This is a genomic window from Thermophilibacter mediterraneus (assembly GCF_900119385.1).
In the GTDB taxonomy this organism is placed as follows: Bacteria; Actinomycetota; Coriobacteriia; order Coriobacteriales; family Atopobiaceae; genus Thermophilibacter; species Thermophilibacter mediterraneus.
Genome location: NZ_FPKO01000008.1, coordinates 461,374 through 574,388, shown reverse-complemented (window position 1 = coordinate 574,388; position 113,015 = coordinate 461,374). Strand labels below are relative to the sequence as shown.

The following is a 113,015-nucleotide window of genomic DNA, read 5'->3' as shown; positions in this document are numbered from 1 at the left end:
CAGCAGCGCGTGGCGCTGGCGCGGATCCTCGCCGGCGACCCGGAGCTGATCCTGCTCGACGAGCCCTTCTCCGCGCTCGACGGCCACCTGCGCTGGGAGTTCGAGATGATGCTCTCGGACACCCTGCGCGCGTTCCCCGGCGGCTCGGTGTACGTGAGCCACAACCGAGACGAGGTCTACCGCCTGTGCGACACGGTCTGCGTGGTCGCGGACGGCCGCTCCGAGGAGAAGCTCACGATCCCCGAGCTCTTCTCCACGCCGAGCACCCTTGCGGCGGCGCTCATCTCGGGCTGCAAGAACGTCTCCCGCGCGCGGGTGGCGGGGGAGGGGGGCGCCCGCGGCGCGACGCTCGCCTGCGACGACTGGGGCGTGGAGCTCCGGACGACGCTCCCGGTGCCGCCCGGCGTGACGCACGCGGGCCTGCGCGCCCACTACCTGCGCGTCCACGCCGACCCCGCCCGGGCGGCCGGCGAGCCCAACGTCATCCCCTGCGCGGTCGACCGCGTGATAGACTCGACCTTCTCCACGATCGTGATGCTGCGGACGCCCGGCGGCGCCCTCCTGCGCTACGAGTGCGAGAAGGACGCGTGGGCGCCGCTCGCCGGCGCGCGCGAGCTCGCGGTGGTGGCGGACCCGTCGATCGTGATGCCGCTCTCGGGAGGTGACGCAGCGTGAAAAAGGGACAGTCACTTTTGCACGATCGGACGCGCGACGCGCAGGGCCGCCCCATAGCCTACCTGCGCCTCTCGGTGACGGACCGCTGCAACTGCCGCTGCGCGTACTGCATGCCGGCGGCCGGCGTGCCCATGCTCGCGCACGACGACATCTGCTCCTTCGAGGAGCTCGCCCGCATCACGGCGGCGTGCTGCGAGCTCGGCGTCCGCAAGGTGCGACTCACCGGCGGGGAGCCGCTCGTGCGGCGCGGGCTGCCGGACCTGGTGCGCATGCTGCGCGAGGTCCCGGGCGTCGAGGAGCTCGCGCTCACGACCAACGCGACGCTGCTCGCCCCGGTGGCGGCCGAGCTCGCGGCGGCGGGGCTCGACCGCGTGAACGTGAGCCTCGACAGCCTGCGCCCGGAGCGCTACGCGCGCCTCACGCGCGGGGGCCGGCTCCCCGACGCGCTCGCCGGCATCGAGGCGGCGCTCGCCGCGGGGCTCGGACCGCTCAAGCTCAACTGCGTCCTCATGGGGGGCGTCAACGACGACGAGGTGGCCGACGTCGCCGGCATCGCGCGCGAGCGACCCGTCGACGTCCGCTTCATCGAGCTCATGCCCATCGGCGAGGCCGCGCGCTGGTCCCGCTCGCGCTTCGTGCCGGCCGAGGCGGTGCTCGCGGCGCTGCCGGAGCTCGAGCCCGTGGCGGGGTCGGGTCGCGACGGCGTGGCGGAGCTCTTCTCGGCCCCGGGCTGGGCGGGTCGCGTCGGGCTCATCCGGCCGATGAGCCACCGGTTCTGCGCGGGCTGCACGCGCATCCGCGTGACGGCGGACGGTCGGCTCAAGCCGTGCCTGCACTCGGCCGACGAGGTGAGCCTGCGCGGGCTCGAGGGAGGGGCGCTGCGCGAGGCGATTCTCGCGGCGATCGCGCTCAAGCCGGCGCATCATGGGATGGACGGGGCCCACGCGAGCGAGTCGGCGCGGGCCATGAACGAGATAGGGGGATAGCGTGGCCGAGAAGAACGTCGGGTCCGCGGCGCCCGCGGCCGCCGACAGCATAAGGGGCGACGACCTCACGCACGTGAACGACCAGGGTCGCGCCCGCATGGTGGACGTGGGCGGCAAGCCGCGCACGCGCCGCCGCGCGGTGGCCGCAGGCTTCGTGCGCATGGCGCCCTCGACCGTGGAGCTCGTGCGCACGGGCGGGTCCAGGAAGGGCGACGTGCTCGGCGTGGCGCAGGTGGCGGGCATCATGGCCGCCAAGCGCTGCTGGGAGCTCGTGCCGATGTGCCACCAGGTCCCGCTCTCGGGCGTCGACGTGCGCTTCTCGGTGGAGCCGGGGGGCGTCGCGATCGAGGCGGAGTGCCGCTGCACCGCCGAGACGGGCGTCGAGATGGAGGCCCTCACGGCGGTCTCCGTCGCGGCGCTCACCGTCTACGACATGCTCAAGGCGCACCAGCGCGACATGGTGGTCGAGGAGGTGCGCCTGCTCGAGAAGGACGGCGGGGCGAGCGGGAGGTTCACCGTGCAAAGGGGACAGGCACTTTTGCACGCTGAACCGGAGGAAGCGTGCAAAAGTGCCTGTCCCCTTTGCACGGTGGAGGCGGTCTGCGTCTCCGAGCGAAAGGGCACCCGCAAGCACCCGGTCGACGAGATCGAGCTCGTGGTCGGCAGGGGCGTCGCGGGCGACGCGCACGCCGGGAACTGGCACCGCCAGGTGAGCCTGCTGCCGGCCGAGGCGGTGGACACCCTGCGCGACGTGCTTCCCGACCTCGCGCCCGGCGACTTCGCGGAGAACGTCCTCACGCGCGGGCTCGACCTCAAGGCGCTGCCGGTGGGCACGACGCTCAGGGCGGGGTCGGCCGAGCTCGTGGTGACGCAGATCGGGAAGGAGTGCCACGCCGCCTGCGAGATCCGCAGGCTCACGGGCAAGTGCGCGATGCCCACCGAGGGCATCTTCTGCGTGGTGACGCGGCCCGGCACGCTGCGTGCCGGCGACAGGCTGGAGGTGGTCTCTCGATGAGGCTCGTGAGGACCGAGGACGCGGTGGGGCACGTGCTCTGCCACGACATGACGCAGATTCTGACCGGCGACGACCCGGGCGCGCCGCGCTTCAAGGGGCCGCGCTTCAGGAAGGGCCACGTGGTGACGCCCGACGACGTCCCCGTCCTTCTCTCCATGGGCAAGCGCAGCCTCTACGTGTTCGAGCTCGAGCCCGGCATGGTCCACGAGGACGACGCCGCGGCCCGCATGGCGGCGCTCGTGGCGGGGCCGGGCACGCGGACGTCCGGGGCGCCCTCGGAGGGCAAGATCAACGTGCTCGCCGACCGCGACGGCGTGCTGCTCGTCGACTCGGCGCGCCTCGCCGCCGTCAACTCGGTCGACGAGGTCATGGTCGCCACGCGGCGGGGCGGCTTTCCCGTGCGCGAGGGCGACCTCCTGGCGGGGACCCGCGTGATCCCGCTCGTCATTGCCGAGGAGCGCCTCGCCGCGGCAGAGGCGGCGGCCGGGGGCGCGCCGCTGCTGTCCGTCGAGCCGTACCGCCTGCGCACCGCCGCCGTCATAGCGACGGGCTCCGAGGTCGCCTCCGGTCTCATCGAGGACCGCTTCACGCCCGTCATGGTCGAGAAGCTCGCCGCGTACGGCATCGAGACCGTGATGCGCGCGACCCCCGGGGACGAGCGCGCCGACGTCGCGGCCGCGATCGGCGAGGCCCGCGCGGCCGGCGTCGACCTCGTGCTCTGCACGGGCGGCATGTCCGTGGACCCCGACGACAACACCCCCGGCGCCATCCGAGCCGCCGGGGCGCGCGTGGTCGCCTACGGGGCGCCGGTCCTGCCGGGGGCGATGCTGCTCGTGGGCTACCTCGGCGGACCCGAGGGCCGCGAGGTCCCGGTGCTCGGCGTGCCGGGGTGCGCGATGTACAGCAGGGCGACGGTGCTCGACCTCGTGCTGCCGCGCATCGCCGCGGGCGTGGAGATCCGGCGCGCGGACCTCGTGGCGCTCGGCGAGGGCGGGCTGTGCCTGGGCTGCGCGGAGTGCGCGTTCCCGCACTGCCCGTTCGGGAGGTAGCTATGGGCGAGAGGGTTCCGAGGGGCGGGGCGCACCGGGCGCTCGTGGTCACCGTGAGCGACCGCGCCTCGGCGGGCATCTACGAGGACGAGACGGGGCCGGCCGTCGCGGCGCTGCTCGCCGCGAGCGGCTACGAGGTGGCGGGGACCCGCGTGGTCCCCGACGAGCGGCCCGACATCGAGGCCGCGCTGACCCGGGCCGCCGACGAGGACATCGCGCTCGTGCTCACCTGCGGCGGGACGGGCCTCTCGCCGCGCGACGTCACGCCCGAGGCGACCGAGGCCGTCTGCGAGCGCCGCGTGCCGGGCCTGCCCGAGGCCATGCGCGCCGCGAGCGCGAGGATCACCGACCGCGCGTGGCTCTCGCGCGCGACGGCCGGGATCGTGGGGCGCACGCTCGTCGTGAACCTCCCCGGCAGTCCGCGCGCCGCGACGGAGAACCTCGAGGCCGTCCTGGGACCGCTCGGGCACGGCCTCGACATCCTGCGGGGCGGCCCGGCGACCTGCGCGCGCCCGTGAGGGGCCCCGCTGCGCCCCCTACCGGGTGACCACGAGCCGAGCCGAGAAGAACCCGGGGAGCTGCAGCGCGTCGATGTGCTCGAACTGGGCGCCCGTGCTCGAGAACGTGTGCGACACGATGCGCGCCGCGTACGTCCCCGCGCCCACGCCCAGGAGCGTCGCGTCGGCCTCCCCGACGGGCTCCATCGTGATGGTGCGGCGGCTCGTGAGGACCTGGAGCCCGAGCGTCCCCTCGATGTGGGCGTACGTCCCCGAGACGGCGATTTCGGGCGTGAGCCCGGGAACCTCGAGCTGATGTGGGAATATTTATTCGCATAAATCTGGCAGGGAGGGCGTCCTGGAGCAGGGCCGGGCCCGTCGGCGGGAGCGCCCGCCACGCCTGCCGGGAGGGGAGGGCCCATGATCCGCGCCGCGTTCTTCGACATCGACGGGACGCTCGTGAGCTTTGACACCCACGAGGTCCCTGCGTCGGCGGCGCGCGCGCTCGAGGGGCTGCGCGAGCGGGGCGTCCTGCTCTTCCTGGCGACGGGCCGCTCGATGGCGGACCTCCCGCGACCCATCCGCGAGCTCGACGCGAGGCTGCCGTTTGACGGCGTGCTCGCGTTCAACGGGCAGTACTGCTACGACGCCTCGGGGGAGGTCTTTCGCGACGAGCCCATCGACCCCGACGACGTGCGCCGCATCACCGACCTCGCCGCTGCCGGCACCATCGACGTCGCGGTCATGCAGCTCTCTCGCATGTTCGTGAGCCGCCACACCCCGCGCGTGGTCGCGGCGGAGGCCGCCGTGGACAACGTGACGCCGGTGGGGGACCTCGCCCTCGCGCTCGAGGAGCCCACCTACCAGTTCTGCGTCTACGTGGGGCCCGGGGAGGAGCGCCTCTTCATGGACGCGTGCGAGCACGTGGAGCCCACGCGCTGGAGTCCCAACTTCTGCGACGTCATCCCCGCGGGCGGCGGCAAGCCGGCCGGCGTCGCCGCGGCGCTCGAGCGCTGGGGGCTCTTGCCCGAGGAGTGCGTCGCGTTTGGAGACGGCGGCAACGACGTGCCGATGTTTCGCTGCGTGGGGACGAGCGTGGCCATGGGCGGAGCCGACGACGAGGTGCGCGCGGCGGCCACGATGGTGGCGCCGGGCGTGGACGACGACGGCGTCCTGGAGGCGTGCCGGAGGCTGGGGCTGCTCGGGGCCTGACGCCGCGCGTCAGGTGGTCGCGCGGCGCCGGACGAGCGCGTAGGCGCCCCCGCCCGCCCCCACGAGCGCGAGGGTGACGACGAGCGTGGCGACCGCCGCGGCCCAGTTGCCCTGCGAGGCGAACCCGGCGGCGAGCGTCGACGTCACCACCGAGGGGATCCTGCCCACCGTGGCGATGGCGCCGACGCGCCACCAGCGGCACGGCGTGAGCCCCGCCACGTAGGTGAGGACGTCCTTGGGCGTTCCCGGGATGAGGAAGACCAGGAACATGACGAGCTCGAAGCGCGCCGAGTCCCTGAGCCACGAGACCCCCTCGACCTGCTCCGCCGAGAAGAACAGGCGCACGACGCGCATCCCGAGCGCCCTCACGAGCGCCGTCACCACGAGCGTCCCCACGAGCCCGCCGAGAAGGCAGATGACGGTCCCCTCCCAGGCGCCGAAGAGGTAGCCGGCGGCGAGCTCGACGGGCTCGCCGGGGAGCACCGCCACCACGATCTGCGCCACGACGAGCGCCCCCATGGCGACGGGCGCGAGGGCGCCCTGGGCGTCGACCCAGGCGCGGACCGCCTCGCCGTTCGAGAAGAAGCCCCAGAGCCCGGGGCCGAGCGTGACGCCTGCCGCAAGGGCGGCGAGGGCGACGGCGGTGGCGGCGAGGGCGGCGCGCACGCGGCGCCGACCGCTCCCGTCGGGGCGCGTCTCGGTCGTCCTGGCATCGTCTGGGCTGGTCATCGCCGTCTCCCTCCGTCAGCTTGCTCACGGTGACCAGACTAGGGGGAGAAGGTCAAGAAAGCCTAAACGATCGGTGGTAAATCCGTCACATTCCGGCGGGGCCCTGGGCCGGGGCCCGGGTCGCGGCGTCGTGCCGCGCCGGCGCCCCCGCTCGCGGCGCTCACGCGCCCCGCGGCTCCCGTGGGGCGGACACGCGCACCCGGACGAGCGCCCCGCCGCCCTCGCCCCGGGAGAGCTCGAGCGAGCCGCCGTGCTTCTCGGCGAGGAGCCGGGCGACGTAGAGCCCGAGCCCGAGGTGCCCACCGGCGCCCTTGGACTCGCCCCAGAAGGGCTCCGCCGCGCGATCCAGGGCGGCCTCGCCGAACCCCGGGCCGTCGTCGGTGACGACGAGCTCGAGCTCGTCGTCTTCCCACGAGAGCGAGACGCCCACCTCGCAGCGGGCGTAGCGAGTCGCGTTGGCCACGAGGTTGTCCGCGATGCGCGAGAGCGCGCGGCCGTCCGCCATGACGAGCGGGGGCAGGCCGTCGCCCGCGCCACGAGTACCCCACGCCCCACACGGTCGCGAGCGGCTCCGTCGCGCAGCCCGCCTCGGCAAGCGCGCGCCGGATGCGCCGCACGTGCTCGGTCACCACCGAGGAGTCGCCGGGCTCGCCCCAGACGCGCTCGTAGATCATGTCGCGGTCGAAGACCTGCCCCGGCCTGCGGGAGAGGAGGGCCACGATGTCGAAGTCCTTGCGCGCGAGGGTCGCGACGCGCTCCCCGTCGTCGGTCGCGACCCGGACCTCGCGGCGCGCGAAGTCCACCGTGACGCCGCCCGAGAAGCGGACCGTGGCGCGGTCGAGGCGCCTGCGCTCGCGCGCGAGCTGGGCGCGCACGCGGGCGCCCAGGACCTCGAGCGAGAAGGGCTTGGTCACGTAGTCGTCCCCTCCCGCGGCGAAGCCGGCGATGGCGTCCGCGTCCTCGACGCGCGCCGTGAGGAAGATGATGGGGCAGGCGACGAGCTCGCGCACTTCCCGGCAGACGGAGAAGCCGTCGGCGTCGGGCAGGTTCACGTCCAGCAGTATGACGTCGGGCGCGCGTCGCGCGGCACGGAGCGCCTCGGAGGCGTTCGCGGCGACGAGCGTGCGGTACCCCTCGAGGCGAAAGTACGAGTCGAGCATGTCCGCGATGTCGCGCTCGTCGTCAACTATGAGGATGAGGGGCGCCTCCCGGTGCCCGTCGCGCGTCACGTCCATGATTCCTCCCGTCGAACGTAGAGCCCCTCAATGTTAGCCGGACATGGTCAAGCAATTCTCAACTCTCGCCGGGGATGCCGCTCGGGAGACGTTGCCGCGGTTCGTCCGCGCCCGCTCGCGCCGCCGGGGGCGGTAGCGTGGTATTATTGAGCCACATTTTGCCCGTGAGAAGAGAGGGGAGCTCGCCATGGCGGTCTGCGTTCCCATTCGCGACATGAAGGACACGGCGGCGTTTGCCAGGCTCGTCAAGGAGTCTCCCGAGCCTGTCACCGTCACCAAGAACGGTTACAGCGAGTTTGTGGTCATGCGGGCCGAGGACTACGACCTCATGTGCGAGGAGGTGGCCAAAGCGCGCCTCGTCCGCGTTCTTGCGGATGCGGACGGATCGTACGAGCGAGGAGACTACGTTGACGGGATCGCGTTCGTCTCCAGTATGAAGGAGAAGTATGGCCTGTGACTTCGTTCTTCTCCCGCGCGCTCAGGCGGACTTCGAGGAAATCGTGCGCTATCTCTCGGTTGAGCTTGAGAGCAAGAAGGCTGCACGTCGTTTTGTCGAGGAGTTTGAGTCTAAGGTTGCGCTCGTTTGCGAACACCCGGAAATGTATCCGCTGAGTCGCATGCCCGAAGTTGCCTCGCGTGGCTATCGTTCGATGCCCGTCATGCGCTACGTTGTCCTGTACGCGTACCGTGACACCCGAATCGTGATAGCGCACATCTTCCACTCGCTCCAGGATTACGCGCGCTACGTCTGATTTCCCGAGGAGGGCGTGAATCTCTCGGTGTCGGATGCTGCCCGCCCGCGCACATAGGCGCCGCGCCTCCCTCCGGCTGAACAGGAACCCTTCTCTTGAAATAGAACACCTGTTCTTCTATGATTGCCCACGAGATCGGAAGAAGAGAGGGGGCCGCCGCCTCTTTTGAGGCGGCGCGGGCGCTTTGGGGGGGACGAATGATCATCAACACGGGCGCGCACCGACACCGTCCAGTACTACGCCCCCTGGCTGCTGCGCCGCTTCGAGGAGGGCTACGTCCTGGCGAGAAACCCGCTCTTCCCCAACAAGGTGACGCGCTATGAGCTGGATTCGGCGGTCGTGGACTGTGTGGTCTTCTGCTCCAAGGACTATCGGCCCATCCTGCCGCGCCTTCATGAGATCACGGACCGCTTCAATACCTACTTCTACTACACGATAACCGCCTACGGCAAGGATATCGAGCCCGGCGTTCCGAGCGTCGAGCAGAGCATGGAGACGCTCGTCGAGCTGGCCGACCAGGTGGGCTCGCGTCGCGTTGCGTGGCGCTACGATTCGGTGCTGCTCACGCCCACCTACACCCTCGAGCGTCACCGCGAGACCTTCTCGCGCATGTGCGACGTGCTGGCACCGCACGTGGACCGCTGCATCTTCTCCTTCGTGGAGATGTATCGGAAGCTGCGCCTCAACATGCCCGAGCTCATGCCGCTCTCCGTTGAGGACATGGATGACCTTGCGCGGACGCTCGGCTCCGTTGCGGCCGAGCATGGTCTATGGCTCCAGACCTGCGGCACCAACGGGGACTTCTCGCGATACGGCATCCACCAGAGCGGCTGCATGACGCTCGACGTCCTGGGGCGCGCCAACGGCGTGGAGTTTCGTCAGCTCAGGCACCGGGGCATGCGCGCCGGGTGCTGCTGCTTCGAAGCGCGCGACATCGGCGCCTACGATACCTGCCCAAACGGATGCCGGTACTGCTACGCCAACAGGGACCATCGGAGGGCGGCCGAGAACTATCGCCGGCATGATCCGGAGAGTCCCCTTCTCATAGGCAGCGTTCGGCCGGAGGACGCGGTGACCCGGGGCGCCCAGAGGAGCCTGATCGCCAACGCCGGCCAGCGGACGCTTTGGTAATCGGGGCTTGCCCCTTCTTTGAGCTGACGCACGACTTCATAGAGCCGGCGATCGGTTGCGGATAGGCTCGGTCGTGCGTAGCGGCGCGCTCAGACGAGCAGCCCGATAACAACAACGAACGCCGCCACGGCGGCCACGAAGAGGGCGACGAGGCCCCACGAGCGCGGATTGCCCCAGTTCATCGCCCATCCCACGCCAAAGCGCCGGGGCACCACGACGGAGGGGTCCTCGCGGTTGACGTAGAAGAGACCGAGGTGCCACCGCGCGTCGTCGTCGAAGTCCAGCTCGCCGGCAGCCCCCATGCGGCGCAGGAGGCGCGAGCCCGCCTGGCCGTAGACGAGCGCAATGCCGAGCTGCGGCACGATGGCGCCCACGCAGACCACAAGCAGCGCGACGAGCGACTGCCCCGGCGTCACAACTCCGGCGAACGTCAACGGCATGAGGGCGATTGCCGCCACGATCACAAGGCCCGTCACCAGCATCGCCACGCTCTGCGCACGGGCGAACATGCCGTAGGCGAGCGCCGAGGCCGTGGGGCTCTCCGGCGCGACCGGTCGGCGGCTGCGCAGCATCTGCCAGTGCGCCGCGGCAAAGGAGAGGGCGAGAAACGCCTGCACCGCCACGGGCATTGCGATGACCTGCCAGCCCTTGGCCAGGTAGTTGTCCACCACGCCGGCGGCGTCATAGTGCACGGGCACGGGGTCTGGCATGGCGGGGTAGAGCGCCACGGTCACGACGAGCGTGACGAGAATGACAGGCAGGTAGAGGAGGTTCCAGGTGAGGGGGAGCGGCTTGGGCGCGTTCTTCTCGGCTGAGCCCGCCACGGCGGCAGTGCGCTGGGCGTGCGCCCTCCAGCCCTCGGCGCGCTTGATCGCGCGCACGCGCGTGCGAAAGACGAGCATGAGGATAAACCCGACGAGCACGGGCGCGCATGTCAGGGCGGAGAGGGCGAGCGGGTTGGCGGCGAGCGAGAGCGCGTAGGTGCCCGCGGCGCACGCGACCGAGATGACGAGAAGGGTCACGAGGTAGACGCGGCGCATCCGGGCGATGCGCGGGTCCGACTGCGCGGACTCGGGGACCGTGACGGCAAAGGCCTCGCGGCGGCGCGTGAGCCAGGGCACCGCGGCGAGCAGGCCCCCTGCGAGCAGGGTGAGGAGCGCCATGGCAACGCCCGTTGCCTGGGACACCAGCTCAGCTGACATGGTCCGCCTCCCCGGGCAGGCCCGCGGCGACTCGCTCGGAGGCGGCGAGGAACGCCTCGCGCGTGCCGCCGCTTGCCTTGAACTCGACGGCGAGCTTCTCGAGCGCGGCCCCGAGCTCCGCGGCACCCATGCCGGCGGCGGGGTCGGAGGGCGCGTCGGCAACGTAGGCCCCGCGCCGGCCGAGCAGGATGACGTAGCCCTCGTCGCGCAGGGTCGCGTACGCCTTGTTGACGGTGTGCAGGTTGATGCCGAGGTCCTCCGCGAGCGAGCGCGTCGCGGGCAGGGCGTCGCCGGGGCGCAGCTCGCCTGCGGCTATGCCCGCGATGACGGAGTCGCGCAGCTGCAGGTAGAGCGGCGTCTCCGAGAGCTTGTCGACCGTGATGACCGTGGCTGCCCGCCCTTCGCGCGTGGAGGAACTGTGTTCTATCTGAACTATAGCAGACGCGCCCGGAAAGGGGTATAGTACCCGCCATCTGTTATAGAGCAGCTATAACAGAACCGTGCAAAGGGGACAGTCACTTTTGCACATCCGAAGGAGGAGAAATGGAATACGTGCTCGAGGTTCGTCACTTCCGGAAGTCCTACCGGGACAAGGTTGCGGTGCGCGACCTCTCGCTCTCGGTGGCGCCGGGGGAGATCTGTGGCTTCATCGGCCACAATGGCGCGGGAAAGACCACGCTCATCCGCTCGGTGGTGGGGGCTCAGCCGCCCACGTCGGGGGAGGTCCGCGTGTGCGGCATGGACGTCTGGCGCGAGCCCGTGGCAGCAAAGCGCCGCATGGCCTACGTGCCGGACAACCCCGACGTCTACGACTTCCTCACTGGCGTTCAGTACCTGGACCTTATCGCCGACGTCTTCGGCGTGGGCACGGAGGAGCGTCGTCGACGCGCGGGCGAGCTCGCGGGGCGCCTCGAGCTCTCGGATGCGCTCGGCGACCCCGTCTCCGCGTACTCCCACGGCATGCGCCAGAAGCTCGTGCTCGTGGGGGCGCTCCTGCACGACCCGACCCTGCTCGTGCTCGACGAGCCCTTCGTGGGCCTCGACCCTTCGGCCTCCCACGAGCTCAAGGCCATCCTGCGCGAGCGCGCGGAGGCTGGCGGGGCGGTGTTCTTCTCGTCCCACGTGCTCGAGGTCGTGGAGCGGCTCTGCGACACCGTTGCCGTCATCCGCGCGGGCGAGCTCGTGGCCTCCGGCCCCACCGACGAGGTGCGCGGCTCGGAGTCGCTCGAGGACGTGTTCCTCGAGCTCGTGGACGAGAAGGACGGCGACGCCGCGACGAGAAGGACGAGGTGATCGCCATGACGTCTCGCTCTCGCGGTCGCGCCCTCGGCCCTCTGCTCTGCCTCCAGGCGCGCTCGCTCCTCTACGGGCTCGGCCTCCGGCGCGGGAGGGGCCGCGCGCGGCTGCTGGGCTCCGCTGCGCTCGTCGCCCTCCTCGCCGCCGTGGCGATCGCCTACCTGTGGGTGCTCGGGTCGGGCATGGTCGCCGCGGGAGCCGCCGGCGCCATCCCTGCCCTTGCGGCGCTTGCGGGCTCGCTCGCCGCGGTGGCGCTCGTGTTCGTCAAGGCGCCGGGCACGGTCTTCGGCTGCCGCGACTACGACCTCGTTGCGGCGCTGCCGGTCCCCGTGCGAACGGTCGTGCTCGCGCGGACGGCCCCGCTCTACGGTTTCGGCGTCGCGCTCTCGGCGCTGCTGTCGGCGCCGCTTCATGCGGCGTACTTCTCCTCCGCGCCCGCCTCTCCCGCCGCGGTGGCAGCCGCAGCGGCCGTCTCGGTGCTGGCGCCGCTTGCACCGGCGGCCGTGGCCACGCTCGTCTCGCTCGCCCTCACCTCGGTCGCCGTGAGGTTCCGGCATGCGGGTGCGGTCCAGCTCGCCCTCTCGGCGCTGGCGGTTGTGGCCGTCGTCGCCGGGTCGCTCGCCCTCGGCCGCGCCTCGTCGGGGGTCGACGACGCGGCGGCCCTCGTGGCGATGGGCGACGTGGCGGGCGCGCTCTCCGCGGCCGTGGCATCCGCCTACCCGCCGGCGGCCTGGGCGGCCGCTGCGGTCCGGGAGGGGTCGGTCGCGGGCCTCCTCGCCTTCGCGGCGCTCTCGCTCGCGCTTCCCGCGCTCGTGACGCTGGCCCTCGCGGCACGCTATCCGTCGGTGAACGCCGCGGCGACCTCCGGGCCCCGCCGCTGTGCGCGCCCCGCCGCGACCCCTCGCGGCGCCGCGAGCCCGCTTCGCGCCCTCACGGTCAAGGAGCTCCGCCGCGTCGGCTCCATGCCCTTCTACGCGCTCAACGACTGCGCGGGGCTCATCCTCATGGTCGCGGCGGCGGGCGCGATCGCCCTCTTCGGCGTGGATGCGCTCCTCGCTTCCGGGGTCGTCAACGGCGTCCAGCTCGACGTGCGGACCGTCGCGGCGATGCGCGCCCAGGTTGACGCGGCCCTGCCGTGGGTCTTCGGGTTCTGCGGGGCGATGTCGCTCACGGCGGGGCCCTCCGTCTCGCTCGAGGCGCGCGCGAGCTGGCTCATGCTCACGGCGCCGGTGGGCGCCGGGGCTGTGCTCGGCTCCAAGCTCCTCGCCAACCTCGTGCTGGGCGGGGTCGCGGCGGCGGTCTCCGCCGTGGCGCTGCTGGCGGGCGGCACCGCGCCGCTCCTGGTGCTCCAGTGCGTCGTAGCGGCCGTCGGCATGCTCACGGGCTTTGCCTCGGTCGCGCTTGCGATCGACGCCTCGCGGCCCAACCTCTCCTGGACGTCCCCCTCCGAGGTCGTCAAGCGCGGCCTGCCGGTCATGGTGGGGTCGATCGGCGGGGTCCTGGCGTCGTTCGGCCTCGCCTTCCTCTCGGTGACGGTCGCCGGCGCCCTCGGGCCCGCGGCGTCCGCCGCGGTCAACCTCGCCGCTCCGGCCGCCTGTGCGCTCGGCGGGCTTGCGACCCTCCGTTGGGTCGCCCGCCGCGGGCTCCCGGGCCCCGGCTGGGGAGAGTGACGCCGAGGGGAGGGGCCGTCACAAGGAGTCCCCGTGGCGGCCCCTCCCTTGTCGGGGCTTCGGTTGAGACACGGTTCCGGGCGAGCTGAGGAAGGGCCAGCCAACAACAACTTGATGCCGACGTAAATGCCTTGTTATATTCCGCGAAAGTGGGTAAGATACAAATCGATGGACCCGGGATGACCGCTGCTTGCATGTCACCGGGTCTAAAATTTTATCTGGAGGAGCAATGCTCGAAGAGCCGAAGTCGAACCCCTCGTCACAATCCAAGGAAGACGAGGCGGGTGCCACGAGGGCATGGGCGGAGCGTTGGCTCTCGCAAAAGCGCCTCGCTCCGTACCTTGCCGTCTGCGAGGGCGACGTGGAGCGGGCACTTGACCTCTACGAGTGGAACATATCGCTCGGACAGGTGCTCATGAGGGACATCGCCCACTTCGAGGTTGCGCTGCGCAACGCCTACGACCGCGTGATGGGCGAGCGTTGGCGCGGCGCCCACTGGCTGCTCGACGATAGGTCGCCGGTGCTGTGCCCCATCGTGCGCATGAGCAAGAACGGGAACCCGCGAGACGTGAACCTCGTGAACCGCCGTGCGGTGGCTCAGGCGCGGCGCAACGCTCATGACAAAGACGACCCCAACCAGGTGGTCGCCAACCTCATGCTGGGGTTCTGGGCGCACCTGACCGATCGTAGCCGCGAACGCGACCTGTGGATCCCCTATCTCAACGCCGCGTGGCCGAAGGGCACCAACCGCAACGACCTAAATAACGCCCTCGCCGCCATCAATCGGGTGAGGAACCGCGTCGCCCACAACGAGCGGTTGTTCGACCCCTTGATGGAGGCGCTCTCTCCGGCGCGAGCGGACGCGAGCATCATCCGGGCACTGTGGGTCCTCTGCCCCGAGGCGGCGGAGCGGCTGTACGGAGACTGCGACAAAACGCCTGTCGAACTGTTCTGCGGGGAGCATCCAGCTCCGGCAAACGTGAGACTGTAGGAAACTGTGCGAGAAGGGGTGCCTGCGGGCGCCCTCTCTTGCCCTTGCGACGCATCTAAAGAATCCACCGTGAGGAATATGGCGCTCATGGGGGGGAGGCAGGCGCTCGGCCTCTCCCAGGAGGAGCTCGCGCAGAGGCTCTACGTGAGCCGCGTCACGGTGAGGAAGTGGGAGACCGGGAGGGCCCTGCCCGACGTCCAGAGCATGCTCCTCATCGCGAACCTCTTCGGCACCACGATTGACGAGCTGGTGAGGGGGGACGTGGACGAGATGCGCGAGATGGTCGAGAAGAACGAGCGGAGGACGAGGACTTTCGCGGTGGCGCTGGCCGCGGTCGCCATTGCCATTGCCGTTGTCGCCGCGCTCGCCGGCTCCTTCGCCCTGGGGCGCCTCGCCCGCCCGGCGTGGACGGCGGCCATCCTGCCGACGCTTTCATCGCGCCGCCCTCATTCGGGCGACCCCCTCCAGGACGTCGCGCAGGCGCGCGGCGTCGGCCTCCTTCTCCTCGAGAGCTGCGCGCGAGGGCGCACCTCGCCTCTCCGGGGTCCGCGGCCGCCTGTGCCGCCCCCATGGGGGCGGAGGCCGCAGCGAAGGCGACCGTGGTGCTTGCCGGGTAGGCGGCCAGGGCCTCACCGGCGAGCCTCGCCGCCTCCGCGGCGTCTCCTCGGGCGCCCGCCTCCCTTGCGGGGCCCAGGACCTTCTCGGCCCGCGCCTCGTCAACGTCCGGGTCGTACCCAAGAAGATCGTCCGTCGTCGTCCCGAGCGCCGCCGCGAGCGGGCCTAGGACCATGATGTCGGGGAGCGCCTGCCCGGTCTCCCACTTCGACACCGCGGCAGGGGTGAGCCCCAACTGCCTAGCCAGGCGCTCCTGCGTTTAGCCGCGGGCGGCTCGCATTCCGCGGATCCTCTCTGCCATGTCGAGCGTGACCATGTCGGCTCCAATCGTCCGTTACCCGGCGGCGCGCCGCTTCTGCCTTCCTGAGCTCGCCTTCATTGTCCCGTGACGCGTGGGGGGCGGCAAGCGAGCGCCGCTCCGGATTTTGGCCCTCGACCCGGAGCGACGCTCGAGTCCGTCCGCGCCGCCAAGGCCGCGAGCGGGCGCGAGAAGGACGTGCTCGACGTCGCCGAGATCGACCGCATCGGGTGCGACCCCGCGCGCCACGCCCGCGTGGCCGGCGCCTACGCGGCCATGCGCATCGCGTGCGTGGCCCACGGGGAGTAGGCGAGTCGCTCATAGGTAGCGGAGCACGAGCCGCAGATACGCCTCGTAGGTCTTGTCGTAACGAGCAGAGCTCCCTCCACACCTCTGCGAGCGGGGGTCGAGCACCTCGGCGAGCCTCTCCTGGCGGACATCGTCGGGCATGGGCGTTCCCTTCGTCCGGGATCCGATGGCACACGTTATCCCACGGGTGCGTCGGGGCCGGCGGCATGCCCGGTATAATCGGGGGCATGAGTTCGACCAAAGGAGGCGGCCATGGACCTCTCGCGCATAGACGCCCGCCTGCTCTCATGCCCCGGTGCCACGAAGGCCCTCCACGAGAAGTGGGGCTGGATGGTCTACTGGGTCGGCGGGAGGCAGTTCGCCTGCGAGTTCACGACGTCGCCTGACGCCAAGCCGCCCTATGCGGGGCGCCACCTGCTCTCGCTCAAGTGCGACCCCGACCGCATCCTGGAGCTGCGCGCCGAGCATCCGGGCGAGGTGCTGCCCGGATACTACTCCGACGGGCGCACGTGGGTGTCGGTCGACCTGGACTCCGACCTACCCGAGGGGCTCGTGCTCGACCTGTGCGACATGAGCTACGAGCTCGTCTTTGCCAAGCTGCCCAAGCGCGCGCGGCAGGAGATCGCCGGCGACTAGCCGCTACCCCGCGAGCGCGCGCAGCGAGTCGGCGGCGGCGCGCGAGGAGAGGTGGAGCCTGAGGCCGATGGGGCTCACCTCGAGCTCCACGACGGGCGACCCCTCGTAGGTGGTGACCTCGAGCACCTTGACCTCGTCGAGGTCGGCCGCGTCCTGGCCCGCCTTCTGCGTCTCGGGCTGCCACAGCTCGAAGGCGTACTCGGCGTCCCCCTCCGGCTCCGATGCGAGGCCGTTCTCGTTGGAGAGCGACTCGAAGGCACTCTCGATCTGGGCCTGGTCGGTCAGCTCGCGCACGACCTCGCCGGTTTGGGCGTCTCTCACGACGAGTCGGGAGACCTTGCCCCATTCGACCTCCGAGAGCGTGTCGGCGAGCTCCTGCGCCTGGGAGGCGAATTCCTCCGCCTGGTCGGCGACGTCACCGAGCCCGGGCAGGCCGAAGCACCCCGCGAGGGGCAGCGCGATCGTTGCGGCGAGCAGGGAAGCGATGGCGGCGCGGGCTCTCATGGGACTCCTTCCGATGTGGTCTTCGCCCATTCTGCCCTCGGAGTCAGACCTATCCGAGCAACATGTTCGCGAGCGCGGCCCCGCCGTAGCCCACGAACGCGCCGACTGCCATCGCGAGAAGCGTCATGCCGACGGTGCGGATGACCTTCATCCAGCTGGGGATCATGCGCTCGCGCCGCCCGCGCTCCGTGTCGCGGTCCACTGCCTCGCCCCTCCAGTAGGCGAGGATCTCGCCGTAGGTGACGAGGTCGTGCGACTTCTTGATGCGATCCACCCAGCAGGCGGCGAACATCGCGACGCCCCAGAAAACGAGGGCGAGCACGAAGGTGGGCACGGTCTGCTCGAGCGGCCAGTCCCAGGCGAACGCCTGCAGGCCGACCCATATCAGTGCGGCTATCATGAGCAGCAAGAATCCGAGCATCACGTAGCTCAGGCGCTTCATGGTCTCGATGTCGCGGTCGATGGTCTCGTTCATGGTCTCCACGTCTCCTTTGATGAGAGAGTCCACGGACGCGCCGAAGATCTCGGAGAGCAGGAGCAGGCTCTGGACGTCAGGATAGGTCTTGCCGTTCTCCCAGCTACTGATCGTCTGGCGGCTCACGTACACGCGCGCCGCGAGGTCATCCTGCGACATCCCGTGCGCGGCCCGCAGCTCGCGAATCCTTCCGCCGACCTCCATGCCCGCTCTCCCTCCGTTCTTCTCGGCGTGGTCCCCTTACGGGCCAGACCATGACACGTCTCGCGGAATCGTACCATCAAAGGGTCCCGACACCGGGTCCCGTGAGGCGGGAAACGTGCGTCAAGAGTTCTTTACGTGGCCTCTACCTGCGGTTTTCCGAGGCACATGCGGGCTGGCTGACGAGGGGGGCAGGGGGACACGAGAGGAGCGGGCGGGTTCGTGGCCCGGCATCTCCCATGGATAATTAGAACAAATGTTCTATAATTTGGAAGAGAAGACTGCTTGCCAATAATAACGCGAGGCGATACTATGATTAGGTCATTTGGAGACAAGGACACGGAGAGGCTCGCTTTGGGGTCTCGCGTGGCAAGGTTCGCGTCGTTCGAGCGGGTCGCCCTGAGAAAGCTTCGCCAGCTGCAAGTCGCGGACGCCCTGTCGGATCTGCGGGTTCCGCCGGGCAACCGGCTGGAGGCGCTCGCGGGGGACCGGGAGGGGCGGCACGGCATCCGGATCAACGAGCAGTTTCGGATATGCTTTCGATGGACAGAGGGAGGTGCCGAGCATGTTGAGATCGTCGACTATCACTGAGGTGTCGGACCCCGCCGTCGCACTCGCCCCCGTCACACCGGGAGAGCTGCTCAAGGAGGAGTTTCTCGTCCCCATGGGAATCTCCCAGTACCGCCTGGCAAAGGAGACCGGCATTCCCGCGCAGCGCATCGGGCAGATCGTCCTCGGCCGTCGCTCGATAACGGCAGATACTGATTTGAGGCTCTGCCGGTTCTTCGGGCTCTCTGACGGCTACTGGCTCAGGGCCCAGGCCGCGTATGACATTGAGGTCGCGCGCCGCAAGCTGGAGCCGGAGCTCAAGAAGATCGTGCCGCTCTCCAGGGTTGCCGCCTCGCCCTAGTTAGCGCCAGCCGTGGCGCTCGCGCACCGATTCCAGCTCGTCGAGAGGCATCGTCACGGGGTAAAGTTCGCTGCCCGCTCGTCACACCTTGAGGGACTGCAGGTACGCCCTCTGCTCGGGCGTCACGCGCCGGCTCTCGCGCGCCTTCTGGAGCGCCTTGTTGTGCGTCCAGGCGTCGAGGGCGGGCGGCCGGCGCTCGAAGAGGGGGAGCGTCGCGGCGGGCTGCCTGACGAGAGCGAACGAGAAGTACCAGGCGCGCGCCATGTTGACGTAGTACTCGGGCCTCGAGATTCCGGCGACGAGGTCGAGCTGGGAGGGGTCGAAGGCGTTGCCCAGGAAGAGCGCCGTGAGCTGGACGATGCCGAAGCGCACCGCGTACTCCGGCTCGGCGGCGACCCAGCCGCGGATCCGCTCGAGGGTCGCGGGAAGGTCGCGCCCGAGGGCGGGCACGCGGACGAGGTCGCAGGTCGCCCAGTTGTCCACGTGCGGCAGGAACGCATCGAGCAGTCCGAAGGCCTCCTGCGGCGTCTTCGCCACGCGCCCGATGAGCTCGCCGTGGAGGTTCATCTCGTCGTAGGTCTCGTGGGGGAGCGCATCGAGAAACGCACGGGCGTCGTCCGGGCGCTCGCGGGCGAGCCTCTTGGCGAGCGAGCGCAGGGCCGGGGTGCGCACGCCGATGATGCGCGCGGGGTCGACGGTGGGCACGAGCCGCGCCTGGAACTCGCGGTAGGCGGGGTCGGCGAGCCCCTCGAGCTCCCGTCGTATCCGCGCCGCCGCCCCGTCCATGCGTGCCTCCCCCGTTGGTCCTGCAGACTTATGGTAGCCCCTCGGGCTCCCGATGGAGACGTTCGTTTGGCTCGGGGTATCCGTGGGCCGCCTCCGCTGCTCCGAGCCCCGCGCACGGAATGCGGCGTCGAACCGTTCGTTTGGCGCGGGGCATCCGTGGGCCCCCGCCGCTGCTCCGAGCCCCGCGCACGGAATGCGGCGCCGAACCGTTCGTCTGGCTCGGGCGAGCGGATCACGGTCGGAGCGTTGCGACTACGGAGCATGGCGGCTCGCCGTATACTGCGAGGAGTCGGGACATGCCGAGAAGAGCTGCCGAGAAGAACGTCGAGGAGGCAATCGCCCGCATGCACACGCTCTACCTGGACGCCGACGCCTGCCCGGTCACGCGCGAGGCGCTCGCCTGCGCGCGGCGCGCCCGGGTGCCCGTCGTCATCGTCGGCAACGCGACGCAGAACCTGGAGCGCCACATCAGGCGCGACGACCCGCGCGACGCCGCCCACGCGCGCGGCCGCGACGCGGCCCACGCCGGCTTCTGGGTCGAGGCCCTCGGAGTCTCCGTCGGCGCCGACAGCGCGGACTTTGCCATCGTGGAGCGCCTGCGCCCGGGCGACGTGGTGGTCACGCAGGACATCGGGCTCGCGAGCATGGCGCTGGGGCGCGGAGCGGCGGCCATCGGCGTGCGCGGGCGGGTGTACTCGAGGGCGACGATCGACATGGACCTCTTCATCCGCCACGAGGAGGGGAGGGTCCGCCGCGCCGGGGGGCGCACGCGCGGTCCCGCCGCCTTCACGGAGGAGGACCGCGAGCGCTTCTCGCGCAACCTCGCGGAGCTCCTGCGACAGGCCTCCGCGCGGCGCGACTGACCCCGGAGGGTCTCCCTGACGGTGCCCGGCGCTACCCGGCGAGCCCGCGCAGCGCGCCCACCGTCTCGTCGGACGCGGCGAGGTTGAGCGTGAGCCCGATGAGGGAGACCTCGATCGTCACGGTCGACGACCCCTCGTACGTGGTGAGCTCGAGGACCTTGACGTCCTCGAGGTCGCCGGCGTCCTGCCCGGCCTTCTGGGTCTCGGGCTGCCACAGCTCCATGACGTACTCGGCCGCCGCCTCCGGCTCGCCCGCGAGGCCGTTGACTCCGGAGAGCGGCTCGAAGGCCTGCTCGACCTCGGCCTGGTCCGTCACCTCTCGTACGACGTCGCCCGTCGCGGCGTCGCGCACGACGAGGCGCGACGTCTTGCCGTAGTCGATTCCCGAGAGCGTGTCGGCGAGCTCGAGCGCCTGGGATGCGAGCTCGTCGGCCTGGGATGCGAGCTCGCCGGCCGCATTCGCGACCTCGCCCGCTTGGCTGGCGACCTCGCCGGGGGTCGGCAGGCCGAGGCAGCCGGAGAGGGGCAGGGCGAGGGCGACGGCGAGAAGCGCGCCGCTGGCGGATCGAGCTCTCATGGGCATGTCCTTTCTCGACGTTGCCCCGCATTCTACCCCATGCGCCCCGGGACCCGGGCCGCGCGGCGTCAGGGCCGCCGTCCCGTCGCGGCGCTCTCCCGCTCGCGCGCGGGCGCGGGGCCCCGGGAGAGGGGGAGGCTGATCGTCGCGCGCGCCCCGCCCGCCTCGCGGTTGTCGAGGCGCAGCGACCCACCGTGCGCTCGGGCGGTCTCGGAGGCGGCGTGGAGCCCGATGCCGTAGTGGCTCCCGCCGTCCCGGGCCGAGCGCGAGGAGTCGTCCGTGAAGAGCCGCTCGCAGCCGTGGGCGAGGGCGGCGGGGGAGAACCCCGGGCCGTCGTCGGTGACCTCGACGACCAGCGACCCGCCCGCGACGCGGCACGTGACGCCGACCGTCGAGCGCGCGTGCTCGACGGCGTTCGTGACGAGGTTCGCCACGGCGCGCGCCACGGCGTCGTCGTCGAGGGGCGTCTCGGGCGCCGTCTGGGCGGACGCCTCGACGCTCGCCTCGAGCTCGACGCCGCCCGCCCGCGCGACGGGGCCCGCCTCCGCCACGACCCGCGCGCAGAGCTCGCCCGGCCGCACGGGGGCGACCGTCGGCGCCCCCGACCCGCGCGACGCCTCGATGAGCAGGCGCACGTAGCCGTCGAGGCGCTCGACCCCGCTCGCGATGTCGCACGCGGCGTCCGCGAGCTCCGCTCGCGCAGGGCCGTCCAGCGCCGCGCCGTCGGCCAGCTCCTCGGCGACGAAGTCGGCGTTGGCGCGCAGCACCGTGAGCGGCGTCTTGAGGTCGTGGGCGAGCGAGGCCACCTGCTCGCGCTGCGAGCGCTCGGAGCGCCAGCGGGCCTCGAGCGACTCGGCGAGCGAGGCGCGCATGGCGTCCATCGCCCCGAGCACCTCGTTGACCTCGCGCACGTTGGTTCGCGCAACGGAGAAGTCGAGGTCCTGGCGCCCCACGCGCGCCGCCGCCTCGGTGAGCGGCGCCATCTTGCGCCCGATCACGCGGCTCGCCCGACGCGCCACGAGCGCGAGCGCGAGCGCGCTTCCCGCGGCGCCCGCCGCGAGCATGAGGTTCTGCGGGTTGGGGAGCGACTCGGCAAGGTCGCGCGACACCCACTGCGGGAGGTACTCCGAGACGAGGACGCAGGCGCCCCCGGCCTCGAGCCGGAAGGAGGCGAAGGTGAGGCCCCCGCCGCCGCCCTCCACGAGCACGCTCCCGGGCTCCTCCGCGAGGGCCTCGGCGGCGACCTCGGTCGCGCGCCCCTCGCGCGCCGCCCCGACGTCCGTCGCCCGCACGGTCCCGTCCTCGTCGATGACGAGGTAGTCGTAGGCGGTGGGAACGTCCCCCGGGCCGATGTCACCCCTTCCCGCGAGGGACTCCGCGACCTCCCGCGCGTTGGCGGGGCCCCAGCTCGCCTCGTACACGTGGCCCGCGCCGATGGCGCCGGAGAGCGCGGCGAACGCGACCAGCCACGCGGTCGCGACGGCGGCGAAGGCGTAGGCGAAGTAGCGCGCGATGACGACGGAGAGCGGCATGCCGCCGCGCCCGGGCGCTAGAGCCGCCACTTGTACCCCATCCCCCACACGGTCGCGATGGGGTCGGCGCCCGCCGCCGCGAGCTTCCTGCGCGCGCGGCTGACCTGCATGGAGATGGCGGCGTCGTCGGACTCGCTGTCCCACCCCATGACCTCCTCGCGAATCTGGGCGCGGCTCATGACCTGCCCGGGGCGCCGGGCGAGCAGCTCGCAGATGGCGTACTCGGTGGGGGAGAGCGCGACCGCCTCGTCCCTGACCAGGAGCTCGCGCGCGCCGAGGTCGAGGCGCACGTCGCCGAATACGAGGGCGTGGGCGTGGGGGCGGCGCTCGCGGCGCAGGTGGGCGGCGACCTTGGCGCGCAGCTCGGCCGCGCCGAAGGGCTTGCGGACGTAGTCGTCCGCGCCCAGCCCGTAGCCGGTGACGGCGTCCTCCTCGGCCACCCTCGCGGTGAGGAAGAGGATGGGGCCGTCAAAGGAGGGGCGTATGCGCCTCACGAGCTCGAAGCCGTCGATGCCCGGCATCATGACGTCGCAGAGCACGAGGTCGTAGCGGGCGAGGTCCATCTGCGGCACCTCCTCGGGCTCCGTGACGCGCACGACCTCGTGACCGTCGCGCCCGAGCACCCGCGCGAGCGCGTCCAGGATCGCCCGCTCGTCGTCTATCGCCAGGATGCGCGCCATCGTGCCCCTCTCCTCGCCTCCCGCATGCCGCTCTCCCCAGTCTGGCGCCCAATTCTAACGAACCCGTAACGCGTCTTCCCCGCTCGACCGCGCACACCCTCCTCTTTGGGGGAGAGGAGGGCGCCAATTGACAAGGTGTGCGCGGTCGGGCCGGCTACGTCCCGGCGGGGAGGGCCCCGACGCGCGCCCTACGAGCCCGCGCGCGCCGCCGCGGGCACGTCCGCCTCGTCGCACGGCCGGTAGCGCACGCCCGAGCCGCCCCGCGCCTCGACCTCGAGCCAGCCGGCGCCGTCCGACTCCCGCCCGAAGAAGATGAGCTGGAGCTCGCGGGCCCCGCCCCCGGCGTCGCGCGCCTCCACCAGGTAGACGTAGTTGGTCCCAGCCCCCGTGGCGTCGGCGTAGGAGCTGACGTGGCTGCCCGGCGCGGGCGCGGGGGCCCACATCGTGACGGTCGGGTTGGGGAGGACGCGGTCTGCGACCGAGCGCAGGGCCGCGCCCCAGCCGCTGTCGCGCAGCGCGGCGTGGGACCAGGCGCCGATCGCCAGCGCGACCAGGACGACCGCGACGCCACCCGCGACCGACCGCCTACGCATCGTCCCTCCGACCCTCGAAGCGGCTGAACCACGCGACGAGGGCCGCCCCGGAAACGAGCGAGAGCGCCGAGCTGGCGAGGGCGACCCCCAGCAGGGGCCCCGACGCCCGCGGCGGGTCCATGAGCGACTCGACCCCGAGGGACCCGAGGCGCGCCGGCCACGCGAGCGGCACCCAGCCGATCGGCCCTCCCAGCGTCCCCGTGAGCTCCCCGGTCATGAGGCCGTGCGCGAGCCCGCCCACCGAGAGGAACGCGACGAGCGTTCCCGCCGCGCCCGCCCCGATCGTGGCGTTGCGCCCGAGGAGCAGCGCGCACGAGAGCTCGAGCGCGTAGAGCGGGAGGCTTCCCAGGGTAACCCCCGCCCAGGCGCGCAGGAGCGGGGCGACCCCGAGCGAAAGGCGGCCGGAGGCGGCGAGGATCCCCCCGAAGGTGCCGAGCGCCACGGCGAGCGCGCCGGCGCCCATGAGGGCGAGCGCGAGCCACATGCCCAGGGCCGCCCTGCCGCGCGAGGGCACCGCCGTGAGGTTCGCGAGCCGTCCCGCCCTCCGCTCCTCGTCGGCGGCGAGGCCGCAGGAGATCCCCGACATGAGCGGCATGAGGGCGCCCAGGAACTGGGCGTAGGCGTCGGTTCCCAGCGCGGGGTCCCAGGAGGCGACCGAGAAGTACGCTCCGCAGGCGACGCCCCCCGCGATGCCGCAGGCGAGGTGGGCCGCCGCGAGCGGCGAGCGCGTAAGGCGCAGCAGCTCGGAGCGCAGGGCGCGGGGGAGCGTCATGCGGGGCATGCCCCCGCGGGCGTCTGTCGAGGCCACGGCGATCACCTCTCCTCGGAGCGGGCGAACCACGCGGCCGTCGCCGCCGTGAGCCCGACGAAGGCGAGCGCGCAGACGACGAGCCCCGCGACCGTGAGCGCCCCGTCCGCGGCGAGCGCGCCCCCGAGCGCCATGTCGGCCGCGAGCGGCTCCCCGCTCGGCAGCACCGGGATGAGGCTCGTGGGGATCACGGTCGTGGCGGAGGGAGGGAAGAGCTGCGGCAGCGGGATGACGGACCACGCGAACGCGCCGACGACCTGGACGGAGAGCGGGCAGAAGATGCCCGCGAGCATCCCGAGGCGCGCCGTGAGGAAGAGCCCGGCAGGAATCATCCACGAGGCGGTCAGCGTGTTCGCGCCCGCGCAGCAGAGCATGGTGAGCGTCCCCGCGGCCGTGAGCCCCTGCGACGTGAACGCGGAGCCGACGAGGTAGACCGCGAAGACCACGAGGTTGGAGAGGGCGAGCAGCGCCAGGCACCAGAGCGCCTTGGCCCACCACGCGCGCGCGAGCGGCACGCCCAGGCTCAGCACGCCCCTCATCCGCACTCGGGCGTCGGCCTGCGCCACGCACGCCGCGACGAGCGAGAGCGTCACGGGCAGGAAGAGCGTGTACCAGTAGTTCCACGCCGAGAAGGACTGGTGCCCCAGGTAGGGCATCGCCCCCAGCAGCGGCATCGGGAGCGCCATGATGACGGCCAGGCGCACCGGGGCCGCGTGGCGCGACTTCAGCGCCTCGGCGCGCAGGCTCGCGAGCAGACCGTTCTTCTCGCCGCTCATGCCGCCACCTCCCCGCGCCCGCGCCGTCCCTCGCGGCAGATGCCCATGAAGAGCTCCTCGAGGTCCTGTCCCGGCCGCAGCCGGTCCTCGTAGGCGAGCCGGCCCCGGTAGATGATGCCCACGGAGTCGGCCATCTGCTGGACCTCGGAGAGGATGTGGCTCGAGACGAGCACGGTGGTGCCGGACGCCGCGAACCCGCGGACCTGGTCGCGCAGCTCCTCGATGCCGATGGGGTCGAGGCCGTTGGTGGGCTCGTCGAGCACGAGCAGGCGCGGGCGGGCGAGAAGCGCGAGCGCGAGGCCGAGCCGCTGCCTCATGCCCATGGAGAACCTCCCCGCGCGCTTGCGCCCGGTGTCGGTGAGGCCGACCGCCTCGAGCGCCTCGTCGACGCGCGACTCCGGCAGGCCGAGCAGCGTGGTGCGCACGCGCAGGTTCTCGCGCGCGGTGAGGTTGGGGTAGAGCGGCGCCTCCTCGATGAGGCTCCCGATGGCGTAGAGGTCCTCGCGGCGCCACTCGCGCCCGGCGAGGAGGATCTGGCCCTCGCTCGGTCGGAGCATCCCGCAGATCATCTTGAGCGTGGTCGACTTGCCCGCCCCGTTGGGGCCGAGAAGCCCGTACACCTCCCCCGCGCGGAGGTGCAGGCTCACGTCCGCGACGGCCTCCTGCGCCCCCGCGCCCCGGCCGAAGCGCTTGGTGAGCCCGCGCGTCTCGAGCAGATAGCCCATTGGTCTCCCTTTCTCTTCGGCGCGCGTGCCCGGCCTCCGGGCCTCGCGCGCGTCCCTGTGACGGCTTCCATGGTGGGGGAGGAGTCTAACGAGGGGCTAACGGTCGTCGCCCCCCGTGTCGCGGCTCGGCGGGGGCGCCGTGTCCGTCGCGACGGAGTTTGGGTACAGTCTTCTTGTTGCACGCCGAAGCGCGGAGAAGAACCGAGGAGCGCCATGTCCCAGCCCAGCACGCGTACGATCGTCACCGTTGCCGTCGCGGCGTTTGCCGTGTACCTGGGCATCTACTACTGGCCGGTCATCTCGGGGTTCCTGGGCCTGCTCGCCTCGTCGCTGGCGCCGCTCGCGCTGGGGCTGTGCGTCGCGTACCCCCTCAACATCCTCATGAGCTTCTTCGAGCGCCACGTCCTCCCGGGCGTCTCGGAGGGGCCCGTCGCCCGCGTCCGCCCCGTCGCGTGCCTGGTCGCCGCGATGCTCGTCCTCGTGCTCGTGGTCGCCGCGGTGGCACGCCTCGTCATCCCGCAGCTCGTCGACTGCGTTCGCCTGCTCGTGACGGAGCTCCCGGACGCCGCGGCGTGGCTCTACGACTGGCTCGCGTCGTCGGGGCTCGTCACGCCCGAGCGCATGGAGGGGCTCGCGGCCACCCTCGAGGGAATCGAGTGGAGGGAGGCGGCCGAGAGCGTCCTCTCCGTCGCCGCCAAGGGGGTCGCGAGCGCCGTGGGCGGGGTCGTCTCCGGCGTCGCGAACTTCTTCCTCGGGGTGGTGTTCGCCGCGTTCGTGCTCCTCAACAAGCGCCGGCTCTCGCTGCAGCTCGGCCTTCTGATGGACCGCTACCTGAGCGAGCGCGTGCGTGCTCGCGTCCGCTACGTCGCCGGCGTGGCCGACGAGTGCTTCCACCGCTTCCTCGTGGGACAGTGCACCGAGGCCGTGATCCTCGGCGTCCTCTGCGCGGTCGGCATGGCCCTCCTCGGCCTGCCCCACGCGATGATGATCGGTGCGCTCACGGCGTTCATGGCGCTCATCCCCATCGTGGGGGCGCTGCTCAGCGGGGCCGTCGGCGCGTTTCTCATCCTGATGGAGTCGCCGGTGCAGGCGCTCGTCTTCCTGGTCTTCATCGTGGTGCTCCAGCAGCTCGAGGGCGACCTCATCTACCCGCACGTGGTCGGCTCCTCGATCCGGCTCCCGGGCATCTGGGTGCTCGCGGCGGTGACGGTGGGCGGGGGCGCCTTCGGCATCCTCGGCATGTTCCTGGGCGTGCCCCTCGCAGCGGTCGCCTATCGGCTCCTGCGCAACGACGTCTACGGCCTCGGGCCGGCGCCGGAGCGGGCCCACGAGCGCTAGGCCCCGCCCCGCGCCCGGTCGAGGCCCCTAGGAGACGACCACGGACGTGTCCCCGCGCGGCTCGGCGTGGCCAATGACCGTCGCCGGGAGCCCCTCGTCGCGCAGGGCGCCCGCCAGGCGCTCCGCGTCCTTCTCGCCCATGGCGAGCAGCAGCCCCCCGGAGGTCTGCGGGTCAAAGAGCACGTCGGTGAGGTCGAGCGGCAGCGCGTCGTCGAGCGCCACGCGCGGGCCGAAGAAGTCGCGGTTGCGGTAGGCGCCCGCGGGGACGAGGCCCATCGCGGCCATCTCGCGGGCGCGTGCCATGAGCGGGACGGAGGCGGCCTCGACGACCAGCGTGACGCCGCTCGCCTCGGCCATCTCGCAGGCGTGCCCCATGAGCGAGAAGCCCGTGACGTCGGTGGCGGCGTGCGGCCAGACGCCCAGCTCGCGGCACAGGCGGATGGGGGCCTCGTTGAGCGTGGCCATGGAGCTGGTGGCGACGGCGAGGCCGGCCTCGTCCAGGAGCCCTCCCTTGCGCGCGGTGGTGAGGATGCCGGTCCCGAGCGCCTTGGTGAGCACGAGGCGGTCTCCGGGGCGGGCGCCGCCGTTCTCGAGCCGCTCGTCGAGCCGCACGAAGCCGGTCACGGCCAGGCCGTACTTGGGCTCGTGGTCGTTGGTCGAGTGGCCGCCCGCCACCACGCACCCCGCGCGCCGGCAGGCCTCGGCACCGCCGGCGAGGATCTGCCCCGCGACCTCGATGCCCATGCAGTTGGGGAAGCACAGGAGGTTGAGCGCGAGCGCGGGGGAGCCTCCCATGGCGTAGACGTCCGAGAGCGCGTTGGCGGCCGCGACCTGGCCGAACAGGAACGGGTCGTCGACCATCGGCGGGAAGAAGTCGGTGGTGGCGACGAGGCCGCGCCCGTCTCCGAGGTCCCACACGCACGCGTCGTCGGAGGCGTCGAACCCCACGACGAGCTGGGGGGTCTCGAGGCGCGGGAGGCCGGCGAGCACGCCCGCCAGCTCGCCCGGCGCGATCTTTGCCGCGCATCCGGCCGCCTCCACGAGCTCGGTCAGGCGAACTCCCGTCATGTCCATGTCTTCCTCCCCAATCCACGGTCCCCGACTCACGGACGCCCCCGGGAGCAAGGGCCCCGGGGGCGTGCCGAGTCAACGTTCTTGCTGCCGGCCGGGCGCCGGCCACGTGCCGCTAGTTCTCGTCCGCGGCGAGGGGGGAGTCGCACTCGGCGCGCGTCCGCTCGATGCGCCTGAGCAGGGACTCCTTCAGCTCGTAGGTGTGCGAGCGCGCGATGTCGCCGGCCTCGTGCGTGATGAAGCGGAAGAAGAAGTGGCCGTCGAAGTCCTCGTAGATGCGGAACTTGGGCGTGGGCTCGCGGTCGAAGGCATCGACCGTGCTGTCCTCGATCTCTGCGTTGGCGGCGGAGGCGCGGACGCACTCGATGCCGTGGAGGCACTCGTCCTTGGACGGGAAGATGATCGAGGACATGAGGATGTGCCCGTTGGAGGCGCAGAGGTTGAAGCAGTAGCGGCCCTCGTTCTCAACAACGACGTACTGACCCATAGCAATCACCACCAGACTCGTATTACCTACCGATTACAAAAGGTTAGCCCCGCCGTCTCGAGCCCGGCCCGAGACGTTCGCGGGCGGTCGGATTTGGTCGGGGAGGCGCGGGCGGGCGTGGGGCCGCGTCGGCGTCCGTCGCCCGCGCGCGTCCGTGGCTCCCGCGCGGCGGATGTTCGACGTTTCTGACACGAGGCTGTCGTTTTGGGGTAACATTCCATTACATCCCCCGAACAGACGGGTTGGCGTGGTCGGGGGACGCGTCAACCCACCAGACGGCAATGGCCCCGGTCGCGCGAACGGTGCGCGACCGGGGCCTCGTCGTTGCGTGCGGCGGCGCGCACGCCGCCCTCGCGTCCGTAGCGCTAGCGGGCCTCCCCGCGCAGGGCCGCGTCGCGACCCGCGTCGAAGGCGGCGAGGTTCGCCTCGACCGTGGCGGCGGGGACGCACGCGCGCACGGCGTCGCGCCAGAGCTCGGCGTCGAAGGGGAGCGCCGTGGAGAGCGCCCCCACGAGCACGACGTTGGTGGACCTCGGCGACCCCAGCCCGCGCGCGATCACGCCGGCGTCGAGCAGGTGCGCGCCCATCTCGCGCAGGCGCTCGTCCACGCGCTCGGGCATCCGGAAGCTGCCGATGTTCACCGAGACGGGGGTGATCTGCTCGTCGTTGACGAACATGCGCCCGCCCTCGGCGAGGTAGTGCTGGGCGCGCAGGGCCTCGACGGCCTCGAACGCCACGATCACGTCGGCGCACCCGTCGTCGCACACCATCGTCGAGACGTGCTCTCCCAGGCGGATCACGGTGCTCACCGACCCGCCTCGCTGGCTCATGCCGTGGATCTCGGAGACCTTGACGTCGAGCCCCGCCCCGGCGGCGACCGTGGCGAGGAGCTTGCCCGCGAGGATGGTTCCCTGGCCGCCCACGCCCACGAGCAGGATGGTCTTGGTGCCGTGCAAAAGTGCCTGTCCCTTTTGCACGTTCTTCTTGTCAGCCATTGCGCTACTCCTTCGTGATGCAGCCGAACGGGCAGGACTGGACGCACTGGTCGCACCCGATGCACTGCGTGGGGTCGATGGTCGCGGTGCCGTCCTTGGCGCGCCCGAGGGCCGGGCAGCCGATCTTGACGCACTGGCCGCACGCGCGGCAATTGCGGATGGTGGGGAGCTTGCCGCGGCTGCGGTCGATGAGGCGGCACGGCGCCTTGAAGATGATGACGGAGAGGCGGTCGGTCGCGGACGTGGCCTCGCGCAGCGCGGAGCGGACGGCCTGCAGGTCCTGGGCGTCCACCTCGCGAACCTCCTCGACGCCCATCGCGCGGCAGAGCGCGGGCAGGTCGAGCGCCTTGCCGCTGGGGTTGTCGAGCGGCCCGACCCTGTGCGCGCTGTCCGTGAGGGTGACGCCGTTCACGGGGTTGCCCTGCGTGCCGGTCATGGCCGTCGTGCGGTTGTCGAGGATGCAGAGCGTGCCGGTGCCTCCGTTGTAGATGGTGCCGAGCATGCTCGTGATGCCGGAGTGGGCGAACGTGGAGTCGCCGATGACGCCGACGACGGGGCGCCCGGTGCGCCCGGTGGCGTCGGCGAGCTCCATGCCGTGCGCCATCGAGAGCGAGGCCCCCATGTCGATGACCGTGTGGCACGCCCCGTAGGGGGCGACGGCGCCCAGGGTGTAGCAGCCGATGTCACCGGTGACGATGGCCTTGAGGCGGCGCAGCTCGCAGAAGACGAGGCGGTGCGGGCAGCCGGGGCAGAACGCCGGCGGCCGCGGCGGCAGGTCGGTGGCAGCGGCGAGGTGCGCGGGCTGGGCGACCCCGAACGCGGCGCGGATGAGCTCGGGCTTGAGCTCGCCGGCAACGGGCAGCGCGCCGGCCGGCGGCTCCGCGAGCTCGATGCCGAGCGCGCGGACGCGCATCGAGAAGTAGTCGCTCGCCTCCTCGACCACGTAGCACGCGTCCACGGACGCGGCGAAGTCGGCGAGCGCGCGGGCGGGCAGCGGCCAGGCGAGGCCCAGCTTGAACGTCGAGGCCTCGGGCAGCGCCTCGCGGACGTGCTGGTAGACGGCCCCGGCGCAGATGACGCCGACCCTCTTGTCGCGCATCTCGACGCGGTTGAGCGGGCACGTCTCGGCGTACTCCTCGAGGGCGGCCTGGCGCTCGTCCACCACGGCGCGGCGCTTCACGGCGTTGGCGGGCATCATGACGTACTTGGGGATGTCGTCCACGTAGTCGCGCGGGGCGACGTCGGCGCGCGCGCCGGCGGCGGAGACCAGCGTGCGGGTGTGGGCGATGCGCATGGTCTCGTGCAGCATGACCGGCGTGTCGAAGCGCTCGGAGAACTCGAATGCGGCGCGCGTCATCTCGTAGCACTCCTGCGAGTCGGCGGCGTCGAGGCACGGGATGCGCGCGAACGCGGCGTAGAAGCGCGAGTCCTGCTCGTTCTGGGACGAGTAGCAGGACGGGTCGTCGGCGGCGAGAAGGACGAGGCCCCCGTTCACTCCCGTGGACGCGGCGGCCATGAAGGGGTCGGCGGCGACGTTGACGCCGACGTGCTTCATCGTGACGAGCGCCCGCGCGCCGGCGACCGACGCGCCGAGGCCGACCTCGAAGGCGACCTTCTCGTTGGGGGACCACTCGCAGTAGACGTCCTCGTGGCGCACGAGCGCCTCGAGCGTCTCGGTCGAGGGCGTACCGGGGTAGCCCACGCCCACGGCGACGCCCGCCTCCCAGGCGCCCTGGGCGATGGCCTCGTTGCCGGACATGAGGTTCTTGTCCATGTTGCTCCTCTCCTGCGTGCAAAGGGGACAGTCACTTTTGCACGCCGCTTCGTATGCGTGCAAAAGTGACTGTCCCCTTTGCACGCCTTGCACGCCTAGTGCCGCGTCTCGCGCGCGACGATGGCGTCGGCCCCGTACTTGGCGCGAAGCGCCGGCTTCTCGATCTTGCCCGTGGGGTTCCTCGGGACGGGCGCGAAGATGACCCTGCGCGGACGCTTGTAGCGCGGCAGCGCGCGGCAGAACTCCATGATGTCGTCGGCGTCGAGCGGCTCGGCGTCGGGCTTGAGCTCGATGACGGCCGCCGGGATCTCTCCCAGGCGCTCGTCGGGCAGGCCGATCACGGCGACGTCCTTGATGGCGGGGTGCCCCATGAGGAAGCTCTCGACCTCGACGGGGTAGATGTTCTCGCCGCCCATGATGACGACGTCCTTCTTGCGGTCGACGAGCCAGTAGAAGCCGTCGTCGTCCTGGCGCGCCATGTCGCCGGTGTGCAGCCACCCGTCGACGAGGGTCTCTGCCGTGGCCTCGGGGTCCTTGTAGTAGCACTCCATGAGCCCCGGCCCCCTCACGCAGAGCTCGCCCACCGTGCCGGGCGCGACCTCCGCGCCGCTCTCGTCCACGATCTTGCACTCCCAGCGGTACCCCGGCACGCCGATGGCACCCACGTGGTCGATGTTCTCGAGCCCCAGGTGCACGCAGCCCGGGCCCATGGACTCCGAGAGGCCGTAGTTGGTGTCGTAGGCGTGGTGCGGGAAGACCGCGCGCCAGCGGCGGATGAGGCTCTCGGGGACGGGCTGGGCGCCGATGTGCATGAGGCGCCACTGGCCGAGGTGGTAGTTCTCGAGCCGCACCGTGCCCTCCTCGAGCGCGACGAGGATGTCCTGCGCCCAGGGCACGAGCAGCCACACGATGGTGCAGCGCTCGTTGGAGACGGTCTCGAGCACCGTCTTGGGGGAGACGCCGCGCAGCAGGACGCCGCGCCCGCCCACGAGCAGGCTCCCCATCCAGTGCATGCACGCGCCGGTGTGGTAGAGCGGCGGGATGCACAGGAACACGTCGTCGTGCGTCTGCCCGTGGTGGCGCTGCTCCATCTCGGCCGCCTGCGTGAGGCTCCGGTGGTGGTGCAGGATCGCCTTGGGGAAGCCCGTCGTCCCGGACGAGAAGTAAATCGCCGCGTCCTCGTCCTCGGAGAGGGGGACGCGCGGGTCGGACGACGAGCACAGGCTCGCGAGCTCGCGGTAGGACTCCGCCCACGTGGGGCAGTCGTCGCCCACGTAGAAGAGCAGCCGCCCGGCCTGGATGCGGTCCACGATTTCCTCGACGCGCCCGATGAACTCCGGGCCGAAGACGAGGATGTCGACGTCCGCCTTGTCGAGGCAGTACGCGATCTCGCGCGAGGAGTAGCGGAAGTTGAGCGGCACCACCGTGGCGCCGGACTTGAGCACGCCGAAGTAGAGCGGCAGCCACTCGATGCAGTTGTAGAGCAGGATGGCGACCTTGTCGTCCTTGCGGACGCCGCGGGAGAGCAGCAGGTTGGCGAAGCGGTTGGCCTTCTCGTCGAAGACCGACCACGTCATCTCGCGGCGGAAGGGCTCGTCGTCGGTGGTCTCCACCAGGTCGTAGTCGCGCCAGGTGATGTGGCGGTTCTCGCGCCGCTCGGGGTTCACCTCGACGAGGGCCACCTCGTCCGGGTACCTCTCCGCGTTGGCGCGCAGCATGTCGACGATGGTCATGGGGTGCCTTTCTGTGCGGTCGCAGTGCCCCCCATGATAGCTGTGGGTGTGGTCCGCGTGTCGGCGGCGTTACACGCGCGTGACGCGGCGAGAAGGACGGCGGGCCCGCGGCGTCCCGCCCGTCGCGCGCCCGGCCCGGCGGCGCGCCTGGTGCGATTGGCCCGAGCCCCGCGCACGGTTCTTCTCGGTTGAGCGTGCGTTTAACTCGGGCCACGCGCTCTGCGCGACTCGGGTCACGCGCGGCGGGGCGCCACGTGCTATTCTCGGCGAAGGGACCAACGTGTTGGGAGGCCACATGAGACGCCTTTTGGTGGTTGAGGACGACGAGCGCCTGCGCGACGAGCTCTGCGTCCTGCTCGAGCGCAACGGCTACGAGGCGGAGGCCCTCACGAGCTTCGAGGACACGGCGGCGCAGATCCTGGACGCGGGCCCCGACCTCGTGCTGCTCGACCTCAACCTGCCCGGCGTGGACGGCCAGTACGTCTGCCGCGAGGTGCGCCGCCGCTCGAGCGTGCCCATCGTGGTGGTCACGAGCCGCGACAACGACATGGACGAGCTGCTCACCCTCTCGCTCGGGGCCGACGACTTCGTGCCCAAGCCCTACAACGACCAGGTCCTTCTCGCCCACGTGGCGACGGTCCTCAAGCGCAGCTACGGCGAGGGCGCCGCGGCGGCGGAGATCACCCACGGCGGCGTCACGCTCGACACGGCGCGCTGCCGGGTGAGCCACCGGGGCAGCTCGGCCGAGCTCACCAAGAACGAGCTGCGCATCCTCGCCCTGCTCATGCGCAACGCCGGCTCGGTCGTGAGCCGCCAGCGCATCCAGGAGGAGCTCTGGGCCTCCGACGAGTTCGTGGACGACAACACCCTCACCGTGAACGTCTCGCACCTGCGCGCCACGCTCGCCCGGATCGGGGTGGAGGACTTCGTGCGGACCCGTCGCGGGATGGGCTACCTGGTGGAGTAACCCGGCGGCGCCCCTCCCGCGCCGACCGGCGGGCGGCCCGGGCGCCTCGATTGCGAAGGGGGACCGATGGGCTTTGGGACGTACGTCGCCGACCGGCTCGTGCCGCTCGCGGCGGGCGCGGTGGCGCTCGCGTTCTCGGCGCTCGTCATGAGCGTCTACGGGCTCGAGCCGGCGGCCGTCGGCTTCGTCTGCGCGGTGCTGGCGCTCGCCTCCGTCGCGGCGCTCGTGCTCGACTGGCTGCACCGCCGCTCGTTCTACCGCAGGATCGCGGACGCCCTCGACGCCCTCGACGAGCCCTACCTCGTCACCGAGCTCGTGGACCGCCCGGGCTTCCCCGAAGGCGAGCTCTTCTTCGACGCGCTCGACCGGGAGTCCAAGGCCATGCGCGACCGGATCGCCGCTGCCCGGCGCTCGCGCCGCGAGTACCGGGAGTACGTCGAGACCTGGGTGCACGAGATCAAGACGCCCATCGCCGCGGCCCGCCTCGTCGTGCGCAACAACCCCTCGCCCGCGATGGACTCCGTGGACGCCGAGCTCGACGAGATCGAGGGCTACGTCGAGCAGGCGCTCTACTACTCGCGCGGGACCTCGCTCGACCGGGACTTCCAGATCCGCGAGGTCGTCCTGGGGGACGTGGTCCGCGACGCGCTGCGCCACAAGGCCCGCACGCTCATCGGCGCGCGCGTGGCGCCCGTGCTCGGCGAGCTGTCCCTCACCGTGCACGCCGACCCCAAGTGGCTGAGCTTCGTGATCGGGCAGGTGCTCGTGAACGCGGCCAAGTACCGAAGCGAGAAGGACGGTCGAGGCAGCGTCCGGATCTGGGCCGAGCGCCACGAGACCGGCATGGACGCGTGGGCGACGCGGCTCGTCATCGCCGACGACGGGGTCGGCATCCCCGCGTCGGACGTGGGCCGCGTCTTCGACAAGGGCTTCACCGGAGAGAACGGCCGCCGCTTCGCGCGCTCGACCGGCATGGGGCTCTACCTCGTGCGGGAGCTCTGCCGCAAGATGGGCGTCGAGGTGTGGCTCGAGTCTGAGGAGGGCGTCGGCACCACCGTCTGCCTGGGCTTCCCCGACATGGTCGAGCGCGCGTGACAACGCCCCCGTCCCCTGTCACAACCTTGCGAAAGCGTAAGGGAGCGATAAGCCCCGTCGATGGCGCGGTCCTTCTCGCCGGGCGAGTATGGTCGTGTACCAGACCCCAACGAGAGGAGCCCCCATGGCACCTTCGCACCTCCAGCAATCCCGTCCCGCGGCCCCGGCCCGCGTCGCGAGCGCCGCGCAGCCCTCGCGCCCCGTGCTGTCCTGCCAGGACGTCGAGAAGCTCTACGGCACCCGGGCAAACGTGACGCGCGCGCTCGACGGCGTCTCCTTCGACGTGGCGCCCGGGGAGTACATCGCCATCATGGGCCCCTCGGGGTCGGGCAAGACCACGATGCTCAACTGCATCTCGACGATCGACCGCCCCACGTCGGGGCACATCCTCGTGGACGGCGAGGACATCACCAAGCTGCGCCCGGGCCAGCTCTCGCGCTTCCGCCGCGAGCGCCTCGGCTTCGTCTTCCAGGACTCCAACCTGCTCGACACGCTCACCGCGCGCGAGAACATCGCGCTCGCCCTGACGATCAACCACGTCCCGTCCCGCGAGGTGACGCCCCGCGTGGAGGAGGTCGCCGAGCGCCTGGGCGTCACCGACGTGCTCGACAAGTTCCCGCACCAGATGTCCGGCGGCCAGAAGCAGCGCGTCGCCGCGGCGCGCGCCATCGTCACGGGCCCCTCGCTCGTGCTCGCCGACGAGCCCACCGGCGCCCTCGACTCCAAGAACTCGCGCCGCCTGCTCGAGAGCCTCGAGGACCTCAACAACGACGACGCCACGATCATCATGGTCACGCACGACTCCTTCGCCGCGAGCTACGCGCGGCGCGCGCTCTTCCTCAAGGACGGCAGGATCTTCTCCGAGATCGTCCGCGGCACCAAGACGCGCAAGCAGTTCTTCGACGAGATCATGGACGTCGTCTCCTTCCTGGGAGGGGAGGGTGCGGATGTACGCTAAGATCGCGCTCGGCAACGTCCGCAAGTCCTTCAGGGACTTCTCGGTCTTCTTCCTCACGCTGGCCTTCGGCGTGTGCGTGTTCTACGCCTTCGGGTCCATCACCGACCAGGCCGCGGTCATCGACATGGCCAGCGACCAGCGTCGCATGGTGCAGACGCTCACGGACATCCTGTCGGGCCTCTCCGTCTTCGTCGTGATCATCCTCGGCTTCCTCGTGGTGTACGCCAACCGCTTCCTCATCCGGCGCCGCAAGCGGGAGTTCGGCATCTACCTCACCCTGGGCATGGACATCCGCCACGTCTCGACGATCATCGTCTTCGAGACGCTCGCCGTGGGCGCCGTCGCGCTCGCCGTGGGGCTGCTGCTGGGCGTTGGGCTGTCGCAGGTCATGATGTACGTGACGGCGGGGCTCTTCGAGGCCACGATCAAGGGGTTCGTCTTCGCGTTCTCCCCGTCGGCGTGCGTCAACACGGTCGCGTGCTTCGCCGGCATCTTCCTCGTGACGCTCGTCTTCAACGTGACCACGGTGAGCCGCTACAAGCTGATCGACCTCATCAACGCCGACAAGGTGAGCGAGAAGGTCCGTCTGCGCAGCCTGCCGCTCTCCGTCGCGCTGTTCGTGGTCTCCGTCGCGCTGATCGGCGTTGCCTACCGCGTGCTCCTCGAGCACGGCATGATGGAGGAGGGGCCCTACTTCGCGATCGCCACGGGGCTCGTCACGGTGGGGACGCTGCTGTTCTTCTTCTCGATCTCGGGCTTTCTGCTGCGGGCGCTCCAGGCGAGCCCGCGCGCCTACCTGAGTGGCCTCAACATGTTCGTGATGCGCCAGCTCAACAGCCGCATCAACACCGCGTGGCTGTCGATCAGCCTGGTCTGCGCGATGCTGTTCCTGGCCATCTGCGGCGTGTGCACGGGCTTCTCGGTGGCGACGGGCATGAACGAGGCGCTCGTCGCGGGCACGCGCTACGACATGTCGCTCGTGAGCTACCCCACGGGCATGCTCGGCGAGCGCAACGCGCAGGGTCCGGCCGCGGCCGACGGCTACGACGCCATCGCCCGGCTGCGCGCCGACATCCCGGAGTTCGACGAGCTCTTCCGCGAGGCGGTCCAGGTCAACACCTACGACTACGACGCGAGCGGCGAGCCGCTGTCGGGCTACACCGTGGAGTGGTTCGTGGAGAGCACCGACTTCGACGGCAGCGCCACGGTCAAGCAGATGATGCTGGGCAGCAGCGAGACCGCCGTGACGCTCGTGCGGGCCTCCGAGTACAACGCCCTGTGCGCCATGCTGGGCGAGAAGGGCGTGGATCTTGGCAGCGACGGGTGCGTGTGGTGGAACGACATGTCGTCGCTGGACGACTTCTGGCGCGCGGCGGCCGAGCAGAACCCGGAGCTCGAGATCCAGGGGCGGACGCTGCGCTTCTCCGACGAGGCCGTGGTGAGCGTCCCGTTCTCGGACACCGGCGCGGGCGGCACGGTCTCCGGCGCGCTCATCGTGCCAGACGACGTTATCCCCGAGGGCCTCGGGCCGAGCACGACCGTGGTGAACCTCATGTACAACGGCTCCCGCGAGGAGATGAACGAGGCGGCGACGTCCGCGATCGACGAGGCCTACGGTGACATCATGGGCCAGGGCGAGACGATCGAGGCCTGGCCGGTCTGGAACCCCATCAACGCCCAGGGGCTTCTCGACCAGTCCTCCGGCACCACGGTCGTCGTGACCTACCTGGCGATCTACATCGGCGTGGTCCTGCTCGTGTGCTGCGCGACCGTGCTCGCCCTGCAGCAGCTCTCCGAGGCCGCCGACAACGTGGGGCGCTACCGCGTGCTCGCCGAGCTCGGCGCCGAGCGGTCCATGATCGACCGGGCGCTGCTCGCCCAGGTGGGGGTCTACTTCCTGTTCCCGCTCGTGGTCGCCGTGGCGCACGCGGCGGTGGCGCTCAGCGTGGTGAACGACATCGTGGCGCTGCTCACGGGGTACCAGATCGGGACGGCGCTCGTGGGCACGGTCTGCTTCGTGGTGGTGCTCTACGGCGGGTACTTCCTCGTGACGTACCTGACCTCCCGCAGCCTGGTCCGCGCGTAGCGTCGCGGGCGCGGGGCGTGCGGGCGCGCCGGGGGCGCGGGCGCGCGGGCGCCGGGGGCGCGGTCGGTTTCGGCTCGCACGGCCCCCGGCTCGCGTGGCCCCCCGTTTCGCGCGGCCCCCGGTTCTGGCTCTTATACTCATCTCCGAGCCCCCGAGCCTCTTCTCCAGCTCGTATGCCGTGCGAACAGGGGGCCGTGCGAACCGGGGGCGCGGTCGGTTTCGGCTCGCACGGCCCCCGGCTCGCGTGGCCCCCCGTTTCGCGCGGCCCCCGGTTCGCACGGCCCCCGGTTCGCACGGCCCCCGTTTCGCACAATTTCGGAATTGTGCGAAACGGAGCGCGCATTGGGCGGCTTTCTTCTCCGCATCGGCGGCTCAACTGGGAAAACGCGTCTCCCCGAGCCCCGGCGGCCGCACAATTTCGAAATTGTGCGGCCGCCGCCCTTGCTCACCGCCCAGCCCGCGCCGTCGCGCCGGCAGGCCGCTTGCCGAATGCCCTCGCCCAACGGGTGGGCGCGCGTGCCTTCGCGGGTACCATGTCGTAATGGACACGAAACGCTACCGCAGGAGGTTGCCATGGGACTGTTCGACAAGATCAAGAGCGCGTTCGTCTCTTCCGACGGCAAGCTGACGCCCCCCGAGGCCTCGTTCGCCACGCGCCCGGACACGGTGTACGCCCCGGTCTCCGGCGTGCTCGTGAGCCTCAAGGAGGTCAACGACGAGGTCATCTCCGCCGGCCTGCTCGGTGACGGCTACGGCATCCTGCCCACCGGCTCCAACGTCCTCTACTCGCCGGTTAACGGCCGCATCGGTGCCACCACGGTGACCAACCACTCCATCGCCATCGCCACCGACGACGGCATGGAGGTGCTCATCCACATCGGCATCGGCACCGTCAACATGAATGGCAGGGGCTTCACCCGCCTCGTCGAGTCCAACCAGGAGGTTCGCGCCGGGCAGCCGCTCATGACCTTTGACGTCGACGCCATCAAGCTCGCCGGCCACGAGGAGGTCATCGCGTGCGTCATCTCCAACCCGGACAGCTTCTCGGCCATCGAGCACGTCGGCGAGACCGGGACGCTCCTCGGCGGCAGGCCGCTCGTCAAGATTGGCGACCCGCTGCTCGTCGCCAAGAAGTAGCGTCGGCACGCGACATTACTACCGAGCGATACCACAAGGTGTTACGATAGAAACCACACAGGGCTCCGTGCGTAATGTCTGAGCGTGCGGGGCCCTTGGTATGGTTCGAGGTCCGCACGGAGCGGGCCTCGGGCGGCGCGTCCCGGCGCGCATCGGCTCATCAGGAGAGAGAGGAACAGCATGGCACGCATCTTCATCAGCCCGTCCAAGTACGTCCAGGGCCCCGGCGAGCTCGGCCGCCTCGGCGAGTACGTCAAGGCGTACGGCTCGCACGCCCTCGTCGTCATCTCCGCCGGCGGCCTGCGCCGCTCCGGCGACGTCATCTCCCAGAGCCTCGAGGCCGCGGGCGTGGCCTGCACCTACGACAACTTCAACGGCGAGTGCTCCCAGGGCGAGATCGACCGCCTCGTCGAGGTCTACCGCGCCGCCGGGACCGACGTCGTCGTGGGCGTCGGCGGCGGCAAGATCTTCGACACCGCCAAGGCCGTCGCCGCCGTGGTGGACGCCCCCGTGGTGATCGTTCCGACCATCGCCGCCACCGACGCCCCGTGCTCCGCGCTCTCCGTCATCTACACCGACGAGGGCCAGTTCAAGGAGTACCAGTTCTTCAAGCAGAACCCCAACCTCGTCCTCATGGACACCGACGTCATCTCGAAGAGCCCGGTGCGCCTGACGGTCTCCGGCATGGGCGACGCCCTGGCGACCTACTTCGAGGCCCGCGCGTGCAAGCGCTCCGACGCCACCACCTGCGCCGGCGGTCACGTGACCGAGGCCGCCATGGCCCTCGCGCGCCTCTGCTACGAGACGCTGATCGAGGACGGCCTCAAGGCCAAGCTCGCCCTCGAGGCCGGCGCCTGCACCGAGTCCGTGGAGAAGATCATCGAGGCCAACACGCTGCTCTCCGGCCTGGGCTTCGAGTCCGCGGGCCTCGCGGGCGCGCACGCCATCCACAACGGCATGACCGCCATGCCCGAGACCCACGACTACTACCACGGCGAGAAGGTCGCGTTTGGCACGCTCACCCAGCTCGTCCTCGAGAACGCGGACGAGCTCTACGAGGTGCTCGACTTCTGCGTCGAGGTCGGCCTGCCCGTGACCTTCGCGCAGCTCGGCGTCGAGGACGCGAGCTACGAGCGCGTGCTCGAGGTCGCCAAGCTGGCCTGCGCGCCCACCGACACGCTCGGCAACATGCCGTTCGAGGTCACGCCCGAGAAGGTCGCCGCAGCCATGCTCGCCGCCGACGCCTACGGCCGCGCCGCGCTGGCGGAGTAGACCGGTCACTTGGTGCGGGTTGCGGACGGTTCCGACTCAGATTTCGTCCGCAACCCGCACGCGTTCGGGATAGGTGCGGGTTGCGGACGATTCGAGCCCAAAAACCGTCCACAACCCGCACGTTCTTCTCGGCGCGCATGAAAAACGGGGCCGACTCACGTGGAGCCGGCCCCGTTGCGTCTGCATGGTGGCGACTGCGACCTATGCGTCCTTCTCGCCGGAGAGGGAGGCGTAGAACGTGGCGTGGTCGAAGACGTCCTTGATGGTCTTGCCGTTCACGAAGGGAAGGGCGAGGAACTCGTCAACGGTCGGGACGAGCTCGGAGCAGTCGACGAAGTGGTTCTTCTCGTTGCGGCGGCTCGTGTCCTGGGCGCGCCAAGACTCGAAGTTGCAATCGGTGAGGTAATAGACGGCCGAGCCGATCTTCATGTAGATGGAGTGGTTACAGTGGAGGTACTCGACCAGACCCTCGTAGTTGATATCGAGCGCCTCGGCTGCCTTCTTTCCCATGGCTGTTCCTTTCTTCGGATGCCAAACGGACGTTAGCAAGACTATAACCCGTGCGGGCCTCGGTTATTCGGGTGTTTTCAAATTGTTAGGCGAGCGTACGATGCGAGGTCAGCGAGCGCTGCCGAGAAGAACGAGCTCCAGCTCACGGGGACTGTCCACATAGGTCGTGGCGCCCGCCTCCGCCAGCTCCCCGCGGGTGCGAAAGCCCCACGTGCACGTGACGCACGGGCACGCGGCGCTTGCCGCGGTCTGCACGTCGACCTCGGAGTCCCCCACGTAGACGAGCCCGTCGCGGTCGCGGCCCATGCGCTCGAGCGCCGCCTCGACCATGTCCGGGGCCGGCTTCTTCCGGATGCCCGCGGCCTCGTTCTCTCCCAGGACCGCGTCGAAGGTCCCGGGAAACTGCCGGCTCACGAGCTCCTGCACGGCGAAGTCGGCCTTGTTGGAGACGACCGCGAGTCCCACGCCCGCCTCGTGCAGGCGCGAGAGCATCTGCGGGATGCCGGGATAGGGCGCCGTGTGGTCCTCGCAGTGCGCCCCGTAGTGGCGCTTGAACTCCTCGAGCACCGCCGCCTCGACGTCGGCCGGGGTTCCGGCGGGCACGGCTCGGTGGATGAGCAGGGCGATGCCGTTGCCAACGAAGCGGCGCACGTCATCGATGGTGTGCTTGGGCATTCCGTGCGCGGCGAGCGCCGCGTTGGTGGAGATCCAGAGGTCCTCGAGCGTGTTGAGCAGGGTTCCGTCGAGGTCGAACACCACGGTCTTGTATGCGGGCATGAACGTCTCCTATCGCTGGCCGCACGCAAGGGTAGCACGTCGCCGCGTCCGGCGGCGCGATGGTTTGCCGGAACAGGGGGCGCACTTCGGGGCAAATTAACCAGCGCGAGCTCGAATTGGTGCCACGCCCATCCGTCGGTGACGATGCCGGCGCCCCCGCGGGCCCGGGGCGAGCAGGGGAGGGCGGCGGCCTGGGCTACGACCGCTCCCGGGCCTGGGTGGCCCTCGCGCCCTCCGTACCGTCGTACTCCACGAGCTGATGGGGCGGCACGTCTCCGAGCCCGAAGAAGAGCTCGGTCAGGGGAACGTCGAGTGAGTCGGCGATCTTGACGAGCTTGTCGAGTGTTGGATTTGCCTTCCCGAGCACGAGGTCGTTGTAGTACGTGCGGTTCATGGGAATCATCTTGGCAAGCTGCGTCTGGCTGACGCCACTTCGCTCGCGCAGCTCCTCGATTCTTCCGCCCACGTGCCTGCGGACGTATGTGCACGTCTTGCCTGTGTCCATGACTTCATGCTATGGGCCACTCGCAGATTGGCTGTCGGGTAAACCCGACAGATGCGGGCAGATGCTTTAAACTCATCGTCGGATATATCCGACATATGAGCGGCAGAAGATGGTGGGCTCATGGCGAGCCCCGCCAGCCTCCTTCCGCCGAAATGGGCTGCTATGAGTGCGACAAGGCTTGAGGACATTCGTCCCGGTGCACGGCTTCTTGGCGTCACCGGGGATGCCCCCGTTACTGCGGTGGCGGTCACGTGGCACGGAAACATGTGCCTCGAGCTCGCCTATCGCGCAGATTCCGGAGCACTCGGCGAGACGATGCTCTATCGATACGACGAGGAACGCCTCTCGCTGGAGGGCGCCTCGGCCTGGACCTTTGACGCGGATGCGGACGACCTCAAGCTCGCCTCCGAGGCATACCGCATTCATCTCGCGCACTTGTTCGACCCCTACCTGGCAATTCGGACCTCATCAATTGATCCCCTGCCGCATCAGATTTCAGCCGTCTATCAGGACATGCTCCCCAAGATGCCGCTTCGCTTCGTTCTTGCGGACGACCCCGGCGCGGGAAAGACCATCATGACGGGCCTGCTCATCAAGGAGATGATCGCTCGTGGCGACCTCAGGCGCTGCCTGATTGTGTGCCCCGGGAATCTCGTCGAGCAGTGGCAGGACGAGCTTCGTCGCAAGTTCAGCCTCAACTTTGACATTCTCACAAACGACCTTCTCGAGGCATCCCTCACGCGCAACGCCTTCGTCGAGAAGAACCTCTGCATCGCGCGCCTAGACAAGCTCGCGAGAAACGATGACGTCCGCGAGCTCCTCAGGGAGTCAAGCTGGGATCTCGTCGTGTGCGACGAGGCCCACAAGATGAGCGCAACTGTCTTTGGCGGTGAGGTCAAGTACACCAAGCGATATCTGCTGGGAAGGCTTCTCGGCACCGTCACTGAGAATCTGCTGCTGCTCACGGCGACGCCGCACAACGGGAAGCCCGAGGACTTCCAGCTCTTCATGGCCCTCGTCGATCCGGACCGCTTTGAGGGTGCGCGGCACATGAGGCCGAGGGGGCGCGCCGGCTCCCCGCAGGCGTTGCCGCCCGAGACAAAGCGAGGCGTCCCCGACGTTTCGGACGTGATGCGCCGGCTCGTGAAGGAGGAGCTGCTGCGCTTTGACGGTCGGCCGCTCTTCCCGGAGCGCCGTGCGTATACGGTGAGCTACACGCTCTCGCCCGCCGAGGCAGGCCTCTACGAGGCCGTGACCGACTACGTGACAAACGAGTTCAACCGTGCCGACCGGCTTGATGGTAAGCGCAAGAACAGCGTTGGCTTTGCACTCACCATCCTGCAGCGACGCCTGGCCTCGTCGCCCGAGGCGATCTATCAGTCGCTTCGGCGCAGGCGCGAGCGCCTTGAAGCGCGCCTAGCCGAGATGAACGATCAGGTGCGTGGTGCTGGCGCGTATGCCAGCGCGGTCTCGTTCGACGAAGATTTCGACGAGGATGACTTCACGCCAGAGGAGCTCGAGGGTCTTGAGGATGACGTCATGGACTCGGCGTCTGCCTCTGCGACCGCCGCTGAGCTCGGGGTCGAGATTGCGACACTCAAGCAGCTTGAGCGACGCGCGAATGACGTCCGCATAAGCGGGGAGGACCGCAAGTGGGACGAGTTCTCTCGCCTCCTACAGGAGAACGCGTCGATGTTTTCCAAGGACGGCAGGCGCGAGAAGCTCATCGTCTTCACCGAGCACAAGGATACGCTGGAATATCTTGCAGCCAAGATTCGCCAGCTCCTGGGTAGCCATGATGTCGTGCTCACCATCAAGGGGGGCATGCCGCGGGACGAGCGCCATCGGGCGGAGGAGCGGTTCCGGCAGGATGGAGAGGTGCGCATCCTGGTGGCGACGGACGCTGCCGGTGAGGGAATTAACCTGCAGCGCGCACACCTCATGGTGAACTACGACCTGCCTTGGAACCCCAATCGCATCGAGCAGCGCTTCGGCCGCATCCACCGCATCGGTCAGACGGAAGTCTGCCACCTCTGGAACCTCGTGGCTCGGGAGACCCGTGAGGGCCAGGTGTTCGATCGGCTCTTTCGGAAGCTTGAGGAGGAGCGCACGGCGCTCGGCGGGCGTGTATTCGACATACTGGGCCGCGTGACCTTTGAGGACCGGCCCCTGCGCGAGCTCCTCGTGGAGGCGATCCGCTACGGCGACAGCCCCGAGGTCCGCGAGCGCCTGAACCAAGCGGTGGACAGCTCCGTCAACGCCGAGTCGCTGAGGAAGCTGCTCGACGAGTACGCGCTCACCGCCGATGTGATGGACGTGCACCAGGTGATGCGCATCCGCGAGGACATGGAGCGCATGGAGGCGCGCAAGCTCGAGCCCCACTTCATCGAGGCGTTCTTCCTGGAGGCCGTGCGCAAGCTCGGCGGCAGCGTTGCCGAGCGCGAGCCGGGGCGCTACGAGGTCGTGGAGGTGCCTTTCGCGGTGCGCACGCGCGACGCAAAGGTTGGCGTAGCCGACCCAGTGCTGCGCAGCTACGAGCGGATATGCTTCGAGAAGGACCTCTGCCCGGCTCCCGCGGGCGGCGTGCCCGCCGACCTCGTGTGCCCGGGGCATCCGTTGCTGGACTCCTTGGTCTCGGTGATCCTTGATCCGGGGATGGGGACGCTCAGGAGCGGCAGCGTGCTCGTGGACGATGACCCCACGGCTTCTGTCCCGCGACTTCTCTTCTACGTGGAGAGCTCCGTGAGCGACGGGACGACGGTGGCTGACGGCACGAAGCACGTCGTCAGCAGAGCCGTGCACTTCGTGGAGATTGACTACGACGGGAACGCCTCCGATGCGGGCTATGCTCCCTACCTCGATTACCGCGCGCCTACCAAGGCCGAGCTTGCGCGTACGGATGCCCTGGCCGAGGAGCTGGCCTGGCTGGAGGGCGATCCGGAGGGCATCGCCACGGACTATGCCATCCAGCGAATCCTTCCCCAGCACCTCTCCGAGGTTCGCAAGCGCGTCTGCGCTCAGGTGGACAAGGTTCGCCGCGCGGTCGAGAAGCGCCTTCGCGCGGAGATTCAGTACTGGGACGCCCGCGCCTGGGAGCTCAAGGAGCGCGAGGATGCGGGCAAGCGCAACGCGCGGCTGAACTCAGCGCAGGCAGAGAAGCGCGCGAACGAGCTTGCTGAGCGGCTTCGGAGGAGAACCGCGCAGCTCGACCTGCAGCAGCAGCTCTCGCCCGCTCCGCCTCGCGTGGTGGGCGGCGCCCTCATACTCCCCGCCTCGATGCTCCGTGCTGGCGAGACGGCGGCGAACCCCGCCATCGACGCTGACGCCCGTCGCATGGTGGAGCTCCGCGCGATGGATGTCGTCTCATCAATCGAGCGCGAGCTCGGCAACCTTCCTCGTGACGTGAGTGCGCAGCGAAAGATTGGCTACGACATCGAGTCCGCCGTGCCGGAGGGCGCTCGCGAGGGCGACGCTCCGGCGCTGAGGCTCATTGAGGTCAAGGGCCGTGCTGCGGGAGCCGACACCGTGACGCTCTCCAAGAACGAGATCCTCTGCGCGCTCAACCGCCCCGATGGATGGCTGCTTGCTGTCGTTGAGGTTGACGGGCCGCGCGCCCACACCACCTACCTGCGCAAGCCCGCGCTCCATTCCCCTGCATTCACCGAGAACAGCGTCACCTATGACCTTGCGCGTTTGCGCGCGTCGGCCGAGGTCGTGCTTGAAAGGACAGACACATGGCAGTAAAGAAGCTCATCGAGGTGGCCCTGCCGCTCGATGACATCAACGCGGCGTCGGCCCGCGAGAAGTCCATCCGTCACGGGCACCCCTCCACGCTGCACTTGTGGTGGGCGCGTCGTCCGCTTGCTGCGGCGCGCGCGGTCATCTGGTCGTCGCTCGTGGACGACCCTTCCTCGCATCCCGAGGAGTTTCCGACCGAGCAGGACCAGGCAGCCGAGCGCAAACGGCTCTTCAACATCCTGCGCGAGCTGGTGGTGTGGGAGAACTCCAACGATGAGCGTGTGCTCGACGCGGCAAGGGCAGAGATCAAGAAGTCAATGGGCGATGAACTTCCGCCCCTGCTGGATCCCTTTGCAGGCGGTGGGGCTATCCCGCTCGAGGCGCAGCGCTTGGGACTCAAGGCATACGCGCAAGACCTGAACCCCGTTGCTGTGACCATCAACAAGGCCATGATTGAGATTCCGCCGATCTTTGCTGATAAACCGGCGGTGAATCCCGATGCTCAAGCACGGCGCGGCTTGGAATCATGGAAGGGCAACGCAGGCCTCGCTGCCGACGTGGAGTACTACGGCACCTGGATGCGCGATGAGGCCGAGCGCCGCATCGGGCACCTGTATCCCAAGGTGCAGCTGGAGGATGGCAGCGATGCCACGGTCATCGCATGGATCTGGGCGCGCACCGTGAAGTGCCCCAACCCTGCGTGCGGCCACGAGACGATCCTCGTGCGTTCCTTTGACCTCTCCAAGAAAAAGGGCAAGGAGTGGCATGTGGAGCCCATCTGCGAGGGTGGGGACATCCGCTTTGAGGTGAAGCCCGGCAAGAGCGAGCGCGAGGGCACTGTGAATCGTCGCGGCGCGACCTGTGTGCACTGTGGGCAACCGATTGGGTTTGAACATATTCGAGCGGAATCCTGTGAAGGCAGGATGGGCTCAATGCTCATGGCGATCGTTGCGGAGGGGAATCGTGGTCGTCTCTATTTCACGCCCAACCAAGCGCAGGCAGATGCTGCGAATGTTGAGCTGCCTGCTGATTATCCGCAGGGTCGACTCGCTTACTATCCGGGACACCTCAATACCAACGTGTATGGCCTCGATGAGTTTTGGAAGCTCTTCACCAACCGTCAGCTCACCGCGCTGACGACGCTCTCGGCGCTGGTAGGGGAGGCTCAGCAGCGTGCCTACGAGGATGCCGTGGCAGCTGGTATGCCCGACGATGGGGTGGGTCTTGCCGATGACGGTTCCGGCGCTCTTGCCTATGGTCAGGCAATCGGTGTCTACCTTGCCTTCGTGCTGGATAAGCAGGCCGACCTTGGTAATGCCTTAAATCGATGGGAGCCAAATGCGCAGTGTCCTCGTCAGTTGTTTGCTAGGCAGGCGATTCCAATGGTCTGGGATCATGCGGAAGGGAATATTCTCGGCTCGAGTTCCGGATCTTGGCAGGTGCTCCTTAACAATGAGGTTCGAAATTTGACGGCGGATTCATTTAACTTTTCTAGGAATCATCCTGGTGTTGCTTCGCAGTTTGATGCGCAGTCTGATAATGGGATGCGCAATATCATTGTGAGTACTGACCCTCCCTACTATGACAACATCGGTTATGCAGATCTCTCGGATTTCTTCTATGTGTGGCTGCGTCAGTCGCTCAAGGGTACCTATCCGGAGCTCTTCAGCACCCTGCTCGTTCCCAAAGCGGAGGAGCTGGTGGCTACGCCCTATCGCGAGAACCGCGGTAAGGAGGGTGCGCGCAACTTCTTTGAGGAAGGTATGTTCCAGGCCTTCAGGCAGGTAAACCACTGCGCCTGCGACAAGGTACCTGTGACCATTTACTACGCCTTTAAGCAGAGCGAAACGGAGACACGAAATGCCGCCGGGGCTACGGCCTCTACCGGTTGGGAGACCATGCTTTCAGCCATCATTAGGGCAGGATTTGTCATTACGGGTACCTGGCCTATGCGCACCGAGATGGGTTCGAGGATGATTGCTTCCGGCACCAACGCCCTGGCATCCTCCATCGTCCTTGTCTGCCGCAAGCGTCCGGTCGATGCCCCCATGGTGACCCGTCGAGACTTCCTTGCCGCGCTCAAGCGTGAGCTGCGCCCCGCTCTCGACAAGCTCCGAACGAGCAACATTGCCCCGGTTGACCTGGCGCAGAGCGCCATCGGCCCGGGCATCGGGGTGTACTCGCGCTTCTCGAAGGTGCTCGAGGCGGACGGATCTGAGATGTCGGTGCGCTCCGCGCTGCAGATCATCAATCAGGAGCTTGACCTGTACTTCTCGGACCAGGACAGTGACCTCGACCGCGAGAGTCGCTTCTGCGTGGACCTCTACACCCAGTGCGCGTTCAACGAGATGCGCTTCGGCGAGGCGGACGTGCTTGCGCGCGCCAAGAACACCTCCATACCGGGGCTTGTCGAGCGCGGAGCGCTCAGCTCGAGCAAGGGGCAGGTTCGTCTGCTCACGCGGGATGAGCTGAAGGAGGTGCCCGAACCGGCTTTCTGCTGGCTCTTCACCCAGCAGCTCACGCGTGCGATGGAGACCGGAGGCGTGGAGGCGTGCGCACAGATGGTTCGCGACTTCAACAGTCCTGCCGAAAATACCAGAGTCCTCGCGTACCGTCTGTACACCGTCGCTGAGCGCAAGGGGTGGAATGCCGAGGCGTACGCATACAACTCGCTCGTGACGGCATGGCCCGAGATTCAGAGTCGAGCGGCACAGATGCCGGCTCAGGGCACGTTTGCTTTCAACGACGCGGGCCTATAGGGGGAAACGATGGATAACCACACGCTCATCACTAAGGGATTTGACGCTCTGCTCAAGGCGATCGTGCCCTTTGAAGTGCAGGAGCTTGTGAAGGCGTTTGGCCAGGACTGGTGGCAACTTGGCGTGTACGGAAAGCTATATGAGGATCAGCGCCGTGACTTGCCAGAGAGCGGCCAGCTCAAGGAACTGGCTGCATCGCTTGATATGGCCAAGGCACTGCTCCTCATAGAGATTAACTGGAACGAGGTCTTCCGAAAGGTCTTGCCGCGCGACTGCAAGAACTGGGCTATCGAGCTCAAGGGTACCCGCAACAAGTGGGCGCATCCGGGCATTGACGGCATCAGTGACAGCGACACGTGGCGTGCTCTCGATACGATGAGCCGTCTCTGTGGCCAGATCAATACCGAGGCGGAGGCACACATCAACGCGCTCCTGCGTCAGGCTCGTTACGGGAGCGAGCAGGGGTCGGTGGCAGCCACGAGCAACGCTCAGACGCCTGCGGCCAGGTCGAGGAAAGTTCCCGAGACCGTGTCGGTGACGGGGCTTCCCAGCTGGCGAGACGTCATGGAGCCGCATCAGGATGTGGCCGAGGGACGCTACCGCAATGCGGAATTCGCCGCCGATCTTGCGCAGGTGGCGCGCAACGAGGGGTCCCTTGAGTATCGTGATCCGGTCGAGTTCTTCGGGCGCACGTATGTGACCGAGGGCATGAAGGGGCTGCTCGTTCAGGCCCTTCGGCGTGTGGCTGGTCTCGATGGCGAGCCGGTCATTCAGCTCAAGACCGCGTTCGGTGGAGGTAAGACCCACAGCATGTTGGCGCTCTACCACATGCTGCGTAGCCGCACGCTCCTGAATCAGATTCCCAACGTTGCCCCCGTGCTCGATGCGGCAGGTCTCTCCGAGGTGCCCGAGGTGCACGTTGCCGTTATCGTGGGCACGGCGCTCAACCCCGCGAAGGCAAAGCGTCCGGCCGACATGTCGGGTATCACGGTGAATACCATTTGGGGCGAGATTGCCTATCAGCTCTCCAAATCTTCGGGCAAGCCGGAGCTCTACGAATACGTGCGCGAGGCTGACCGGCGCGGGGTTTCTCCCGGTTCCGAGGCACTTGCGGAGATGTTCGACGCTTGTGGGTGCGCGCTCGTGCTCGTGGATGAGCTCGTGGCTTACGCAAAAAAGCTCTTCGGGGTAGAAAAGCTGCCTGCCGGCACCTTCGATAACTTCATTACGTTCGTCCAGGAGCTTACCGAGGCAGCCCGCGCGAGCAAGAGGAGCATCGTGGTAGCGTCCATCCCCGAGAGCGACCGCGAGATTGGGGGCGAGAGCGGCCAGCGCGCCCTGGAGGCCATCGAGCATACCTTCGGGCGTATGGAGTCTATCTGGAAGCCCGTGAGCGCGAGCGAGGGCTTTGAGGTGGTGCGCCGTAGGCTGTTCCTGGACTGCAAGGACGTTGCCGCGCGGGACGCCGTGTGCAACGCCTTCTCTAAAATGTATGCCGCAAACTCTGTGGACTTTCCCGTTGACGCGCGGGAGCTGGAGTACCGTGACCGCATGGTGAGCTGCTATCCCATCCATCCGGAGGTGTTCGACCGCCTCTACGAGGACTGGGCGACCCTCGAGACCTTCCAGCGCACGCGCGGCGTCCTGCGCCTCATGGCCGCCGTCATCCACGAGCTTTGGATGTCGCACGACGAGAGCCCGATGATCATGCCGGGGTCGCTTCCGCTCGACGTGCCCAACGTGCGTGACGAGCTGACGCGCTATCTGGACGAGAACTGGAACGGCGTGGTTGACTCAGAGATTGACGGCAAGAGCTCGGTGCCGTACAAGAACGACCAGGCGAACTCGCGGTACGGGCGCGTTCTGGCCTCGCGTCGCGTTTCTCGCACCATCATGCTGGGATCGGCTCCCGACGTGAGCGGCCAGAACGCGCGCGGCATCGAGCGAACCCACATCCGTCTGGGCGTCGTGCAGCCAGGGGAGAACATCGCCGTCTTCAACGACGCGCTCAGCACGCTTCAGGCGTCATCGTCCTTCCTCTACAGCGATGGGAGCAGCAACCGGTACTGGTACGACACGCGTCCGACCCTGCGCAAGGTGATGGAGGACCGTGCCCAGCAGCTGAACCGTGCCGATGCGCTGTATGAGATTGAGCAGAGGCTGAAGGGTCTGCGGAAGACCGCGCCCTTCTCGGGCCTGCACGTGTGTCCTACGAACACGTTGGACGTGCCAGATGAGATGACGCTTCGTTTGGTGGTGCTCCCGCCGAGCGCACCGCATCGTGGTGGGTCGGAGGACTCCGCTGCCATCAAGCTGGCAGACGAGCTTCTCTCCATGCGGGGGACGACGCCCCGACGCTTCAAGAACATGCTGACGTTCGTGGCGTGCGACGGGGGTTCCGCCGGGGCGCTCGAGCAGGCGGCGCGCACATACCTGGCGTGGCGGAGCATCTCCGATGATCGCGAGCAGCTGAACTTGGACATGGCACAGCAGCGTGAGACGGAGCAGGGTGTGCGCCGTGCCGACCAGACGCTTTCGACGCGCATCCAAGAGGCGTATAGCTGGCTCATGGCGCCGCGTGTCGACCTGATCTCCGGTTCGATGGATATTGTTTGGGAGACTGATCGCATCGCTGGCGGCGGCGAGGACGTCGTGCACAAGGCCGCGAGCAAGCTCGTGTCCAACGAGGCCGCAATCACGCAGTGGGCTCCGGCGCTTCTTCGCATGGAACTTGACAAGGTGCTGTGGAAGGACAGGCGCGACATTCAGATCAAGCAGCTTTGGGAGTACCTGTGCACGTATTGCTACCTGCCGCGCCTTGCTGGCTACAGCGTGCTCGAGTCGGCGATTCTGCAGGGCCTGGGCCCGCGCGAGTACTTTGGCATCGCGGACGGCGTTGGTGAGGACCGCTATCTCAACCTTTCGTTTGGCGAGGCTCGAGCACAGGTGAACCAGAGCGACTTCCTCGTGAAGCCTGCCGTTGCGGAGGAGCAAATCGAACGTGAGGCTGGGAAAGGTGCGGCCGGCGGAAAGCCCTGGGGCGGAGGCGAGGGTGCTGAGGTGCCCGATTCGCCCGGGGGCCCGCTGGGCGGTGGGCCAGGCACCGCGGGAGGCGGCTCCGGTGGTGCCGGGCATGGTGGGGACGCGACGAGCGCGGGAGGTGTCCCTGCCCGGAACATGCCCACCTCGTTCACCATGAGCACCAAGCTGGACAACACGCGCGTGATTCTCAACGTGCGCACTATCGTGGAAGAGATCGTGTCCCAGCTTGAGCAGGTCGACGGTGCCGAGGTGGAGCTTACGCTTGAGGTGCGCTCACGAGCCGAGTCCGGCATTCCCGTACCCACGCAGCGTGCGGTGTCCGAGAACTGCAACACCTTGCATATCAGCGACTATCGCTTTGACGGGTAGCGTCCGGAGGCTTGCGGTGGAGTCGCTTCCGTCGAGCAAGGGCTTTGGTTCTGGGCTAAGACACTTGCTGGGTTCGCTGCTATGTCTGGAGGTAAGCCATGGCTGTGTACATTCGCAAGCAGCCTCTGGTTGGAGAGGACGGTTGCGCTGCCGCCCGAAGGGCTCAGTCTGATACTGCCGCCACTTCGATAAGGCGAATCTCGCCCGATCCCGTTGTGTTTGATGACAACAGGTACATGCTAATCGTAAGCGAAGCCGCCGACGCTTGTCGCAGGAGGGGGCATCCCGTCGAACGGGTAACTGGCGTCTTGGTCTCGTTGGGCGGGAAGCCCGTGCGTCTGCCGGTCGACTATTGTCAGAGATGCAAGAAGTACTTCGTCAGCGCGAAGGCGTTCGCGGCCCGTCGCGAAGCTCACGGTCCACTGTTGGGCAGGTACAAGTTCCCCCGGACTGGGGGCGCGCAGGAAGGAAGATTCAGCTCGCTGGCGGAAGAGTCTGTGCTCAAGCGGTATGGCTACACCGTGAGCAGGACGGACGACCTCAAGATGGGTCAGCGTAGGCTCATTCTGGCAAGTCTCATGGATCGTGGGGTTGTCAGCAAGATGCAGATTGAGAGATATTTAGAGTTTGATATATCAAACGCGCGAAAGCGCTCTGATCGAAAAAGGGCGGTCGAGCGGTGGTCAAGTGACCTGGAGTGGGTGAGGAGCTACTCAATCGACCCGAAGCGGCGCTTTCTAGTTGACACTTATAGGGCGTTTAGGCTCTAGAGCTTCATTCAGGAATACGAATCGAGATTCCTCGCGCTCGTCTCGCCAGAGCTATACCGCAGCTCAGTCAGTGTCGCTTGGGTTTGACTCCTCGGCGGTGTGGGACCGCATACTGATGGATTCAAAATTGGCAGTCTTACTCTGCCAATTTTGATAATATTGGCAGAGTAAGACTGCCAATATGGAGGTCCTCCATGAACGAGATCATCGCTGCCACGCTCCGGGACTTCTCGCTCGACGCGTACAGGCCCATAATCCCCCGCGAGCTCGACCTTGGGGAACCGTTGGTGCCTCGTGCCGGCAACCTGGTCAAGGTCGTCATTGGAATGCGGCGCAGCGGAAAGTCCTATCGGCTGTTCCAGGAGATGGACCGCCTGCTCTCATCCGGCGTGCCCTCGGAGCGCATCTGCTACTTCGACTTCGACGATGACCGTCTCAAGCCCATCACCCCTGCGACGGGGGACACGGTGCTCGAGGCCTTCTACGCCATCAACCCGTCGGCGCTCTCGGAGGGCGCCTATCTCTTCTTTGACGAGCTCCAGGAGATGTCTGACTGGGGTGCGTGGCTCAGGCGCATCGTCGCGACCCGAAGGGCAACCATCTACGTGAGTGGATCCTCGTCAAAGATGCTCTCGACGGAGATCGCGACGGAGTTTCGCGGTCGTGCCCTCGACTTCGAGCTCCTGCCCTTCTCGTTTAGAGAATATGTCCTTGCGAAGGGCATTCCGGGGGTCGATGCCGTCGCGCGCTCCACTGAGGAGACGATGCTGCTTGAGGGGGCGTTCCGGACGTACCTCCAGGACGGCGGCTTTCCGGCGACGCTCGACCTGCCGGCGACCCAGTCGGTCGCCCTGCTGCAGTCCTACGTCCAGCGTGTCGTGGCCCGCGACGTCATCGAGCGCCATAACGTGAGGCAGCCACGGGTGGCCGCGCTCTTCGCGCAGCGCCTCCTTGGGCTCAACGCACGGCAGCTGTCCCTGCGCAGGGCCACCAGCGACCTCAAGGCAGCGGGGCTGTCTACCACCAAGGAGACGCTCGGGGACCTCCTTGCGTACTATCAGGAGGCATATCTCGTCTTTACCGTTCGCGAGCTCTCCTTCTCGCTTTCCGAGTCGACTACGAGCCAGCCCAAGCTCTACGCGATCGACCCGGGACTTGCCCTTGCGGGTGGGACGGCTCACGCGGTCGACGAGGGTCAGAGGCTCGAGGACATCGTGTACCTCGAGCTTCGCAGGCGAATGCCGGGGATGCGCCGTGAGGCGATCTCGTCTCTGCGCACAAAGGGACATGGCTACGAGGTCGACTTTGTCGTTGGCGACGCGCTCTCGGGTGAGCTCTACGACCTTTACCAGGTGTGCGCTAACGTCGACCAGGGTGGTACGTACGAGCGCGAGGTCCGCGCGCTCTGGGAGGCCCTCGCGGAGAGCCGCCGCGAGGAGGCCACGCTCATTGTGGGCAGGGGTCCCGATGCGGTGCTCGAGAAGGACGGAGGGCGCATCGTCCAGGTGCCGGCGTGGAAGTGGCTGCTGAACGGCGCCGCCGCGTAGCGTTGTATTTCTCGCCGGGCGCTCTGCCACGCGATCGAGTCAGCCGTCAAGCCCGAGGAGCGTCCCGATGCGGGTGTAGGGCACCATGTCGCCCCGGGGCGTGTGCGCCTCGGCCTCCCCACCGTACACGACGGCCTGCTGCCGGACGTCCAGGGAGAGCTCGTCCCGCGCAATCTTGTTGAGGACGTCGAAGTAGCGCGACTGGTACGTGGTGGAGGACTTGCACTCCACGGCTCGCACGACGCTCGTGCCCCGCTCCACGAGGACGTCGATCTCTCGTTTGCGGCCGTCGCGCCAGAAGGTGAGCTGGGGGTCTCGCTTGCGCGCGTAGCCGCGCTTCTTGAGTTCGGAGATGACGGCGCACTCGAAGAGGGGGCCCTTGAGGGGGCTTCCGGACAGCTCCTCGCTGCTGGAGATGCCCATGAGGTGGGCGGCGAGGCCCGTGTCACAGAAGTACAGCTTCGGGGACTTTACGAGTCTCTTGGTTGGGCTGGCACAGTGAGGGCGCAGGAGGAACACCAGATGGCTTGCCTCCAGGATTGACAGCCACTCCTTTGCCGTGTTGGGCGAGATGCCGCAATCTGACGCAAGCGAGGAGACGTTGAGGAGCTGACCTACCCTGAGGGCGCAGAGCTTCAGAAACGTCTGGAAGGCGGAGAGGTTGCGAACGCCGAGCTCCGCCCGAACGTCGCGCTCAAGGTAGGTGCTCACATAGTCGGGGAAAAAGTCGAGCGGGTCGATTCCGTCCGCGACGAGTCGGGGGTAGCCGCCTTGGTACAGCCAGTCGAACAGGCCCTCCGGCTCCTGGCCGGCCTCCGAGAGCTCGTGGTGGGAGAGGGGGAGCAGCGTGAAGAGGGCCACCCGCCCGGCGAGCGACTGGCCGATTGACTTCATGAGCAGGAAGTTCTGTGATCCCGTGATGACGAACTGTCCGGGCTGGCGCGTCTCGTCGACGATGCCCTGGAGGTACGAGAAGAGTTCGGGCGTGCGCTGTGCTTCGTCGAAGATGATGTGGGAGGCGTGCCGGGAGAGGAAGAGCCGGGGGTCGTCCTCAAACTCGCTGCGGACGTCCGGGTCCTCCATGGAGAGGTACTCGTAGTCCGCAAACGCGCTGCGCACGAGCGTGGTCTTGCCTCCCTGGCGCGGTCCGGTGACGGAGAGGATGGGATATTTACCGGCAAGTTCGTGCAGTTTAGAGTGCATTTCTCGGTCGATCATCGCATCCTCCCAAGTCGCACTGACTGATTTGCGCAGTTTCTATTGATAGTTTAACACAGACTCCACTGATGAATTAGCGCGCTTTTTACTGACGGATTAGCACAAGTTCTACTGACGAATCGTCGCAAAGGTAGGCGCTCGGCGCATTGGCGGGGGCACGGCCCCTGGTGCATCGTCCTTCTTGACTCGGCAGTATCTGAAATTGGCAGAGTTGGGCTGCCAATTTTGGGAAAAATGGCAGAGCTGGGCTGCCAGATGCATGGGAGGGCGCCGACGGGTCTTGGCCGCGGCCCCCCGCCCCCTCGGCAGCGTCAGATGTGTATACGCGACAGCCTCCGTCCCTCTTGCCCCACCACCCCCGAGGTTTCCGAATGCTTTCCGCACGCGCGCCGCGCACGTCCCCGTAGTACAATCGCCACGCGCGCGACGCTGCGCTGTCTACGCCACGTCGCCGCTCTCCGTCAGTCGCCGCCCGTACGACACGGGGCGGCAGGGAAGAAAGGCACGTTGCCCATGGACAACCACACCATGCACACCCACACCTGCGGCGAGCTGCGCCGCGACCACATCGGCCAGACGGTCACGCTGACCGGCTGGGTCTGGCACCGCCGCGACCACGGCGGCCTGATCTTCGTCGACCTGCGCGACCGCGACGGCGTGACGCAGGTCTCCTTTGACCCGGAGCACTCCGGCGGCGACGCCTTCCACGCGGCCGAGACCATCCGCTCCGAGTGGCCCATCAAGGTCACCGGCGTCGTGCGGGAGCGCCCCGAGGGCATGGAGAACCCCAAGCTCGCCACCGGCGAGATCGAGGTCCTCATCGACCACATCGACGTCCTCAACTCCTCCAAGACGCCGCCCTTCCAGATCGAGGACCACGTGGACACCGCCGAGGACGTCCGCCTGCGCTACCGCTACCTCGACCTGCGCCGCCCGTGCATGATGGCCAACCTGAAGCTCCGCTCCGACTTCACCTTCGCCCTGCGCGAGGCGCTGCACGGCCGCGACTTCATGGAGGTCGAGACCCCGGCCCTCTTCAAGTCCACCCCGGAGGGTGCGCGCGACTTCCTCGTGCCGAGCCGCACCCAGCCCGGCCACTTCTACGCGCTGCCGCAGTCCCCGCAGCTGCTCAAGCAGCTGCTCATGGTGGGCGGCGTCGAGCGCTACTACCAGGTCGCCAAGTGCTTCCGCGACGAGGACCTGCGCGCCGACCGCCAGCCCGAGTTCACGCAGGTGGACATCGAGATGAGCTTCGTGGAGCAGGACGACGTCATGTCCGAGCTCGAGGACGTGCTCGCCGACGCCTTCGGTCGCATGGGCGTCGAGATGCCCCGCCCGCTGCGTCGCCTGGACTACTGGGACGCCATGGACACCTACGGCTCCGACAAGCCCGACACCCGCATCGGCATGGAGCTCCACGACGTGACCGAGATCTTCTCGGCCTCCAAGTTCAAGCTCTTCGCGAGCGCGGCGGCCACCGAGGGCCAGTACGTGAAGGCCATCAACGCCAAGGGCGCCGGCGCCTGGCCGCGCGCGCAGATCGACAAGCTGGCGAACGTCGCCGCAGAGTTCGGCGCCAAGGGCCTCGCCTGGATCGCCTTCCGCGAGGACGGCTCCGTCAACAGCCCCATCGTCAAGTTCTTCAGCGACGAGGAGATGGCGGCGCTGCGCGAGGAGATGGGCGTCGAGCTGGGCGACCTCGTGATGTTTGCCGTCGCCGACCGCAAGGGGGCCGACGAGATCCTGGGCGGCATGCGCCTGCACATGGCGAGCGCCCTGAACGTCCCGCGCGAGGGCCACGACTTCCTCTGGGTCGTGAACTTCCCGCTCTTCCACTGGGATGACGAGGCCAAGCGCTACGAGGCCGAGCACCAGCCGTTCACCCTGCCCACCGAGCTCGACGTCGAGAAGATCAAGGCCGACCCGCTCTCGATCGGGTCCGCCACCTACGACTTCGTCATGGACGGCTGCGAGGCGGGCGGCGGCGGCATGCGAATCCACAACGCCCAGATGCAGATGGACATGCTCGAGCTCATGGGCTTCTCCGAGGAGCGCGCCCGCGAGCAGTTCGGCTTCCTCATGGACGCGCTCGAGTACGGCGCGCCCCCGATGGGCGGCTTCGCGCTCGGCCTCGACCGCGTGTGCATGCTGCTCGCCGGTGAGGACTCCATCCGCGACGTCATGGCGTTCCCCAAGACGTCAAGCGGCTCCGACCTCATGTCCAACGCCCCGAGCGAGGTCTCGGGCGCGCAGCTCAAGGAGGTCGGCCTGCGCCTGCTCTAGCGCGCGCCGGCGAGAAGAACGTCCATGTCCGGGCCCGTCCCCGCACCGTCGCGGGGGCGGGTCCGTTCTTCTCGCCGCGCCCTAACGTAGGAGCTTGGCGACACATTTTCGGGCCAAAGTGTCGTTTTGCTCCTACGTTGCGGGTCTGTAGGAGCTTGGCGACACTTTTTTGGTTCAAAGTGTCGTTTTGCTCCTACGGGTTGTGCAGGGAGGGCTGCGGCGGCGGGGCGGGTCCGCTCTTGGCGCGTACCGCTTGACACGTCAACGGCTCGGTGTATTCTTGCCCTGACAACAGTTGATGCATCAAGGAGTTTTCATGACAGAGAAGGACGAGGGCGCCGTCGGCCGCGCGCTGAGCGACCCGCACATGCGCCTCATGCGCGCCTACGCCGCGCAGTGCGGCTACCTCCGCCCGCGCGCGGCGGAGCTGGGCATCGGCCAGGGCCAGCCCAAGATCCTCGTGTTCGTGGCGGCGCACGGGCCCGTGTCGCAGCGCGAGATAGCCGACTTCTTCGAGCTCGACCCGGCGGCGGTCTCCCGGTCGCTCGACGCGCTCGAGCGCGCCGGCCTCGTGGCCTGCGCGCCGGGTCGCGACAGGCGCTCCAAGTCCGTGACCGTCACGGGGCGCGGCTTGGAGACTGCGCGGGCGTGGGAGCTCGTGTGCGACGAGGAGCGGGAGGCCATGCTCGCCGGCTTTGCGCCCGAGGAGCGCGAGGCCTTCATGGGCTATCTCGAGCGAGCCCGCGCGAACCTGCGCTCCGCCGCGGCGCGCGAGCGCGCGGAGGGGGGCGAGCGCTGATGGACGGCGTGCGCCTCATCGCCCGCCACCTGGGCGGCTACCGCCGCGACTTTTTGCTCGCCGTGGCCTGCGTGGCCCTGGAGACCTCGCTCGAGATCGTGATTCCGGTGCTCATGGCATGGGTCGTCGACGAGGGCATCATGGCGTCGAGCCTGGAGACGGTGGTCACCGGCGGCGCCCTGATGCTCGCGTGCGCGCTCGTCTCGCTGGGGCTCGGGCTTCTCTACGCGCGCTTCTCGGCCCGCGCCGCCATGGGGCTCGGCGCCAACCTGCGCGACGCCGAGTACGCGCACCTGCAGGGGTTCTCGTTCGCGAACCTCGACGACTTCGAGAGCTCCTCGCTCGTCACGCGCCTCACCACCGACGTCACCGTGATCCAGAACGCGCTCGTCTCGGGCACGCGACCCCTCGTGCGCGGACCCGTCATCCTGGTGATGGGCCTCGTCTGCGCCGCCTTCATGTCCGCCGAGCTCGCGGTGGTCTTCTTCGTGGTCCTGCCGGTGCTCGCCGTCGCCACGTTCTCCGTGGTGAGGCGCGTCGGCCCGCTCTACCGCGTCCTCCAGGGCGTGATGGACCAGCTCAACGACGCGCTCCAGGAGGACCTCGCCGCCATCCGCGTGATCAAGGCGTACGTTCGCGAGGGGCACGTCGCCGACCGCTTCGCGCGCGTCAACGGCCTGCTCGCCTCCACGGGGGCGCGCACCTTCCGCACCGCCGTGCTCAACGTGCCGATCTTCCAGGCGACGATGTACGTCACCTGCGTGGGGATCCTCTGGTTCGGCGGGCAGATGATCATGGCGGGGTCGCTCACCGTGGGCACCTTCACCGGCTTCATGAGCTACGTGCTGCAGATCGTGAACTCGCTCATGATGATCTCCAACGTCTTCCTGCTGCTCGCCCGCGCCGTCACGAGCGTGGAGCGCGTGAGCGAGGTCCTCGACGAGCGTCCCACGATCCTCTCGCCCGAGGGGGCGGTGCGCGAGGTCCCGGACGGCTCGGTGGTCTTCGACCACGTGAGCTTCAAGTACGCGCAGGACGCGGAGAGGAACGTGCTGGAGGACGTGTGCCTGCGCCTCGAGCCGGGCTCGACGGTGGGGGTGCTCGGCGGGACGGGCTCGGGCAAGACCACGCTCGTGCAGCTCGTGGCGCGACTGTACGACGCGAGCTCGGGCAGCGTCTCCGTGGGCGGGCACGACGTGCGCGACTACGACCTCGCCGCCCTGCGCGACGCCGTGGGGGTGGTCCTGCAGAAGAACGTGCTCTTCTCGGGCACGGTGCGCGAGAACCTCGCCTGGGGCGACGCGGGCGCGACCGACGAGCAGATGCTCGAGGCGTGCCGGCTCGCGTGCGCCGACGAGTTCCTGGACCGCATCGGCGGGCTCGACGGCGACCTCGGCCAGGGCGGCGCGGGCGTCTCGGGCGGTCAGAAGCAGCGCCTCTGCATCGCGAGGACCCTGCTCAAGCACCCGCGCGTCCTCATCTTCGACGACTCGACGAGCGCCGTCGACATGGCGACCGACGCCGCGATCCGCGCCAACCTCGCGACGCTCACCGACGTGACGAAGATCGTCATCGCGCAGCGCGTGGCCTCGGTCATGGACGCCGACAAGATCGTGGTGCTGGACGAGGGGCGGGTGCACGCGCAGGGCACCCACGAGGAACTTCTCGCCAGCGACCCCATCTACCAGGAGATATACGAGTCCCAGATTGGCTCTGGGATCAGCGGGGAGGTGGCATAGATGCCCTCGCGCCAGTCTGCCGCGCCCGCGCGGCCCAAGAACCTGCTCTCGACGCTGCGGAGCCTGCTCGCCTACATGAGCCACGCCCGCTGGATGCTGCTCGTGGTGGCGGTGCTCGTGACCGTGGCCGGGCTCGCCAACCTGCTCGGCACGTACATGATCAAGCCCATCGTGAACGCGGTGGGGGAGGGCGACTACGAGGCCTTCGTCCGCGGCGTGGCCGCGACCGCCTTGATCTATGCCCTTGGCGTGGCCAGCGCGGCGGGCTACACGCAGACCATGGTGCGCGCGGCGCAGAAGGTGGTCTTCGACATCCGCCGCGACCTCTTCGCGCACATCGAGCGGCTGCCGCTCTCCTTCTTTGACCGCGCGCGCCACGGCGACGTGATGAGCTACTTCACCAACGACGTGGACACGGTCTCCGAGGCGCTCAACAACAGCTTTGCCAACCTCGTCCAGGCGGCGGTGCAGATTGTGGGCACGCTCACGCTGCTCTTCGTGCTCGACTGGCGCCTCACGCTCATCACCGTTGCCTGCGACCTCGCGATCGCGCTCTATGTGCGCTTCTCGGGCGGGCGCAGCCGGAGATACTTCACGCGCCAGCAGGCGGAGCTCGGCGGGCTCGACGGCTACGTGGAGGAGATGATATCGGGCCAGAAGGTCGTGAAGGTCTTCAACCACGAGGCGGCCAACCTCGTGCGCTTCCGCGAGCTCAACGAGCGCCTGCGCGAGGCGGGGACCTCCGCGCAGGCCTACGCCTCGACGATGGTGCCCGTCACCGTGTGCGTGGGCTACGTCAACTACGCCATCGTGACCATCGCGGGCGCGCTGCTCGCCCTGGGCGGGACGATGGACGTGGGGTCGCTCGCGAGCTACCTCGTCTTTGTGCGACAGGCCGTGGCGCCGATCAACCAGTTCACGCAGCAGGGCAACTTCCTGCTCACGGCGCTTGCCGGCGCGGAGCGCATCTTCGCCGTGATGGAGCTCGCACCTGAGGTGGACGAGGGGGAGGTGCGCCTGGTGCATGCGAGCGACGTGGAGGCCGCGCGCGTCGCCGCGGGCGCGGCGGGGTGGGCGTGGCAGATCTGCGGGGAGCACGTCCCGCTCCAGGGAGACGTGCGCTTCTACGACGTCGACTTTGGCTACGACGAGGGGCAGACGGTCCTCAAGGACCTCACGCTCTACGCCAAGCCGGGCCAGAAGATCGCCTTCGTCGGATCGACCGGCGCGGGCAAGACCACGATCACCAACCTCATCAACCGCTTCTACGAGACGCGCTCCGGCGTGATCACCTACGACGGCATCGACGTGCGCGACATAGAGAAGGCGTCGCTGCGCCGCTCGCTCGGCATCGTGCTGCAGGACACGCACCTCTTCGCGGGCAGCATCGCGGACAACATCCGCTTCGGCAAGCTCGACGCGACGGACGAGGAGGTCCGCGCGGCGGCGCGCGTGGCCAACGCGGACGGCTTCATCCGGCGCCTGCCGCGGGGGTACGACACGCCCGTGGTGGCCGACGGCGCGAACCTCTCCCAGGGGCAGCGGCAGCTGCTCGCCATCGCGCGCGCCGCGGTGGCCGACCCGCCGGTGCTGATCCTGGACGAGGCGACGTCGAGCATCGACACGCGCACCGAGGCGCTCATCCAGCGCGGCATGGACGCGCTCATGGCGGGGCGCACGGTCTTCGTGATCGCGCACCGACTGAGCACGGTGCGCAACGCCGACGCGATCATGGTGCTCGAGCACGGGAGGATCGTGGAGCGCGGGACGCACGAGGAGCTGCTGGCCCAGCGCGGGGAGTACTGGCAGCTCTGGACCGGCGCGAAGGAGCTCGACTAGGGGCGGGGCCGCGGCGCGAGTGTCGCGGCGCGAGTGCCGCGGCGCCGGCGTCCCCCTTTCTGACGCGCCTCATCGGGTACAGTGGTTGGCGGACATCGCACGACGACGATTGGGGGAGACGTGGCCGAGCTTCTCGCCGTGGCCCTGGGAGGCGCTGCGGGCAGCGTCCTGCGCTGGGGCATCGGGGCGGCGCTGTCGTCCGCGCTGCCCGGCCTGCCCGCGGGGACCCTCGTGGCAAACGTGGTCGCGGGGCTGGTGATCGGCCTGGTGACGGGCGCGAACTCGGTCGCGCCGCTGCCGGAGCCCGTGCGCCTCCTCCTCACGGTGGGGCTCTGCGGCGGCCTCTCGACCTTCTCGACCTTCTCGAACGAGACGTTCCAGCTGATCGAGGCGGGACAGGTCGCGTCCGCTGCGACGAACGTGCTGGTGAACGTGGCCACGTGCCTCGTGGCCGTGTGGGCGGGCACGCGCGCCGGCGCGGCGCTCGCGGCGTGAGGGGAGCGGACATGGCAAAGCAGGTCTGGCAGGGCGGCAACATGCTCTACCCGCTGCCGGCGGTTATGGTGAGCTGCGCGAACGAGGCCGGCGAGAAGGACATCGTGACCGTGGCGTGGGCCGGGACGGTGTGCACCAACCCGCCGATGCTCTCGATCTCGCTGCGACCGGAGCGCCACAGCTACCACATCGTCCGCGAGTCGGGCGAGTTCGTCGTGAACCTCGTGACCGCGCGGCTCCAGCGCGCCTGCGACTGGTGCGGGGTGCGCTCGGGGCGCGACTACGACAAGTGGGAGGAGTGCCGCCTCACCCCCGCGCCCGCCGCGACCCTCGAGCTGGCGCCCGCGATCGAGCAGTCGCCGGTGAGCGTCGAGTGCCGGGTGCGCGACGTGCTCGAGCTCGGGAGCCACCACATGTTCCTCGCCGACGTGACCGCGGTGCAGGTGGAGGAGTCCCTGCTCGACGAGCGCGGCAGGCTCGACCTCGCCCGCGCGGGCCTCACCGCCTACAGCCACGGCGAGTACTTCGAGCTGGGTCGGCGCCTGGGGACGTTTGGCTACTCGGTGCGCAAGCGCGCGGCGAGGGGTCGCCGTCGCTGAGGTGCGCGCGTTCGGAGTACGTGCGGGTTCTGGACGGAATCCGGTCCCAGACCGACCGCAACCCGCACGTGTCCGGAGTACGTGCGGGTTCTGGTCGAAATCCAACCAGAAACCGTCCGCAACCCGCACGTGTTTGAAGTACGTGCAGGTTCTGGTCGGAATCCTGCCCCAGACCGACCGCAACCCGCACGTGTTTGAAGAACGTGCGGGTTCTGGACGGAATCCTGCCCCAGACCGACCGCAACCCGCACGAGTCCGAGGTACGTGCGGGTTATGGTCGAAATCCAACCAGAAACCGTCCGCAGCCCGCACGTGGCAACGGGACCCGCACGCGGCAGCGGGCCCGCACGCGCTAGTAGCCGCGGCTCATGCGCCGCCTGATGGCCGCGTACTCCATGACCAGCAGCGTGAGCAGGATCGCCATGGAGACGAGCGCCCCCACCACCGCGCCGGAGAGCCCGGCGAAGTTCACCAGCAGCAGCGAGACGGGCACCGAGAACGCGAACGCGATGAGGTAGAGGCGCGAGACCTCCCCCTGGGCGCGCAGCACCGTGACGATCTGGTAGAGGAAGTCGATGCACGCGCAGACGCCGCCGGTGGCGACCATCACGTAGACGAGCCCCCGGAACTGCTCGAAGTCGAGCCCGTACATGAGCCCCATGAGCGGGATGCCCACCGTTCCCATCACGAGCGCCATCCCCGCCGTGATGAGCGCGATGACGCCCACCATCGCGAGGACCAGAAGGTCGAAGCGGCGGTGCTTCTCGGGGTCGTCCCAGATGCGCGCCAGGCGCACGAGCTGCGGCTTGTAGATGAAGCCCGCCATCATGAGGATCGAGTGCGCGGGGAAGTACATGGCGTTGTAGTAGAGCTGGTTGTCGTAGGAGAGGGCGCCCTCCATCGCGAACTTGGGCACCGAGTCGATGAGGTTGTAGAGGAAGAGCGCCAGGAAGAGCGGGAAGCACTCGACGAAGAGCTCCCTCACGCCGCGGACGCTCGCCGGCAGGCTCCGCTCGGTCTCGAAGTAGGCGAGCGGCACCGTGAGCAGCACGAGCGACGCCACGCCGCCCGCCGCCATGGCGAGGCTCGCCGCGGGGAGGCTCCGCGTGAGGAACAGTATGACGGAGAAGGCGACGAGCCCCAGCACGCAGCGCGCCGCCTGCGAGAGCCCGGCGAGGTAGAGCTTGTCCTTCTGCTGGAGGCGCCCCTCGTAGACGTCGGCGAGGCCGTCGACGGCGCGAAACACCAGCACGCCCATGCAGATCGCGAACATGGTGGCGTCGTAGCCGCGCACCTGGCACCACAGCCACCCCACCACGAGCATCGCCGCGCACGTGATGAAGCGGTTGACCTGGTAGTCGAGGAACGAGCGCATGTCGTCGAGGTCCGAGACCTGGTAGGTGCGCACGCCGTAGTTCGCCAGGAACAGCAGCAGCGTCCCCACGGTGAAGGCCATGGAGAACAGGCCCGCCTGCTCCGCGCCCACGAGCCACGTGGCGACCATCGTGAGCGCGGGGAAGAGCATGCCCCACGCCGCCTGCCCGATGGTGTTGCACACGTAGTCGCGCTTGGTCTGGTGCGCGAGGTACTGCTCCGTCTGCTCGGAGAACGTCCCGCCGAAGACCGCCGAGATGAGGCGGTTCCACCAGCCGTTCACCACGCGGGCGAGAAACCCCGGCTGCCGCGCGGGCCGCTCCGCCCGCGCGCGGCGCCGGGACTTGGTAACCACGCCGTAGCGCGGGGTCCTCGACGTCTGGTTCGCGGCTCGGACGGGGGTTGCCTCGCGCCGGCGCACGAGGCGTCCGAGGGGATTGTTCGGCATGTGCGCTCGCGCTCCTCTCTGGGTCCGGCAGACCCGCTCGCTCGCACCCGATTGTAGCCGTCCGCGGCGTCGGGTCGGGGCGCGCGGGCGCGCGTGCGTGAATAGTGCGTTTCTCGCTCGTGGGGTCTTGGCCGATCGCGCCATCACAAGGTATTGTCATAGAAGCGACCGCCCAACCGTCAGAGGAGCAACGTTGGCCGAGAAGAACCTCATCTCCGGAAGCGATTCCGCTATTATTCCCGCCCTTAACGTTCCCGAGAGCATCGCGGAGCACATGGAGCTGTTCCTGCGCCTCGTGCGCAAGGTGCTCGAGGAGTTTGACCCGGGCCTGCGCTCCACCTTCGACGTCCTTCTCGCCGACGCGATCCGGGCCAACGCCGACGAGGCCGCGGAGACCGAGGACGAGCGAGCCGCGTTTGCCGAGCTCGAGCGCATCATCGACGGCCTCGACGAGCGGTCGACGACGCTCGTGATGCGCGCCTTCGTGGCCTATTTCCACCTCGCCAACATCTGCGAGGAGAACTACCGCGTCGGCTCGCTGCGCGCGCGGGAGAGCACGGTGGACACCTCCGAGCGCGAGGACCCGATCAACGACCTCACCGTCGCGTACCGCCAGCTCGTCGACGAGTGCGGCCGCGGCCGCGCCATCGCGCTGCTGCAGCGGCTGGAGTTTCGCCCGGTCTTCACCGCGCACCCCACCGAGGCGCGCCGCAAGGCGGTCGAGGGCAAGATCCGCCGCATCGCGGGGCTGCTCGAGCAGCGCGCGGGCCTGGCGGGCGCGGCGCTGGCCGAGAACGAGCGCCGCCTCCTGCAGGAGATCGACGCGCTCTTCCGCACCTCTCCCATCGCGCACAAGAAGCCCACGCCCGTCGAGGAGGCCGACACCATCGTCGACATCTTCGACAACACCCTCTTCGACATGGTGCCGGACGTCTACCGGCGCTTCGACGACTGGGAGCTCGGCGAGAAGGCCGGCACCGTCCAGCCCGTGTGCCCGGCGTTCTTCCACCCCGGCAGCTGGATCGGGTCGGACCGCGACGGCAACCCCAACGTCACCGCGCGCGTGAGCCGGCAGGTCGCTGAGAAGTTCCGCAGCCACGTGCTGGGGCGCCTCGCGGACGCGACGCAGACGGTGGGGCGCAACCTCACGCTCGACGCGGTGTCGACGCCCCCCTCCGACCAGCTCGTGAACCTCTGGAACCACCAGGTGGAGATGAGCGAGGCGCTCACCGCCCGCGCGCTCGGCATCTCCGCGAGCGAGCTGCACCGCGCCGCCATGCTCGTGATGGCCGAGCGCCTGCGCGCCACCGTCGAGCGCACCGCGGACGTCATGTACGCCTGCGCGGAGGACTTCATCGCCGACCTGCGCGTCGTGCAGTCCTCGCTCGCGCGCTCCGGTGCCGTGCGCGCGGCCTACGGGCCGGTGCAGCGCCTCATCTGGCAGGCGCAGACCTTCGGCTTCCACCTCGTCGAGATGGAGTTCCGCCAGCACTCGCTCGTGCACAGCCGCGCGCTCGCGGACATCGAGGAGCACGGCCGCTGGGGCGAGCGCGGCGAGCTGGCGCCCATGACGCGCGAGGTGCTCGACACGTTCCGCGCCATCGCCCAGATCCAGCGGCGCAACGGCGTGGACGCGGCGCGACGCTACATCATCTCCTTCACCAAGTCGGCCGAGGACGTGGCCAACGTCTACCGCCTGGCGCACCTCGCCTTCGCCCACGAGGCGGACGTGCCCGTGCTCGACGTGGTGCCGCTGTTCGAGCAGGTCGAGGACCTCGAGAACGCGGTCGGGACGCTCGACGCCATGATCTCGCTGCCCGAGGTCCAGCGCAGGCTCGACCAGACGGGGCGCCGCCTCGAGGTCATGCTCGGCTACTCCGACTCGTCCAAGGACGCCGGCCCGACCTCCGCCACGCTCGTGCTGCACGCCACGCAGTGCGCGATCGCGCGCTGGGCGGAGCAGAACAGCATCGACCTCGTGCTCATGCACGGCCGCGGCGGCGCGGTGGGGCGCGGGGGCGGCCCGGCCAACCGCGCGGTGCTCTCGCAGCCCAAGGGCTCGGTCAACTGCTGCTTCAAGCTCACGGAGCAGGGCGAGGTCATCTTCGCGCGCTACGGCGACCCCACGCTGGCGCGCCGCCACGTCGAGTCCGTCGCGGGCGCCACGCTGCTGCAGTCCGCCCCCTCCATCGAGTGGGTGAACACCGAGACGACCGAGAAGTACGCGGGGCTCGCGGCGTCCCTCGACGCCGCCTCGCGCGAGCGCTACCTCGACCTGCTGCACGCCGAGGGATTCGCGGAGTGGTTCTCGCGCTGCACGCCGCTCGCCGAGATCGGCCTCATGCCCATCGGAAGCCGCCCGGCGAAGCGCGGGCTGGGCGCCAAGTCCCTCGACGACCTGCGCACGATCCCGTGGATCTTCTCGTGGAGCCAGGCGCGCATCAACCTCGCCGCCTGGTACGGCCTCGGAACCGCCTGCGAGCGCGTCGGCGACCTCGACCTGCTGCGCCGCGCGTACGCGGAGTGGCCGCTGTTCACCACGTTCGTCGACAACGTCGAGATGTCCCTCTCGAAGGTCGACGAGCGCATCGCGCGGCTGTACCTCTCGCTGGGCGACCGCGACGACCTCGCCGCCAAGGTCCTCGAGGAGATGGAGCTCACGCGCCGCTGGGTGCTCGCCATCGTGGACGACGAGTGGCCGCTGCAGCGCCGCCGCGTGCTCGGGCCGGTCATCCGGATGCGCCTCCCGTTCGTGAACGTGCTCTCCGTGACGCAGGCGCTCGCGCTGCGGAGGCTGAGGACCGAGGGCGAGGCGCTCGCGCCGGAGGAGCGGGAGCGGTTCATCTACCTGATCCTGTGCACCGTCTCCGGCGTGGCCGCCGGCCTCCAGAACACCGGCTGACGGGCGCGGCGGGGGAGCCCGCGCCCCCCGCGTCGCCGTCCCGCGCGAGCCGCCTCCTCGAAACGGAGCCGCTGACGAAAAACGACCCCCTCGGGGGGCGCGTTTCGTCAACGGCCCCGTTTCGCTGACGGTCCCGCGGCTGCCCGACCTCCCATGCGCCCCGGCGGCAAAAAAGTCACCATCGTGTAACTCAATCGGCCGACGGCCCTTGCGCTCGTCTGAGTTAGGGCTATATTACTTGTGTCGAGTTCGCGTAGGATAACTTGTGAGGAGGGGACATGGCATCAGTCGCCCAGCTCCCGCTGGCCATGGTGGGCCCGGACGAGTCTGCCCGCGTTGCGCACGTGCGCGGCGACGCCGACCTTCGACAGCACCTCGCCGAGCTCGGCTTTGTTGAGGGTGCAGAGGTCAAGGTCATCTCGCGTGCCGCGGGGGACGTCATCGTGAGCGTGAAGGGCGCGCGCCTCGCGCTCAACCGCTCGATGGCGAGCCGCGTCACCGTGACGCTCTGACGAAGGGGTGTCCCCTCGTCGGCCAGGAAGAAAGGAAGGTAGATGACAACGCTAAAGGACGTGAGGGTGGGGGAGAGCGCGACCGTGACGAGGCTCACGGGCACGGGCGCCCTCAAGCGCCGGATCATGGACATGGGCCTCACCAAGGGCACGGGCGTCTACGTGCGCAAGGTGGCCCCGCTCGGAGACCCCATCGAGATCACGGTTCGAGGCTACGAGCTCTCGATCCGCAAGGACGAGGCGGCGAGCGTCGAGGTCGGCAACGTCGCGCAAGGCGAGGTGCCGGCGCGATAGCCCGGCGGCGCGGGGCGGGCGCGCCATCTGGCCGAGAGGCCGTTTTTCTCGCCGCTAAAGTTAGAATAATCTAACAAATGCCACCGCGCAAGTAGCAATTGGCTAACTCAGAAAGGCAAGGTATGGCAGACACCACCATCGGTCTCGCGGGAAACCCAAACTGCGGCAAGACCACGCTGTTCAACGAGCTCACGGGCTCAAACGGCTACGTCGGCAACTGGCCCGGGGTCACCGTCGAGAAGAAGCAGGCGACGTGGCGCGCCAACAGGTCCGTCACCTTCGTCGACCTGCCCGGCATCTACTCGCTCTCCCCGTACACCCCCGAGGAGGTCGTCTCGCGCGACTACCTCGTCGACGAGCGCCCCGACGCAGTGATCAACCTCGTCGACGTGACCAACCTCGAGCGCAACCTCTACCTCACCACCCAGCTGCTCGAGGCGGGCCGACCCATGGTCGTGGGCCTCAACATGTGCGACCTGCTCAAGGAGCGCGGCGACGTGGTCGACGTCAAGAAGCTCTCGTCCGCGCTCGGCGTCCCGGTGGTCGAGGTGTCCGCGCTGCGCGGGACCAACCTCGACGAGCTCGTCGGGAAGGCTGTGTCCGCCGGCGAGGCGGGCTCGGTGCCGGCGGGCGCCAAGTGCTTCTCGCCGGAGGTCGAGGACGCGCTCCACCAGATCGCGCAGATCATCTCGGGCAGCTGCGACGCCGGTCTCGTGCGCTGGTACTCCGTCAAGGTCTTCGAGCGCGACGCGGAGTCCATCAAGCGGCTGCACCTCAGCTCCGCACAGCTCAACCAGGCCGAGAAGATCATCGGGGCGGTCGAGAAGAGCCGTGACGACGACGCGGAGTCCATCGTCACCTCCGACCGCTACGACTGGATCGCGACCGTCATGGACGCCTGCGTGAAGAGGGCGCCCAAGACCCTCACGCTCTCCGAGAAGATCGACCGCGTGGTCACGAACCGCGTCCTCGGCCTGCCGATCTTCGTGGTCGTGATGTTTTTCGTCTACTACGTCGCGGTCTCCACGGTGGGCACCTGGGGGACCGACTGGGCCAACGACGGCGTCTTTGGCGACGGGTGGCTGTGGAACCCCTCGGACCAGGCGGCCTACGAGGCGGCCACCGAGGAGTACGACGCCGGCTACTACGGCGACAAGATCGACGGCTTCATGGCCGCCGCCGAGGCCGACGGCATCGACACCGCGGACGTGAGCGCCGCCGTGGAGACGCTCGCCGAGGACCCGGAGGACGCAGACGCGCAGGCCGTCGTGACCGACTTCGTCGCCGAGGCGCAGGCGGCGGGCGTCGTCGCCACCGACGTCCCCATGCACGACGGAGACGGGAACTTCCTCGACGCGAACGAGGAGGTCGTCACGCGCATCGACGCCAACGGCGACCCGGTGCTCGCCGACGGGCAGGAGCTCGCGGTCATCGACACCGTGACCGCGGCCGACTTCGAGGAGGCGGTGGCCGCGCAGGAGAGCGCGCCGGCGCTCGATGACTACGGCAGCTTCGTCCCCTCGATCCCGTCCGTGATCGAGGGCTGGCTCTCCGCCGCGGGCGCGTCCGAGTTCGTGAGCGCCCTCGTGCTCGACGGCATCGTGGCCGGCGTGGGCGCGGTCCTCGGCTTCATCCCGCAGATGCTCGTGCTCTTTGTCATGCTGTGCTTCCTCGAGGACTGCGGCTACATGAGCCGCGTGGCCTTCGTCATGGACCGCGTGTTCCGTCGCTTCGGCCTCTCCGGAAAGTCGTTCATCCCGATGCTCATCTCCTCGGGCTGCGGCGTGCCGGGCGTCATGGCGACCAAGACCATCGAGAACGAGAAGGACCGTCGCATGACGGCGATGCTCACCACGATGATTCCGTGCGGCGCCAAGACCCCGATCATCGCCCTGGTCATGGGCGTGCTCATCGGCGGCTCCGACGCGTGGTGGGTCGCGCCGATGTTCTACTTCCTCGGCCTCGCCGCCATCATCGTCTCGGCGCTCATGCTCAAGAAGACCAAGATGTTCGCCGGCGACCCCGCCCCGTTCGTGATGGAGCTCCCCAACTACCACTTCCCGACGCTCAAGAGCTGGTGGCTGCACGTCTGGGAGCGCATCTCCGCGTACCTCAAGAAGGCGACCACGATCATCTTCGCGGCGTCCGTCGTGGTGTGGTTCCTGCTTGAGTTTGGCTTTGCCAACTGGGAGGGCGGCAACGGGGCCTTTGGCTTCATGTCGCTCATGGAGGGCGCGCCCGAGTACTACACCGACTACTCGCTGCTCGCCATCGTGGGCAACGCGATCGCCTGGATCTTCGCCCCGCTCGGCGCCGACTCCTGGCAGGCTGCCGCCGCGTCCATCAACGCCCTGATCGCCAAGGAGAACCTCGTCTCCACCTTCGGCGTCATCTACGGCATCGGCGACGCGACCGAGAACTCCGTTACCATGTGGAGCGGCTTCGCGGGCATGTTCACGGACGCCGCCGGGGTCCTGCACGTGGGTGCGATGTGCGCGTTTGTTGCCTTCAACATGCTCGACGCCCCGTGCTTCGCCGCCATCGGCACCATCCGTCGCCAGATGGACAGCCCCAAGTGGTTCTGGTTCGCTATCGGCTACCAGTGCGTCTTCGCCTGGTGCGTGGGCCTCATCATCAACCAGCTCTGGGAGCTCTTCGCGCTGGGTAACTTCGGGCTGTGGACGGTCGTCGCGTTCGTGCTGCTCGCGGGCATGATCTTCCAGATCGTGCGGCCGATGCCCAAGCGGGAGCAGGAGGACGACAAGATCCTCACCCAGCTCGCGTAGCGTGCAAAAGTGACAGGCACCTTTGCACACGGGCACCTTTGCACACACTTTTCCGCGTCGGGCGCGCCGTCGGTACTTCTCGCCGGCGGCGCGCCCTCCTCATAGGAGGTTTCCGTGATTGATATGGTCATCTTTCTCGCGGTGGTCGTCGTGGTCGTCGCAGCGGCGAGCCGCTATGTGCGCACGCTGCGTCGCGGCGGGTGTGGCTGTGGGTGCTCGGGCGGGGGAGACGAGAGCGTCGCGCGCCCCGCGGTGGCTGACACCAACGAGGCGCACTACCCCTATTCCGTGGACCTCACGGTGGAGGGCATGCACTGCGAGCACTGCCTGGCCTCCGTGGAGGCCTCTCTCGACGGGCTCGGCGGCGTCTGGGCACGTGCCAGCCTGCCGGACAGGGTGCGCGTCCTCTCCAAGGACCCCGTCGACCGGGCGGTGCTCGCGGCGGCCGTGGAGGCGGCGGGCTACCGCGTGGCGGGGTAGGCCGCGCGTGGGCGGGGACGGCCTCGCCGCGCTCGCGTAGCGTGCAAAAGTGACAGGCACTTTTGCACGCCGGGCAGGTCCTGTCGGCGGCGCGCCGCGGCGAAAGTTGCGCAAATTATCGTTCCCCAAGAGGGCTAGACTGGGCGGCTGGTGAAATACGGCTCGACATGGGGAGGAACGATGAGCTTCAAGACAAGGGCGGTGGCCGTCGCCGCCGGGCTGGGACTCGCGCTCGCGTGCGCGCCGGGGGTGGCGCTCGCCGACGAGCTCGCGACCGTCAGCGAGGAGCCGGCCGCCGTGACGGCGCTCTCCGAGGGCGTCTCGCCCGCGGACGGTGCCGACGACGCGGGGGTCGCCGCGGACGAGGACGCGACCGGGACGCCCGGCTCGGCCGGCGTGGACGTGACCGGAGCCGACGCGGGCGCGGCTGACGCGACGGCCGAGGGCGCCGACGGGGCTATCGAGGGGGGCGCCGACGCGGGCGCGGGGGACGCGACCTCCGGCGAGGCGCCCGCCGACGAGGACGCCGCGGCCGACGAGGGCACCGGCGCGGAGGCGGCGCCCGACGACGGGGGCTCCGACCCGACCGACCTTCTCGCCTCCTCGAGCCTGCCCGCCGTGGGCTGGACCGGCGACTCCTACTGGGACGGCACGACCAACGCCGACGGCACCGCGCGGCCCTACACCGGCTGGGTGATCGACGACCACGACGGCCAGGGGCTCCAGCGCTACTGGGTGGTCGACGGCCAGAAGTTCCGCGGCGGCCTCTTCGACGCGGGCGCTGACGGCTGGGGCTATGCGCTCTCGGACCTCGGGTGGGTGCTTCGCGGCCGTCACGACGTGGGCAACCTCATCTACCTCGCCAACAACGACGGCCGCCTGCTCGACTGCGGCTGGACGGTCACCGGCGAGTTCACCGGCGGCGAGCTCCAGCGCTACTACGTCGAGGACGACCACGCCATCCACCGCGGCTACGCCGAGACGGGCGGCTACGGCCACTACGTCACCGACGAGGGCTACGTCGCGCGCGGCAAGTCCGTCGACGACGACGGTACCGTCGCCCTCGCGGACAACGACGGGCGCACCGCGAGCGCCGGCTGGCATGTGACCGGCGACTACGACGGCGGCGTCATGCAGCGCTACTACGTCGACCCCCTGACCCACGTGGCCGCGCTCGGGCTCTTCACCGTCGACGGCGCGCGCTACTGCGGCGTCAGCGGCCTGGGGTACGTCCTGCGCGGCAAGCTCGCGTGGGGCGGCACGCACGTCCTTCTCGCAAATAACGACGGGCTGCTCGAGACGGCTCCCGGCTGGCTCGTGACCGGCGCCTACGACGGGGGCGCGCTGCAGCGCTACTGGATCGCCGAGATCGAGGGCGAGGACGGCTACTTCGGCGCCCTCGTCGACTTCTTCGACGTCGCCGGGAGCTCGTACTTCGGCGACCACCGCGAGGGGTACGTGCGGCGCAACGCCCACGCGTGGCGACTCGACGAGGGCGACTACACCGCGGAGTGGCTGCTCGCCGACAACGACGGCGTGCTCTCGCCCGACGAGTCCGACTACTCGCGCCTCGTGAACAGCTACGTGTCGCGCATCGTGGCGTACGCGCTCGACGACACGCACGGCTACGACCAGACCTTCCGCTGGGGCGAGAAGGGCGACTACGACTGCTCGTCCCTCGTCATCACCTGCCTGCGCGAGGCCGGGCTCGCCACGGGCGGCGCGACCTACACCGGCAACATGCGGGACTCCCTCACCGGGCTCGACTTCGTGTGGATCGAGAACCCCACGGAGCTCCAGCGCGGCGACATCCTGCTCAACGAGACCTACCACACGGGCATCTACCTAGGCGGCGGCCTGCTCGCCAACGCCTCGGGCAACGAGAACGGCGAGGCGACGGGCGGCGAGCCCGGCGACCAGACCGGCCGCGAGATCTGGGTGCGCCCCTACTACGACTACCCGTGGGACGGCGTCCTGCGCCCGAAGAACTACGTCGCGTAGCGCGTCGCCGGCGGCGCGCTGGGACGGGCCCGTCTGACGCGCGGCGCCCGGGTGCTCCGACGGGGCGCCCGGGCCCCGTTTCCATGGCGCCGCGCGGCCGTGCGCCGCGTCCCGCGTGCGCCGCGTCCCGGACGCGGGGTGGAAAAATGCCACCGGAGAGGTGATACTTGAGGGGCCGTCCCCGTCAGCCGACGGGGCGAAACCCCGTGCAAGGAGGGCGCAGTGATAGAGAATCTCCCGCAGGCGCTGCTCTGGGCCGCGTTCGGCTGCGGCTTCACCTGGCTCATGACCACGGCGGGCTCCGCGGTCGTGTTCTTCTTCAAGTCCGAGCGCAAGCTCATGCACCACATCTTCCTCGGCTTCGCCGCCGGCGTCATGGTCGCGGCGAGCGTGTGGTCGCTCCTCAACCCCGCGATCGAGCAGGCGGAGGGGCAGGGGGTCCCCGGCTGGCTTCCGGCCGCGGGCGGCTTCCTGCTGGGCGTGGCCTTCCTCATGGCGCTCGACACGCTGCTGCCGCACCTCCACGCCGACTCGGACGAGCCCGAGGGCGTGCCCACCGACTGGAAGCGTACGACGCTGCTCGTGTCGGCCGTGACGCTCCACAACATCCCCGAGGGCATGTCCGTGGGCCTGCTCTTCGCCATGTCCGCGCAGTCGGCGGGCGCGGCGGGGGAGGCGTACCTCGGCATGGCGGTCGCCCTGGCGGCGGGCATCGGCCTGCAGAACTTCCCCGAGGGCGCGGCCATCTCGCTGCCGCTCGCGCGCGAGGGCATGAGCCGGGGGCGCGCCTTTGCCGCGGGGAGCCTCTCGGGGCTCGTCGAGCCGGTCTTCGGCGTGCTCGTGGTGCTCGCGAGCGGCTGGATCGCCCCGTTCATGCCGTGGCTTCTCTCGTTTGCCGCCGGCGCGATGATCTACGTCGTGGTCGAGGAGCTCATTCCCGAGGCGCACCTCGGAGAACACTCCAACGTCGGCACCCTCGGCTTCATCTTCGGGTTTGTGGTGATGATGGTGCTCGACGTGGCGCTGGGGTAGGGGGTCGGCCCGCGCTGTCGGGGCGACGTCCCGGCGGAGACTGGGCCGCGCTGCCTCGTCGGCGACCCTCCGGAGAAAAGTAAGCCTCGTCTGACTTGTGGAGAAGATGTGATATCCTACGATCGTGTTAGGAATTGTATCTGAGTTAACCTATTCTAACAATGCGCCGAGAAGAACAAGCGACTCACGGACGGCGCACCGCGTTTAACCCTGCCTGATGCGGCGGACCCTCTCCCCGCCGCGACGGCGAACCCTCGCGCCGCCTGCCAACCCCCTCTTTGGCAGGCGGCGCCCTCGTGTTCGGCGCCCTGCGCGCCCGGCTGCCCTCGAGGCACGAGAAGGCCCCCGGGACTGCCGTGTGGAAGGCTCCGAAGAGCGATTCCGCGCGCAGCCCCGGGGGCCTCTGGCCTCGCGTTGGGGTCGGGTGCGGCCTACTTCTTGACCTTGCCCTGGTTGGCGACGGCGTTGATCTTGGCCTCGATGGTGGCCGGGTCACCGATGTAGTGCTTGTCGATGACGTTCCAGTCCTTGTCGAAGGTGTAGGAGCACGGGACGCCGGTCGGGATGTTGACCTCGAGGATCTGCTCGGGGGTCAGCTTCTCGAACTGCATGACGAGGGCGCGCAGGGAGTTGCCGTGAGCGGCGATCAGCACGCGCTTGCCGGCCTCCATCTGCGGCTTGATCTCCTGCTCGAAGTACGGCCAGGCGCGGGCGATGGTGTCCTTGAGGCACTCGGTGTAGGGGAGGTCCTCCTTGGGCACGTCGCGGAACATCTCCTGGACGTGCGGGTCGCGCTCGTCGCCGGGCTCGAGGGCGGGCGGCTGGACGTCGAAGGAGCGGCGCCAGATCTTGACCTGGTCCTCGCCGTGCTCGGCGGCGGCGTCGGCCTTGTTCAGGCCCTGGAGGGCGCCGTAGTGACGCTCGTTGAGCTGCCAGGCCTTGTGGACGGGCAGCCAGTTGCGGTCGAGCTCGTCGAGCACGCAGTTGAGGGTGTGGATGGCGCGCTTGAGCAGCGACGTGTAGCAGACGTCGAAGTCGTAGCCGGCCTCCTTGAGGGCCTTGCCGCCGGCGTGGGCCTCCTCGCGGCCGGTGTCGGTGAGGTCGACGTCGGTCCAGCCGGTGAAGAGGTTGAGCTTGTTCCACTCGGACTCGCCGTGACGGACGATGACGAGCTGCATGGTCTGATCGTCGTTCATTGGAGACACGTCCCTTCTCGATGCGAACTTTGTGCGGCGTATGCCGCCCGGCATCCTATAGTATGACGCATTGGGTATAGTTGCCTATGGTTAACATTGAACTTTCCTCTGCGAGGAGGTCGTCATGGGAATCGCGGACGTCGTCATCGTCGCTGTTGTCGTCGCGCTCGTCGTGCTGGCGGTCCGCTCGGTCGTCCGCGGCGGCGCGGGCGGGTGCGCGGGCTGCGGGGACGACGGGGGCTGCTCCGCCTGCGCCTCGGGTGGATCGTGCTCGGCGGCCGACCGCATGCTGCGCGACGCGGAGCGCGCCCTCCGCAAGAGGTAGCCGCGGGCGGAGGGGCCGATGCCGGCGGGGCGCGGGCGCGCGGGGCGCCGCACCGCGCGTTCCCGCGCAGCGCGCAGTGCCCCCGCGCGAGGGCCCCGCACCGCGCGTAGCGTCCCGCGCCCCGTGCATTCCCGCACAGCGCCCCCGCGCAAGGGTCCCCGCGCCGAAACGGAGCGATGTGCAAAAAATGCCCCTTCTGGGGGCGCGGTTTCGTCAGATGCTCCGTTTCGCTGCGGGAGGGGCGTGCGCGAGAGGGGCGTGCGCGGGAGGGCGTGCGCGGCCCCGCGGCCCGGCGGCGGCCCCGCGTTCTTCTCGCCTCCCGCCGACCCGCCAACGGGAAACAACGGCGAAACACTCATGTGAGACTCTTCTCGGGACTATACGAGGCCCACGTCTGACGACCGGGAGGATTGCCACACATGAGCAGCGATAAGGACATCGACTTCGTCCTACGGACGGTCGAGAAGCGTGACATCCGTTTTGTGAGGCTGTGGTTCTCCGACGTGCTCGGAAATCTCAAGTCCTTCGCCATCTCGCCCGAGGAGCTTGAGGAGGCGTTCGAGGAGGGCATCGGCTTCGACGGGTCGGCCGTCGACGGCTTCGCCTCGCTCGAGGAGTCCGACATGCTCGCCTTCCCGGACCCCGACACGTTCGCGCTGCTTCCGTGGCGCCCCAAGGAGTCCGGCGTCGCGCGCGTCTTCTGCGACGTCTACACCCCGTCGCGCGAGCCCTTCGAGGGGGACCCGCGACGCTGCCTCAAGAAGGTCTTCCAGGCGGCCGAGGAGGCGGGCTTCGTCCCCAACGTCGGCCCCAAGATGGAGTACTTCTACTTTGACAACGACCTCGACCCCGTGCCGCTCGACAACGCGGGCTACTTCGACCTCACGCCCATGGACACGGCGAACGACCTGCGTCGCCAGACCACGCTGACGCTCGAGAAGATGTCCATCCCGGTGCAGTACTCCTACCACGCCGCCGGCCCGTCGCAGAACGGCGTCGAGCTGCGCTTCACCGAGGCGGTGAGCTGCGCCGACAACATCATGACCGCTCGCCTGGTCATCAAGCAGGAGGCGGCCGAGCAGGGCATGTACGCGTCGTTCATGCCCAAGCCCATCACCACCGCGCCGGGCTCGGCGATGTTCCTCTACCAGTCGCTGCTCGACCACGACGGCGAGAACCTCTTCTGGGCCCCCAAGGAGTTCCACGAGGCGCACCTCTCGGAGCTCGCGCAGCACTACGTCGCGGGCATCCTCAGGTACGCGCCCGAGTTCACGCTGGTCACCAACCCGACCGTGAACTCCTACAAGCGCTTCATCTCGACCGGCGAGGTCCCGACCTACGCCACCTGGGGGCGCAAGAACCGCTCGGCGCTCGTGAGGGTCCCCACGCACAAGCCCGGCAAGCACATCGCGACGCGCGTCGAGCTGCGCAGCCCCGACCCGACGGCGAACCCGTACCTCGCGCTCGCCGCGACCATCGCCGCGGGCCTCAAGGGCATCGAGGACGAGCTGCCGCTGCCGGAGGAGGTCGGCAACGAGACGCTGGCGCTCTCCGAGCGCGAGCTCGCGGCGCGCGGCATCGAGCGCCTGCCGCGCACCCTCGGCGAGGCGGTCGAGCGCTTCGAGGCCTCCGACCTCATGCGCGACGTCCTCGGCGACCACATCTTCGAGTACCTCGTCCGCGAGAAGCGCGCGGAGTGGTACGAGTACTGCACCGCCGTCACCGACTGGGAGCGCGAGCACTACTACGGCGGCTTCTAGCGTCAGCTTGACGCTGGCGTCAGGGCAAAGCGTCAACTCGCCGTGATCGCGGGGCCGCGCGGACGACGTCGTCCGCGCGGCCCCGTCGCATCGGCGCCCGGCCCCAGGTCCTTCTCGCCGAATACGTGTCAATCCTGTTAAGAATGTCCCCTCTCTGAATATTCGGCCCTGGCAAGGACCAAACTGGGCACTTGGCGACAGGCGAGGCCGCGGCCTCGACACGGGGAAGACCCCGTGCCCTCTGTCGGGAAAGGGCGTGACCACGCGCCGAAGCACGGGGGAAGGAACCCTGACATGAAGCTCTCCAGCCGTTTTGCGGGCGGCCTTGCCGTCGCCTGCGCGCTAGCCGTGACTATCGCGGGATGCAGCGGGGGAGGGCAGACCGACACCCCCTCCGTCACCGATGACGCCGACCAGGCGAGCTACACCCTCGTGGAGGACGGGACGATCACCGTCGCCTCCGACCTTGCCAACGCCCCGCTCGACTTCGTGGACGAGTCCACCGGCGAGGCCCAGGGCTTCGAGATCGACCTCATCAACGCCGTCGCCGACAAGCTCGGCCTCGAGTGCGAGGTCCTGCCCGCGATGAAGTTCGACACCATCGTCCCGCTCATCCAGCAGGGCGGCCGCGCCGACGTGGGCGTCTCCAACATCACCATCACCGACGAGCGCTGGGAGCAGGTCGACTTCACCGACTCCTACATGGACTCCAACCAGGGCCTCGTGACCCGCGCCGACGCCTCCGCCGTGACCGAGGACGCGCTCAACGTCGAGGGGACCAAGGTCGCCGTCCAGGCCGGCACGACCGGCGCCGCCTGGGCCGAGGAGAACCTTCCCAACGCCGAGATCGTGGCGCTCGACGACCCCGTCGTGGCCGTGACTGGCGTGCAGACCGGCCTCTACGCGGCCGCCGTGGCGGACCTGCCCGTCATGACCTACCTCTGCTCGAACTCGTTCACCGACTGCCAGGTCGCCATCGAGATCCCCACGGGCGAGCAGTACGGCATCGCCGTCAACAAGGACAACCCCGGCCTCACCGAGGCCATCAACGGCGCGCTGGCCGAGCTCGAGGAGGAGGGCTACATCTCCGAGCTCGAGGTCAAGTGGCTCGGCGCCGAGCTCTAGTCGTAAGCGTGCAAAGGGGACAGGCACTTTTGCACATCACAACGGGAGGAAAAGACATGACCACCATGAACAGGCGCAACTTCATCGCCACCCTCGGCATCGCGGGCTCCGCGGCCCTTCTTGCCGGCTGCTCCAACGACACCGCCGAGCAGGAGCCCGCGGCCGACGACGCCGCCGAGTCCACCGACGAGGCCTCCTACACCCTCGTGAAGGAGGGCGTGCTCACCAACGTCGCCGAGCTCGGCTTCTCGCCGTTCGAGTACATCGACGACGAGGGCACCACCGTGGGCTTTGACGTGGACCTCTCCAACGCCATCGCCGAGAAGATGGGCCTTACCTGCGAGTGGCTGCCCAACCAGGCCTTCGACACCCTGGTGCCCACGATTCAGCAGGGCGGCAAGGCCGACATCTGCATCGCCGGCATGACCATCACCGACGAGCGCCTCGAGTCCGTCGACTTCTCCGACCCCTACCTCAACTCCAACCAGGCGCTCATCGTGGCCGCCAGCTCCGACGCCACCACCGAGAGCCTCAACGCCGCGGAGGTCCAGATCGCCTGCCAGACCGGCACCACCGGCGACGAGTGGATCCAGGAGAACCTGCCCAACGCCACGCGCGTGCCGCTCGCCGACGTCACGGCCGGCATGATGGGCGTCTCCACGGGCTCCTACCAGGCCATGGTCATCGACCTGCCCGTCGCCCAGAACATGCTCGCGCAGTCCTTCTCGGACCTCAAGGTCCTGGAGGAGATCCCCACCGGCGAGCAGTACGGCATCGCCGTCTCCAAGGACAACCCGGAGCTGCTGGCGGCCGTCAACGACGCCCTCGCCCAGATCGAGGAGGACGGCACGATGGACGAGATCAAGCAGAAGTGGTTCGGCACCACCGAGATCTAAGCGAGAAGAACCTGCGGCGGCCGTGCAAAGGGGACAGTCACTTTTGCACGGTCGCCGCAGCGACACCGTGCAAAAGTGACTGTCCCCTTTGCACGGTACGAAACGGAGGAAGCATGCAGCACAGACGGGGAGCACTTCTCGTCGCGCTCGCCCTGGCGCTCACGGGCGCCTTCGCGCTCGCGGCGCCGCGGCCCGCTCAGGCGCTCACCACCGAGAAGGCCACCGCGCGCCCCAACGAGGACGGCGGGTCGAGCGTGATCGGCGGCATGGACACGCGCCTCACCTGGGAGGGCACGGTCGAGCCGGGCGAGGAGGTCACCTCCGTCACGCTGACGCTGCCCGAGGGCTCCACGTTCGACCACTCCACGACGCGCATCACCGCGCTCGACGGCCTCAGCCGCATGGACGTCACCGGGGAGGCCGTCCCCGCGGGCGACTCCATCACGGTGACCTTCGACCAGGCCATCCCCGAGGGCTCGCTGCTGCGCCTCGAGATCACGAACATGCAGTTCCCCTCCAAGGGCGGCGACGTGGTGGTCTCCGGCAGCTACGAGGCGGCCGACGGCACCCACGATCTCGCGGACTCGCCCGCGATCGCCACCATCGCCAACACCCCGCTGCAGTCGCTCGTCAACTGGCTCGACGAGCAGCCCTGGGTGGAGGCCTGGAACTCCAACCAGTTCCTCGGCATGTTCCTGCGCCCGCAGCTGCTCGTGACGTCCTTCTCGTCCCTGGCGCCGGGCTGGCTGCTGTGCCTGGGCATCGTGGTGGCGGCGTACCCGTTTGCCATCGCGCTCGGCCTGCTGTTCGCCATGCTCAAGATCTCCAAGTGGAAGATCGTGCGCGCCGTGGCCGTGGTCTACATCAACGTGCTGCGCGGAACGCCGCTCTTCCTGCAGATCTACATCATGTTCTTCGGCCTGCCGATGCTCAACATCAACATCGACAACAACGTCCTGGGCATCATCGTCATGGCCATCAACTCCTCGGCCTACCTCGCCGAGATCTTCCGCGCGGGCATCCAGTCCATCCCGCAGGGCCAGTACGAGGCCGCGAGCTCGCTCGGCATGAACTACGTGCAGACGATGTTCAACGTCATCCTTCCGCAGACGGTGCGCCGCGTGATTCCCACCGTCACGAGCGACTTCATCACCGCGTTCAAGGACACGTCGCTGCTCTCCTCGGTGGGCGTCATGGAGCTCATGATGTTCTCCAAGAACCTCACCACCGTCACGGGCAACATCACTCCGTACGTGGCCGCGGGCATCTTCTACCTCATCGTGACGCTGCCGCTCATCAAGGTCGTCGGCATCGTCGAGGAGAACATCGCCCGCTCCGAGCGCGGCGCCGGCCCGCGACCCAAGAGGCGCGCGGACATCGCCGACAACGCCGACGCGCTCGTGGGGAAGGGCGCTGCCGAGAAGAACGGCGTCGCCGAGGAGGGCGTCGCCCGCGCCGTAGTCGCGAAGGAGGTCGCCGCCGATGCCTGCTAAGCTGCGTCATCGCGCCCGTGCCATCGAGGTCCCGCCCGCGCTCCCCGCAGACGAGGCGGCGCGCATCGCCTACGAGTACGACCAGGGCCTCACGAGCCACCACTTCACGCCCGGGGAGCACCCCATCGTGCGCATCGAGCACCTCAACAAGAGCTTCGACGACACGCTCGTGCTCAAGGACGTCAACCTCAACGTGTGGCCGGGCGAGGTCGTCGTGGTCCTGGGCCCGTCCGGCTCGGGCAAGTCGACGATGCTTCGCTGCATCAACCTGCTCGAGACCCCGAGCGCGGGGCACATCCTCATCGAGGACGACGAGATCACCAACAAGAGCGCCGCGGAGGTCAACAAGCTCCGCCGCGACGTGGGCATGGTCTTCCAGCAGTTCAACCTCTTCCCGCACCTCACGGCCAAGGAGAACGTCATGATCGGCCAGACGAAGGTGCTCAGGCGCTCCCGGGAGGAGGCCGAGGCGGAGGCCCTCAAGCAGCTCGCCGCCGTGGGGCTCGCCGACCGCGCCGACTTCAAGCCCGCGCAGCTCTCCGGCGGCCAGCAGCAGCGCGTCGCCATCGCGCGCGCCGTGGCCATGCACCCCAACGTCCTTCTCTTCGACGAGCCCACCTCGGCGCTCGACCCGGAGCTCGTGCGCGGCGTCCTCGACGTCATGCGCGACCTCGCGGAGAACTCCGGCATGACGATGATCGTCGTGACCCACGAGATGGGGTTCGCGCGCGACGTCGCCGACCGCGTGGTCTTCATGGAGGAGGGCGTCGTGGTCGAGCAGGGCCTGCCCGAGAAGGTCTTCGACCGGCCCGAGAACGCGCGCACGGCGGAGTTCCTCGGGTCGATCAAGTAGGCGCCACCCTCGCCCCCGCGGACGGTGGGCCGTCCGCCCCCGACGGGGCGTCCCACCTGCGCCCGGTTTGAAACACAGCGTTTCCGACGCGTTACGCTGCATTCCCGGACCGTGTTCGAGCTGCGCTTTATTTACGCGTCCTTGACAACGCCCCCGTGCGACGCGGGGGCGTTGTGCTAATCTTTTCCAATACATGTGCGCATTTTCCGGGAGGACAAAGGATGCACCACAAGAACATCCTGCTCGTTTCTGCCACCACGCGTCTGCACGATCGCATGAGGGAGCTCTCGCATGCCATCGACGTCTCCATCGCCCTCGCGAGCGAGGAGACCTTCTCGCAGGCCGTGTCCTCCGGCCACGAGTTCGACCTGGTCATCCTCGACGGCGAGGGCATGAGCCAGGACATCCTGAACGCCGTGGACTCCTTCGTCGCCGAGAACGGCTTCATCCCCATGCTGCTCGTGCAGGACCCGGACAAGCTCTCCACGCTGCACATGCCCACGCAGGGCAAGAACGACTTCATCCTCTCCACCTCCGGCCACGCGGAGTTCGAGCTGCGCTGCACGCTGCTGCTCTGGCCGGGGGAGGAGAGCGCCCCCGCGGACCTCGTGACCGTGGACAACATGACGATCAACCTCGCCACCTACCAGGTCTACATCGACGACAAGCCGGTCGACCTCACCCTCATGGAGTACTCGCTGCTCTCCTTCCTCGCGACGCACCCCTCGCGCGCCTACTCGCGCGAGACGCTGCTCCACCGCGTCTGGGGCTTCGAGTACTGCGGCGGCACCCGCACGGTCGACGTGCACATCCGTCGCGTCAGGTCCAAGGTCGGCCCCCAGGTGGCGAGCCACATCGTCACCATCCGCGGCGTCGGCTACCTCTTCCGCGTCTAGGCTGACGCTGGCGTCGGGTCATGGCGCCAGCCCACGTGTCAGCCCCGCCGCGCCCGCCCTCCGGCCCGGCCGGGCGAGGCGTCCCGCACGACCTTTCAGGTAACGGAAAGCATCGTGCCGGGGCGGTGGCGTTCCCGACCCAGGCGCATCTCGGCCCGCGCGCGGGGTACATTCCCTGATGTCACGGAAACAGCCGCGCCAGACAGCGGCGCAGAGAGGCAAGAGAGGGCTGAGCATCATGAGCGAGTATCCGTTTGGGGCCCACGCTTCGGGCAATCAGCAGGGCGGGTCCGGTGAGCGGGACGGCGAGGGAATGCCCCCGCGCCCCGACCAGACCCAGCCGACGGTCAAGACCCCGCCGGTGCCGGGCGAGGGCCTCGTGCCCGCCGACGGGGACGGCGCGGGCAAGGGCGACGGCGGCGAGGGCCCCAAGAGGAACCGCGCCATCGCGCGCGCCGTGGTGGCGGGCCTGATCGGAGGCGTGCTCGGGGCGGGTGTCCTCACGGGCGGCCTCTACGCGAGCGGCCTGATCGGCGGCTCCGCGTCCTCGCAGGGCGGCTCCGTGGCGTCGGGCCAGCAGGTCACCATCGACCCGAGCGACGAGGACACCACCGTCGCCAACGCCGTCGCGGCCAAGGCGCTGCCGTCCGTGGTCACGGTCTACTGCACCTATGCCAACGGCGAGGGGATGGGCTCGGGCGTCATCTACGACACCGACGGCAACATCATCACCAACAACCACGTGATCGAGGACGCCGAGAGCATCACCGTCACCATCAACGGCGAGAGCTACGACGCCACCCTCGTGGGCACGGACGCCTCGAGCGACGTCGCCGTGATCAAGGCCGACCTGCAGGGCGCGTCGGTGACGCCCATCGAGGTCGGCGACTCCGACGCGCTCCAGGTGGGTGACTGGGTCATGAGCGTGGGCAGCCCCTTCGGCCTCGAGAACTCCGTCTCGCAGGGCATCGTCTCCGCGCTCTCGCGCAACACCCTGCTCGAGAACTCCGAGGGCGACACGCTCTACACCAACCTCATCCAGACCGACGCCACGATCAACCCGGGCAACTCCGGCGGCGCGCTCGTGGACGCGGAGGGCAAGCTCGTGGGCATCTGCACGCTCTTCTCGTCCGACACCGAGTCCTTCGCGGGCATCGGCTACGCCATCCCCGGCAACTACGCCACCGAGATCGCCGACAAGATCATCGCCGGCGAGACGGTCACCCACGCCTACATCGGCCTCACCATGCAGACCGTGAACGCGCAGAACGCCTTCCGTCACAACCTCTCCGTCAACGAGGGCGCCTACGTGGTCGAGGTCGTCGAGGGCGGCCCCGCGGCGGCGGCGGGCATCCAGCAGGGCGACGTCATCACCAAGATCGGCGACACGGTAGTGACCTCCGCGGACACCGCAATCCTCGCGGTGCGCTCCCACAGCGAGGGGGAGACCGTCGCGGTGACCGTCATGCGCGGCAGCGAGGAGCTGACCTTCGACGTGACGCTCGGCTCCGACGAGGAGATGCAGGCCCAGCAGCAACAGCAGCAGGACCAGACCGTGACCATCAACGGCCAGGACGTCTCGCTCGAGGACCTCATCAACCTCTACCAGCAGTACCAGCAGAACCCCTTCGGCGGCCAGTAGCGCCGGCGAGAAGAACGACGACTCGGGGCCCGCGACGCGCATCCCGCGCGCCGCGGGTCTTCTCGTGCGCCCGGGTCCCCGCTGCCCCACGGCGCCGCGACCAGGGCACGCCCAGGTGGGCCGCGGCCCCGCGACCTTCTCGCCGAGGTCTGTCCGGCGGTGCGGGTATGCTGTTGCCAACCGACGGAGACGGGGGGAGCCATGGCCGAGATCAGATGCCCGCACTGCGGAGAGGTGTTCCAGGTCGACGAGACGGAGTACGCGCAGATAGCGCGCCAGGTGCGCGACGCGGAGTTCACGCGCGAGCTCGAGGAGCGCGGCCGGCTGGCCGAGCGCGAGCGGGCGAGCGCGGTCGAGGCCGCGGTCGCCGGGGCGCGACAGGAGCTCCAGGAGCAGCTCGCGCAGGAGCGCGAGCGGGCGCAGCGCGAGGCGGCGCAGAAGGTGGCCGAGATCGCACGCATGCGCGCCCAGCTCGAGCGCGGGGCGGACGCGGTGGCGCTCGCCCGCTCGGAGGCGGAGCGCAGGCTCGAGGCGGACCTCGCCGCGCGCGACCAGAAGATCGCGGAGCAGGACCGCGCGCTCGTCGAGGCGCGGGCGAGCCGCGACCGGGCGCTCGCGGAGTCCGCGACGAAGCGCCAGGCCGAGCTCGCCGACCGCGACCGTCGCATCGCCGAGCTCGAGGCGCGGCTCAAGGCCCGCGAGTCCGCGTTCGAGACGGAGAAGACCCTCGCCGTCACCGAGGCGACCGGCGAGCAGGGCAAAAGGATCGTGGAGCTCGAGGGTCGGGTCCGCGCCGCCCAGCTCGAGCGGGAGCAGGTCGAGGCATCGCTCAGGCAGCAGCTCAGCGAGCAGGCGGCGTACAAGGACCAGACCATCCGCGACCGCGAGGACGAGATCGAGCGCCTGCGCAACCAGCGCTCCCGGCTCTCGACCAAGCTCATCGGCGAGACGCTCGAGCAGCACTGCGAGATGGAGTTCAACCGCTGGCGCTCGCTGGGCTTCCGCAGCGCGGAGTTCCACAAGGACAACGAGGTCGTGGGCGGGTCGAAGGGCGACTACGTGTTCCGCGAGACGGGGCCCGACGGCGTCGAGGTCGTCTCGATCATGTTCGAGATGAAGAACGAGGACGACGCCTCGGCGGCGGCCAACCGCCACAGGAACGCCGACTTCTTCCGCAAGCTCGACCAGGACCGTCGCAACAAGGGGTGCGAGTACGCGGTGCTCGTCTCGATGCTCGAGCCCGAGAGCGAGCTCTACAACGCCGGGATCGTCGACGTCTCCTACGAGTACGAGAAGATGTACGTCATACGCCCGCAGTTCTTCATCCCCATGATCACGCTGCTCAGGAACGCGGCGCTCAACGCCGTCGGCTACCGGCGCGAGCTCGCCGAGATCAGGCAGCAGAACATCGACATCACGCGCTTCGAGGACGCGCTCGACGACTTCAAGGAAAAGTTCGGCAAGAACTACGAGACGGCGAGCCGCAAGTTCAACGACGCCATCGAGGAGATCGACAAGGCCATCGCGCGCCTGCAGAAGGTCAAGGACAACCTCACCTCGTCGGAGAACCAGCTGCGCCTCGCGAACAAGAAGGCCGACGAGCTGACCATCAGGAAGCTCACCTGGAAGAACCCCACGATGCGCGAGAAGTTCGCGGAGGCCCGCGCCGCTGCCGCCGAGGCGGAGCGGGAGGGCGCGCGGGACGTCGCCGACGCCCCCGAGCCCGACGCGCTGGAGCCGGACGAGGTGGAGTAGGGGGCGTGCCCCGCGCGCTCCGAGGGGCGTGCTCCAAAGGGCGTGCGGGTTATGGACGGTTCGGGGCCCCAGAGTGACTGCAGCCCGCACGCACTTGGGGTACGTGCGTGCTGCGGACGGTTCGGGGCCCCAGAGTGACCGGAACCCGCACGCACTTGGGGAACGTGCGGGCTGCGGACGGTTCGGGGCCCCAGAGTGACCGGAACCCGCACGCACTTGGGGGAGACGGCGGCTAGCGGCCGAGCAGCGCGAGCGCGTCGGCGGCGATGCCGTCGGCGGTCATGCCGCACGCGGCGAGAAGCCCCTCGGGCCGATAGCGGTCCTGGAAGGCCCGTGGGAGCCCGTAGCAGCGCACGCGCACGTCGTCGCAGGCGAGCGCGCGGGCCACCCGCTCGCCGAAGCCCCCCTCGAGGATGCCGTCCTCGAGCGTGACGACGACGCGATGCCCGGCGGAGAGCCTCCCGAGCAGCGCGTCGTCGACGGACGTGGCGAGGCGCGGGTTCACGAGCGTGGCGCTCACGCCGTGCGCCGCGAGCTCGTCGGCGACCCGCTCGCCGAGGGGCAGCAGGTCGCCGAGCGCCAGAAGCGCCACGCCGGAGCCGCGGCGCAGCACCTCCCAGCCGCGCGCGTAGCCGCCGGCGGGGCGCTCGAAGTCGGGGCGCGACTCCACGCTCGCCACCGGCACGCGGATGGCGACGGGCCCCTCGGTGCGGTCGAGCGCCCAGGAGAGCATGTCGAGGTACTCCTCGCGACAGGTGGGCGCGAGGTAGGGGAGCCCGGGCATGGCGCCGAGCATGGGGATGTCGAAGAAGCCGAGGTGGGTGGCGTCGGTGGTCCCGAAGGCCGAGGCGCCGAAGACCAGGACCACGGCGGGGGCGGCGTTGAGGCAGAGGTCGTGCCAGAGCTCGTCGTATCCGCGCTGCAGGAAGGTCGCGTACACGCCGAGGACGGGGCGCGCGCCGCCGCGGGCGAGCCCGGTCACGAGCGTGACGGCATGCTCCTCGGCGATGCCCACGTCGATGAAGCGACGCCCGGCGCGCTCGCGCATCTCGGGCGTGAAGCCCATGATGTAGGGGGTCGCCGCGCTCACGGCGACGAGGCCCTCGTCGCTTCTCATGCGCTCGATGAGGTACGCTCCCGTGATCTTCGCGTAGTCCACGCTCGCCCCGGGGACGGCGGGGGCGCCCGTAGCCACGTCGAACGGCACGGCGTGGTGCCAGCTCTCGGGATCTGCGACGGCGGGCGCGTAGCCGCGGCCCTTCTGGGTGTGGACGTGCAGCACCACGGGGCGGTCGGTGCCCTTGAGCTCGCGCAGCGCCGCCTCGAGCGCGGCGACGTCGTGACCGTCCTCGAGGTAGCGGTACTCGAACCCGAGCGAGCGGAACACGTTGTCGGCTGCGGCCCCGCGCGTGGCGCGAAGCTCGGCGAGGTTGCGGTAGATCCCCCCGTGGTTGGGGGCGATGGACCACTCGTTGTCGTTGACCACGACGATGATGCCGCTGCCGAGCGCGGCCGCGTTGTCGAGGCCCTCGAAGGCCAGCCCGCCGGAGAGCGAGCCGTCGCCGATGACGGCGAGCACGTCGTACTTCTCGCCCGCGAGGTCGCGCGCGGCGGCGAGGCCGCACGCCAGGCTCACCGAGGTCGACGTGTGGCCCATCGCGAAGAGGTCGTGCTCGGACTCCGCGGGGTTCGAGAAGCCGGAGACGTCCCCGTAGTGCCCCTCGTCGAGAAACGCCCGCGCGCGCCCGGTGAGCATCTTGTGGGGGTAGGTCTGGTGCGACACGTCGAAGACGATCTTGTCGCGCGGGGTCTCAAAGACGCGGTGCAGCGCCACGGTGAGCTCCACGACGGCGAGGTTGGACCCCATGTGTCCGCCGATGGCGGCGGAGCTCGTGATGACGGCGCGGCGAATCTCCTCGCAGAGCGCGGGGAGCGCCGAGGCCGGGAGGGCACGGACGTCCTCCGGCGAGCCGATGCGCTCGAGATACACGGTGCCCTCCCTTGTCAGCGTTGTGGTTGCGACCATATACCATCTCACATTTGGCCCCGCGAGTTGTGTTGCGTATGCGAAAAGCGCGCGCCGCGACGGGCCGCCGGGTGCGGCGCCCCGCCCGACCGCGCGTCCGACCCGCACCTTCCAGGCTGGGAGGCACGCGTAGTAAAATCTTGCATGCTTATGTAACTCGACGCCAGGGAGGCGCCATGCCACGCGTTGTCATCACTGCCGAGACCGGCTGCGACATTCCCGCCGCGGAGGCGGCCGAGCGGGGAATCGTGCTCGTTCCGATGCACGTCACCATGGGGGACGCAACCATCGACGATGGGGAGCTCTCCTCGGCGGAGATGCTCGAGCGCTGCCGTCAGCTCGGCGTGCTGCCCAAGACGAGCGGCTGCACGCCGCATGACTTCCAGCTGGCCTTCGACCGGATTCACGAGGAGGACCCGCAGGCGCAGATCCTTCACGTCGCGTACTCCGCCGTCACCACCTGCTCGCTCGAGTCCGCGGTGGCGGCCGCGCAGGGTCGCGACTACGTGACGACGCTCGACACGGGGCACGTGACCATCGGGCAGGGCCTCGTCGTGCGCGAGACGCGCTGCTGGCTCGACGAGCACCCCGACGCCGACGCCCGCGCCGCCCGCGACTTCGCGCAGCGCCTCTCCGCCCGCGTGCGCATGGCGTTTCTCCCCGGCGACCTGGGCTACCTGCGCGCCGGCGGGCGCCTCTCCAACGCCGCGTTCGTGGGCGCGACGCTGCTCAAGATCAAGCCCGTGGTGGAGCTCCTCGACGGAAAGCTGGTCGCCACGAAGAAGCTGCGCGGCTCCATGGGGTCCGCTGCGGTCGCGCTCGTCGACTACCTCGCGCTGCGCGAGGACTTCGACCCCGCGCGCATCGTCTTCGTCAAGTCGCCCGGCCTGCCCGAGCAGGTGCGGAAGCTGGCGGAGGACCATGCGCGCGACCTGGGCTTCCGCGAGGTCGAGTGGTACGACACCGGCAACGTCATCACCTCGCACTGCGGGCCCGGCGCCATCGGCGTCGCGTTTGCCGTGAGGAGCTAGCCCCCACGGGGGTGCCGGCCCGCCGGCCGCGTCGGGCCGGCGGGCACGGCGCTAGAATACGTCCGCGTCGACCGCGCGCTTGAGCATGGCGGCCGCCTCCGCCCGCGTGCACTCCGCTTGGGGGTAGAGCCTGCCGCCCGAGCCGTTGAGGATGTCGAGGCTCAGCGCGGAGACGACGTCCGTGCGCGCCCAGTCGCTCGTCTGCGAGCCGTCCGGGAAGGCGCTGAACTCGCGCTGCCCCTCGGTGGTGTAGCCCTGGATGGTGCCCGAGGAGGCCACGCCCGCCCTCATGAGGATGACGACGAGCTCCTCGCGACTGAGGTTCTTGTCGGCGTCGAAGCGATCCGCCCGGATGACGCCCTCGCTGACGGCCCAGTTGGCCGCCTCGGTGTAGTACGCCCCCGCTGGGATGTCGGGCAGGAGCCCGGAACTCGAGGAGTAGCGCTCGCTCGGGTCGATCAGGCGCCAGAGCATGGTGACGAGCTGCGCGCGCGTGATCTTGTGCCCGGGTCCGAAGGTGCGCGCGTCGAACCCCGACATCACGCCGTTGTCCACGACCCACTCGAGCACGCCCTCGCGCACGAACCAGTCGCTCCAGGTGACGTCGCTGAACGCGTACGGGGTCCGCACCGCCCGGTCGTAGGTCTCCCACTGGCGGTTGTCGAGGCTTCGGTCGTCGCACGAGAGCGCCGAGTCCCACCCGTGGTGCTTGCGGGAGAGCATGGCGGCGTCGGAGATCATGAAGTAGTCGTCGCGGACGTCGTCGTAGAAGCCCCCGTCGAGCCCGGTCGAGAAGCTCACCGGATCGTCCCACGTCACGTCGACGTGATAGTTGTGGTCACCGATGGTGACGATGTTCCACGCGTGGTTCATGGCGTCGCTCGACGTGATGGTCGACTCGATGCCCACGCGCTCGAGCAGCGCCGCGTACGCCTCCGAGTAGCCCTGGCACACGCCCGTGCGGAGCACCAGGGGGCCGTAGGCGCTGTACGACTCGGGCGGGATCGTATTGTTGGCGTAGTTCTTGTAGTCGTACACCGTGTTTCTCACCAGATAGTCGTGGAGCGCCTTGGCGTTCTGCAGGTCGGTCATGGTGGCGCTCGTCCACGAGAGGGCCTCGCTCATGGCCGCGTCGAACCTCGCCCTCATGGAGGAGAGCTCGGCCCTGTCCTGCGTCAGGTAGTGGAGCTCCGCGTAGACGACGGTCCCGTCGACGTGCCACAGCGTCGCGTTCTCAAAGAAGAAGAGGTCGGGGTGCTCGTCTTTGACCGCGTACATCGCGGCCCAGACCTCGTCGAGCGACGCGCCGAAGCGCTCCAAGTCGACCGTGTCCGCGAGGCCGTTGATTCCGGCGAGCAGCGCGTCCTTGACGTCCTGGCGTGCCTGCGTCGCGTGGAGCCGAACCTCCCCGGCACCCGTCGAGGGGCTCTCGGCCGCCAGGAGGCCGTCCGCGAGCGAGGGTCCGGGCAGGGTGGTCGCGGTTGCCGCCGCCGTCAGCGCGATCAGCAGCGCCGCCAGCGCTCTGAGGAGTCGTTTCATGGGGCCTCCTGTTCGGTCGTCCTTCTTGGCTTGCTGAACATGCCCGCATCGTAGGCCAAGTCGCCGCGGAGCGCCGCGAGGCCGGCGCCAGCGTTCCGTGCGCTCGACGAGCGGGGCGCGTTGGGTCGGGCGCGGGCCGTTCTCCCGCGCCGTCCCCTGCGCGCCCCGTGCGCTCCCGCGTCCTGCGCCGTCCACTCCGCGCCCCCGCGTCCCCGCGCCATCGCGTCTCCCGCGCCGTCCACTCCGCGCCTCGCGTCCCTGCTCCGAAACGGAGCGATTGACGAAAAACCGCCCTCCCAGGGCGAGAAAAACGTCAAAGGCTCCGTCTCGGCGCGGGCGCTCCCCGCGGCCGCGCGCTCTGCGGGTACAATGGCCTCCGAACGGAGCAAGGAGAGGACGCTCATGAACCTAGACGAGCTGGAAATCGGCAAGGACGCGGTCGTCGCGTCGGTGAACTGCGACGAGCCGTCGCTTCGCCAGCACATCCTTGACATGGGGCTGACGCCGGGCGTGGAGGTCACGCTCATGAAGCGCGCGCCCATGGGCGACCCGATCGAGATCCGCCTGCGCGGCTACGAGCTCACGCTGCGCCGCGACGACGCGGCGCACATCGCGCTCACGGACGTGCACGACATGCACGACCTCCCGCGCGGCCGCGAGCGCCTCGAGGCGTCGCCCCACCCGGCGATCGGCGAGAAGTACGCGCCGCGCAGCGCGGGCAAGGCGATTCCCGAGGGGGCACCGCTCAAGCTCGCCCTCGCCGGGAACCAGAACTGCGGAAAGACGACGCTCTTCAACGCGCTCACCGGCTCCAACCAGCACGTGGGCAACTTCCCCGGCGTCACCGTGGACCGCAAGGACGGCCAGGTCAAGGGTCACCCCGAGGCCACGGTCACGGACCTCCCGGGCATCTACTCGCTGAGCCCCTACACGAGCGAGGAGGTGGTCTCCCGCCGCTTCATCCTCGAGGACGGGCCGGACGCCATCATCGACATCGTCGACGCAACCAACATCGAGCGCAACCTCTACCTGACCCTTCAGCTCATGGAGCTCGACCGGCCGATGGTGCTCGCGCTCAACATGATGGACGAGCTCACGGCGAACGGAGGGACCGTGAGCGTCAACCGCCTCGAGGCGGCGCTCGGCATCCCGGTGGTGCCCATCTCCGCCGCGCGCGAGGAGGGCATCTCGGAGCTCGTCGAGCACGTGCTGCACGTGGCGCGCTTCCGCGAGCACCCGGGGCGCGTGGACTTCTGCGACGAGCGCGGCGCCGACGGCGGCGCCCTGCACCGCTGCATCCACGGCATCTGCCACATCATCCAGGACCACGCCGAGGCGGCGGGCCTTCCCGTGCGCTTTGCCGCCACCAAGCTCATCGAGGGCGACCGCCTGGTCATGGGCTCCCTCGGGCTCGACCAGAACGAGCTCGACGCGGTGGAGCACATCATCACGCAGATGGAGGGCGAGTCCGGTCGCGATCGCATGGCCGCCCTCGCGGACATGCGCTTCTCGTTCATCGAGGGCGTCTGCGCCGAGTGCGTGGTCAAGCCGCGCGAGAGCCGCGAGCACGCGCGCTCGGTGGCCGCCGACCGCGTCCTCACCGGCCGCTACACCGCCATCCCCGTCTTCGTCGGCATCATGGCGCTCGTGTTCTGGCTGACCTTCGACGTCATCGGGCAGCGGCTCTCCGACCTGCTCGACCTCGGCATCCAGTGGGTGACGGCGCAGGTCGACGCGGCGCTCACCGCGTTTGGCCTCAACCCCGTGGTGCACGCCCTCGTGATCGACGGCGTCTTCGCGGGCGTGGGGAGCGTGCTCTCGTTCCTGCCGATCATCGTGGTGCTCTTCATCCTGCTCTCGGTGCTCGAGGACTCCGGGTACATGGCGCGCGTCGCCTTCGTGATGGACCGCCTGCTGCGCAAGCTCGGCCTCTCCGGGAGGAGCTTCGTGCCCATGCTCATCGGGTTCGGCTGCTCGGTGCCGGCGATCATGGCCACGCGCACGCTTCCCTCCGAGCACGACCGCAAGATGACGGTGATGCTCACGCCGTTCATGAGCTGCTCGGCCAAGCTGCCGGTCTACGCGCTCTTCTCGGCGGCGTTCTTCCCGGACCACGCGCCGCTCGTGATGATCTCGCTGTACCTGCTGGGCATGGTGGTCGGCGTGCTCGTGGCGCTCGTGCTCAAGCGAACCGCCTTCCGAGGCGACCCGGTGCCGTTTGTGATGGAGCTGCCCAACTACCGCCTGCCGAGCGCCAAGACCACGCTGCGGCTGGCCTGGGACAAGGCCAAGGGGTTCGCCACCAAGGCGTTCACGATCATCTTCGTGGCGAGCGTGGTCATCTGGTTCCTGCAGACCTTCGACCTGCGCCTCAACGTGGTCGACGACCAGAGCGCGAGCATGCTCGCCGCGCTGGGCGCCCTGCTCGCGCCCGTCTTTGCCCCGCTCGGCTTTGGCACGTGGCAGGCCTCCGCGGCGCTCGCGGCGGGCTTCGGCGCCAAGGAGAACGTCGTGGCCACGCTGACGGTGCTGCTCGGCGGGTCCACGGCCGGGCTCGCCGGGCTCTTCACGCCGCTCACGGCCTTCGTGTTCCTCACGTTCACGCTGCTCTACACGCCGTGCGTGGCGGCTGTCTCCGCGGTGAGAAACGAGCTGGGGACGAAGATGATGTGGGCGATCATCGCCATGCAGTGCGGCGTGGCATGGGTCGTGGCGCTCGCGGTGCGGCTCGTGGGGACGGCGCTCGGCCTGGCGTAGCGCGCGTTCGCGCCGACGAGAAGAACGTGCGGCTTCATCGCCTCGCGTCCCGCGGCGCGACCCCGGCGGGGCCCGGTGCGCCGCGAGCCGGGTGCGCCGCGAGCCGGCTGCCGGAGCCCGGCGCCGCGAGCCGGCTGCCGCGAGCCTGCTGCCACAAAACGCGTGCGATTGGGTGTTTCCGGCACCTTGCGTCTCGCCCGATGCCCCCTGCGGCGCAAACCCTGCGCGATTGGGTGGCATCATTGATATCGAGCGCTGTCCCGCAACGTCCTTCTCGCCGCTTTTGCCGCATTGAGCCACGTTTTTCCGGGGATTGGGCACTATCTTTGATGCTCGGGCGTCCGTCATATCAAAGATGCCACCCAATCGCAGGGGGTTTCGGACGAGACGGGCCTTTCGGGAGACGCGGGGTCGCGCGGAGGGCTCGCGGGCGGTGCCGCGCGGGGTCGTGTCGTTCCCGACGCGACGCGGGGCCCGGCCTTGCCGGAGACCGACAACTGCCCGAGCACGTCCTCGCCGCGCGCTACGATGGTTCAATCGCCTGTGAAGGGAGCGCCCATGACGCTGGCGAGAAGGACCAAGATCGGCCTGGCCGTCTGCATCGCGGCCGTGTTCGTCGCGCTCGCCCTCTGGCTGACGCCGCCGCTCACGCGCTTTGTGGAGCTTTCCGCGCAGCAGGCCGCCGCTCCCGCTCGGGTGAGCCTCTTCGAGAGCGCCGACGCCGCCGCGCGCGTCTCGGCGATTCGCGTGGACTGCTATCCCCGGCTTGGTCCGGAGGGGTGCCGCTACACGGACGACCCGACCGTGATCTCTGACGCGCTCGCCGCGTTCGAGTCCACCTCCTTCGACAGGTGGGACGGCCGCGCGGGACAGCTCCTGCTCGAGGAGCTCTTTCCGCCGGAGCCCATGTTGGGCGGCTACTCCGCGGGCGTCGCGTTTCTCGACGAGGACGGAAACGAGCTTGCCGTGGTGAGCGAGGGCGGCTCGAGCGTCCCGGGCGGCTTTCTCTGCGTGCGGCGAAACGACTGCGTCTACCTGGTCGAGGGCACTGCGATGACGGAGGGCGACTGCCTGGACTCCATGATCTCCGATGCCTGCGCCGACGATGGGCTGCGCCCGGAGTGGTACGAGGACGCTGATGAACCGCTCGACCAGCTGACCTGGCTCCTTGAGGACGAGTGGCGGGCACGGCGGGGCCTTTCCGTATCAGAGGCGTAAGGGGGAGCCCATGACGCCGGCGAGAAGAGCCGCGCGCCTCGCAAATGGGTACACAACGAATATGCCTCGCTTACCCGCCGCTGACGCGGCGCGCGTAGCGTTGTGCACCCGACGAAAGGACAGCCATGGCAGACGAGAAGACCCCGGCCGAGAGCCACGACAACCCCCTCGGCACCACCTACCACCGCGGCCCCGTAATCATGCGCGGCCCGATGATCCCAGACAGCACCACGACCGGAAACCTGCTCGCGCCGGAGGAGTCCACCGACTGGCTGCACATGGACCCCTGGCGCGTGCTGCGCATCCAGGCCGAGTTCGTCGACGGGTTCGGCGCGCTCGCGGAGCTGGGTCCGGCCGTCACGTGCTTCGGCTCGGCGCGCACCCCGCGCACGGACCCGATGTACCGCGCCGCGCGCCACGTGGGCCGCAAGCTTGCCGAGGCCGGCGTCGCCGTGATCACCGGCGGCGGCCCGGGCATCATGGAGGCGGTCAACTGCGGCGCGGCCAAGGCCGGCGGCAAGTCTGTGGGACTGGGGATCGAGCTGCCGCACGAGCAGGGCAGCAACAAGTGGGTCAACCTCGGCATGACCTTCCGCTACTTCTTCGTGCGCAAGACGATGTTCGTCAAGTACTCGAGCGGTGCCATCATCTTCCCGGGTGGCTTCGGCACGCTCGACGAGGCCTTCGAGCTGCTCACCCTCGTGCAGACCCACAAGGTCACGCGGGTCCCCGTGGTCCTGTTCGGCAGCGAGTACTGGCACGGCCTCATGGAGTGGCTCGAGGGCACGGTGCTCGAGGCCGGCGCGATCTCCCCGCTCGACCCCGAGCTCGTCGTGGTGACCGACGACGAGGACGAGGCCGTGCGCGTGGCGCTCAGCGCGATCGACTGCCCGGGCGCCTGACGCAGGATCGCAACCTTACCAAAGCGTCACCCGTGCGTAAGCCCAATCGATGGGCACGCGGCACCCGAACCCCGACAATCGTAGACGTCCCGGCGCGGGGCGCGCTGACTCGGCCGCGCCCCGGTCGCCGGGAGCGATCTGCGACGGAAAGGGGTCGACATGGCATCAAGGGTCTCGGAGCGGGTGGTTCTGCTGTGCTGCGTAGCCGCCTCGTCGACGCTCGGCTGCCTCGGCCTCGCGATGCTCGCCCACGCGGCGACGCTCTAGGAGGCTGGTGGCAGTGCGCTGCAACGGTCCCGTCGGCATGCTGATAGCGGCGGCGGAGACGCTGCTCTACCAGGCCGCGATCGCCGTGATGGCCGTCGGGCTCGTCCTGGTCTCCCGGCGGGCGCGCCGCCCGCGCGGGCGCGTGTAAGCTTCGCGCAAGGGTCGGCGGTCGGTGCGGGCCGTGTCCGGCGTTCGTGGCAAGATGATGGCGACGAGAGAGGGGAGGGGCGCATGATCGACGACGGGGACGGTCGCCTGGACGACGGCGACGACGCGCTCGCCCAACGGCGCGGTCGTGACTCCCTCGCCCGGCGCAGGCTCGCCGTCGTGGTCGCGCTCGTCGCTGCGCTCGCGCTCGTCGCCGTGTGCTGCGCGCGCTGGATGCCGGGCATCTACGCCTGGGCGACGGACCCCGCGGCGGTGCGCGCCTTCGTCTCCGAGCATGCGCTGCTCTCGCGCCTGGCGGTGGGCGGGGTCAACGCGCTGCAGATCGCGCTGGCGTTCCTGCCCGGCGAGCCCGTCGAGCTGGCGAGCGGCTACGCGTTCGGCTTTCTCGAGGGGACGCTCGTGTGCATGGTGGCGAGCGCCGTGGCGTCGAGCGCCATCTTCTGGGCGGTGCGCCGCTGGGGCTGGTCGCTCGTGGGCCTCTTCTTCGACCGGAGCCACCTCGAGCGCTTCGGCTGGCTCGCCGACGCCCGCCGCCTCGAGGTCGTGATGCTCGTGGTGTTTCTCATCCCCGGCACGCCCAAGGACTTCCTCACCTACTTCGCCGGTCTCACGACGATGCGCTTCTCGGCGGTGCTTGCCATCGCCACGCTCGGGCGCATTCCCTCGATCGTCACCTCGACGGTCGCGGCGTCGGCCCTCGGGAGCGGGCAGTACGGCGTTGCTGCCGCGTCGGTCGCCGTCGCGGTTGGGCTGGCGGCCGCCGGCGGCGTGCTCTACAGGCGCTTCGAGTCTCGGGTGCGCGGCTAGGGGCCGGGGTCGGGGATGACGGGCCGGGGGGTCGCCCCGCCCGCCCGCGCGGAGTCGCCGCGCCCGGCTAGAACGTCTTGAGGATGGCGCCGACCGCTGCGGCCGCGGTCGCCTCGTCGGCCCCGCTCACGCGCACGACCACGTGCTCACCAGGGCGCACCCCGAGCATCATGAGCTCCAGGACCTGCTTGGCGTCGACGGTGCGGCCCGCGTGCTCGAGCGTCACGGAGCTGCGCCAGCGCTCAGCCTCGCTGGCGAGCAGGACCGCGAGCTGTACGTGCAGCCCCAGCGGGTCGGTGATGTCGCAAGGGAGCTCTCGCATGGGTTCCTCTCGGGGTGGGACCTGCCCCAACTCACCTGACTGTACGAGGAGGAGCGTCCGCTCCCGCCAACAACTCGCCGAGCGCGCGACGTGTGCTCGGCGGCCGGTAGCGCCCCCGCCGCGGGCGGGCCGCGCCGGCGGTCGGGGCGCGCTCGCCGGGCCCCGCCCGCCCGGGCCGAGGACGCGTCGCGTGCTCCCGGGTCCCGCCGCGCTACCATGGGGCCATGGCCGAGTACGCGCACATATCCCACGGCTTCGGGCCGATCTTCGACGAGCGCAGCAGCGTGCTCGTGCTGGGGTCGTTCCCCTCGGTGCTCTCGCGCGAGAACCGCTTCTACTACGGCAACCCCCGGAACCGCTTCTGGCCGATGATGGCGGACCTCCTCGACGAGCCCGCGCCCGCCGTTGACGACGTCCCCGCCAAGCGGGCGCTCCTCCTGCGCCACGGCGTCGCCCTCTGGGACGTGATAGAGAGCTGCGACGTGCGCGGGTCCTCCGACGCCTCCATCCGCAACGTCGTCCCGGCGGACGTGGCGCGCATCACGCGCGCGGCCAAGATTCGCGCCGTCCTCTGCAACGGTGCCGCGGCCGGCCGGCTCTACCGGCGCTGGCTCGAGCCCGTGACGGGGATTTGCGCCGAGGTGCTGCCGTCCACGAGCCCCGCCAACGCCTCATGGTCGCTTGCGCGCCTGACGGAGCGCTGGCGCGCGGCGCTGCTCCCCGCGCTGGGGGAGTGAGCCGGGCCCCGGCCCGGGAAGCCCGCGGACGCTCCAGCCGAGAAGAACGTCCGGCCGCTTCCCGCCCCCCCCGCGAGACACGACAAGCCCGGGAAGCCCGCGGACGTCTCGGTCCGCGAGAACGTCCGTCAGCTTCCCGGGCCTGCAGGAAGGTCGCAGCCGCGGCGGCAAGACCCGCCCCGCTACTCCCCGAGCAGCGCCTCCACGTCGGTGCGCTCCGGCATGGCCGGGATGGCGCCGCGCTTGCGCACGCAGAGGGAGGCCACGGCGTTGCCGAGCCGCGCGAACGAGACGGCGTCCTCGAGCGTGACCTCCTCGGGCCGCCTGCCGCTCTCGCAGAAGCCCGCGAGGAAGCCGCCCCAGAACGAGTCGCCGGCGCCCGTGGCGTCCACGGCGTCCGCGGGGAAGCCCGGGACCTCGGCGCTACCCTCGGCGCAGCGCACGTACGCGCCGCCCGCGCCGAGCGTCACGGCCACGACCTTGGGGCCGCGCGCCATGAGGGCGGCCGCCGCTGCCTCCGGGTCCTTCTCGCCGGTGAGCAGCTCGCACTCCTCGTCGGAGAGCTTCATGAGGTCCATCTGCGGCACCACGGCGCGCATCTGCTCCATCGCGGCCTCGGCGGAGGGCCAGAGGTTCGCGCGGTAGTTGGGGTCGTAGGAGAGGACGCAGCCGGCCTCGCGGGCGCACGCGAGCGCGGCGAGGGTGGCGGAGCGGGCGGGCTCGTCGGTGAGGGAGAGCGAGCCCACGTGGAAGACGCGCGAGTCGGCGATGACGTCGCGCGCGATCTCGTCCGCGGCGATGCGGGTGTCCGCGCCGGGCTTGCGGGCGAAGGAGAACTCGCGCTCGCCGTCCGCGGAGAGGGCCACGAAGGCGAGGGTGGTGAAGGCGTCCGGGTCGCTGATCAGGCCCGTGGTGTCGATGCCGTTGGCCTCGAGCGTGGCGCGCAGGAACTCGCCGTGCATGTCGCAGCCCACCTTGCCGAGAAACGCCGTCTTGTGGCCGAGCTTCTCCAGGGCCACGAGCACGTTGGCGGGCGCGCCGCCGGCGTTGCGCTCGAACAGCTGCTGGCCGCCCTCGGACGTGCCGGCGTCGGTGAAGTCGATGAGGAGCTCTCCCAGTGCGCTGACAGAGAACATGTTGGATCCTTTCGCTTGCGGAATCGATTCCATGCCCATTATCGCCCCTCGGGAAAGCCCGTGCCGCCTGCCTCGCGCCCTTCTCGGCCAACGGCGGCGCGCGCGGCGCGGGGAGCGCCGCCGGGGCGGGGCCACCCACAGAAGGGCCCCGCCGGTGGGGGTGAACTGCCTCCCATTTCTTGGACTGAAAAGTAAAGTCCGAGGGATGGGAGGCAGTTCAGGGAGACCGGCGGGGCCAGGAGGGGATGGACGCGCCAGGAGGCTAGCGCGTCACGCGGATGATCGGGCTGCCGGCGGTGACGGGACCGTCCTCGCGCGGCTGGACGGAGGCGAAGTCGTCGGTGTTGGTCACGATGACGAAGACCGTGTCCTGCTTTCCCGCCGCGGCGACCTTGGCCTTGGAGAAGGTCACGATGGGGTCTCCCGCCGTCACGCGGGCGTCCTGCTGGACGTGGCAGGTCAGGCCGTCACCGGCCATCTCCACCGTGTCGATGCCCACGTGCACGAGTACCTCGGAGCCGTCGTCGGCGAGGATGCCCACGGCGTGCGGCATGGCGGAGAGCACGGTGCCGGAGACCGGCGAGAAGACCGTCTCCTCGGCGGGGCTCACGGCGATGCCGGCGCCCATCGCCCCGGAGGAGAACACGGGGTCGGCGGTCTCGGAGAGCTGGACCACGGAGCCGGTGACGGGGGAGCAGACGGTGCCGCGCTCGTACTCGGTCTGGACGGGCGCGAGCTCGGGCGCGCCCTCCTCGGCATCAGGCCGGTAGGTGACGAACTCGATGACGAAGGCCAGGACCGCCGAGACGAGCGAGGCGACGATCGCGAAGACCATGTGGGAGATCCCGGCGCCGCCGGGGGTCTCGTCGATGAAGTTGAGCAGGTTGAAGACGCCGAGCCCGCCCGAGATGTACATGAGGGCGCCCGTCATCCCCACGATGGCGCCGCCCACGGCGGAGCTCAGGCACGCCACGACGAACGCGCGCTTGTTGGGGAGGGCGACGCCGTAGATGCCCGGCTCGGTGACGCCGAAGAAGAACGCGGAGATCATCGCGGGGAGGGCGATGCCGCGGAAGCGCTCGTCCCTGTTCCTGAGGTACATGGCGAAGATGACCGCGCCGAGCGCGAACCCGTGCCCGATGGTGGCGGCGAGCACGTAGTCGTGGCCGAGGGTGTTCAGGTTCATGATGGAGATGGGGATGAGGCTCCAGTGGAAGCCAAAGATGACGAGGCACATCCAGAGCCCGCCGACCAGGGCGCTGCCCAGGACCGCGCCCACCACGGGGAGCTGGAAGATGAACGAGAACGCCGCGCTCAGCAGGTTGGTGATGAGGGTGGCCACCGGGCCGATGACGAGGTAGCCCAGGACGATGGAGACCGTCATCGTGGCGAGCGGGACGAGGAACATCTTGAGCGCCGCCGGCATCCAGCCCTTGAGCCAGCGCTCCACGAGCGAGCCGAACCACACCATGAGAAGGACGGGAATCACCGAGCTCGCGTAGCCCGAGGCGGGCATGATGATGGGGATCCCGAGGGCGGTCGCGTACCACGAGAACGTGCCGGCGACGCCGAGGTCGATGCTGCCGAGGACCTCGCCCGAGGTCAGGGCGACCATCGTCGGGTAGACGAGCGCCACGCCTATCGCCACGCCGGTGAACTCGTTCATGCGGAACTTGCGCGCGGCGCTGAACGCCAGGGCGACGGGGAGGAAGTAGAAGAAGCCGTCCGCCACGGTGTAGAGCAGCGTGTAGAGGCCGTCGTTGGCAAAGTCCGGGACGAAGTAGGTGAAGAGGGCGAGAAGCCCCTTCATGATGCCCGCGGCGGCGAGCGGTCCCAGGATGGGCTGGAAGATGCCCGAGATGAGGTCGATGATGACCGACGCCACGGTCTTCTCGCCCTCAGGCTCGTCCTCGGCGGCGTTGCCGCCGCCCGCAAGCCCGCCGGCCTCCAGGACCGCGTCGTAGACGTCCTCCACGATGTTGCCCACGACCACCTGGTACTGGCCGTTGGCCTGGATGACCTGGATGACGCCCTTCAGGGCCTCGATCTTGGGCGTGCTGGCGCGCGACTCGTCCTTGAGCTTGAAGCGCACGCGCGTAATGCAGTGCGCGACGCTCGTGACGTTCTCGGCGCCGCCCACGTTCTCGAGTATGGACCTGGCCAGATCGTCGTACTTTCCTGCCATGAGTCTCTCCTTAGGGATGTTGCCCGGGCGGCTAGCCCAGGTCGCCTCCGTTGGTGGCGATGACCTGTCGGTACCAGTAGAAGCTCTTCTTGCGCCTGCGCTCGAGCGTGCCGCGCCCCAGGTTGTCGCGGTCGACGTAGATGAAGCCGTAGCGCTTCTCCATCTCGCCGGAGCCTGCGCTCACGAGGTCGATTGGCCCCCAGGTGGTGTAGCCGAGCATCTCGACGCCGTCTTGCTCGATGGCGTCGCGCATGGCCTCGATGTGCTCGCGCAGGTAGGCGATGCGGTAGTCGTCCTCGATCGTGCCGTCGGGGAGCACCTCGTCATGGGCGCCGAGGCCGTTCTCCACCACAAAGAGCGGCTTCTGGTAGCGGTCCCAGAGGTCGTTGATCGTGATGCGGAAGCCCAGCGGGTCGATGACCCAGCCCCAGTCGCTCTTGCGCACGTAGGGGTTCTCCACGCCGGCGAAGGCGTTGCCCTCGGCGATGCCGCCCACGGAGTCGGGGTCGCCCGCGGCGCAGCGCGAGGAGTAGTAGCTGAACGAGACGAAGTCGACGGTGTTCTCGGCGAGGATGCGCTCGTCCTCGGCGGTCATGCCCACGTCGATGCCCTCGCGCTCGAGCATCCTGAGGGCGTAGCCGGGATAGCGGCCGCGCGCCTGCACGTCCACGAAGAAGAAGTCCTCCTGGTTCTTGAGCTGCGCGGCGCGGACGTCCTCGGGACGGCAGGAGTAGGGGTAGTAGCTTCCCGCGGCGAGCATGCAGCCCACCTTGTTCTCGGGGTCGACCTCGTGGGCGATCTTGGTGGCCCAGGCGCTCGCCACGAGCTCGTTGTGCGCGGCGCGGTACTCCGCTTCGCGGGGGTTCTCGTTGGGCTCGAGCACGATGCCGGCGCCCATGAAGGGACGGTGCAAGATCATGTTCATCTCGTTGAACGTGATCCACCAGCGCACGAGGCCGCGGTAGCGGTTGAAGAGCACCGTCACGAGCCGCTTGTAGAGGTCGATGAGCGTGCGGCTGCGCCAGGCGCCGTACTTCTCGACGAGGTGGATGGGGCAGTCGAAGTGCGTGATGGTCACGAGGGGCTCGATCCCGTGCTCGCGGCAGCAGCGGAACACGTCCTCGTAGAAGGCGAGCCCGGCCTCGTTGGGCTCCTCCTCGTCGCCGTTGGGGAAGATCCGGCTCCAGGTGATGGAGAGGCGAAAGACCTTGAAGCCCATCTCCGCGAAGAGGGCTATGTCCTCGCGGTAGCGGTGGTAGAAGTCGATGCCCGTCTGGGCCGGGTAGTAGTACCCGGGCTCGAAGTCGAGCATGCGCCTCAGGCCGCGGCTCACGTCGTTGCGCTCCGGCCCGTGCGGGATGACGTCGACGTTGGCAAGGCCGCGGCCGCCCTCGTCATAGCCTCCCTCGCATTGGTTGGCGGCGGTGGCCCCTCCCCACAGGAACCCTTCTGGAAACGGCATGGTGCCTCCTTCTCTCTGGCGCCCCCACCTTCGCGGGGGGCGCTGTGCCACGTCTTGCGGTCTCGCGCGCCGGGCCCTCGGGCCCTCCCCCTGGAACGCGCGGAGCCGCTCACGAAGGGATGACTGCTAGCTGGCTGCCTGGCCCGCGGCGGCGCGACGGGCCGCCCTGCCGCCGAGCAGGGAGGGCAGCTGCGCCAGGCACACGCCGGCGAGGATGATGGCGACGCCCAGCCACTCGACGACGCCGAGCGGCTCGCCGAGGACGATCATGGCGATGAGCAGGCCGGCGGGGAGCTCCGCGGCGGCCATGACGGTGGAGAGGCCCGCGGGCAGGTGCGGGGAGCCCATGCCGAAGAGCAGGACCGGGCAGAGCAGGCCGAAGAACCCGGCGATGACGGCAAAGGGCAGGATGCCCTGGACGAGGACGCCCGAGACCAGGTAGTCGGGGCAGACCGTGAGCGACATGACCACGGAGCCCGCGCACACGATGACGCCGCGCTGCTCGGACGAGCAGGGGGCCTCGACCTTGCCGGAGAGGGTGACGAAGAGGGAGCAGGACACGGCCGCCCCCAGCGCGCAGAGCAGGGCCACGGGGTCGTACCCGGCGATGCCGGTCTTGTAGACGCCGCTCGCGAAGACCGTCCCGAAGACGATGACCAGGGCGGAGACGACTTGGACGGCCTTGGGCGGCCGGCGCGTCATGACGGTCTGCCACACGAGCCCGAGCCACGTGAACTGGAAGAGCAGCGTGAGCGCCACCGGGGCGGGCAGCACGCTCATGGCGTAGCAGTAGAGGATCGAGGTGAGGCAGGTGAGGGCTCCCAGGCCCATGAGCTTGAGCGCGAGCCTCCAGCCCACGTGCTGCCAGCGGTGCCCGAGCGCGCGCCCCGCGAGCGTGGCGAGGGCGAAGAAGAGGCAGCCGAACCACGCCTGGCTCGCCACCACCTGCGCCGAGGTGAAGCCCGCGGCGTAGGCGAGCTTGTAGGTCGTGGCCATGGCGCCGTAGCAGGCGCCGCCCGCAAAGACCTGGAGCGCCGCCTTGGCCTGCCCCGCGCCCTGCTGCTTGATTATGTCCGTTCCTGCCATCATGCCCCCTTCCGTCTGCTGTCTCGCAGACGCACGTCTCGTGCGTCTGTTCCCTGCAGTCGGAAGGTGGGGCTCGTCCGGTCTTCTGGCGGTGCTTGCGGCACCTGCTGCCGAGACAAAAAAAGCCACGCAACCGACTGCTCGGTTGCGTGGCGAAAAAGTGCTAGCGCCCAGAAAAGTCCACGCGTTTTTAGACAGGGACAAGATACTACAACAGGGGAGATGCCGTCAAGAAAAGCCGAGGAAAAAAGCGAGTCTCTGCCCGCCGCATCTCTTGAGCTCATCCGCGCCCTGCGGGAGCGCGGGGTCCACTTCGTGGCGAGCTCGGGGAGGCGCTACGACACGCTGCGCTGGTTTCTCGAGCCCGTCGCCGACGAGATCAGCTACGTCGCCTCGCTCGGGACGCAGGTCTTTGCGGACGGGCAGCTGCTGGACCGCGAGGTCTTCTCGTCGCTCTCCGTCATGCGGCTCTTTGAGACGTGCGCGATGTTCGACTGCCTGCACCTCGCCGTCTACGAGGACGACAACACCTACCTGATCGACGACCTCAGCTCCTACATCAGCGAGCTCGACAAGGACCTCGTCTCGGCCACGCGCGTCTTTGACCCGCCCTCGCCCACGGTCAACATCATCAAGGCGGCCGTCTGCTGCGACCAGCCCGAGCTCATCACCGAGATGGCCTACGTGCTCGAGCGCGAGCTGGGGGAGTGGTTCACCTTCCTGCCGAGCGGGTCGCGCTGGATCGACGTGGCGCCCCGGGCCCGCCCCCGGCCTACGCCCGCGGGCGACGGACGACCAGGCGGCTCACCCGCAGCGCGCCGCCCTCGGCCACGAGGCGGATGGCGCGCGGGCCCGCGCCGGGGAGGCTGTAGACGCTCAGCACCTGCTCGCCCTCGCCCGCGAAGACCTCGACCGACCCACGGTCGAGAAGGACGCGCAGCCTGAGCTCGCCGGTGGCGAGCGCGCTCGCGGGGACGGGGGCCGCGCGATAGCCGCGCTCGCCCACGCGCGCGGCCTGCCGGTCGAGGACCACGCGGCGCGCCTGGTCGTCGTAGGCCACGTACGTGTACCCGCCGTCCGCGGCGGCGTGCAGCTTGAGGCCGCCGCGCTCCGCCGTCGAGGCGGCGAGGTCGAGCGTGGCCTCGACGCACGCGACGCCGGCGTCCTTCTCGACCTCAAGCTCCTCGTTTGCGGCGAGCTCGATCGGGCCGAGCTCGCGCGCCGGCCCCCAGAGCGTCTCGAGCTCGCGGGCCGGCTCCTGCCTGAGCGTCCCGTCCCCGGCGAGCGAGAGCTCGCGCGGCACCGTGAGCTGCCCGCACCAGCCGTCCTGCTGGGTCGGCAGGGGGCCGCCGTTGGGGCTCATCCACCCCATCAGGATGCGGCGGCCGTCCGGTGCCTCCAGGGTCTGCGGGGCGTAGAAGTTCTGCCCCCAGTCGAGCGGGAGGAAGTCCGTCTGCGGCTCGAACGTCGCGCCGGGACGCCACGTGCCCACCAGGTAGCCGGCGTTGTTGAAGTTGCGGTTGCGGTAGCCGTGCGCCCGGGCGCCCATGGCCGAGAAGCAGAGCACCCAGCGCCGCTCGCCGTCCGGGGCGGCGAGCTCAAAGAGGTCCGGGCACTCGAGCATGAAGACGCGCGGGTCGGGGTGGCGGTAGACCACGCCCTCGTAGCTCCAGGCGCGCAGGTCCTCGGAGGAGAAGAGCGCGATCTCGCCGCGGCCGTCCGCCGCGCGCCGCCCCACCACCGCGAGCCACGCGTCGCCCTGGCGCCAGACCTTGGGGTCGCGGAAGTCGCGCAGGCCCGCGGGGTTGGCGATCACCACGCCGCGCTTCTCGAAGCGCACGCCGTCTCGCGAGGTGGCGAGGCACTGGACCTCGAGGTTCCCGGCGGTCTCGTCGCGCACGTCACGCCAGCGGTGGGCTGTGTAGACCACGTTGAGCACGCCGTCGTCGCCCACGACGGCGGAGCCCGAGTAGACGCCGTCGCGCTCGGCCTCGAGGCTCGGCGCCAGGGCGACGGGCTCGGTGCGCCAGTGCGCGAGGTCGGCGCTCGACGCGTGGCCCCAGTGCATGGGGCCCCACGTGGTGCCAAAGGGATGGAGCTGGTAGAAGGCGTGCCAGCGACCCCCAAAGAAGCAGAGGCCGTTGGGGTCGTTGATCCAGCCGCCCGGGGAGGCCACGTGGAAGGTGGGGTACCAGCGGTCGGAGCGTGCGGCGGCGAGCGCGGCCACGCCCCTCTCGGCGCGCTCGAGGGCGGCGTCGTGCGCGACGAACGAGCCGTTGGCGGGCTCGTCCGGCAGTGGGGCGTTCGTGAGGTCTGTGGCCATGGGTTCCTCTCGGGAGACGTCGGGGGCCCCGCCATTGTTACACAAGCTCGTAGCACCCCTTCATGCCGTCGCCCATCTCCCACACAAGGCACGGTGACGCGCCGCGCGCCTCGAGCGTGAGGGCGGGGGAGCGGGGGAACCAGCGGGTCGAGAGCACGACCCGCCCGTCGTTGACGTAGACCTCCACGGCCGAGCTGTCCACGAGGATGCGCAGGCTCGAGACGCCGTCGCAGGCGGCCTTGCGGACCGTGCGGCCCGCGCCCACGCGCTCGTCGAGAAACTCGAGGCGCACCAGCCCGTCGGCGCACGCCACGCGGAGCGCCCCGTCGAGCGCGAGCTCGACCGGTCCCGTCACGTTGGGGAGAAGGACGTCCGCCCGGTGCTCCGCGAGCGCGAGCGTCCCGTCCCCCGCGAGCTCGTGGCGCGCGCCGCGCAGCGCCTCGAGCTCGGAGACGGGCCGCTGGAGCAGCGCCCCGTCCGCGCCCGCCGTGACCTCGCGCGGGACCGTGAGGCAGTGGCACCAGCCCAGACCGTCCGGGGCGCTCTCGAAGCCGGCGTCCGGGAGCCCCATCCAGGCGAGAAGGACCGTGCGGCCGGACTCGTCGACGAAGGTCTGCGGCGCGTAGAAGTCGAAGCCGCAGTCCCAGCGGCAGAACCCCGCGGGGTCGAGGTAGAGCTCGCCCGCGTGCCCGAGCTTCTCGCCGGCGGGAAGGGGCAGGTAGCCCGCCTGGTCGCGGATGCCGTTGGCCCAAGGGCGGTCCTGCATGCCCTGTGGGCAGACCGAGAGCCACTCCCGGCCGCCGAGCTCGATGCGGTCCGGGCACTCCCACATGTAGCCGAGGGGCTCCGTCGCGCGCACGGTCCCGGCGTTTGCCCAGGCCACGCCGTCCTCCGAGCGCAGCACGAGCGCGAGGCCGTGGTCATCGAGGTCGCGCGCGCCCAGGATCATCCACCACGCGCCGTCCTCGTGCCAGACCTTGGGGTCGCGCACGTGGCAGGTGCAGAAGTCCGGGTAGTCAGCGTTTCTCAGCAGCACGTCCTTCTCGCCCAGGGCAAGGCCGCCGGGGGCTGTTGGGTCTGCCGTGGCCTCCACGAGGATCTGCGTGGCGCGCCGGCCAGCAGTAATGTAGTCGAAGTCACCGGGCTCCTTGACGTTGCCGGTGTAGTAGAGGCGCGCGCCGCCTTCCACGGGCACGGCGCAGCCGGAGTAGGCACCCGAGGCCTCGTCGGGCGTGTCGGGGGCGATGGCAAAGTCGCGGCCTACGGCGCGCCAGTGGGTGAGGTCGTCGCTCACGAAGTGCCCCCAGCCGCGCGGCGCGTGCGGGGCCGGCCAGTCGGGGCTGTACTGGAAGAACACGTGATAGGTGCCGCCGAGCTGGCAGAGCCCGTTGGGGTCGTTGAGCCAGCCGGTGGGCGGCATGATGTGGAAGCCCATTCTCCAGGGGTCGTGGTGGGCTGCTGCGTTGGTCATCGGATCTCCTATCGGTGGGGAGGGGGCGGCCCCCGCCGGGGCTGCCCCCTCGGCAGGAGGGCGGGACGCGGGCGAGGCCGGGGTGCGTGCGGGTTGCGGACGGTCTGGGATGGGGAAGCGTCCACAACCCGCACGTTGTGGAAATGCGTGCGAGTTGTGGACGGTCTGGTGCTCAAAAGCGTCCGCAACCCGCACGCCCGTCCTGCGGCGGGCCTCGCCCGGGACCCGCCGCCCGGTCTGCTACGCCAGCTCGACGAGCGGCTCCCCGGGGCACGCGGCGCCGAGGCGCGGGGTCACGGAGCCGTAGGCGTCCGTGTTGGTGACGATCACGGGCGTCACGGGGTCGAGCCCGGCGGCGTGGATGGCGTCGAGGTCAATGTCCATGAGCAGCTGCCCGACGCTCACGTGGTCGCCCACCTTGACGTGCGCGGTGAACGGCCTGCCCTCGAGCGTCACGGTGTCGATGCCGATGTGCATGAGGACCTCGGCACCGGCGTCGGTGGTCATGCCGAGCGCGTGGCCGGTCTCGGCGAGCACGGTGACGGTTCCCGCGGCCGGCGCGCAGAGCCTGCCCTCGGTGGGGCGCACGGCGGCGCCGGTGCCCATGGCCTCGCTCGCGAAGACGGGGTCGGGAACCTCGGTCATCCTGATGGCGGTGCCGGCGAGCGGCGAGACGAGGGTCTCGGCACGCGTCGCGGGTGCGGCGTCCGTCACCGCGGCCACGGCGGCGTCGGCAGCGGCGGCGGAGAGGACCGCGGCGCTCTCGGCGTCGGCGGCAGGCGCGCTGACGGAGGCCTCGGCGACGGGCGCCGCGGCGGCCTGCTCGGGGTCGCGGTAGAGCACGAACGAGATTGCAAAGGCCACGACGCCGGCGATGGCGAACATGATGACGTACTGCAGCGGCTGGTTGAGGCAGAGCAGGATGCCAAAGATGCCGGTCACGCCGGTGCCGTTGGCGCCGAGCTGCACGATGGAGGCGAACATGGCGCCCAGGCCGCCGCCGATGCAGCCGGCGACGAAGGGCTTGAAGAAGCGCAAGTTCACGCCGAAGATGGCGGGCTCGGTGATGCCCATGAACGCGGAGAGCGAGGAGGGGAGGGCGAGCGAGCGGATCTTGACGTCGCGGGTCTTGAGGGCAACGGCGAGCGCGGCGCCGGCCTGGCCGATGTTGGCGGCGGAGGCGAGCGGCAGCCAGTAGGTCACGCCGTAGGCGGCGATCTGCCCGAGGTCGATGGTGGTGTACATCTGGTGGATGCCGGTGACCACGGTGGGGGCGTAGAGGGCGCCCATGATGAGCGAGCCGATGCCCAGGGGCAGCGTGATGAGGAACTGGATGCCGCCGAGGATGGCGTTCTCGGCCCAGACGAAGACGGGGCCGACGGCGAGCATGGTGACGTAGGCGGTCACGGCCACCGAGACGAGGGGCGTCACGAAGAGGTCGAAGGCCTCGGGGACCACCTTGTGGAGGCGCTTCTCGACGAAGGCGAGGATGCCCGCCGCGATCACGATGGGGATGACGTGACCCTGGTAGCCGGTCCACTCGATGGAGTAGACGCCGGGGATGACGGCGTAGGTCTGCTGCACGCCCTCGGTCGCCACGGTGTTGGCGTTCTGGAGGCCCGGGTTGATGAGCAGCATGCCGATGACGGCGCCGAGGTAGGGGTTGGCGCCGAAGGCCTTGGCGGCGGAGAAGCCGATGAGGATCTGAAGGAACGTGAACGCCGTGTTGGAGACGAGGTTCAGGATCTGGTACCAGGCGTTGTTGGTGTCGAGTGTGATGAAGCCGTTGGCGTCCATGAAGGAGAGCGCGCTCATGATGCCCAGGAGCAGGCCCGAGGCCACGATGGCCGGGATGATGGGCACGAAGACGTCGCCCAGGAGCTTGATGGCGCGCATGAAGGGGTTGGTCTGCTGCTGCGCGGCGGCCTCCTTGACCTCCGCCTTGGTGGCGGCGGTGATGTGCCCGAGCGCGATGAACTCGTCGTAGACCTTGTTCACCGTGCCGGTGCCGTAGATGACCTGCAGTTGTCCGGACGCCTTGAAGTTGCCCTTGGCGCCGGTGGCGTTGTCCACCGCAGCCTGGTTCACCTTCGAGTCGTCCGCGAGCACGAGGCGCAGCCGCGTCGCGCAGTGCGCCGCGGAGACCACGTTGCCCGGCCCCGCCTATCGCGTCCAGGATCTCTTGCGCGGCCTGTCGGTAGTCGAGTGCCATTGCTGCTCCCTTCGCTTCTTCACGCCCCTCCATGATAGCCTGCTACTGTGGTGTGAAAACGTTCCCATATGGAATCGTTCTCACAATACGATGGCAAAGCGACGAGGGCGACGCTGACTGGTGAGCGGCATGATTGTTTCGGTGAACGGCACTCCGTTGGGAAGCGAGGGGTCACGCGACCCTCGGGCGAGAAGAACCTCTGGCTCGGGCCGCCATGCCCGGCGCGAGCTTGGCGCCGCCGCGCGAAATCGCGTCGAGTGCGCGCTCCTCGCCAGCGGGGAGCGCGCACTCGGCCGCATCTCTGTCCGTTCGGATAGGAATGACGTCGAGTGCGCGCTGCTCACCGCGCACTCGACGCGTATTCGGCCCGCACTCAGCGCGTGGAGTTTCTCGCCACGACCTCGTAGCCCATCTTGACCTCGCGCGGGACGGACTCGCCGGTCATGAGCCCAACGAGCATCTTCGCCGCCTCGCTGCCGGAGGTCTTGTAGTGGTGGTGCACCGTGGTGAGCGTCGGCGTCACGATCTGCGAGATCTCCGCGTCGCCGACGCCGGTCACCTGGACGTCCCCGGGGACGCTGCGCCCGTACTCGCGCAGGCAGGTGAGCGCGCCGTAGGCGATGGAGTCCGTGGCGCAGACGATGGCGTCGAGCTCCGGGTACTCGTCGAGCAGGCGCTCGGCCTGCTCGTAGCCGGAGTCCACGGTGAACTCCGCGACGGTGAGCGCGCGCTCGGGCACCTCCACGCCGCGTTCGGCGCACGCCTCGAGGAAGCCGCGGCGGCGCATCTGGCCCGCGGAGACGTCCTCCTCGAGGACGCCGATGTAGGCGGGCCTGCGCGCCGACCGCAGGGCGACGGCGGTCACGTCGCGCAGGGCGTTGAGGTCGTCCTGGTAGACGCAGGTGAGGCCGGGCACGTTCTGGTCGAGCGCCACGATGGGCACCGGCAGCGCGGCGACCGCGTCGGCGTGCTGCGGCGTGAACACGGTGGCGATGAGGATGACGCCGTCGACCTGGTTCTTCTCGGAGAAGAGCCGGAGGAACTCCACCTCGCGCGCGGCGTCGTTGTCGGTGTTGGCGAGCAGCACCCGGTAGCCGACGTCGTTGAGCACGAGCGTGATTCCCGCGACCATGCGGCTCACCGAGGCCGAGTTGATCTTGGGGATGATGACGCCGACCACGTTGGTCTTGCCGGTGCGCAGCGCCTGCGCCTGGCGCGACGGCACGTACCCGGTCTTCTCGATGACGCGCCGGATGGCGGCTCGCTTCTCCTGGCTCACGTACCCGTCGTTGAGGTAGCGCGAGACGGTCGCGCGCGAGACGCCCGCCATCTGGGCGATCTGGTTGATGTCCATGCTGCCCCCCTCTTTCGGAGAGAGTGTATCGCAAGGGGGCGGGGGAGGGGGAGCCGGCCTCGGCCGCGCCCGACGCCCGTCGCGCTACACGGCGCCGGAGAGCACCTCGAGGAACTGCGCGTAGCTCGCGACCCCGATGAGCTCCTGCTGGAGGTGGTGGTCCTCGACGATCCTCACGAGCAGGTCGTAGAGGTGCTCCATCTCGACCCGGTCCCCGGGGCGCACGGCGAGCAGAAACACGATCTGCACGGTGTCGCACCGCTCGCTCCAGCGCACCGGGCGCTTGAGGATCGCGGCGCTCACCATCGTGCGCCGCGCGTCGGGGCGCATGGTGTGGGGGATGGCGAAGACCTCGTTCAGGCTCGTGTCGGCGACCCGCTCGCGCTCGAGCGTCGACGCGAGGAAGCCCTCGTCCGCGACCCCCTCGCGCACGAGCTGGTCGCACATGCGCCGAAGCAGCTCGTCCTTCTCGACCGGCTCGTCGACGACGAGCTGCGCCCCGGCATGGTCATGAGGCTCTACAATGGTCTTGACCATGAGGCTGCGGGAGCCACGATCCGCGTCCCGGGCACCATCGAGCACGCGAGCTACGTCGACCTGCTCGAGCGCGAC

At 69.3% G+C, this 113,015-nt stretch carries 97 protein-coding genes and 5 pseudogenes (2 of these 102 only partly in view); 60 read left to right on the top strand and 42 right to left on the bottom strand.

The annotated features are described in order from the left end of the window. The 5 genes in view from BQ7106_RS04615 to BQ7106_RS04595 are tightly spaced (at most 2 nt apart) and all read left to right on the top strand, a layout consistent with a single transcriptional unit that may run on beyond the window. Nucleotides 1–675, top strand: the 3' portion of a protein-coding gene (locus tag BQ7106_RS04615; RefSeq protein ID WP_072371911.1) for a sulfate/molybdate ABC transporter ATP-binding protein. The gene continues 417 nt to the left of window position 1, outside the view; 675 of the gene's 1,092 nt are visible here — the last part of the coding sequence; its start codon lies beyond the left edge, outside the window; the stop codon is at nt 673–675. Further along, on the top strand, nt 672–1,661 hold the full coding sequence (gene moaA, locus BQ7106_RS04610; RefSeq protein WP_240307429.1) for a GTP 3',8-cyclase MoaA: 990 nt from the start codon (nt 672–674) through the stop codon (nt 1,659–1,661). The genes BQ7106_RS04615 and moaA overlap by 4 nt, the downstream gene beginning before the upstream one ends. Before the next feature lies 1 nt (nt 1,662). Beyond that, entirely contained in the window at nt 1,663–2,676 is a 1,014-nt protein-coding gene (moaC, locus tag BQ7106_RS11430) for a cyclic pyranopterin monophosphate synthase MoaC (RefSeq protein WP_420855282.1), read from the top strand. Beyond that, the gene (locus tag BQ7106_RS04600; RefSeq protein ID WP_072371904.1) at nt 2,673–3,725 is read left to right on the top strand and encodes a molybdopterin-binding protein; all 1,053 of its coding nucleotides are present in this window, start codon (nt 2,673–2,675) and stop codon (nt 3,723–3,725) included. The genes moaC and BQ7106_RS04600 overlap by 4 nt, the downstream gene beginning before the upstream one ends. Nucleotides 3,726–3,727: 2 nt before the next feature. After that, the gene (locus BQ7106_RS04595) at nt 3,728–4,243 is read left to right on the top strand and encodes a MogA/MoaB family molybdenum cofactor biosynthesis protein (RefSeq protein WP_072371901.1); all 516 of its coding nucleotides are present in this window, start codon (nt 3,728–3,730) and stop codon (nt 4,241–4,243) included. A gap of 18 nt (nt 4,244–4,261) precedes the next feature. Here the strand turns inward: BQ7106_RS04595 and BQ7106_RS04590 are convergent, their stop codons facing one another. Then, a complete protein-coding gene (locus BQ7106_RS04590; protein WP_083526899.1) occupies nt 4,262–4,549 on the bottom strand; it encodes a UTRA domain-containing protein in 288 nt (95 codons plus the stop codon). Between the two features lie 93 nt (nt 4,550–4,642). Here BQ7106_RS04590 and BQ7106_RS04585 point away from each other — a divergent pair, with 93 nt between their 5' ends. Further along, on the top strand, nt 4,643–5,434 hold the full coding sequence (locus tag BQ7106_RS04585; protein WP_072371897.1) for a Cof-type HAD-IIB family hydrolase: 792 nt from the start codon (nt 4,643–4,645) through the stop codon (nt 5,432–5,434). Nucleotides 5,435–5,443: 9 nt separating this feature from the next. On the opposite strand, the gene BQ7106_RS04580 is transcribed toward BQ7106_RS04585, so the two are convergent. From BQ7106_RS04580 to BQ7106_RS10625, 3 genes and pseudogenes are all read right to left on the bottom strand, one after another. Beyond that, entirely contained in the window at nt 5,444–6,163 is a 720-nt protein-coding gene (locus BQ7106_RS04580) for a TVP38/TMEM64 family protein (protein WP_083526898.1), read from the bottom strand. A gap of 160 nt (nt 6,164–6,323) precedes the next feature. Then, a complete protein-coding gene (locus BQ7106_RS04575; protein WP_072371894.1) occupies nt 6,324–6,668 on the bottom strand; it encodes an ATP-binding protein in 345 nt (114 codons plus the stop codon). Nucleotides 6,669–6,759: 91 nt separating this feature from the next. Beyond that, nucleotides 6,760–7,323, bottom strand: a pseudogene (locus tag BQ7106_RS10625) (response regulator transcription factor); the annotation flags it as partial. A 262-nt stretch (nt 7,324–7,585) separates the two neighbouring features. Between BQ7106_RS10625 and BQ7106_RS04560 the strand changes: the two are divergent. The 3 genes and pseudogenes from BQ7106_RS04560 to BQ7106_RS04550 all read left to right on the top strand — a co-directional run. Further along, nucleotides 7,586–7,855: a type II toxin-antitoxin system prevent-host-death family antitoxin gene (locus BQ7106_RS04560; protein ID WP_072371891.1), complete on the top strand. Its 270-nt coding sequence runs from the start codon at nt 7,586–7,588 to the stop codon at nt 7,853–7,855. Next, complete coding sequence (locus tag BQ7106_RS04555; protein WP_072371888.1) at nt 7,845–8,150, top strand: type II toxin-antitoxin system RelE/ParE family toxin; 306 nt, start codon at nt 7,845–7,847, stop codon at nt 8,148–8,150. Before BQ7106_RS04560 ends, BQ7106_RS04555 begins: the two co-directional genes overlap by 11 nt. Before the next feature lie 219 nt (nt 8,151–8,369). Next, nucleotides 8,370–9,281, top strand: a pseudogene (locus tag BQ7106_RS04550) (DUF1848 domain-containing protein); the annotation flags it as partial. An 89-nt stretch (nt 9,282–9,370) separates the two neighbouring features. On the opposite strand, the gene BQ7106_RS04545 reads toward BQ7106_RS04550, so the two are convergent. The 3 genes and pseudogenes from BQ7106_RS04545 to BQ7106_RS11345 all read right to left on the bottom strand — a co-directional run. Then, nucleotides 9,371–10,483, bottom strand: a complete 1,113-nt coding sequence (locus BQ7106_RS04545) for a DUF1648 domain-containing protein (protein ID WP_072371882.1) — start codon at nt 10,481–10,483, stop codon at nt 9,371–9,373. Then, on the bottom strand, nt 10,473–10,613 hold the full coding sequence (locus BQ7106_RS11260) for a hypothetical protein (RefSeq protein WP_240307428.1): 141 nt from the start codon (nt 10,611–10,613) through the stop codon (nt 10,473–10,475). The genes BQ7106_RS04545 and BQ7106_RS11260 overlap by 11 nt, the downstream gene beginning before the upstream one ends. Before the next feature lie 42 nt (nt 10,614–10,655). Next, nucleotides 10,656–10,823, bottom strand: a pseudogene (locus BQ7106_RS11345) (GntR family transcriptional regulator); the annotation flags it as partial. A gap of 203 nt (nt 10,824–11,026) precedes the next feature. Between BQ7106_RS11345 and BQ7106_RS04535 the strand changes: the two are divergent. From BQ7106_RS04535 to BQ7106_RS11405, 4 genes and pseudogenes are all read left to right on the top strand, one after another. Continuing rightward, nucleotides 11,027–11,776 carry an ABC transporter ATP-binding protein gene (locus tag BQ7106_RS04535; protein WP_072371875.1) on the top strand — a complete coding sequence of 250 codons (750 nt, stop codon included), beginning with the start codon at nt 11,027–11,029 and terminating at the stop codon, nt 11,774–11,776. Between the two features lie 5 nt (nt 11,777–11,781). Beyond that, complete coding sequence (locus BQ7106_RS04530) at nt 11,782–13,449, top strand: hypothetical protein (RefSeq protein ID WP_129583790.1); 1,668 nt, start codon at nt 11,782–11,784, stop codon at nt 13,447–13,449. A 229-nt stretch (nt 13,450–13,678) separates the two neighbouring features. Beyond that, on the top strand, nt 13,679–14,440 hold the full coding sequence (locus tag BQ7106_RS04525) for an Abi family protein (RefSeq protein WP_083526897.1): 762 nt from the start codon (nt 13,679–13,681) through the stop codon (nt 14,438–14,440). Nucleotides 14,441–14,518: 78 nt separating this feature from the next. After that, nucleotides 14,519–14,629: pseudogene (locus BQ7106_RS11405) on the top strand (helix-turn-helix domain-containing protein); the annotation flags it as partial. 22 nt (nt 14,630–14,651) lie between these two features. Here the strand turns inward: BQ7106_RS11405 and BQ7106_RS11400 are convergent. Next, nucleotides 14,652–15,302, bottom strand: coding sequence for a helix-turn-helix domain-containing protein (locus BQ7106_RS11400; protein ID WP_338064444.1), 651 nt, complete (start codon nt 15,300–15,302; stop codon nt 14,652–14,654). Between the two features lie 369 nt (nt 15,303–15,671). Beyond that, entirely contained in the window at nt 15,672–15,803 is a 132-nt protein-coding gene (locus BQ7106_RS11340; RefSeq protein WP_273395470.1) for a hypothetical protein, read from the bottom strand. Between the two features lie 111 nt (nt 15,804–15,914). Here BQ7106_RS11340 and BQ7106_RS04510 point away from each other — a divergent pair, with 111 nt between their 5' ends. Further along, nucleotides 15,915–16,298 (top strand): MmcQ/YjbR family DNA-binding protein, encoded by a 384-nt coding sequence (locus BQ7106_RS04510; RefSeq protein ID WP_072371865.1) that lies wholly within the window; start codon nt 15,915–15,917, stop codon nt 16,296–16,298. 3 nt (nt 16,299–16,301) lie between these two features. Here BQ7106_RS04510 and BQ7106_RS04505 read toward each other — a convergent pair whose 3' ends face one another. Together BQ7106_RS04505 and BQ7106_RS04500 are read right to left on the bottom strand one after the other, a co-directional pair. Next, nucleotides 16,302–16,802 (bottom strand): hypothetical protein, encoded by a 501-nt coding sequence (locus tag BQ7106_RS04505; RefSeq protein ID WP_072371862.1) that lies wholly within the window; start codon nt 16,800–16,802, stop codon nt 16,302–16,304. A 49-nt stretch (nt 16,803–16,851) separates the two neighbouring features. Continuing rightward, on the bottom strand, nt 16,852–17,481 hold the full coding sequence (locus BQ7106_RS04500; protein WP_072371859.1) for a helix-turn-helix domain-containing protein: 630 nt from the start codon (nt 17,479–17,481) through the stop codon (nt 16,852–16,854). Between the two features lie 309 nt (nt 17,482–17,790). On the opposite strand from BQ7106_RS04500, the gene BQ7106_RS04495 reads away from it, so the two are divergent. After that, on the top strand, nt 17,791–18,069 hold the full coding sequence (locus BQ7106_RS04495; RefSeq protein ID WP_072371857.1) for a type II toxin-antitoxin system RelE/ParE family toxin: 279 nt from the start codon (nt 17,791–17,793) through the stop codon (nt 18,067–18,069). Beyond that, the gene (locus BQ7106_RS04490; protein ID WP_072371855.1) at nt 18,044–18,388 is read left to right on the top strand and encodes a HigA family addiction module antitoxin; all 345 of its coding nucleotides are present in this window, start codon (nt 18,044–18,046) and stop codon (nt 18,386–18,388) included. Before BQ7106_RS04495 ends, BQ7106_RS04490 begins: the two co-directional genes overlap by 26 nt. Before the next feature lie 81 nt (nt 18,389–18,469). Here BQ7106_RS04490 and BQ7106_RS04485 read toward each other — a convergent pair whose 3' ends face one another. Further along, nucleotides 18,470–19,174, bottom strand: coding sequence for a DNA alkylation repair protein (locus tag BQ7106_RS04485; protein ID WP_072371853.1), 705 nt, complete (start codon nt 19,172–19,174; stop codon nt 18,470–18,472). 296 nt (nt 19,175–19,470) lie between these two features. On the opposite strand from BQ7106_RS04485, the gene BQ7106_RS04480 reads away from it, so the two are divergent. Continuing rightward, the gene (locus BQ7106_RS04480) at nt 19,471–20,037 is read left to right on the top strand and encodes a YaiI/YqxD family protein (RefSeq protein WP_240307426.1); all 567 of its coding nucleotides are present in this window, start codon (nt 19,471–19,473) and stop codon (nt 20,035–20,037) included. Nucleotides 20,038–20,068: 31 nt separating this feature from the next. Here BQ7106_RS04480 and BQ7106_RS04475 read toward each other — a convergent pair whose 3' ends face one another. The 7 genes from BQ7106_RS04475 to BQ7106_RS04445 form a co-directional block, all read right to left on the bottom strand. After that, nucleotides 20,069–20,614, bottom strand: coding sequence for a hypothetical protein (locus BQ7106_RS04475; RefSeq protein ID WP_072371850.1), 546 nt, complete (start codon nt 20,612–20,614; stop codon nt 20,069–20,071). A 68-nt stretch (nt 20,615–20,682) separates the two neighbouring features. Beyond that, the gene (locus BQ7106_RS10980) at nt 20,683–22,176 is read right to left on the bottom strand and encodes a sensor histidine kinase (RefSeq protein ID WP_159431263.1); all 1,494 of its coding nucleotides are present in this window, start codon (nt 22,174–22,176) and stop codon (nt 20,683–20,685) included. Beyond that, nucleotides 22,164–22,826: a response regulator transcription factor gene (locus tag BQ7106_RS04465; RefSeq protein ID WP_072371843.1), complete on the bottom strand. Its 663-nt coding sequence runs from the start codon at nt 22,824–22,826 to the stop codon at nt 22,164–22,166. Before BQ7106_RS04465 ends, BQ7106_RS10980 begins: the two co-directional genes overlap by 13 nt. Before the next feature lie 188 nt (nt 22,827–23,014). After that, on the bottom strand, nt 23,015–23,419 hold the full coding sequence (locus BQ7106_RS04460; RefSeq protein WP_072371840.1) for a hypothetical protein: 405 nt from the start codon (nt 23,417–23,419) through the stop codon (nt 23,015–23,017). Further along, a complete protein-coding gene (locus BQ7106_RS04455; RefSeq protein ID WP_129583789.1) occupies nt 23,412–24,227 on the bottom strand; it encodes an ABC-2 family transporter permease in 816 nt (271 codons plus the stop codon). Before BQ7106_RS04455 ends, BQ7106_RS04460 begins: the two co-directional genes overlap by 8 nt. A 5-nt stretch (nt 24,228–24,232) precedes the next feature. Continuing rightward, nucleotides 24,233–25,003, bottom strand: coding sequence for an ABC-2 family transporter permease (locus BQ7106_RS04450; protein ID WP_072371836.1), 771 nt, complete (start codon nt 25,001–25,003; stop codon nt 24,233–24,235). Next, nucleotides 25,000–25,728, bottom strand: a complete 729-nt coding sequence (locus BQ7106_RS04445; RefSeq protein WP_072371833.1) for a lantibiotic protection ABC transporter ATP-binding subunit — start codon at nt 25,726–25,728, stop codon at nt 25,000–25,002. Before BQ7106_RS04445 ends, BQ7106_RS04450 begins: the two co-directional genes overlap by 4 nt. Before the next feature lie 213 nt (nt 25,729–25,941). Here BQ7106_RS04445 and BQ7106_RS04440 point away from each other — a divergent pair, with 213 nt between their 5' ends. Beyond that, nucleotides 25,942–27,066 carry an AI-2E family transporter gene (locus tag BQ7106_RS04440; protein WP_072371830.1) on the top strand — a complete coding sequence of 375 codons (1,125 nt, stop codon included), beginning with the start codon at nt 25,942–25,944 and terminating at the stop codon, nt 27,064–27,066. Between the two features lie 27 nt (nt 27,067–27,093). Here the strand turns inward: BQ7106_RS04440 and selD are convergent, their stop codons facing one another. The 5 genes from selD to BQ7106_RS04415 all read right to left on the bottom strand — a co-directional run bounded on the left by selD (nt 27,094) and on the right by BQ7106_RS04415 (nt 33,126). Beyond that, a complete protein-coding gene (gene selD, locus BQ7106_RS04435; RefSeq protein ID WP_072372088.1) occupies nt 27,094–28,134 on the bottom strand; it encodes a selenide, water dikinase SelD in 1,041 nt (346 codons plus the stop codon). Nucleotides 28,135–28,252: 118 nt separating this feature from the next. Continuing rightward, the gene (locus tag BQ7106_RS04430; RefSeq protein ID WP_072371827.1) at nt 28,253–28,624 is read right to left on the bottom strand and encodes a YegP family protein; all 372 of its coding nucleotides are present in this window, start codon (nt 28,622–28,624) and stop codon (nt 28,253–28,255) included. Nucleotides 28,625–28,989: 365 nt separating this feature from the next. Next, complete coding sequence (locus BQ7106_RS04425) at nt 28,990–29,619, bottom strand: indolepyruvate oxidoreductase subunit beta (protein ID WP_072371824.1); 630 nt, start codon at nt 29,617–29,619, stop codon at nt 28,990–28,992. Between the two features lie 4 nt (nt 29,620–29,623). Further along, nucleotides 29,624–31,393, bottom strand: coding sequence for a thiamine pyrophosphate-dependent enzyme (locus BQ7106_RS04420; RefSeq protein ID WP_072371821.1), 1,770 nt, complete (start codon nt 31,391–31,393; stop codon nt 29,624–29,626). 95 nt (nt 31,394–31,488) lie between these two features. Continuing rightward, complete coding sequence (locus BQ7106_RS04415) at nt 31,489–33,126, bottom strand: class I adenylate-forming enzyme family protein (RefSeq protein WP_072371818.1); 1,638 nt, start codon at nt 33,124–33,126, stop codon at nt 31,489–31,491. Nucleotides 33,127–33,421: 295 nt separating this feature from the next. Here BQ7106_RS04415 and BQ7106_RS04410 point away from each other — a divergent pair, with 295 nt between their 5' ends. The 6 genes from BQ7106_RS04410 (at nt 33,422) to BQ7106_RS04385 (ending at nt 40,641) form a co-directional block, all read left to right on the top strand. Next, nucleotides 33,422–34,093 carry a response regulator transcription factor gene (locus BQ7106_RS04410; protein WP_072371815.1) on the top strand — a complete coding sequence of 224 codons (672 nt, stop codon included), beginning with the start codon at nt 33,422–33,424 and terminating at the stop codon, nt 34,091–34,093. Between the two features lie 66 nt (nt 34,094–34,159). Continuing rightward, nucleotides 34,160–35,188, top strand: coding sequence for a sensor histidine kinase (locus BQ7106_RS04405; protein WP_072371812.1), 1,029 nt, complete (start codon nt 34,160–34,162; stop codon nt 35,186–35,188). A gap of 124 nt (nt 35,189–35,312) precedes the next feature. Further along, nucleotides 35,313–36,146, top strand: coding sequence for an ABC transporter ATP-binding protein (locus BQ7106_RS04400; protein ID WP_083526894.1), 834 nt, complete (start codon nt 35,313–35,315; stop codon nt 36,144–36,146). Then, nucleotides 36,136–38,232, top strand: coding sequence for an ABC transporter permease (locus BQ7106_RS04395; protein ID WP_072371809.1), 2,097 nt, complete (start codon nt 36,136–36,138; stop codon nt 38,230–38,232). Before BQ7106_RS04400 ends, BQ7106_RS04395 begins: the two co-directional genes overlap by 11 nt. 573 nt (nt 38,233–38,805) lie before the next feature. Further along, nucleotides 38,806–39,369 carry a PTS sugar transporter subunit IIA gene (locus tag BQ7106_RS04390; protein ID WP_072371806.1) on the top strand — a complete coding sequence of 188 codons (564 nt, stop codon included), beginning with the start codon at nt 38,806–38,808 and terminating at the stop codon, nt 39,367–39,369. Between the two features lie 180 nt (nt 39,370–39,549). Beyond that, on the top strand, nt 39,550–40,641 hold the full coding sequence (locus BQ7106_RS04385) for a glycerol dehydrogenase (protein WP_072371803.1): 1,092 nt from the start codon (nt 39,550–39,552) through the stop codon (nt 40,639–40,641). A 201-nt stretch (nt 40,642–40,842) separates the two neighbouring features. On the opposite strand, the gene BQ7106_RS04380 is transcribed toward BQ7106_RS04385, so the two are convergent. The 3 genes from BQ7106_RS04380 to BQ7106_RS04370 all read right to left on the bottom strand — a co-directional run bounded on the left by BQ7106_RS04380 (nt 40,843) and on the right by BQ7106_RS04370 (nt 42,433). Next, nucleotides 40,843–41,151 (bottom strand): CDP-alcohol phosphatidyltransferase, encoded by a 309-nt coding sequence (locus BQ7106_RS04380; protein WP_072371800.1) that lies wholly within the window; start codon nt 41,149–41,151, stop codon nt 40,843–40,845. Nucleotides 41,152–41,259: 108 nt separating this feature from the next. Then, the gene (locus BQ7106_RS04375) at nt 41,260–41,928 is read right to left on the bottom strand and encodes an HAD family hydrolase (protein ID WP_072371797.1); all 669 of its coding nucleotides are present in this window, start codon (nt 41,926–41,928) and stop codon (nt 41,260–41,262) included. A gap of 196 nt (nt 41,929–42,124) precedes the next feature. Further along, entirely contained in the window at nt 42,125–42,433 is a 309-nt protein-coding gene (locus BQ7106_RS04370; protein ID WP_072371794.1) for a helix-turn-helix domain-containing protein, read from the bottom strand. A 264-nt stretch (nt 42,434–42,697) separates the two neighbouring features. Here BQ7106_RS04370 and BQ7106_RS04365 point away from each other — a divergent pair, with 264 nt between their 5' ends. The 5 genes from BQ7106_RS04365 (at nt 42,698) to BQ7106_RS04345 (ending at nt 54,658) form a co-directional block, all read left to right on the top strand. Continuing rightward, nucleotides 42,698–46,177, top strand: a complete 3,480-nt coding sequence (locus BQ7106_RS04365; protein WP_205407662.1) for a helicase-related protein — start codon at nt 42,698–42,700, stop codon at nt 46,175–46,177. Continuing rightward, nucleotides 46,168–48,930, top strand: coding sequence for a DUF1156 domain-containing protein (locus tag BQ7106_RS04360; protein WP_072371787.1), 2,763 nt, complete (start codon nt 46,168–46,170; stop codon nt 48,928–48,930). The genes BQ7106_RS04365 and BQ7106_RS04360 overlap by 10 nt, the downstream gene beginning before the upstream one ends. Nucleotides 48,931–48,939: 9 nt before the next feature. Further along, nucleotides 48,940–52,341: a DUF499 domain-containing protein gene (locus tag BQ7106_RS04355; RefSeq protein WP_072371784.1), complete on the top strand. Its 3,402-nt coding sequence runs from the start codon at nt 48,940–48,942 to the stop codon at nt 52,339–52,341. Between the two features lie 98 nt (nt 52,342–52,439). Continuing rightward, nucleotides 52,440–53,111, top strand: coding sequence for a hypothetical protein (locus BQ7106_RS04350; protein ID WP_129583788.1), 672 nt, complete (start codon nt 52,440–52,442; stop codon nt 53,109–53,111). Between the two features lie 194 nt (nt 53,112–53,305). Continuing rightward, entirely contained in the window at nt 53,306–54,658 is a 1,353-nt protein-coding gene (locus BQ7106_RS04345; protein WP_072371778.1) for an ATP-binding protein, read from the top strand. A 39-nt stretch (nt 54,659–54,697) separates the two neighbouring features. Here BQ7106_RS04345 and BQ7106_RS04340 read toward each other — a convergent pair whose 3' ends face one another. Beyond that, nucleotides 54,698–55,876: an ATP-binding protein gene (locus tag BQ7106_RS04340; protein WP_072371775.1), complete on the bottom strand. Its 1,179-nt coding sequence runs from the start codon at nt 55,874–55,876 to the stop codon at nt 54,698–54,700. A 513-nt stretch (nt 55,877–56,389) separates the two neighbouring features. Between BQ7106_RS04340 and aspS the strand changes: the two genes are divergently transcribed. From aspS to BQ7106_RS04310, 6 genes are all read left to right on the top strand, one after another. Beyond that, nucleotides 56,390–58,159 (top strand): aspartate--tRNA ligase, encoded by a 1,770-nt coding sequence (gene aspS / locus BQ7106_RS04335; RefSeq protein ID WP_072371772.1) that lies wholly within the window; start codon nt 56,390–56,392, stop codon nt 58,157–58,159. A 316-nt stretch (nt 58,160–58,475) separates the two neighbouring features. Continuing rightward, nucleotides 58,476–58,958, top strand: a complete 483-nt coding sequence (locus tag BQ7106_RS04330; protein WP_129583787.1) for a MarR family winged helix-turn-helix transcriptional regulator — start codon at nt 58,476–58,478, stop codon at nt 58,956–58,958. Further along, nucleotides 58,958–60,697, top strand: coding sequence for an ABC transporter ATP-binding protein (locus BQ7106_RS04325; protein WP_072371769.1), 1,740 nt, complete (start codon nt 58,958–58,960; stop codon nt 60,695–60,697). The genes BQ7106_RS04330 and BQ7106_RS04325 overlap by 1 nt, the downstream gene beginning before the upstream one ends. Continuing rightward, nucleotides 60,698–62,536, top strand: coding sequence for an ABC transporter ATP-binding protein (locus BQ7106_RS04320; protein ID WP_072371766.1), 1,839 nt, complete (start codon nt 60,698–60,700; stop codon nt 62,534–62,536). It abuts the gene before it with no gap. Nucleotides 62,537–62,656: 120 nt separating this feature from the next. Beyond that, complete coding sequence (gene crcB, locus BQ7106_RS04315) at nt 62,657–63,031, top strand: fluoride efflux transporter CrcB (RefSeq protein ID WP_072371763.1); 375 nt, start codon at nt 62,657–62,659, stop codon at nt 63,029–63,031. Between the two features lie 11 nt (nt 63,032–63,042). Further along, entirely contained in the window at nt 63,043–63,630 is a 588-nt protein-coding gene (locus BQ7106_RS04310) for a flavin reductase family protein (protein WP_072371760.1), read from the top strand. Between the two features lie 352 nt (nt 63,631–63,982). Here the strand turns inward: BQ7106_RS04310 and BQ7106_RS04305 are convergent, their stop codons facing one another. After that, on the bottom strand, nt 63,983–65,452 hold the full coding sequence (locus BQ7106_RS04305; RefSeq protein WP_072371756.1) for a lipopolysaccharide biosynthesis protein: 1,470 nt from the start codon (nt 65,450–65,452) through the stop codon (nt 63,983–63,985). Nucleotides 65,453–65,645: 193 nt separating this feature from the next. On the opposite strand from BQ7106_RS04305, the gene BQ7106_RS04300 reads away from it, so the two are divergent. The 7 genes from BQ7106_RS04300 to BQ7106_RS04270 all read left to right on the top strand — a co-directional run bounded on the left by BQ7106_RS04300 (nt 65,646) and on the right by BQ7106_RS04270 (nt 75,459). Beyond that, entirely contained in the window at nt 65,646–68,354 is a 2,709-nt protein-coding gene (locus BQ7106_RS04300; protein WP_240307425.1) for a phosphoenolpyruvate carboxylase, read from the top strand. Between the two features lie 278 nt (nt 68,355–68,632). Next, nucleotides 68,633–68,866, top strand: a complete 234-nt coding sequence (locus BQ7106_RS04295) for a FeoA family protein (RefSeq protein WP_072371753.1) — start codon at nt 68,633–68,635, stop codon at nt 68,864–68,866. A 42-nt stretch (nt 68,867–68,908) separates the two neighbouring features. Next, a complete protein-coding gene (locus BQ7106_RS04290) occupies nt 68,909–69,160 on the top strand; it encodes a FeoA family protein (protein WP_072371750.1) in 252 nt (83 codons plus the stop codon). Nucleotides 69,161–69,282: 122 nt separating this feature from the next. Then, nucleotides 69,283–71,946, top strand: coding sequence for a ferrous iron transporter B (gene feoB, locus BQ7106_RS04285; protein WP_072371747.1), 2,664 nt, complete (start codon nt 69,283–69,285; stop codon nt 71,944–71,946). A 123-nt stretch (nt 71,947–72,069) separates the two neighbouring features. Beyond that, nucleotides 72,070–72,426, top strand: coding sequence for a heavy-metal-associated domain-containing protein (locus BQ7106_RS04280; protein WP_072371745.1), 357 nt, complete (start codon nt 72,070–72,072; stop codon nt 72,424–72,426). A 180-nt stretch (nt 72,427–72,606) separates the two neighbouring features. Next, nucleotides 72,607–74,427 carry an endolysin-like domain-containing protein gene (locus BQ7106_RS04275; protein ID WP_072371741.1) on the top strand — a complete coding sequence of 607 codons (1,821 nt, stop codon included), beginning with the start codon at nt 72,607–72,609 and terminating at the stop codon, nt 74,425–74,427. Nucleotides 74,428–74,712: 285 nt separating this feature from the next. Next, nucleotides 74,713–75,459 carry a ZIP family metal transporter gene (locus tag BQ7106_RS04270; protein ID WP_072372077.1) on the top strand — a complete coding sequence of 249 codons (747 nt, stop codon included), beginning with the start codon at nt 74,713–74,715 and terminating at the stop codon, nt 75,457–75,459. Nucleotides 75,460–75,890: 431 nt separating this feature from the next. Here the strand turns inward: BQ7106_RS04270 and gpmA are convergent, their stop codons facing one another. Next, nucleotides 75,891–76,655: a 2,3-diphosphoglycerate-dependent phosphoglycerate mutase gene (gpmA, locus tag BQ7106_RS04265; protein WP_072371738.1), complete on the bottom strand. Its 765-nt coding sequence runs from the start codon at nt 76,653–76,655 to the stop codon at nt 75,891–75,893. A gap of 124 nt (nt 76,656–76,779) precedes the next feature. Here gpmA and BQ7106_RS04260 point away from each other — a divergent pair, with 124 nt between their 5' ends. The 9 genes from BQ7106_RS04260 to BQ7106_RS04220 all read left to right on the top strand — a co-directional run bounded on the left by BQ7106_RS04260 (nt 76,780) and on the right by BQ7106_RS04220 (nt 87,400). Continuing rightward, nucleotides 76,780–76,980, top strand: coding sequence for a hypothetical protein (locus BQ7106_RS04260; protein ID WP_072371735.1), 201 nt, complete (start codon nt 76,780–76,782; stop codon nt 76,978–76,980). A 419-nt stretch (nt 76,981–77,399) separates the two neighbouring features. Continuing rightward, nucleotides 77,400–78,740 (top strand): glutamine synthetase family protein, encoded by a 1,341-nt coding sequence (locus tag BQ7106_RS04255; protein WP_072371732.1) that lies wholly within the window; start codon nt 77,400–77,402, stop codon nt 78,738–78,740. A 294-nt stretch (nt 78,741–79,034) separates the two neighbouring features. After that, on the top strand, nt 79,035–79,865 hold the full coding sequence (locus BQ7106_RS04250) for an ABC transporter substrate-binding protein (protein WP_072371729.1): 831 nt from the start codon (nt 79,035–79,037) through the stop codon (nt 79,863–79,865). A gap of 56 nt (nt 79,866–79,921) precedes the next feature. After that, the gene (locus BQ7106_RS04245) at nt 79,922–80,761 is read left to right on the top strand and encodes an ABC transporter substrate-binding protein (protein WP_083526892.1); all 840 of its coding nucleotides are present in this window, start codon (nt 79,922–79,924) and stop codon (nt 80,759–80,761) included. 113 nt (nt 80,762–80,874) lie between these two features. Beyond that, nucleotides 80,875–82,254 (top strand): ABC transporter permease subunit, encoded by a 1,380-nt coding sequence (locus tag BQ7106_RS04240; protein WP_083526891.1) that lies wholly within the window; start codon nt 80,875–80,877, stop codon nt 82,252–82,254. Further along, nucleotides 82,244–83,107: an amino acid ABC transporter ATP-binding protein gene (locus BQ7106_RS04235; RefSeq protein ID WP_083526890.1), complete on the top strand. Its 864-nt coding sequence runs from the start codon at nt 82,244–82,246 to the stop codon at nt 83,105–83,107. The genes BQ7106_RS04240 and BQ7106_RS04235 overlap by 11 nt, the downstream gene beginning before the upstream one ends. Before the next feature lie 221 nt (nt 83,108–83,328). Continuing rightward, nucleotides 83,329–84,003 carry a response regulator transcription factor gene (locus BQ7106_RS04230; RefSeq protein WP_072371726.1) on the top strand — a complete coding sequence of 225 codons (675 nt, stop codon included), beginning with the start codon at nt 83,329–83,331 and terminating at the stop codon, nt 84,001–84,003. A gap of 238 nt (nt 84,004–84,241) precedes the next feature. Continuing rightward, entirely contained in the window at nt 84,242–85,645 is a 1,404-nt protein-coding gene (locus BQ7106_RS04225) for a S1C family serine protease (protein WP_072371723.1), read from the top strand. A 201-nt stretch (nt 85,646–85,846) separates the two neighbouring features. Beyond that, entirely contained in the window at nt 85,847–87,400 is a 1,554-nt protein-coding gene (locus BQ7106_RS04220) for a DUF2130 domain-containing protein (RefSeq protein WP_072371720.1), read from the top strand. Between the two features lie 232 nt (nt 87,401–87,632). On the opposite strand, the gene BQ7106_RS04215 is transcribed toward BQ7106_RS04220, so the two are convergent. Next, nucleotides 87,633–89,390, bottom strand: a complete 1,758-nt coding sequence (locus BQ7106_RS04215) for a 1-deoxy-D-xylulose-5-phosphate synthase (protein ID WP_240307424.1) — start codon at nt 89,388–89,390, stop codon at nt 87,633–87,635. A 212-nt stretch (nt 89,391–89,602) separates the two neighbouring features. Between BQ7106_RS04215 and BQ7106_RS04210 the strand changes: the two genes are divergently transcribed. Continuing rightward, nucleotides 89,603–90,457, top strand: a complete 855-nt coding sequence (locus BQ7106_RS04210; protein WP_072371713.1) for a DegV family protein — start codon at nt 89,603–89,605, stop codon at nt 90,455–90,457. A gap of 51 nt (nt 90,458–90,508) precedes the next feature. On the opposite strand, the gene BQ7106_RS04205 is transcribed toward BQ7106_RS04210, so the two are convergent. After that, nucleotides 90,509–91,996: an S-layer homology domain-containing protein gene (locus tag BQ7106_RS04205; RefSeq protein ID WP_072371709.1), complete on the bottom strand. Its 1,488-nt coding sequence runs from the start codon at nt 91,994–91,996 to the stop codon at nt 90,509–90,511. A 402-nt stretch (nt 91,997–92,398) separates the two neighbouring features. Here BQ7106_RS04205 and feoB (BQ7106_RS04200) point away from each other — a divergent pair, with 402 nt between their 5' ends. The 5 genes from feoB (BQ7106_RS04200) to BQ7106_RS04185 all read left to right on the top strand — a co-directional run bounded on the left by feoB (BQ7106_RS04200) (nt 92,399) and on the right by BQ7106_RS04185 (nt 98,115). Continuing rightward, entirely contained in the window at nt 92,399–94,753 is a 2,355-nt protein-coding gene (gene feoB / locus BQ7106_RS04200) for a ferrous iron transport protein B (protein ID WP_072371706.1), read from the top strand. Between the two features lie 558 nt (nt 94,754–95,311). Then, complete coding sequence (locus tag BQ7106_RS04195; protein ID WP_072371703.1) at nt 95,312–95,971, top strand: hypothetical protein; 660 nt, start codon at nt 95,312–95,314, stop codon at nt 95,969–95,971. A gap of 125 nt (nt 95,972–96,096) precedes the next feature. Then, nucleotides 96,097–96,873 (top strand): LOG family protein, encoded by a 777-nt coding sequence (locus BQ7106_RS04190; protein ID WP_072371699.1) that lies wholly within the window; start codon nt 96,097–96,099, stop codon nt 96,871–96,873. A gap of 274 nt (nt 96,874–97,147) precedes the next feature. Further along, nucleotides 97,148–97,288 carry a hypothetical protein gene (locus BQ7106_RS10975; protein ID WP_159431262.1) on the top strand — a complete coding sequence of 47 codons (141 nt, stop codon included), beginning with the start codon at nt 97,148–97,150 and terminating at the stop codon, nt 97,286–97,288. An 83-nt stretch (nt 97,289–97,371) separates the two neighbouring features. Beyond that, the gene (locus tag BQ7106_RS04185) at nt 97,372–98,115 is read left to right on the top strand and encodes a TVP38/TMEM64 family protein (protein ID WP_083526888.1); all 744 of its coding nucleotides are present in this window, start codon (nt 97,372–97,374) and stop codon (nt 98,113–98,115) included. A gap of 67 nt (nt 98,116–98,182) precedes the next feature. Here BQ7106_RS04185 and BQ7106_RS04180 read toward each other — a convergent pair whose 3' ends face one another. Further along, entirely contained in the window at nt 98,183–98,437 is a 255-nt protein-coding gene (locus BQ7106_RS04180) for an HPr family phosphocarrier protein (RefSeq protein WP_072371696.1), read from the bottom strand. A 224-nt stretch (nt 98,438–98,661) separates the two neighbouring features. On the opposite strand from BQ7106_RS04180, the gene BQ7106_RS04175 reads away from it, so the two are divergent. After that, nucleotides 98,662–99,174, top strand: coding sequence for a DNA-deoxyinosine glycosylase (locus BQ7106_RS04175; protein WP_072371692.1), 513 nt, complete (start codon nt 98,662–98,664; stop codon nt 99,172–99,174). 182 nt (nt 99,175–99,356) lie between these two features. Here BQ7106_RS04175 and BQ7106_RS04170 read toward each other — a convergent pair whose 3' ends face one another. From BQ7106_RS04170 to BQ7106_RS04155, 4 genes are all read right to left on the bottom strand, one after another. Then, a complete protein-coding gene (locus BQ7106_RS04170) occupies nt 99,357–100,310 on the bottom strand; it encodes a carbohydrate kinase family protein (protein WP_072371689.1) in 954 nt (317 codons plus the stop codon). A gap of 262 nt (nt 100,311–100,572) precedes the next feature. Next, nucleotides 100,573–102,495 (bottom strand): glucose PTS transporter subunit IIA, encoded by a 1,923-nt coding sequence (locus tag BQ7106_RS04165; protein ID WP_072371685.1) that lies wholly within the window; start codon nt 102,493–102,495, stop codon nt 100,573–100,575. Between the two features lie 31 nt (nt 102,496–102,526). Continuing rightward, nucleotides 102,527–103,957, bottom strand: a complete 1,431-nt coding sequence (locus tag BQ7106_RS04160; protein ID WP_072371682.1) for a 6-phospho-beta-glucosidase — start codon at nt 103,955–103,957, stop codon at nt 102,527–102,529. 126 nt (nt 103,958–104,083) lie between these two features. Then, nucleotides 104,084–105,043, bottom strand: a complete 960-nt coding sequence (locus BQ7106_RS04155) for a DMT family transporter (RefSeq protein WP_072372065.1) — start codon at nt 105,041–105,043, stop codon at nt 104,084–104,086. Nucleotides 105,044–105,265: 222 nt separating this feature from the next. Here BQ7106_RS04155 and BQ7106_RS04150 point away from each other — a divergent pair, with 222 nt between their 5' ends. Further along, nucleotides 105,266–105,988, top strand: a complete 723-nt coding sequence (locus tag BQ7106_RS04150; protein WP_072371679.1) for an HAD hydrolase family protein — start codon at nt 105,266–105,268, stop codon at nt 105,986–105,988. On the opposite strand, the pseudogene BQ7106_RS04145 reads toward BQ7106_RS04150, so the two are convergent. The 5 genes and pseudogenes from BQ7106_RS04145 to BQ7106_RS10620 all read right to left on the bottom strand — a co-directional run. Further along, nucleotides 105,894–107,366, bottom strand: a pseudogene (locus tag BQ7106_RS04145) (glycoside hydrolase family 32 protein); the annotation flags it as partial. The gene BQ7106_RS04150 and the pseudogene BQ7106_RS04145 overlap by 95 nt on opposite strands. A gap of 37 nt (nt 107,367–107,403) precedes the next feature. After that, on the bottom strand, nt 107,404–108,837 hold the full coding sequence (locus tag BQ7106_RS04140; RefSeq protein WP_072371676.1) for a glycoside hydrolase family 32 protein: 1,434 nt from the start codon (nt 108,835–108,837) through the stop codon (nt 107,404–107,406). Nucleotides 108,838–109,077: 240 nt separating this feature from the next. Continuing rightward, a complete protein-coding gene (locus BQ7106_RS04135) occupies nt 109,078–110,985 on the bottom strand; it encodes a PTS sucrose transporter subunit IIABC (protein WP_240307423.1) in 1,908 nt (635 codons plus the stop codon). Nucleotides 110,986–111,422: 437 nt separating this feature from the next. Next, nucleotides 111,423–112,403 (bottom strand): LacI family DNA-binding transcriptional regulator, encoded by a 981-nt coding sequence (locus BQ7106_RS04130; protein ID WP_072371673.1) that lies wholly within the window; start codon nt 112,401–112,403, stop codon nt 111,423–111,425. An 84-nt stretch (nt 112,404–112,487) separates the two neighbouring features. Then, nucleotides 112,488–112,940 (bottom strand): PTS sugar transporter subunit IIA, encoded by a 453-nt coding sequence (locus tag BQ7106_RS10620; protein WP_129583785.1) that lies wholly within the window; start codon nt 112,938–112,940, stop codon nt 112,488–112,490. Here BQ7106_RS10620 and BQ7106_RS10800 point away from each other — a divergent pair. Beyond that, nucleotides 112,914–113,015, top strand: partial view of a hypothetical protein gene (locus tag BQ7106_RS10800; protein WP_129583784.1) — the 5' portion only. Its footprint extends 93 nt past the window's final position; only the first 102 of its 195 coding nucleotides appear in the window; its start codon is at nt 112,914–112,916; its stop codon lies beyond the right edge, outside the window. The two genes, BQ7106_RS10620 and BQ7106_RS10800, sit on opposite strands and share 27 nt — an antisense overlap.

Excerpts from the sequence above, each read along its gene's own strand:
- BQ7106_RS04600 (WP_072371904.1), top strand. The coding sequence starts at position 2,673 with ATGAGGCTCGTGAGGACCGAGGACGCGGTGGGGCACGTGCTCTGCCAC.
- BQ7106_RS04595 (WP_072371901.1), top strand. The coding sequence starts at position 3,728 with ATGGGCGAGAGGGTTCCGAGGGGCGGGGCGCACCGGGCGCTCGTGGTC.
- BQ7106_RS04585 (WP_072371897.1), top strand. The coding sequence starts at position 4,643 with ATGATCCGCGCCGCGTTCTTCGACATCGACGGGACGCTCGTGAGCTTT.
- BQ7106_RS04580 (WP_083526898.1), bottom strand. The coding sequence starts at position 6,163 with ATGACCAGCCCAGACGATGCCAGGACGACCGAGACGCGCCCCGACGGG.
- BQ7106_RS04575 (WP_072371894.1), bottom strand. The coding sequence starts at position 6,668 with ATGGCGGACGGCCGCGCGCTCTCGCGCATCGCGGACAACCTCGTGGCC.
- BQ7106_RS04560 (WP_072371891.1), top strand. The coding sequence starts at position 7,586 with ATGGCGGTCTGCGTTCCCATTCGCGACATGAAGGACACGGCGGCGTTT.
- BQ7106_RS04555 (WP_072371888.1), top strand. The coding sequence starts at position 7,845 with ATGGCCTGTGACTTCGTTCTTCTCCCGCGCGCTCAGGCGGACTTCGAG.
- BQ7106_RS04545 (WP_072371882.1), bottom strand. The coding sequence starts at position 10,483 with ATGTCAGCTGAGCTGGTGTCCCAGGCAACGGGCGTTGCCATGGCGCTC.
- BQ7106_RS11260 (WP_240307428.1), bottom strand. The coding sequence starts at position 10,613 with ATGGGTGCCGCGGAGCTCGGGGCCGCGCTCGAGAAGCTCGCCGTCGAG.
- BQ7106_RS04535 (WP_072371875.1), top strand. The coding sequence starts at position 11,027 with ATGGAATACGTGCTCGAGGTTCGTCACTTCCGGAAGTCCTACCGGGAC.
- BQ7106_RS04530 (WP_129583790.1), top strand. The coding sequence starts at position 11,782 with ATGACGTCTCGCTCTCGCGGTCGCGCCCTCGGCCCTCTGCTCTGCCTC.
- BQ7106_RS04525 (WP_083526897.1), top strand. The coding sequence starts at position 13,679 with ATGCTCGAAGAGCCGAAGTCGAACCCCTCGTCACAATCCAAGGAAGAC.
- BQ7106_RS11340 (WP_273395470.1), bottom strand. The coding sequence starts at position 15,803 with ATGCCCGACGATGTCCGCCAGGAGAGGCTCGCCGAGGTGCTCGACCCC.
- BQ7106_RS04510 (WP_072371865.1), top strand. The coding sequence starts at position 15,915 with ATGGACCTCTCGCGCATAGACGCCCGCCTGCTCTCATGCCCCGGTGCC.
- BQ7106_RS04505 (WP_072371862.1), bottom strand. The coding sequence starts at position 16,802 with ATGAGAGCCCGCGCCGCCATCGCTTCCCTGCTCGCCGCAACGATCGCG.
- BQ7106_RS04500 (WP_072371859.1), bottom strand. The coding sequence starts at position 17,481 with ATGGAGGTCGGCGGAAGGATTCGCGAGCTGCGGGCCGCGCACGGGATG.
- BQ7106_RS04495 (WP_072371857.1), top strand. The coding sequence starts at position 17,791 with ATGATTAGGTCATTTGGAGACAAGGACACGGAGAGGCTCGCTTTGGGG.
- BQ7106_RS04490 (WP_072371855.1), top strand. The coding sequence starts at position 18,044 with ATGTTGAGATCGTCGACTATCACTGAGGTGTCGGACCCCGCCGTCGCA.
- BQ7106_RS04485 (WP_072371853.1), bottom strand. The coding sequence starts at position 19,174 with ATGGACGGGGCGGCGGCGCGGATACGACGGGAGCTCGAGGGGCTCGCC.
- BQ7106_RS04480 (WP_240307426.1), top strand. The coding sequence starts at position 19,471 with ATGCCGAGAAGAGCTGCCGAGAAGAACGTCGAGGAGGCAATCGCCCGC.
- BQ7106_RS04475 (WP_072371850.1), bottom strand. The coding sequence starts at position 20,614 with ATGAGAGCTCGATCCGCCAGCGGCGCGCTTCTCGCCGTCGCCCTCGCC.
- BQ7106_RS04465 (WP_072371843.1), bottom strand. The coding sequence starts at position 22,826 with ATGGCGCGCATCCTGGCGATAGACGACGAGCGGGCGATCCTGGACGCG.
- BQ7106_RS04460 (WP_072371840.1), bottom strand. The coding sequence starts at position 23,419 with ATGCGTAGGCGGTCGGTCGCGGGTGGCGTCGCGGTCGTCCTGGTCGCG.
- BQ7106_RS04450 (WP_072371836.1), bottom strand. The coding sequence starts at position 25,003 with ATGAGCGGCGAGAAGAACGGTCTGCTCGCGAGCCTGCGCGCCGAGGCG.
- BQ7106_RS04445 (WP_072371833.1), bottom strand. The coding sequence starts at position 25,728 with ATGGGCTATCTGCTCGAGACGCGCGGGCTCACCAAGCGCTTCGGCCGG.
- BQ7106_RS04440 (WP_072371830.1), top strand. The coding sequence starts at position 25,942 with ATGTCCCAGCCCAGCACGCGTACGATCGTCACCGTTGCCGTCGCGGCG.
- selD (WP_072372088.1), bottom strand. The coding sequence starts at position 28,134 with ATGACGGGAGTTCGCCTGACCGAGCTCGTGGAGGCGGCCGGATGCGCG.
- BQ7106_RS04430 (WP_072371827.1), bottom strand. The coding sequence starts at position 28,624 with ATGGGTCAGTACGTCGTTGTTGAGAACGAGGGCCGCTACTGCTTCAAC.
- BQ7106_RS04425 (WP_072371824.1), bottom strand. The coding sequence starts at position 29,619 with ATGGCTGACAAGAAGAACGTGCAAAAGGGACAGGCACTTTTGCACGGC.
- BQ7106_RS04420 (WP_072371821.1), bottom strand. The coding sequence starts at position 31,393 with ATGGACAAGAACCTCATGTCCGGCAACGAGGCCATCGCCCAGGGCGCC.
- BQ7106_RS04415 (WP_072371818.1), bottom strand. The coding sequence starts at position 33,126 with ATGACCATCGTCGACATGCTGCGCGCCAACGCGGAGAGGTACCCGGAC.
- BQ7106_RS04410 (WP_072371815.1), top strand. The coding sequence starts at position 33,422 with ATGAGACGCCTTTTGGTGGTTGAGGACGACGAGCGCCTGCGCGACGAG.
- BQ7106_RS04405 (WP_072371812.1), top strand. The coding sequence starts at position 34,160 with ATGGGCTTTGGGACGTACGTCGCCGACCGGCTCGTGCCGCTCGCGGCG.
- BQ7106_RS04400 (WP_083526894.1), top strand. The coding sequence starts at position 35,313 with ATGGCACCTTCGCACCTCCAGCAATCCCGTCCCGCGGCCCCGGCCCGC.
- BQ7106_RS04395 (WP_072371809.1), top strand. The coding sequence starts at position 36,136 with ATGTACGCTAAGATCGCGCTCGGCAACGTCCGCAAGTCCTTCAGGGAC.
- BQ7106_RS04390 (WP_072371806.1), top strand. The coding sequence starts at position 38,806 with ATGGGACTGTTCGACAAGATCAAGAGCGCGTTCGTCTCTTCCGACGGC.
- BQ7106_RS04385 (WP_072371803.1), top strand. The coding sequence starts at position 39,550 with ATGGCACGCATCTTCATCAGCCCGTCCAAGTACGTCCAGGGCCCCGGC.
- BQ7106_RS04380 (WP_072371800.1), bottom strand. The coding sequence starts at position 41,151 with ATGGGAAAGAAGGCAGCCGAGGCGCTCGATATCAACTACGAGGGTCTG.
- BQ7106_RS04375 (WP_072371797.1), bottom strand. The coding sequence starts at position 41,928 with ATGCCCGCATACAAGACCGTGGTGTTCGACCTCGACGGAACCCTGCTC.
- BQ7106_RS04370 (WP_072371794.1), bottom strand. The coding sequence starts at position 42,433 with ATGGACACAGGCAAGACGTGCACATACGTCCGCAGGCACGTGGGCGGA.
- BQ7106_RS04365 (WP_205407662.1), top strand. The coding sequence starts at position 42,698 with ATGTGCCTCGAGCTCGCCTATCGCGCAGATTCCGGAGCACTCGGCGAG.
- BQ7106_RS04360 (WP_072371787.1), top strand. The coding sequence starts at position 46,168 with ATGGCAGTAAAGAAGCTCATCGAGGTGGCCCTGCCGCTCGATGACATC.
- BQ7106_RS04355 (WP_072371784.1), top strand. The coding sequence starts at position 48,940 with ATGGATAACCACACGCTCATCACTAAGGGATTTGACGCTCTGCTCAAG.
- BQ7106_RS04350 (WP_129583788.1), top strand. The coding sequence starts at position 52,440 with ATGGCTGTGTACATTCGCAAGCAGCCTCTGGTTGGAGAGGACGGTTGC.
- BQ7106_RS04345 (WP_072371778.1), top strand. The coding sequence starts at position 53,306 with ATGAACGAGATCATCGCTGCCACGCTCCGGGACTTCTCGCTCGACGCG.
- BQ7106_RS04340 (WP_072371775.1), bottom strand. The coding sequence starts at position 55,876 with ATGATCGACCGAGAAATGCACTCTAAACTGCACGAACTTGCCGGTAAA.
- aspS (WP_072371772.1), top strand. The coding sequence starts at position 56,390 with ATGGACAACCACACCATGCACACCCACACCTGCGGCGAGCTGCGCCGC.
- BQ7106_RS04330 (WP_129583787.1), top strand. The coding sequence starts at position 58,476 with ATGACAGAGAAGGACGAGGGCGCCGTCGGCCGCGCGCTGAGCGACCCG.
- BQ7106_RS04325 (WP_072371769.1), top strand. The coding sequence starts at position 58,958 with ATGGACGGCGTGCGCCTCATCGCCCGCCACCTGGGCGGCTACCGCCGC.
- BQ7106_RS04320 (WP_072371766.1), top strand. The coding sequence starts at position 60,698 with ATGCCCTCGCGCCAGTCTGCCGCGCCCGCGCGGCCCAAGAACCTGCTC.
- BQ7106_RS04310 (WP_072371760.1), top strand. The coding sequence starts at position 63,043 with ATGGCAAAGCAGGTCTGGCAGGGCGGCAACATGCTCTACCCGCTGCCG.
- BQ7106_RS04305 (WP_072371756.1), bottom strand. The coding sequence starts at position 65,452 with ATGCCGAACAATCCCCTCGGACGCCTCGTGCGCCGGCGCGAGGCAACC.
- BQ7106_RS04295 (WP_072371753.1), top strand. The coding sequence starts at position 68,633 with ATGGCATCAGTCGCCCAGCTCCCGCTGGCCATGGTGGGCCCGGACGAG.
- BQ7106_RS04290 (WP_072371750.1), top strand. The coding sequence starts at position 68,909 with ATGACAACGCTAAAGGACGTGAGGGTGGGGGAGAGCGCGACCGTGACG.
- feoB (WP_072371747.1), top strand. The coding sequence starts at position 69,283 with ATGGCAGACACCACCATCGGTCTCGCGGGAAACCCAAACTGCGGCAAG.
- BQ7106_RS04280 (WP_072371745.1), top strand. The coding sequence starts at position 72,070 with ATGGTCATCTTTCTCGCGGTGGTCGTCGTGGTCGTCGCAGCGGCGAGC.
- BQ7106_RS04275 (WP_072371741.1), top strand. The coding sequence starts at position 72,607 with ATGAGCTTCAAGACAAGGGCGGTGGCCGTCGCCGCCGGGCTGGGACTC.
- BQ7106_RS04270 (WP_072372077.1), top strand. The coding sequence starts at position 74,713 with ATGACCACGGCGGGCTCCGCGGTCGTGTTCTTCTTCAAGTCCGAGCGC.
- gpmA (WP_072371738.1), bottom strand. The coding sequence starts at position 76,655 with ATGAACGACGATCAGACCATGCAGCTCGTCATCGTCCGTCACGGCGAG.
- BQ7106_RS04260 (WP_072371735.1), top strand. The coding sequence starts at position 76,780 with ATGGGAATCGCGGACGTCGTCATCGTCGCTGTTGTCGTCGCGCTCGTC.
- BQ7106_RS04255 (WP_072371732.1), top strand. The coding sequence starts at position 77,400 with ATGAGCAGCGATAAGGACATCGACTTCGTCCTACGGACGGTCGAGAAG.
- BQ7106_RS04250 (WP_072371729.1), top strand. The coding sequence starts at position 79,035 with ATGAAGCTCTCCAGCCGTTTTGCGGGCGGCCTTGCCGTCGCCTGCGCG.
- BQ7106_RS04245 (WP_083526892.1), top strand. The coding sequence starts at position 79,922 with ATGACCACCATGAACAGGCGCAACTTCATCGCCACCCTCGGCATCGCG.
- BQ7106_RS04240 (WP_083526891.1), top strand. The coding sequence starts at position 80,875 with ATGCAGCACAGACGGGGAGCACTTCTCGTCGCGCTCGCCCTGGCGCTC.
- BQ7106_RS04235 (WP_083526890.1), top strand. The coding sequence starts at position 82,244 with ATGCCTGCTAAGCTGCGTCATCGCGCCCGTGCCATCGAGGTCCCGCCC.
- BQ7106_RS04230 (WP_072371726.1), top strand. The coding sequence starts at position 83,329 with ATGCACCACAAGAACATCCTGCTCGTTTCTGCCACCACGCGTCTGCAC.
- BQ7106_RS04225 (WP_072371723.1), top strand. The coding sequence starts at position 84,242 with ATGAGCGAGTATCCGTTTGGGGCCCACGCTTCGGGCAATCAGCAGGGC.
- BQ7106_RS04220 (WP_072371720.1), top strand. The coding sequence starts at position 85,847 with ATGGCCGAGATCAGATGCCCGCACTGCGGAGAGGTGTTCCAGGTCGAC.
- BQ7106_RS04210 (WP_072371713.1), top strand. The coding sequence starts at position 89,603 with ATGCCACGCGTTGTCATCACTGCCGAGACCGGCTGCGACATTCCCGCC.
- BQ7106_RS04205 (WP_072371709.1), bottom strand. The coding sequence starts at position 91,996 with ATGAAACGACTCCTCAGAGCGCTGGCGGCGCTGCTGATCGCGCTGACG.
- feoB (WP_072371706.1), top strand. The coding sequence starts at position 92,399 with ATGAACCTAGACGAGCTGGAAATCGGCAAGGACGCGGTCGTCGCGTCG.
- BQ7106_RS04195 (WP_072371703.1), top strand. The coding sequence starts at position 95,312 with ATGACGCTGGCGAGAAGGACCAAGATCGGCCTGGCCGTCTGCATCGCG.
- BQ7106_RS04190 (WP_072371699.1), top strand. The coding sequence starts at position 96,097 with ATGGCAGACGAGAAGACCCCGGCCGAGAGCCACGACAACCCCCTCGGC.
- BQ7106_RS04185 (WP_083526888.1), top strand. The coding sequence starts at position 97,372 with ATGATCGACGACGGGGACGGTCGCCTGGACGACGGCGACGACGCGCTC.
- BQ7106_RS04180 (WP_072371696.1), bottom strand. The coding sequence starts at position 98,437 with ATGCGAGAGCTCCCTTGCGACATCACCGACCCGCTGGGGCTGCACGTA.
- BQ7106_RS04175 (WP_072371692.1), top strand. The coding sequence starts at position 98,662 with ATGGCCGAGTACGCGCACATATCCCACGGCTTCGGGCCGATCTTCGAC.
- BQ7106_RS04170 (WP_072371689.1), bottom strand. The coding sequence starts at position 100,310 with ATGTTCTCTGTCAGCGCACTGGGAGAGCTCCTCATCGACTTCACCGAC.
- BQ7106_RS04165 (WP_072371685.1), bottom strand. The coding sequence starts at position 102,495 with ATGGCAGGAAAGTACGACGATCTGGCCAGGTCCATACTCGAGAACGTG.
- BQ7106_RS04160 (WP_072371682.1), bottom strand. The coding sequence starts at position 103,957 with ATGCCGTTTCCAGAAGGGTTCCTGTGGGGAGGGGCCACCGCCGCCAAC.
- BQ7106_RS04155 (WP_072372065.1), bottom strand. The coding sequence starts at position 105,043 with ATGGCAGGAACGGACATAATCAAGCAGCAGGGCGCGGGGCAGGCCAAG.
- BQ7106_RS04150 (WP_072371679.1), top strand. The coding sequence starts at position 105,266 with ATGCCGTCAAGAAAAGCCGAGGAAAAAAGCGAGTCTCTGCCCGCCGCA.
- BQ7106_RS04140 (WP_072371676.1), bottom strand. The coding sequence starts at position 108,837 with ATGACCAACGCAGCAGCCCACCACGACCCCTGGAGAATGGGCTTCCAC.
- BQ7106_RS04130 (WP_072371673.1), bottom strand. The coding sequence starts at position 112,403 with ATGGACATCAACCAGATCGCCCAGATGGCGGGCGTCTCGCGCGCGACC.
- BQ7106_RS10620 (WP_129583785.1), bottom strand. The coding sequence starts at position 112,940 with ATGGTCAAGACCATTGTAGAGCCTCATGACCATGCCGGGGCGCAGCTC.